General features: G+C 71.4%; 101 protein-coding genes and 1 pseudogene (1 of these 102 only partly in view). 45 read left to right on the top strand and 57 right to left on the bottom strand.

The genetic code is table 11. From position 1 onward, the window contains the following. The 3 genes from ACF06X_RS06000 to ACF06X_RS06010 all read left to right on the top strand — a co-directional run. A partial coding sequence (locus ACF06X_RS06000; protein WP_392285988.1) for an Hsp70 family protein occupies positions 1-555 on the top strand: 555 nt, incomplete at its 5' end. Then, positions 552-1,271, top strand: a complete 720-nt coding sequence (grpE, locus tag ACF06X_RS06005; RefSeq protein WP_392285989.1) for a nucleotide exchange factor GrpE — start codon at positions 552-554, stop codon at positions 1,269-1,271. The genes ACF06X_RS06000 and grpE, both read left to right, overlap by 4 nt. 88 nt (positions 1,272-1,359) lie before the next feature. Next, on the top strand, positions 1,360-2,961 hold the full coding sequence (locus ACF06X_RS06010; protein ID WP_392285990.1) for an alpha/beta hydrolase: 1,602 nt from the start codon (positions 1,360-1,362) through the stop codon (positions 2,959-2,961). Positions 2,962-2,965: 4 nt separating this feature from the next. Here ACF06X_RS06010 and ACF06X_RS06015 read toward each other — a convergent pair whose 3' ends face one another. Continuing rightward, a complete protein-coding gene (locus ACF06X_RS06015) occupies positions 2,966-3,097 on the bottom strand; it encodes a hypothetical protein (protein WP_392285991.1) in 132 nt (43 codons plus the stop codon). Between the two features lie 140 nt (positions 3,098-3,237). On the opposite strand from ACF06X_RS06015, the gene ACF06X_RS06020 reads away from it, so the two are divergent. Further along, positions 3,238-3,609 (top strand): DUF4440 domain-containing protein, encoded by a 372-nt coding sequence (locus tag ACF06X_RS06020; protein ID WP_392285992.1) that lies wholly within the window; start codon positions 3,238-3,240, stop codon positions 3,607-3,609. Positions 3,610-3,633: 24 nt separating this feature from the next. Here the strand turns inward: ACF06X_RS06020 and ACF06X_RS06025 are convergent, their stop codons facing one another. The 5 genes from ACF06X_RS06025 to ACF06X_RS06045 all read right to left on the bottom strand — a co-directional run bounded on the left by ACF06X_RS06025 (position 3,634) and on the right by ACF06X_RS06045 (position 8,660). Continuing rightward, entirely contained in the window at positions 3,634-4,065 is a 432-nt protein-coding gene (locus tag ACF06X_RS06025; protein ID WP_392285993.1) for an adenylyltransferase/cytidyltransferase family protein, read from the bottom strand. Positions 4,066-4,152: 87 nt separating this feature from the next. Next, on the bottom strand, positions 4,153-5,880 hold the full coding sequence (polX, locus tag ACF06X_RS06030; protein ID WP_392285994.1) for a DNA polymerase/3'-5' exonuclease PolX: 1,728 nt from the start codon (positions 5,878-5,880) through the stop codon (positions 4,153-4,155). Between the two features lie 77 nt (positions 5,881-5,957). Then, positions 5,958-6,773, bottom strand: a complete 816-nt coding sequence (locus ACF06X_RS06035; protein WP_392285995.1) for a sulfite exporter TauE/SafE family protein — start codon at positions 6,771-6,773, stop codon at positions 5,958-5,960. A gap of 125 nt (positions 6,774-6,898) precedes the next feature. After that, positions 6,899-7,351, bottom strand: a complete 453-nt coding sequence (locus ACF06X_RS06040; protein WP_392285996.1) for a YbhB/YbcL family Raf kinase inhibitor-like protein — start codon at positions 7,349-7,351, stop codon at positions 6,899-6,901. Positions 7,352-7,484: 133 nt separating this feature from the next. Continuing rightward, positions 7,485-8,660 (bottom strand): aldose epimerase family protein, encoded by a 1,176-nt coding sequence (locus ACF06X_RS06045; RefSeq protein WP_392285997.1) that lies wholly within the window; start codon positions 8,658-8,660, stop codon positions 7,485-7,487. 226 nt (positions 8,661-8,886) lie between these two features. Here ACF06X_RS06045 and ACF06X_RS06050 point away from each other — a divergent pair, with 226 nt between their 5' ends. The 8 genes from ACF06X_RS06050 to ACF06X_RS06085 all read left to right on the top strand — a co-directional run bounded on the left by ACF06X_RS06050 (position 8,887) and on the right by ACF06X_RS06085 (position 21,298). Continuing rightward, complete coding sequence (locus ACF06X_RS06050) at positions 8,887-10,656, top strand: alpha-L-arabinofuranosidase C-terminal domain-containing protein (RefSeq protein WP_392285998.1); 1,770 nt, start codon at positions 8,887-8,889, stop codon at positions 10,654-10,656. Then, positions 10,578-11,528: an alpha-L-arabinofuranosidase C-terminal domain-containing protein gene (locus ACF06X_RS06055; protein ID WP_392285999.1), complete on the top strand. Its 951-nt coding sequence runs from the start codon at positions 10,578-10,580 to the stop codon at positions 11,526-11,528. Before ACF06X_RS06050 ends, ACF06X_RS06055 begins: the two co-directional genes overlap by 79 nt. Before the next feature lie 10 nt (positions 11,529-11,538). Continuing rightward, positions 11,539-12,639, top strand: coding sequence for a family 43 glycosylhydrolase (locus ACF06X_RS06060; protein ID WP_392286000.1), 1,101 nt, complete (start codon positions 11,539-11,541; stop codon positions 12,637-12,639). Positions 12,640-12,868: 229 nt separating this feature from the next. Then, positions 12,869-17,620, top strand: a complete 4,752-nt coding sequence (locus tag ACF06X_RS06065) for a DUF6531 domain-containing protein (RefSeq protein WP_392286001.1) — start codon at positions 12,869-12,871, stop codon at positions 17,618-17,620. Between the two features lie 30 nt (positions 17,621-17,650). Beyond that, on the top strand, positions 17,651-18,736 hold the full coding sequence (locus ACF06X_RS06070; protein ID WP_392286002.1) for a hypothetical protein: 1,086 nt from the start codon (positions 17,651-17,653) through the stop codon (positions 18,734-18,736). 92 nt (positions 18,737-18,828) lie between these two features. Further along, complete coding sequence (locus ACF06X_RS06075; RefSeq protein WP_392286003.1) at positions 18,829-19,521, top strand: VanZ family protein; 693 nt, start codon at positions 18,829-18,831, stop codon at positions 19,519-19,521. A 9-nt stretch (positions 19,522-19,530) separates the two neighbouring features. Further along, positions 19,531-20,226: a response regulator transcription factor gene (locus ACF06X_RS06080; RefSeq protein WP_392286004.1), complete on the top strand. Its 696-nt coding sequence runs from the start codon at positions 19,531-19,533 to the stop codon at positions 20,224-20,226. After that, on the top strand, positions 20,219-21,298 hold the full coding sequence (locus ACF06X_RS06085; protein WP_392286005.1) for a sensor histidine kinase: 1,080 nt from the start codon (positions 20,219-20,221) through the stop codon (positions 21,296-21,298). Before ACF06X_RS06080 ends, ACF06X_RS06085 begins: the two co-directional genes overlap by 8 nt. A gap of 60 nt (positions 21,299-21,358) precedes the next feature. Here ACF06X_RS06085 and ACF06X_RS06090 read toward each other — a convergent pair whose 3' ends face one another. The 3 genes from ACF06X_RS06090 to ACF06X_RS06100 form a co-directional block, all read right to left on the bottom strand. Continuing rightward, entirely contained in the window at positions 21,359-22,003 is a 645-nt protein-coding gene (locus ACF06X_RS06090) for a DoxX family protein (RefSeq protein ID WP_392286006.1), read from the bottom strand. Positions 22,004-22,041: 38 nt separating this feature from the next. After that, on the bottom strand, positions 22,042-23,016 hold the full coding sequence (gene sigJ / locus ACF06X_RS06095) for an RNA polymerase sigma factor SigJ (protein ID WP_392286007.1): 975 nt from the start codon (positions 23,014-23,016) through the stop codon (positions 22,042-22,044). Between the two features lie 154 nt (positions 23,017-23,170). Continuing rightward, positions 23,171-23,911 carry a hypothetical protein gene (locus ACF06X_RS06100; protein WP_392286008.1) on the bottom strand — a complete coding sequence of 247 codons (741 nt, stop codon included), beginning with the start codon at positions 23,909-23,911 and terminating at the stop codon, positions 23,171-23,173. Between the two features lie 200 nt (positions 23,912-24,111). Between ACF06X_RS06100 and ACF06X_RS06105 the strand changes: the two genes are divergently transcribed. Beyond that, positions 24,112-25,620 (top strand): NAD(P)/FAD-dependent oxidoreductase, encoded by a 1,509-nt coding sequence (locus tag ACF06X_RS06105; RefSeq protein WP_392286009.1) that lies wholly within the window; start codon positions 24,112-24,114, stop codon positions 25,618-25,620. A gap of 7 nt (positions 25,621-25,627) precedes the next feature. Here ACF06X_RS06105 and ACF06X_RS06110 read toward each other — a convergent pair whose 3' ends face one another. From ACF06X_RS06110 to ACF06X_RS06125, 4 genes are all read right to left on the bottom strand, one after another. After that, positions 25,628-27,103 (bottom strand): non-reducing end alpha-L-arabinofuranosidase family hydrolase, encoded by a 1,476-nt coding sequence (locus ACF06X_RS06110; protein ID WP_392286010.1) that lies wholly within the window; start codon positions 27,101-27,103, stop codon positions 25,628-25,630. Positions 27,104-27,200: 97 nt separating this feature from the next. Continuing rightward, positions 27,201-28,031 carry a carbohydrate ABC transporter permease gene (locus tag ACF06X_RS06115; RefSeq protein ID WP_392286011.1) on the bottom strand — a complete coding sequence of 277 codons (831 nt, stop codon included), beginning with the start codon at positions 28,029-28,031 and terminating at the stop codon, positions 27,201-27,203. Then, positions 28,028-29,119, bottom strand: a complete 1,092-nt coding sequence (locus tag ACF06X_RS06120; protein WP_392286012.1) for a carbohydrate ABC transporter permease — start codon at positions 29,117-29,119, stop codon at positions 28,028-28,030. The genes ACF06X_RS06115 and ACF06X_RS06120 overlap by 4 nt, the downstream gene beginning before the upstream one ends. Before the next feature lie 4 nt (positions 29,120-29,123). Beyond that, complete coding sequence (locus ACF06X_RS06125; RefSeq protein ID WP_392286013.1) at positions 29,124-30,416, bottom strand: extracellular solute-binding protein; 1,293 nt, start codon at positions 30,414-30,416, stop codon at positions 29,124-29,126. Between the two features lie 273 nt (positions 30,417-30,689). On the opposite strand from ACF06X_RS06125, the gene ACF06X_RS06130 reads away from it, so the two are divergent. The 3 genes from ACF06X_RS06130 to ACF06X_RS06140 all read left to right on the top strand — a co-directional run bounded on the left by ACF06X_RS06130 (position 30,690) and on the right by ACF06X_RS06140 (position 35,500). Beyond that, positions 30,690-31,703: a LacI family DNA-binding transcriptional regulator gene (locus ACF06X_RS06130; protein ID WP_392286014.1), complete on the top strand. Its 1,014-nt coding sequence runs from the start codon at positions 30,690-30,692 to the stop codon at positions 31,701-31,703. A gap of 8 nt (positions 31,704-31,711) precedes the next feature. After that, positions 31,712-33,931 (top strand): glycoside hydrolase family 3 N-terminal domain-containing protein, encoded by a 2,220-nt coding sequence (locus ACF06X_RS06135; protein WP_392286015.1) that lies wholly within the window; start codon positions 31,712-31,714, stop codon positions 33,929-33,931. A 114-nt stretch (positions 33,932-34,045) separates the two neighbouring features. Beyond that, on the top strand, positions 34,046-35,500 hold the full coding sequence (locus ACF06X_RS06140) for an endo-1,4-beta-xylanase (protein WP_392286016.1): 1,455 nt from the start codon (positions 34,046-34,048) through the stop codon (positions 35,498-35,500). Between the two features lie 118 nt (positions 35,501-35,618). Here ACF06X_RS06140 and ACF06X_RS06145 read toward each other — a convergent pair whose 3' ends face one another. Then, positions 35,619-35,936 carry a DUF5133 domain-containing protein gene (locus ACF06X_RS06145; RefSeq protein ID WP_392286017.1) on the bottom strand — a complete coding sequence of 106 codons (318 nt, stop codon included), beginning with the start codon at positions 35,934-35,936 and terminating at the stop codon, positions 35,619-35,621. A 147-nt stretch (positions 35,937-36,083) separates the two neighbouring features. After that, positions 36,084-36,620 (bottom strand): hypothetical protein, encoded by a 537-nt coding sequence (locus tag ACF06X_RS06150; RefSeq protein WP_392286018.1) that lies wholly within the window; start codon positions 36,618-36,620, stop codon positions 36,084-36,086. A 198-nt stretch (positions 36,621-36,818) separates the two neighbouring features. Between ACF06X_RS06150 and ACF06X_RS06155 the strand changes: the two genes are divergently transcribed. The 12 genes from ACF06X_RS06155 (at position 36,819) to ACF06X_RS06210 (ending at position 48,708) form a co-directional block, all read left to right on the top strand. After that, positions 36,819-37,385: a hemerythrin domain-containing protein gene (locus tag ACF06X_RS06155; RefSeq protein WP_392286019.1), complete on the top strand. Its 567-nt coding sequence runs from the start codon at positions 36,819-36,821 to the stop codon at positions 37,383-37,385. 137 nt (positions 37,386-37,522) lie between these two features. Continuing rightward, positions 37,523-37,783, top strand: a complete 261-nt coding sequence (locus ACF06X_RS06160) for a hypothetical protein (RefSeq protein ID WP_392286020.1) — start codon at positions 37,523-37,525, stop codon at positions 37,781-37,783. Between the two features lie 448 nt (positions 37,784-38,231). After that, the gene (locus ACF06X_RS06165) at positions 38,232-39,797 is read left to right on the top strand and encodes an ABC transporter substrate-binding protein (RefSeq protein WP_392286021.1); all 1,566 of its coding nucleotides are present in this window, start codon (positions 38,232-38,234) and stop codon (positions 39,795-39,797) included. A gap of 2 nt (positions 39,798-39,799) precedes the next feature. Next, on the top strand, positions 39,800-40,747 hold the full coding sequence (locus ACF06X_RS06170) for an ABC transporter permease (protein ID WP_392286022.1): 948 nt from the start codon (positions 39,800-39,802) through the stop codon (positions 40,745-40,747). Continuing rightward, a complete protein-coding gene (locus ACF06X_RS06175) occupies positions 40,744-41,598 on the top strand; it encodes an ABC transporter permease (protein WP_392286023.1) in 855 nt (284 codons plus the stop codon). The genes ACF06X_RS06170 and ACF06X_RS06175 overlap by 4 nt, the downstream gene beginning before the upstream one ends. Next, the gene (locus ACF06X_RS06180) at positions 41,595-43,166 is read left to right on the top strand and encodes an ABC transporter ATP-binding protein (protein WP_392286024.1); all 1,572 of its coding nucleotides are present in this window, start codon (positions 41,595-41,597) and stop codon (positions 43,164-43,166) included. Before ACF06X_RS06175 ends, ACF06X_RS06180 begins: the two co-directional genes overlap by 4 nt. A 40-nt stretch (positions 43,167-43,206) precedes the next feature. Further along, on the top strand, positions 43,207-43,977 hold the full coding sequence (locus ACF06X_RS06185; protein WP_392286025.1) for a methyltransferase: 771 nt from the start codon (positions 43,207-43,209) through the stop codon (positions 43,975-43,977). 16 nt (positions 43,978-43,993) lie between these two features. Then, entirely contained in the window at positions 43,994-45,028 is a 1,035-nt protein-coding gene (locus ACF06X_RS06190; protein ID WP_392286026.1) for a pyridoxal-phosphate dependent enzyme, read from the top strand. A 70-nt stretch (positions 45,029-45,098) separates the two neighbouring features. Beyond that, positions 45,099-45,905 (top strand): phytanoyl-CoA dioxygenase family protein, encoded by an 807-nt coding sequence (locus ACF06X_RS06195; protein ID WP_392286027.1) that lies wholly within the window; start codon positions 45,099-45,101, stop codon positions 45,903-45,905. An 85-nt stretch (positions 45,906-45,990) separates the two neighbouring features. Then, positions 45,991-46,815: a Rossmann-like domain-containing protein gene (locus tag ACF06X_RS06200; protein ID WP_392286028.1), complete on the top strand. Its 825-nt coding sequence runs from the start codon at positions 45,991-45,993 to the stop codon at positions 46,813-46,815. After that, positions 46,812-48,110, top strand: coding sequence for an MFS transporter (locus ACF06X_RS06205; protein WP_392286029.1), 1,299 nt, complete (start codon positions 46,812-46,814; stop codon positions 48,108-48,110). The genes ACF06X_RS06200 and ACF06X_RS06205 overlap by 4 nt, the downstream gene beginning before the upstream one ends. 157 nt (positions 48,111-48,267) lie before the next feature. Then, positions 48,268-48,708 carry a Fur family transcriptional regulator gene (locus ACF06X_RS06210; protein ID WP_392286030.1) on the top strand — a complete coding sequence of 147 codons (441 nt, stop codon included), beginning with the start codon at positions 48,268-48,270 and terminating at the stop codon, positions 48,706-48,708. 58 nt (positions 48,709-48,766) lie between these two features. On the opposite strand, the gene ACF06X_RS06215 is transcribed toward ACF06X_RS06210, so the two are convergent. The 18 genes from ACF06X_RS06215 to ACF06X_RS06300 form a co-directional block, all read right to left on the bottom strand. Continuing rightward, positions 48,767-50,851 (bottom strand): hypothetical protein, encoded by a 2,085-nt coding sequence (locus tag ACF06X_RS06215; protein WP_392286031.1) that lies wholly within the window; start codon positions 50,849-50,851, stop codon positions 48,767-48,769. A 54-nt stretch (positions 50,852-50,905) separates the two neighbouring features. Beyond that, entirely contained in the window at positions 50,906-51,496 is a 591-nt protein-coding gene (locus tag ACF06X_RS06220; RefSeq protein ID WP_392286032.1) for a hypothetical protein, read from the bottom strand. Next, a complete protein-coding gene (locus ACF06X_RS06225; protein ID WP_392286033.1) occupies positions 51,489-55,757 on the bottom strand; it encodes a LamG-like jellyroll fold domain-containing protein in 4,269 nt (1,422 codons plus the stop codon). Before ACF06X_RS06225 ends, ACF06X_RS06220 begins: the two co-directional genes overlap by 8 nt. Further along, entirely contained in the window at positions 55,754-57,079 is a 1,326-nt protein-coding gene (locus tag ACF06X_RS06230; protein WP_392286034.1) for a baseplate J/gp47 family protein, read from the bottom strand. The genes ACF06X_RS06225 and ACF06X_RS06230 overlap by 4 nt, the downstream gene beginning before the upstream one ends. Beyond that, positions 57,076-57,762, bottom strand: a complete 687-nt coding sequence (locus ACF06X_RS06235; RefSeq protein WP_392286035.1) for a hypothetical protein — start codon at positions 57,760-57,762, stop codon at positions 57,076-57,078. Before ACF06X_RS06235 ends, ACF06X_RS06230 begins: the two co-directional genes overlap by 4 nt. Next, positions 57,762-58,133: a hypothetical protein gene (locus ACF06X_RS06240; RefSeq protein WP_392286036.1), complete on the bottom strand. Its 372-nt coding sequence runs from the start codon at positions 58,131-58,133 to the stop codon at positions 57,762-57,764. The genes ACF06X_RS06235 and ACF06X_RS06240 overlap by 1 nt, the downstream gene beginning before the upstream one ends. Then, positions 58,133-59,881, bottom strand: coding sequence for a hypothetical protein (locus ACF06X_RS06245; RefSeq protein ID WP_392286037.1), 1,749 nt, complete (start codon positions 59,879-59,881; stop codon positions 58,133-58,135). Before ACF06X_RS06245 ends, ACF06X_RS06240 begins: the two co-directional genes overlap by 1 nt. Further along, a complete protein-coding gene (locus ACF06X_RS06250) occupies positions 59,872-60,297 on the bottom strand; it encodes a hypothetical protein (protein WP_392286038.1) in 426 nt (141 codons plus the stop codon). Before ACF06X_RS06250 ends, ACF06X_RS06245 begins: the two co-directional genes overlap by 10 nt. Then, complete coding sequence (locus ACF06X_RS06255; protein WP_392286039.1) at positions 60,294-60,803, bottom strand: hypothetical protein; 510 nt, start codon at positions 60,801-60,803, stop codon at positions 60,294-60,296. The genes ACF06X_RS06250 and ACF06X_RS06255 overlap by 4 nt, the downstream gene beginning before the upstream one ends. Positions 60,804-60,825: 22 nt before the next feature. Continuing rightward, on the bottom strand, positions 60,826-65,139 hold the full coding sequence (locus ACF06X_RS06260; RefSeq protein WP_392286040.1) for an AHH domain-containing protein: 4,314 nt from the start codon (positions 65,137-65,139) through the stop codon (positions 60,826-60,828). Next, the gene (locus tag ACF06X_RS06265) at positions 65,136-65,336 is read right to left on the bottom strand and encodes a hypothetical protein (RefSeq protein WP_392286041.1); all 201 of its coding nucleotides are present in this window, start codon (positions 65,334-65,336) and stop codon (positions 65,136-65,138) included. The genes ACF06X_RS06260 and ACF06X_RS06265 overlap by 4 nt, the downstream gene beginning before the upstream one ends. Before the next feature lie 22 nt (positions 65,337-65,358). Beyond that, on the bottom strand, positions 65,359-65,556 hold the full coding sequence (locus ACF06X_RS06270; RefSeq protein ID WP_392286042.1) for a hypothetical protein: 198 nt from the start codon (positions 65,554-65,556) through the stop codon (positions 65,359-65,361). A gap of 20 nt (positions 65,557-65,576) precedes the next feature. Further along, positions 65,577-65,975, bottom strand: a complete 399-nt coding sequence (locus ACF06X_RS06275; protein WP_392286043.1) for a hypothetical protein — start codon at positions 65,973-65,975, stop codon at positions 65,577-65,579. 11 nt (positions 65,976-65,986) lie between these two features. Beyond that, complete coding sequence (locus ACF06X_RS06280) at positions 65,987-67,303, bottom strand: hypothetical protein (RefSeq protein WP_392286044.1); 1,317 nt, start codon at positions 67,301-67,303, stop codon at positions 65,987-65,989. Positions 67,304-67,372: 69 nt separating this feature from the next. After that, positions 67,373-68,134 carry a hypothetical protein gene (locus tag ACF06X_RS06285; RefSeq protein ID WP_392286045.1) on the bottom strand — a complete coding sequence of 254 codons (762 nt, stop codon included), beginning with the start codon at positions 68,132-68,134 and terminating at the stop codon, positions 67,373-67,375. Between the two features lie 50 nt (positions 68,135-68,184). After that, positions 68,185-70,959 carry a hypothetical protein gene (locus ACF06X_RS06290; protein ID WP_392286046.1) on the bottom strand — a complete coding sequence of 925 codons (2,775 nt, stop codon included), beginning with the start codon at positions 70,957-70,959 and terminating at the stop codon, positions 68,185-68,187. Positions 70,960-71,030: 71 nt separating this feature from the next. Next, positions 71,031-71,249, bottom strand: a complete 219-nt coding sequence (locus ACF06X_RS06295; RefSeq protein WP_392286047.1) for a hypothetical protein — start codon at positions 71,247-71,249, stop codon at positions 71,031-71,033. Between the two features lie 251 nt (positions 71,250-71,500). Beyond that, positions 71,501-72,466, bottom strand: coding sequence for a pirin family protein (locus ACF06X_RS06300; RefSeq protein ID WP_392286048.1), 966 nt, complete (start codon positions 72,464-72,466; stop codon positions 71,501-71,503). Positions 72,467-72,622: 156 nt separating this feature from the next. On the opposite strand from ACF06X_RS06300, the gene ACF06X_RS06305 reads away from it, so the two are divergent. Next, complete coding sequence (locus tag ACF06X_RS06305; protein ID WP_392286049.1) at positions 72,623-72,967, top strand: tetratricopeptide repeat protein; 345 nt, start codon at positions 72,623-72,625, stop codon at positions 72,965-72,967. A 97-nt stretch (positions 72,968-73,064) separates the two neighbouring features. Here the strand turns inward: ACF06X_RS06305 and ACF06X_RS06310 are convergent, their stop codons facing one another. Beyond that, complete coding sequence (locus ACF06X_RS06310) at positions 73,065-74,726, bottom strand: amidohydrolase (RefSeq protein WP_392286050.1); 1,662 nt, start codon at positions 74,724-74,726, stop codon at positions 73,065-73,067. A gap of 106 nt (positions 74,727-74,832) precedes the next feature. Beyond that, entirely contained in the window at positions 74,833-76,248 is a 1,416-nt protein-coding gene (locus ACF06X_RS06315) for a purine-cytosine permease family protein (protein WP_392286051.1), read from the bottom strand. Positions 76,249-76,405: 157 nt separating this feature from the next. Between ACF06X_RS06315 and ACF06X_RS06320 the strand changes: the two genes are divergently transcribed. Next, positions 76,406-77,020 carry a TetR/AcrR family transcriptional regulator gene (locus ACF06X_RS06320; RefSeq protein ID WP_392286052.1) on the top strand — a complete coding sequence of 205 codons (615 nt, stop codon included), beginning with the start codon at positions 76,406-76,408 and terminating at the stop codon, positions 77,018-77,020. Positions 77,021-77,061: 41 nt separating this feature from the next. Here ACF06X_RS06320 and ACF06X_RS06325 read toward each other — a convergent pair whose 3' ends face one another. Both ACF06X_RS06325 and ACF06X_RS06330 read right to left on the bottom strand, forming a co-directional pair. Next, on the bottom strand, positions 77,062-77,928 hold the full coding sequence (locus ACF06X_RS06325) for a 3'-5' exonuclease (RefSeq protein ID WP_392286053.1): 867 nt from the start codon (positions 77,926-77,928) through the stop codon (positions 77,062-77,064). 28 nt (positions 77,929-77,956) lie between these two features. After that, the gene (locus tag ACF06X_RS06330; protein ID WP_392286054.1) at positions 77,957-79,408 is read right to left on the bottom strand and encodes a dihydrolipoyl dehydrogenase family protein; all 1,452 of its coding nucleotides are present in this window, start codon (positions 79,406-79,408) and stop codon (positions 77,957-77,959) included. 185 nt (positions 79,409-79,593) lie between these two features. Between ACF06X_RS06330 and trxA the strand changes: the two genes are divergently transcribed. Further along, positions 79,594-79,959: a thioredoxin gene (gene trxA / locus ACF06X_RS06335; RefSeq protein WP_392286055.1), complete on the top strand. Its 366-nt coding sequence runs from the start codon at positions 79,594-79,596 to the stop codon at positions 79,957-79,959. 123 nt (positions 79,960-80,082) lie between these two features. Here the strand turns inward: trxA and ACF06X_RS06340 are convergent, their stop codons facing one another. The 3 genes from ACF06X_RS06340 to ACF06X_RS06350 form a co-directional block, all read right to left on the bottom strand. Beyond that, complete coding sequence (locus ACF06X_RS06340) at positions 80,083-81,270, bottom strand: thiolase family protein (protein WP_392286056.1); 1,188 nt, start codon at positions 81,268-81,270, stop codon at positions 80,083-80,085. A gap of 166 nt (positions 81,271-81,436) precedes the next feature. Beyond that, positions 81,437-81,697: a hypothetical protein gene (locus tag ACF06X_RS06345; RefSeq protein ID WP_392286057.1), complete on the bottom strand. Its 261-nt coding sequence runs from the start codon at positions 81,695-81,697 to the stop codon at positions 81,437-81,439. A gap of 17 nt (positions 81,698-81,714) precedes the next feature. Next, on the bottom strand, positions 81,715-82,737 hold the full coding sequence (locus tag ACF06X_RS06350) for a LacI family DNA-binding transcriptional regulator (RefSeq protein ID WP_392286058.1): 1,023 nt from the start codon (positions 82,735-82,737) through the stop codon (positions 81,715-81,717). 166 nt (positions 82,738-82,903) lie between these two features. Here ACF06X_RS06350 and ACF06X_RS06355 point away from each other — a divergent pair, with 166 nt between their 5' ends. From ACF06X_RS06355 to ACF06X_RS06370, 4 genes are all read left to right on the top strand, one after another. Next, on the top strand, positions 82,904-84,187 hold the full coding sequence (locus ACF06X_RS06355) for an MFS transporter (protein WP_392286059.1): 1,284 nt from the start codon (positions 82,904-82,906) through the stop codon (positions 84,185-84,187). Between the two features lie 32 nt (positions 84,188-84,219). Continuing rightward, a complete protein-coding gene (locus ACF06X_RS06360) occupies positions 84,220-84,927 on the top strand; it encodes an alpha/beta fold hydrolase (protein ID WP_392286060.1) in 708 nt (235 codons plus the stop codon). Between the two features lie 8 nt (positions 84,928-84,935). Then, on the top strand, positions 84,936-85,160 hold the full coding sequence (locus ACF06X_RS06365; RefSeq protein ID WP_392286869.1) for a hypothetical protein: 225 nt from the start codon (positions 84,936-84,938) through the stop codon (positions 85,158-85,160). An 81-nt stretch (positions 85,161-85,241) separates the two neighbouring features. Then, positions 85,242-86,678 carry a flotillin family protein gene (locus tag ACF06X_RS06370; protein WP_392286061.1) on the top strand — a complete coding sequence of 479 codons (1,437 nt, stop codon included), beginning with the start codon at positions 85,242-85,244 and terminating at the stop codon, positions 86,676-86,678. A 159-nt stretch (positions 86,679-86,837) separates the two neighbouring features. Here ACF06X_RS06370 and ACF06X_RS06375 read toward each other — a convergent pair whose 3' ends face one another. From ACF06X_RS06375 to ACF06X_RS06385, 3 genes are all read right to left on the bottom strand, one after another. Beyond that, positions 86,838-87,008, bottom strand: coding sequence for a hypothetical protein (locus ACF06X_RS06375; RefSeq protein ID WP_392286062.1), 171 nt, complete (start codon positions 87,006-87,008; stop codon positions 86,838-86,840). Between the two features lie 79 nt (positions 87,009-87,087). Then, the gene (locus ACF06X_RS06380) at positions 87,088-88,257 is read right to left on the bottom strand and encodes a glycosyl hydrolase family 18 protein (RefSeq protein WP_392286063.1); all 1,170 of its coding nucleotides are present in this window, start codon (positions 88,255-88,257) and stop codon (positions 87,088-87,090) included. 126 nt (positions 88,258-88,383) lie between these two features. Continuing rightward, on the bottom strand, positions 88,384-89,208 hold the full coding sequence (locus ACF06X_RS06385; protein WP_392286064.1) for a TIGR02452 family protein: 825 nt from the start codon (positions 89,206-89,208) through the stop codon (positions 88,384-88,386). A gap of 132 nt (positions 89,209-89,340) precedes the next feature. Between ACF06X_RS06385 and egtA the strand changes: the two genes are divergently transcribed. Genes egtA through egtD form a run of 4 tightly spaced genes read left to right on the top strand, consistent with a single transcriptional unit; the run spans position 89,341 to position 93,681 of the window. Beyond that, positions 89,341-90,636, top strand: coding sequence for an ergothioneine biosynthesis glutamate--cysteine ligase EgtA (egtA, locus tag ACF06X_RS06390; protein WP_392286065.1), 1,296 nt, complete (start codon positions 89,341-89,343; stop codon positions 90,634-90,636). Then, a complete protein-coding gene (egtB, locus tag ACF06X_RS06395) occupies positions 90,633-91,952 on the top strand; it encodes an ergothioneine biosynthesis protein EgtB (RefSeq protein ID WP_392286066.1) in 1,320 nt (439 codons plus the stop codon). The genes egtA and egtB overlap by 4 nt, the downstream gene beginning before the upstream one ends. Further along, entirely contained in the window at positions 91,952-92,719 is a 768-nt protein-coding gene (gene egtC, locus ACF06X_RS06400; RefSeq protein ID WP_392286067.1) for an ergothioneine biosynthesis protein EgtC, read from the top strand. The genes egtB and egtC overlap by 1 nt, the downstream gene beginning before the upstream one ends. Further along, positions 92,716-93,681: an L-histidine N(alpha)-methyltransferase gene (gene egtD, locus ACF06X_RS06405; RefSeq protein WP_392286068.1), complete on the top strand. Its 966-nt coding sequence runs from the start codon at positions 92,716-92,718 to the stop codon at positions 93,679-93,681. The genes egtC and egtD overlap by 4 nt, the downstream gene beginning before the upstream one ends. On the opposite strand, the gene ACF06X_RS06410 is transcribed toward egtD, so the two are convergent. From ACF06X_RS06410 to ACF06X_RS06420, 3 genes are all read right to left on the bottom strand, one after another. Next, positions 93,576-94,466, bottom strand: coding sequence for a lysophospholipid acyltransferase family protein (locus ACF06X_RS06410; RefSeq protein WP_392286069.1), 891 nt, complete (start codon positions 94,464-94,466; stop codon positions 93,576-93,578). The genes egtD and ACF06X_RS06410 overlap by 106 nt on opposite strands. Then, positions 94,463-95,404, bottom strand: a complete 942-nt coding sequence (locus tag ACF06X_RS06415) for a GNAT family N-acetyltransferase (protein WP_392286070.1) — start codon at positions 95,402-95,404, stop codon at positions 94,463-94,465. Before ACF06X_RS06415 ends, ACF06X_RS06410 begins: the two co-directional genes overlap by 4 nt. A gap of 179 nt (positions 95,405-95,583) precedes the next feature. Further along, positions 95,584-96,834, bottom strand: a complete 1,251-nt coding sequence (locus ACF06X_RS06420) for an extracellular solute-binding protein (protein WP_392286071.1) — start codon at positions 96,832-96,834, stop codon at positions 95,584-95,586. 199 nt (positions 96,835-97,033) lie between these two features. Here ACF06X_RS06420 and ACF06X_RS06425 point away from each other — a divergent pair, with 199 nt between their 5' ends. Further along, positions 97,034-97,249 carry a dodecin gene (locus ACF06X_RS06425; protein WP_392286072.1) on the top strand — a complete coding sequence of 72 codons (216 nt, stop codon included), beginning with the start codon at positions 97,034-97,036 and terminating at the stop codon, positions 97,247-97,249. A gap of 42 nt (positions 97,250-97,291) precedes the next feature. Here the strand turns inward: ACF06X_RS06425 and ACF06X_RS06430 are convergent, their stop codons facing one another. After that, positions 97,292-97,780, bottom strand: a complete 489-nt coding sequence (locus ACF06X_RS06430; protein ID WP_392286073.1) for a hypothetical protein — start codon at positions 97,778-97,780, stop codon at positions 97,292-97,294. Positions 97,781-98,008: 228 nt separating this feature from the next. Between ACF06X_RS06430 and ACF06X_RS06435 the strand changes: the two genes are divergently transcribed. From ACF06X_RS06435 to ACF06X_RS06445, 3 genes are all read left to right on the top strand, one after another. Beyond that, the gene (locus tag ACF06X_RS06435; protein WP_392286074.1) at positions 98,009-98,839 is read left to right on the top strand and encodes a hypothetical protein; all 831 of its coding nucleotides are present in this window, start codon (positions 98,009-98,011) and stop codon (positions 98,837-98,839) included. Between the two features lie 30 nt (positions 98,840-98,869). Continuing rightward, entirely contained in the window at positions 98,870-99,247 is a 378-nt protein-coding gene (locus tag ACF06X_RS06440) for a carboxymuconolactone decarboxylase family protein (RefSeq protein WP_392286075.1), read from the top strand. Between the two features lie 81 nt (positions 99,248-99,328). Then, on the top strand, positions 99,329-100,609 hold the full coding sequence (locus ACF06X_RS06445) for an MFS transporter (RefSeq protein ID WP_392286076.1): 1,281 nt from the start codon (positions 99,329-99,331) through the stop codon (positions 100,607-100,609). 117 nt (positions 100,610-100,726) lie between these two features. Here ACF06X_RS06445 and ACF06X_RS06450 read toward each other — a convergent pair whose 3' ends face one another. From ACF06X_RS06450 to ACF06X_RS06470, 5 genes and pseudogenes are all read right to left on the bottom strand, one after another. Further along, entirely contained in the window at positions 100,727-102,109 is a 1,383-nt protein-coding gene (locus ACF06X_RS06450; protein ID WP_392286077.1) for an L-serine ammonia-lyase, read from the bottom strand. 66 nt (positions 102,110-102,175) lie between these two features. Beyond that, complete coding sequence (glyA, locus tag ACF06X_RS06455; protein ID WP_392286078.1) at positions 102,176-103,432, bottom strand: serine hydroxymethyltransferase; 1,257 nt, start codon at positions 103,430-103,432, stop codon at positions 102,176-102,178. 34 nt (positions 103,433-103,466) lie between these two features. Beyond that, positions 103,467-104,600 carry an aromatic ring-hydroxylating dioxygenase subunit alpha gene (locus ACF06X_RS06460; RefSeq protein WP_392286079.1) on the bottom strand — a complete coding sequence of 378 codons (1,134 nt, stop codon included), beginning with the start codon at positions 104,598-104,600 and terminating at the stop codon, positions 103,467-103,469. A 19-nt stretch (positions 104,601-104,619) separates the two neighbouring features. Next, complete coding sequence (solA, locus tag ACF06X_RS06465; protein ID WP_392286080.1) at positions 104,620-105,768, bottom strand: N-methyl-L-tryptophan oxidase; 1,149 nt, start codon at positions 105,766-105,768, stop codon at positions 104,620-104,622. A 99-nt stretch (positions 105,769-105,867) separates the two neighbouring features. After that, positions 105,868-106,088, bottom strand: a pseudogene (locus ACF06X_RS06470) (alcohol dehydrogenase catalytic domain-containing protein); the annotation flags it as partial. 395 nt (positions 106,089-106,483) lie between these two features. Between ACF06X_RS06470 and purU the strand changes: the two are divergent. Then, entirely contained in the window at positions 106,484-107,356 is an 873-nt protein-coding gene (gene purU, locus ACF06X_RS06475; protein ID WP_392286081.1) for a formyltetrahydrofolate deformylase, read from the top strand. An 81-nt stretch (positions 107,357-107,437) separates the two neighbouring features. Further along, the gene (locus tag ACF06X_RS06480; RefSeq protein ID WP_392286082.1) at positions 107,438-108,235 is read left to right on the top strand and encodes an IclR family transcriptional regulator; all 798 of its coding nucleotides are present in this window, start codon (positions 107,438-107,440) and stop codon (positions 108,233-108,235) included. Positions 108,236-108,333: 98 nt separating this feature from the next. On the opposite strand, the gene ACF06X_RS06485 is transcribed toward ACF06X_RS06480, so the two are convergent. The 5 genes in view from ACF06X_RS06485 to ACF06X_RS06505 are tightly spaced (at most 35 nt apart) and all read right to left on the bottom strand, a layout consistent with a single transcriptional unit that may run on beyond the window. Continuing rightward, positions 108,334-108,954 carry a sarcosine oxidase subunit gamma gene (locus ACF06X_RS06485; RefSeq protein ID WP_392286083.1) on the bottom strand — a complete coding sequence of 207 codons (621 nt, stop codon included), beginning with the start codon at positions 108,952-108,954 and terminating at the stop codon, positions 108,334-108,336. Then, positions 108,947-112,252 carry a sarcosine oxidase subunit delta family protein gene (locus ACF06X_RS06490; protein ID WP_392286084.1) on the bottom strand — a complete coding sequence of 1,102 codons (3,306 nt, stop codon included), beginning with the start codon at positions 112,250-112,252 and terminating at the stop codon, positions 108,947-108,949. The genes ACF06X_RS06485 and ACF06X_RS06490 overlap by 8 nt, the downstream gene beginning before the upstream one ends. Positions 112,253-112,264: 12 nt before the next feature. Next, a complete protein-coding gene (locus ACF06X_RS06495) occupies positions 112,265-113,497 on the bottom strand; it encodes a sarcosine oxidase subunit beta family protein (protein ID WP_392286085.1) in 1,233 nt (410 codons plus the stop codon). Then, positions 113,494-113,637, bottom strand: a complete 144-nt coding sequence (locus ACF06X_RS06500; RefSeq protein WP_392286086.1) for a hypothetical protein — start codon at positions 113,635-113,637, stop codon at positions 113,494-113,496. Before ACF06X_RS06500 ends, ACF06X_RS06495 begins: the two co-directional genes overlap by 4 nt. 35 nt (positions 113,638-113,672) lie before the next feature. Next, positions 113,673-114,111, bottom strand: the final stretch of a protein-coding gene (locus ACF06X_RS06505) for an FAD-dependent oxidoreductase (RefSeq protein WP_392286087.1). It continues 2,000 nt past the right edge of the window; 439 of the gene's 2,439 nt are visible here — the last part of the coding sequence; its start codon lies off the right edge, out of view — the gene reads right to left on this strand; its stop codon occupies positions 113,673-113,675.

Genomic DNA, 114,111 nt, shown 5'->3' on the forward strand with positions numbered 1-114,111 from the left:
GCCAACGGCATCATGCACGTGACCGCGAAGGACCTGGGCACGGGCAAGGAGCAGAAGATGACCGTCACCGGCGGCTCCTCGCTGCCGAAGGACGACATCGACCGGATGATGCGCGAGGCGGAGGCGCACGCCGAAGAGGACCGGCGGCGGCGCGAGGCCGCCGAGACCCGCAACCAGGCCGAGCAGTTCGTCTACCAGACGGAGAGGCTGCTGGCCGACAACGCCGACAAGATCCCGGGCGAGGTGAAGACCGAGGTCGAGACCGCCGTCGGTGAGCTGAAGGAGAAGCTCAAGGGCGAGTCCGCCGAGGGCGACGACACCGCCGGGATCCGCACCGCCCTGGAGAAGGCGGTCGCGGCCTCGCAGAAGATCGGCAGCGCGCTGTACGCCCAGGCGCAGGGCGCGGGGAGCGGTGCCGCCTCCGGCGCGTCCGCCGGCGCCGGCTCCGGCTCCACCGCTTCCGGCTCCGGGGACGGATCGGCGAGCGCCGAGGAGGACGTCGTCGACGCGGAGATCGTCGACGACGAGAGCGCCAAGGGAGGTGGTGCGGGATGAGCCCGTCGTATGGCTCCCGGTCGCCGCAGCAGCTCCCCGTCGTCATCCGCGACAACCGGCGCATCGACCCGGTCACCCTCCGGCCGAGAAGGCCCGACCGGGGAACGGCCGAGCGGGACAGTGCTGAGCGGGACAGGTACGAGCAGGACAGGGCCGAGCGGAACAGGGCCGAGCGGAAGGCTGAGCGGAACGGGGTCGAGACCGAGCGGGCCCGGCCGGAAGGCGCGGGCCTCGGGTCCTCGGCGCGCTCCCCGGCCGAGTCCGGCCGGGACGCCGTGCTGGAGGAGCGGCTCGCCGAACGCACGGCCGACCTCCAGCGTCTGAAGGCCGAGTACGACAACTACCGCAAGCGCGTGCAGCGCGACCGCCTGGCCGTCCGGGAGATCGCGGTGGCCAACGTCCTCGGCGGGCTGCTTCCCGTCCTCGACGCCGTCGACCGGGCCCGGGAGTACGGCGAGCTGACCGGCGGCATGCAGGCGGTCGTGGAGGTACTGGAGGGCCGGCTCGCCGCGCTCGGTCTGGAGTCCGTCGGTGCGGAGGGCGAGCCTTTCGACCCGGCTTGGCACGAGGCCGTCACCCACGAGGTCTCCGCCGCGGTCGACCGGCCGACCTGCGGCGCGGTGCTGCGCCGTGGGTACCGGGTCGGCCGGCAGCTCCTGCGTCCCGCCGAGGTGGCGGTCGTGGAACCACCGGAACCAGCGCCGTCCTCCGATTAGCCGACAGCCTGGGCGGACCGCCGGCCCTCATCAAATCCTCAGCATCGGCCCGTCATGCTCCCGGCGAACCGAACATGGGAGCACTTCGTTGAACCGCACCGCCCGCCACTCCGCCGCCCTGCCCGTCACGCTCACCGTCACCCTGGCCGTCCTCGGCGCCACCACGCTCGGCTGCACCACCCCTCCGGGCCCCGGCACCGGCACGGGTCCGGCGGCCGGGTACGTCGACCCGGCCGGCCGGCCCGAGCTGAGGGTCTTCTACCAGCAGAAGCTGGAGTGGAAGGCGTGCGGTGCGTACCAGTGCGCCGAGCTCACCGTCCCCAGGGACTACGCCCACCCGGCGAACGGGAAGACCTTCGTCCTGCCGGTGGCCCGTGCGCTCACGGCGCAGCGCACCGGCCGCCTCGGCTCGGTGATCGCCAACCCCGGCGGGCCCGGTGCCTCCGGAGTGACCTCGCTGCTCGAAGAGGGCATGACCGATTCGTTCAGCGAGAAAGTGCGGGACCGCTTCGACATCGTCTCCTTCGACCCGCGCGGCGTCGGAGGCAGCACGCCTGCCCTGACCTGCGGAGGAATGGAGGAGGAAGAAGAAAAGGAGGAGGAAGAGACGGCCACCGATCCCGCCGATCCGTTCCACCCGAAGACCGAGGCCGAACGTGCCGACGTACTGGCCTCCGCGAAGGAAGAGGCCGACGCCTGCGCCAAGGGCAGCGCCGCCCTCCTGCGCCACGTCGGCACGGAGGACGTCGCCCGGGACATGGACGTCCTGCGGGCGGCCCTCGGGGAATCGCAGGTCACCTATCTCGGCTGGTCGTACGGGACCGCCCTCGGCACCTCGTACGCCGAGCAGTTCCCCCGGCGGGTCCGCGCGATGGTCCTCGACGGCGCCGTCGACCCCTCCCTGGACTGGTCGAAGCGTGCGGTGAGCCAGGGCGTCGGCTTCCGCCGGGCTGTCGACGACTACGCCATGTACTGCGCCGACGTGGCCGGGGAGAGCTGCCCCGGCAGCACGCCCGAGGAGATACGCACGGTGCTGGACGGCCTGTTCGAACGGACCGCACGGGAGCCGCTGCCCGTTGACGGCGAGGAGTTCGGCCTCGACGCGAACGGCCTGCTCGATGCGGTCGTACAGTCGATGTACACGCCCGAGGCCCAGTGGAAGGACCTCTCCGAAGCTCTGTCCGACGCGGACCGCGGCGACGGAACGAAACTGGCCGAACTGACGAATCCGGCTGAACCGGCCGGTCCCGAGGGCGCGGACACGGCGAAGGTGCCCTCCGACAACGAACAGGCCGTTCTCCAGGCCGTCAACTGCTTCGACGTCCCGCACCCCCGCGACGCGCAGGCGTACTGGAACGCCCTCGCTCCCGCCGAGAAGGCCGCCGGCCGCTACGGCACCTCCACCGTGACCGCGGCACTCACCTGCAAGGACTGGCCCACCAGCGCCAAGAAGCCACACCGGGTCGCCGCCACGGGCGTGGCCCCCGTCCTCGTGGTCGGCACCACCGGCGACGCGGCCACCCCCTACGAGGAGGCCGAGAGCCTGGCCTCCCAGTTCCCCGGCGGCATGCTCCTCACCTACGAGGGCCTCGGCCACACCGCCTACGGCCGTAGCAACACCTGCGTCACGCAGCACGTCGACGACTACCTCATCGCCCGCACACCGGTCCCCACCGGAACCACCTGCTGAGTCGTCAGCGGCGTCGCCGCGCGGCGACGCGCGTGATCGAGGCGAGGAAGTCGTCGAGCAGGGCGGTCTGCGCGTCCTCGGGGAATCGGCCGGGGTCGAAGAGGGCCTGGACGACGAGTCCGTGGGCGAACGCCACGACGGTGGCGGCGAGTTGAGGGCCTTCGCGGGACGCGCGCGCCGGACATCGAGATCTGGTCGCTGCTCTCCGACGACGTACCGCCGACGGGGACGGGAGAGCTTCCCGCGCACGCGGTCAAGGCCGAACTCGACCGTCTGATGGGCGTGTTCCTCGGCGCGTTCACGAACACCGGCGGTAGCCGGCCGGACCTGGACGTCATCCGCGAGGTGTTCATCCCCCAGGGAACGATCATCGCGAGCATCGGGGGCGAGCCGGTGGTCTACGACCTCGACACGTTCATCGAGCCCCGCCGGAAGCTCCTCACCGACGGGACGCTGACGGAGTTCTCCGAGTGGGAGGTCGCCGAGCGGACGGAGATCTTCACGTCGATCGCGCATCGGTCCAGCGAGTACCGCAAGTCCGGCATCCTCGACGGCGAACACTTCGAGGGCACCGGCCGCAAGACCACCCAGTTCGTCCGCACACCCGCCGGCTGGAGGATGAGCTCGATGGTCTGGGAGGACGAGTAGAGGGGCCGGGCGTCCCGGGGGCCGTCAGCGATGGCCTTCCGCGATCAACTGGTGGATCACCTGGCGCAGTTTGGTGCTGGAGACGTGCATCGTGTACGGCACGTAGACGACTTCCACACCGACGGGGGCGAAGTCCCGTTCCCACTGGGCACCTCGGGCGGTGCCCTTCCAGTCCTCGCCCTTGAAGAGGCGGTGGAAGCCTACCTGGCGCCAGGCCTCCATCTTCTCCAGCGTGTTGTCGACGATCGCCTCGTCGACGTACGCCAGCGAGCTCACGATCTCCAGCCGCTCGTGCAGCGGTACGACAGGGGCGTGCCCCTTGTGCCCTGCGGCCTCGTCGGTCAGTACGCCCGCGACGAGGTAGTCGCACTGGGCGCTCGCGTGCTTGAGTACGTTCAGGTGGCCGATGTGGAAGAGGTCGAAGACCCCTGACGCGTAGCCGATGATGCGAGACACGGGTCCTCCTCGGCAGTGCGATCTCCCCCGGACGCACTGATCATCGACATGCTAGATCAACACGGCGCCCGCCGAGCGCCCTTCGCTTCAGGTGCCGCTCTTCTTCAGGAAGCGGCGCAGCCTCGTCAGCGGCCAGGTGTTGATGACGTCGTCCGTCGTCAGCCAGCCGCGCTGCGCCGTGGCCACCCCGTAGCGCAGGTACGGCAGGTGCGTGGTGGCGTGCGCGTCGGAGTTCACGGCGAACTTCACGCCGTACTCCTTCGCGCGCAGGATGTCCTCGTCGCGGAGGTCGAGCCGCTCGGGATGCGCGTTGATCTCCAGCGCAGTGCCCGCCCGCGCGCAGGCCTTGAAGACCGCGTCGAAGTCGGCGTCGATGCCCGGGCGTTTGCCGATCCGGCGGGTCGTGGGATGGCCGATGACGGCGACGTGCGGGTTCTCGCAGGCGCGGATGAGACGGCGGGTGAGCTCCCGTCGGCTCTGGTTGAAGTGCGAGTGGACCGAGGCCACGCAGATGTCGAAGTCCGCGAGGAATTCGTCGGGCCAGTCCAGGGAGCCGTCCGGGCCGATGTTGAGCTCCGTGCCGTGCAGCAGCCTCATCTTGTGGTGCGCGCCGTCGAGTGCGCGTACCCGCTCCCGCTGGGCGAGGATCTTCTCGTCGGTCATGCGCTGCATGTACAGGTTCGGGGCGTGGTCGGTGACCGCGTAGTAGGCGTACCCGCGGGCCGCGGCGGCGGCGATCATGTCCTCCAGCGGGGCGAGACCGTCGGTGAGGTCGGTGTGGGTGTGCAGATCGCCGCGGATGTCCTTCTCCGTGACGAGCTCGGGGAGTTCGCCGCGCAGCCCGGCCGCGATCTCGCCTCGGTCCTCGCGCAGCGTCGGCGGGATCCAGGGCAGTCCCAGCCTCTCGTAGATCGCCTCTTCCGTCTCGGAGGTGACGCTCTCGCCGCTCTCGACGTCGAAGAGCCCGTACTCGGACAGCTTGAGGCCTTGTCGCACCGCGAGTTCGCGCGTACGGATGTTGTGCGCCTTGGAGCCGGTGAAGTACTGCAGCCCCGCGCCCCAGGAGGCCGGAGGGAGGACCCGCAGGTCGACCTGGAGGCCCGTGACGGTCCGTACGGAGGTCTTCTTCTCGCCCAGCGCGATGACCTCGGCCGTGTGCGGAAGGCCGGCGAGGGCGTCCATGAAGGGGGCCGACCGGCGCGCCGCCACCAGGATGTCGACGTCGCCGATGGTCTCCTTCATGCGGCGCAGGGACCCGGCGTACGTGCACCGGACGCAGCCGCGGATGTCCGACAGTTCCGCGACGAGCTGCTCGGCGATGTCCATGGCGGCGTTGACGAGGATCCGGCCCTCGCCGGCGTTCTGCAGGACGGAGATGCCGTGCAGGATGTTCTCCTCGGTCCGCTGCCCGAAGCCCTTCAGGTCGCGGAGCCGTTCCTGGTGGATGGCGTCGATCAGCTGGTCGACGGTGGTGATGCCCAGCTCCTCGTAGAGGAGCATGGCCTTGCGGGGTCCGAGCCCCGGAATCGCGATCAGCTCGCGCACTCCGGGCGGCACGGACGTCCGGGCCTGCTCCACGACGGACATGCGGCCGGTCCGCAGATACTCCACGATCTTGTCGGCGACGGACTTGCCGACGTTCGGGATCTCCAGCAGCGCCTTGGCGTCCAGGGTCGAGACGTCCTGCGGGTAGCCCCCGACGGCACGTGCGGCCTTCTCGTAGGCGCGCGCCTTGAACGCCTCGCCGCCCCGGATCGCGATGAGGTCGGCGTACTCCTGGAGCAGCGCCTCGACCTGATCATTGACTCGGCCCATGCCTCCAGGGTGCCCCGCGCCCGCCGCGCGGGCACGCCGGACCGGCCGCCACGCTCCCCCCTCCCCCCGCCACCTGTTCAGTCGTGGCGGGCGAGCTTGACCGCGGAGACGAGCAGGATGACGGCCAGGACGGGGATGAGGACCAGTTCCGGGAACACGCCGAGGAGCAGCCCGCCGAGCACGGCGCCGGCGATCGAGCCCGCGGCCATGACGGCGGTGAAGCGGAGGTTGGCGCCCAGTACCGCGAAGCTGCCGTCGCGGCTGTAGCGGGCGAAGGCGACGAGCATGGTCGGCAGCGACACCAGCAGGGACAGGCTTCCCGCGGTCTTGATGTCCACGCCGAACACCAGCACGATCGTCGGGATCAGCAGCTCGCCCCCGGCCACACCCATGATCGCGGCGACCACTCCGATACCGAAGCCCGCGACGACCCCGCAGGGCACCTGGGCCCACGGCGGCAGCGCGAGCGTCCCCAGGGTGGTGCTGTGCGTGACCAGCAAGGCCGCGGCCATGAGCACCATCGACGCCGCCAGCACCTTGTGGAGGGTGGCGCCGCGCATCCGTACCGCCCACGTCGCTCCGGCCCAGGCGCCGAGCAGGCTCCCGGCCAGCAGGTTGAGCGCGACGGGCCAGTGAGCGGCCAGCTCCGAGGCGGAGACCGCCGCCAGGCGGGCGGGCAGCGCGACCAGGACCACGACCAGGCTCATCGCCTTGTTCAGGATGACCGCGGAGAGCGCGGCGAAGCCGAACAGGCTGATCAGCAGCGGCAGGCGGAACTCCGCCCCGCCCAGTCCGATCATCCCGCCCAGCACGCCGATGGCCGCGCCCGTGCCGAACACCAGGGGCGTCGAGTGGGTCGGACGGGCGGGAGCGAGGTCGCCGTGGAGGGCCATGGTGGACATCCTCGCCGGTAGCCGTCCCGCGCCGCCACGGCGGATCCGCGGCTTCGGGGGAAGGCACCGGACTCCCGCCCGAGGTTCGTCCGGTCCTCCGAAGCGCCCTCGCGCGCGGCGACCGCTCAGCGCTGATAGGTCCCGACCAGGGTGCCGGAGGCCAGCTCCCTGCCCTTCAGGGCTCGGTGCACGTCGTCGACGCCCGGGTGGTCGTGCAGCGGCAGCGGCTCGGACAGGGCGTACACACGGAAGAAGTAGCGGTGCGGCCCGTGGCCCGGTGGAGGCATCGGGCCTCCCCAGCCGACGCGCCCGAAGTCGTTGGGCCACGGCAGGCCGCCCTGGGGTTTCTGGCCCTCCGCCACACCGGTGGTTCCCGGATCGATGCCGGTGACCAGCCAGTGCAGGAAGGTCGCCCCCGGCGCGTCCGGGTCCTCGCACAGGAGCACCAGCTCCGTGGCCTCCTCGGGCACCCCCGACCAGGTCAGGGGTGGTGAGATGTTCTCGCCCTCACCGCTGTACCGACGGGGGATCACCGTTCCGTCGTCGAACGCGGCACTGCTCAGTTCCATTCCGCTCATGCGCGGCGCCCTACCCGCAATGGCGGCTCCGGCACCGGTCCCGGCCGTCAAACCCCCGTTCGGCCGAGCCCGCCGGCGCCGCGGTTCCGGCATGGGCGAGACATGCTCCACCGCATCCACCGCATGTTCCGCATCAGCGGGCGGCGAAGGAGTGCACCGTGGTCGAGCGGTAGGTCCGCCCCGGGCGCAGCACCGTCGATGGGAAGGACGGGTGGTTGGGCGAGTCGGGGAAGTGCTGGGTCTCCAGGCAGAAGCCGTCGCCCTGGCGGTAGACCTTCCCCGCGGTACCCGCCAGCGTGCCGTCGAGGAAGTTGCCGCTGTAGAACTGCACGCCCGGCTCGGTCGTCGCGATCTCCATCACGCGGCCGGAGACGGGTTCCGTCACGGTGACGGCGTGCCGTGGGGCGTCGGTGAGGCCCTTGTCGAGGACGAAGTTGTGGTCGTAGCCGCGGCCGAAGAGGACCTGCGGGTGTGCCTCGCGGATGTCCCGGCCGATGGGCTTGCCGCCTCGGAAGTCGAAGGGGGTGTGCGCGACCGGGGCGAGTTCGCCGGTGGGGATGAGGGTGGAGTCGACGGGGGTGTAGCGGGACGCGGCGATCCTCAGGGTGTGGTCAAGGATGCTGCCGTTGCCCTCTCCGGCCAGGTTGAAGTACGTGTGGTTGGTGAGGTTCACGACGGTGGGCCGGTCCGTCGTGGCCGCGTAGTGGACGCGGAAGTCGCCGCGCGGTGTGAGGACGTAGTCGACCCGGACACGGAGTGTGCCGGGGTAGCCCATCTCGCCGTCCGCGCTGACGTGGCGCAGGGTGAGGCCGGTGTCCGGGCCTTTCGCGTACGGCTCGACGTCCCAGACCCGCTTGTCGAAGCCCTTGTCCCCGCCGTGCAGGCTGTTGGTGCCGTCGTTGAGGGGCAGTTGGTACGTGCGTCCGTCGAGGGTGAAGGCGCCGCCCGCGATGCGGTTGCCGTAACGGCCGATGATCGCGCCGAAGTACGGGCTGTCCGCGACGTAGTCCTGGAGGTTGTCGAAGCCCAGTGACACATTCGCGTACCGCCCGCGCCTGTCCGGGATTTCCAGGGACTGGACGATGCCGCCGTACGACAGCACGGCCAGCCGGGTGCCGCCGGCCGACACCGTCCAGCGGTCGACGCGGGTGCCGTCGGGCAGGGTGCCGAAGTGCTCCCGCGCGGGCCGGCCGCCCCACCGGTCCGTGTGGTCGGTGCGGTCCGCCGCGAACACCGGGCCCGCCCCGGCGGCCGCGGCCACCGCTCCGGCGGCGCCTGCCGCCATCACCGTACGCCTGCTGATGGTCATGTCGATGCGACTCCTTATGTCACGTCCGGCGTTCGATATTTCGTCACACGTTCGAAATCGTGGCGTGACCGTAGTGACGTTCCCGGGGGCCTGTCAACGGTCCGCGCGTCACGCATCTCCCGGGAGCGTCGGGGGTGTTGACGTGACGTCACGGGTACCGACATCCTTCGGCGAGCGAAATCCCAGACGTCGTCCGATATATCGAACAACTTGAGGGAGGCGCACCATGGCACCCGGCAGATCACCCGGGCCGCGCGGACGGTCGCGGTTCACCCCCACCCTGAGCACCCTGAGCGTCCTGCTCGCCGCGCCGCTGCTTCCGCTTCCACCCCCCGCCACCGCGTCGAGCCCACCGGTATCGGAAGCGGCTGCGGCAGCGGCAGCGGCCACGTCGGCGACCGCGACCGCGGCGGCGCCCGCGGTGGACTACTCGCTCACCGTCGATCCGGCTCGTACCGGCCCCACCATCGACGACACGATGTACGGCGTCTTCTTCGAGGACATCAACCACGCGGCCGACGGCGGCCTGTACGCCGAGCTCGTGCGGAACCGGTCCTTCGAGTTCGACGCCGCCGACAACCGCTCGTACACCCCCCTGACCGCGTGGACGCCGACCGCGACCGGGAGCGCGACGGGCTCCGCCGAGGTCGTGGACGACGACGGCCGCCTGGCGGAACGCAACCGGCGCCACCTGCGGCTGAGGCTCGACGGCCAAGGGAGCGCCGGTGCCGGATTCGGCGTCGTCAACTCCGGTCACGCCTCCGGGATCACCGTGCGCGAAGGCGAGAAGTACGACTTCTCCCTGTGGGCGCGCACCGACCGCTCCCCCGGCACACCGCTGACGGTCGGCCTGCGGGACGCCGCCGGAGAGACGGCCCTGGCCGACCCCCTGCGCATCACCGTGCGCGGAGACCGCTGGACGAAGTACACCGGCACGCTCACCGCTCGCACCACGAGCACGGCCGGCCGGCTCACGGTGATCGCGGGCGGTGCGGGCACCGTCCGCCTCGACATGGTCTCGCTCTTCCCCCGGGAGACGTTCCGCGGCCGCCCGAACGGGCTGCGCAAGGACCTCGCCGAGAAGATCGCCGCGCTGAAGCCGGGCTTCCTGCGGTTCCCCGGCGGCTGCCTGGTCAACACCGGGAGCCACGAGGCGTACGAGGCTCCGAACTGGGAGCGCCGGCGGTCCTACCAGTGGAAGGAGACCATCGGGCCGGTCGAGCAGCGGGCGACCAACGCCAACTTCTGGGGCTACAACCAGTCCTATGGACTGGGGTACTTCGAGTACTTCCAGTTCGCCGAGGACATCGGTGCCATGCCCCTTCCCGTCGTGCCGGCACTCGTCACCGGATGTGGCCAGAACCGGGCGACCGACGACCCCGAGCTCCTGCGGCGGCACATCCAGGACACCCTCGACCTGATCGAGTTCGCCAACGGCCCGGTGACGTCCACCTGGGGCGCGAAGCGGGCGGCGATGGGGCACCCGAAGCCGTTCGGTCTCACCCACCTCGCCGTCGGCAACGAGGAGAACCTCCCCGACGCGTACTTCGAGCGCTTCACCGCCTTCCGTAAGGCCGTCGAAGCCGCGCACCCCGCGATCACCGTGGTCGGCAACTCCGGCCCCGACGACGCCGGACAGACCTTCGACCGGCTCTGGGAGCTGAACCGGGCGGCGGGTGTGCGACTCGTCGACGAGCACTACTACAACAGCCCGCAGTGGTTCCTGGAGAACAACCGGCGCTACGACTCCTACGACCGCCGGGGACCCAAGGTGTTCCTCGGCGAGTACGCCTCCCTCGACAACCGCTTCTCCAACGCGCTGGCCGAAGCGGCCTACATGACGGGGCTCGAGCGGAACGCCGACGTCGTCAAGCTCGCGTCCTACGCACCGCTGCTCGCGCGCACGGACTCCGTCCAGTGGCGACCCGACATGATCTGGTTCGACAACCGTACGTCGTGGGGTCGACCAGCTACGAGACGCAGAAGCTCTTCATGACCAACGTCGGGGACCGTGTCGTCCCCAGCGAGGCGTCGCCCACGCCCGCCACCGTCGCCCCCATCGGCGGCGCCGTCGGTCTGTCGACCTGGGCCACCAGCGCCGCGTACGACGACGTCACGGTCACCGCACCGGACGGCCGGGTGCTGTTCGGCGACGACTTCTCGGGCGGCGACGGGCGGTGGACGCCGGCGGCGGGGCGCGGTGCGTGGGCCGTCGAGGACGGCGCGTACGTACAGTCCGACGCCACCGCCGAGAACACCCTGGTCACCGCCGGGGACCCGGCGTGGCAGGACTACGACCTGCGGGTGAAGGCCACCAAGCGGGCCGGGCGCGAAGGCTTTCTGATCGCCTTCGGGGTGAAGGACACCGGGAACCACTACTGGTGGAACCTCGGAGGCTGGGGCAACACCCGCTCGGCCGTGGAGAAGACCGTCGGCGGGGCCAAGCAGACGATGGTCGAGGACGGTACGACGATCGAGAGCGGCCGTGCGTACGACGTACGGATCGAGGTCCGCGGCCGGCACGTCACGCTGTTCCTGGACGGCGAGGAGTGGGGCAGCTTCACCGACGACAAGGTGGCCGAGCCCTTCCGCCAGGTGGTCACCCGGGACGAGGCCACCGGTGAGCTGATCGTCAAGGTCGTCAACGCGCAGGACGCCGCCGCCCGAACGCGGATCGACCTCGGCCGACAGACCGGCGTCGCTCCGGTCGCCCGGCTGACCACGCTCCAGGGCGACCCCGCCGCGGAGAACACGTCCTCGTCGCAGCCGATCCGGCCGAGACGGTCGACGGTCGACGGCGTCGGCGCCACCTTCACGTACACGTTCCCGCCCCACTCGATCACCTTCATGCGGATCAAGACCCAGTGAGGAGCACATCGTGAACCACACCGACCCCAGCCGCCGAGGCGTGCTGGCGGGTGCGCTGGCCCTCGGCGCGACGGCGGGCCTGCCCGCCGTGGCCGGGGCCGCCGAAGCCCCGGCGACCGCGTCCACCGCGGCCACCACCCGCCGGTACGCCAACCCGTTGGTGCCGCGGCGCGCCGACCCGCACATCCACCGGCACACCGACGGCCACTACTACTTCACCGCCACCGTGCCGGAGTACGACCGCATCGTCCTGCGCCGTTCCCGTACCCTGCGGGGCCTGACCGGGGCGGAGGAGACCGTGCTGTGGCGCAAGCACACCACCGGCGACATGAGCGCCCACATCTGGGCGCCGGAGCTGCACCGCGTCGACGGCCGCTGGTACATCTACTTCGCGGCCGGCCGGGCCGACGACATCTGGAAGATCCGGATGTACGTCCTGGAGAACGCCCACCCCGACCCGTTCCGGGGGACGTGGACCGAGAAGGGGCAGATCACGACGGCCTGGGACACCTTCTCGCTGGACGCCTCCACCTTCACGCACCGCGGCGTCCGCTACCTGACCTGGGCGCAGCACGAGCCCGGGATCGACAACAACACCAATCTCTATATCGCGCCGATGGCGAACCCGTGGACGCTCGGCGGCCGGCCGGTCCGGCTGTCCTCTCCGACGTACGCGTGGGAGACGCGCGGCTTCAAGGTCAACGAGGGCCCGGCGGTCATCGCGCGGGGCGGCCGTCTCTTCATGACGTACTCGGCGAGCGCCACCGACAGCAACTACTGCATGGGGCTGCTGACCGCATCCGCCGGCAGTGACCTGCTGGACCCGCGCTCCTGGACGAAGTCCCCGGACCCGGTCTTCACCAGCAGCGACACCACCCGCCAGTACGGCCCCGGCCACAACTCGTTCACCGTCGCCGAGGACGGCCGCACCGATGTCCTCGTCTACCACGCCCGCCCGTACAAGGAGATCACCGGCGACCCGCTGAACGACCCGAACCGGCACACCCGCATCCAGGTCCTGGGGTGGAAGGCCGACGGAACCCCCGACTTCGGCATACCGGTCGCGGACGGGGCGGGTCAGTCCGGTTCCGGCCGGGTGCGCCGGGCGTAGGCGCGGGCGGCCCGCGCACGGTCGGACCCCGTCGCATTCGCGACGGGGTTCACCGTTCACTGTGCGGGTCGCCTTGGGCCCGCAACCTCCTGACCTGTGACGTTCATCCGAAGGTCGCCACCCCGCACCGTGCGTACCGACAGGTTGCTATGGCGGATTACACGTCACCGGACATCGTGGTAGGACTATCTGGTTGACTGACCATCACTTGACGGGGGATCGGTTTTCCATGGCTGTCACGGTGCCGGACTGGGCTGACACGTTGTTGGACCTGGTGGGAGTGAACTGGCCCAATGTGGACGAGGACGCCTACCGCGAAATGGCCGACGCCCTACGGGAGTTCGCCGACGACCTCGCCGACGACGGCCAGCTCGCCAACAACCACATGGAGCGTCTGCTGTCCTCGGGGCACGGCGAGGCGATGGACGCGCTGAGCGAGCACTGGGGCAAGGTCAAGGGCAAGCACCTCAAGGACATGATCTCCGCGGCCCGCACCATCGCGGGCGCGCTGGACATGGCGGCGGGCGCGATCGAGGGCATGAAGTGGAAGGCGGTCGCGGAGCTCGGGATCCTGGCCGGCCAGACCGGTCTCGCCCTCGCGCTGATCCCGGTGACCGGAGGTCTGTCCGCGCTGCTCGGCGCCGGAGCGATCGCGTTCACGAAGAAGCAGCTGCTGAAGCTGATCACGGGAGCGATGGAAGAGGCGGTCGGCCACATCGTCGCGGTGATGACCGAGCCTGCCGTGGCGGCGCTCGAGAACATGGCCGCCGATCTGGCGGTCCAACTCGGTGCCAACGCGCTGGGCATCCAGAACGGGGTGGACCTCGACCAGACCAAGCAGGCCGGCAAGGACGGCCTCAACCTCGCCTCCACCGGAGGCGGCGGTGGCGGTCGCCCCGGCGGCAAGGGCTTCCACATCGAACACGACGAGCACGACCACGCCGGCACGAAGCTGAACGGCGTCAGCGTCAACATCCACGGCAAGACCGCCGGCAAACTCACCAAGGCGAAGACGGCTCAGGGCCGCAACAAGGGCCGCGACGACATCGCCAACGCCCTCGACCCGGTCATCGAGAAGGCCATGGGCGCCCTGATGAAGTCCGCCACGACCATGGGCGACCATGTCGGCAAGACGCTGCCGAAAGCCGTCAAGCAGATATCCGTCGACCACAAGAACAACGACGACGACACCCGCGAACGCCTCGCCCGGCAGCGCAAGAAGGACGACGGCGACGACCGCGGCAAGCCCGCGGCGAGCGACGGCCCCCGCCGCAACGGCTCCGGTGACGACTCCCGTACACGGCCGAACTCGGTGCGCGAGGCCGCGGACGATCCGCGCCGCAACAGCGTCTCGCTGGAGAAGACCGTCTGCAAGAACGACCCGGTGGACGTGGCCACCGGCAAGATGCTGCTGCCGCAGACAGATCTCACCCTGCCCGGCGTCCTGCCGCTCAACCTGCGCCGTACGCACCTCTCCACGTACCGCTACGGCCACTGGTTCGGCCGGAGTTGGGCCTCCACCCTCGACGAGCGCATCGAGGCGGGACCGGCCGGCGAGGGCGCGATATGGGTGCGTGAGGACGGCTCTCTGCTCATCTACCCCCGCCTGCCGCGTCCCGACGGCGAGCACGTGCTGCCCGTGGAGGGCGACAGACTCCCGCTGACGCACGGCGGCGTGGCCGGCGACGAGACCTCGTACGAGGTCCGCGATCCGCACACCGGCCTGGTGCGGACGTTCACCTCCAGCCCCTACCGCGCCTCGACCGCGTACTGGATCAGCGCGATCCAGGACCGCAACGACAACCACGTCACCTTCTCGCGCCGCCCCGACGGCGCGCCCACCGCCGTGTCGCACTCCGGCGGCTACGTCGTCCAGGTCACGGCCGACGACTCACGGGTCACCTCCCTGGCCGTGCGCGGGCCCGAGGGGCCGGTCACCGTCGTCGGGTACGGCTATGACGCGGCCGGCGATCTCACCGGCCTGACGGGTCCCGAGGGGCCGGACGGGCCCGCCCTGCGCTTCACCTACGACGGGGACGGCCGCGTCACCTCGTGGACCGACCGCAACGGCTCCACGTTCCGGTACGTGTACGACGCCGAGGGCCGGGTGGCCCGCACGGTCGGACCCGACGGCATTCTCTCCTCGAGCTTCGCCTACGGCACGCACCCCGAGACCGGGCACCACATCACCCGCTACACCGACTCCACCGGCGCCACGACGGTCCTGCACCTCAACGACCGGCTCCAGGTCGTCGCCGAGACCGACCCGCTGGGCCACACCACCCACTTGTCCTGGGACGCCTACGACCGCCCGCTCTCCCGCACCGATCCGCTCGGCCACACCACCGAGCTGACCTGGGACGACGTCGGCAATCTCACCGCCGTCCGGCTGCCCGACGGCAGCACGGCCGCCGCCCGCTACGACCGGAACCTGCCGGTCGAGGTGACCACCGTCGACGGCGCCGTATGGCGGCAGACCTTCGACGACCGTGGCAACTGCACCAGCGCCGTGGGCCCGGACGGGGCGCTCACCCGGTTCACCCACGACCGCACCGGAGCGGTCGCGACCGTCACCGACCCCTTGGGCGCCACGACCACGATCCGTTCCGACCGCGCCGGGCTGCCCGTGGGCATCACCCAGCCCGACGGCGCGGTCACCCGCGTCGAACGCGACCACCGCGGCCGGCCCACCCGTATCACCAACCCCCTCGGAGGGACGGAGACGTTCGACTGGGACGCGGACGACCGTCTCCTCGCCCGCACCGGCGCCGACGGCAGCCGCGAGACCTGGGCCTACGACCCGGAGGGCAACTGCCTGACGTACACCGACGCCGCCGGAGGGCGCTGGGCGACGGAGTACGGCCCCTTCGACAAGCCACTCGCCCGCATCGCGCCCGACGGCGCCCGCCACCAGCTGCGCTACGACACGGAGCTCCGGCTGGCCGAGGTGACCAACCCGCTCGGCCAGACCTGGCGGTACGGCTATGACGCGGCCGGACGCCTCGTCGTGGAAACGGACTTCGAGGGCCGCTCCACCCACTACGCCTACGACGCGGCCAACCGCCTGACCGAGCGGACCACCGCGCTCGGCCGGACCGTCACCTACACCTGGGACGCCATGGACCGCATGGTCGCCCGCGACGCGGACGGGAGCGTGACGCGGTACGCCTACGACCGCGCCGGCGCGCTGACCGAGGCCCGGACCGCCACCTCCACCCTGACGATGGAGCGGGACGTGATGGGCCGGCTCGTCGCCGAGACCCTCGACGGCCGCACCCTCCGCCACACCTACGACCTGGCCGGCCAACGCACCGCGTGCACCACACCCACCGGCGCCGTCACCCGGCTCTCCTACGACGCCGCGGGCCACCGCACGTCCCTGACCACCGGCGGCCACGCCCTCGACTTCACCCATGACGGTCTCGGCCGGGAGCTGACCCGGACCTGGGGAAGTCCCGGCTCCACCACCACCCTCACGACCGTGTGGGACCGAGTCGGCCGGCCCCTCACCCAGACGCTGACCGCCGCCGGTGGGGAGAGCCCGCTGCGTACCCGGGACTACGCCTACCGCCCGGACGGCTACCCGGTCACCCTCGGCGAACGACGGGCGGGCGCCGAGCGCCGGGACAAGCGGATCTCGCTCGACCCGGTGGGCAGGCCGCTGGCCGTGGAGGGACCCGGCTGGGCCGAGAGCTACGCCTACGACGGTGCCGGCAACCAGACCGCCGCCCACTGGCCCGACGCCGCCGGCCACACCGACGCCCGCGGACCCCGCGTCTACGACGGCGGCCGGCTCGTCTCCGCGGGCGCCGTCCGCTACGAGTACGACGCCGCGGGACGCGTCGTCGTACGCCGTCGCTCCCGCGTCTCGCGCAAGCCCGACGTCTGGCGGTACGCGTACGACGCCGAAGACCGCCTGGTCTCCTGCACCACGCCCGACGGCACCCTGTGGACGTACACCTACGACCCGCTCGGGCGGCGCAGCGCCAAGCACCGCATGGCCGCCGACGGCCGTACCGTCGTCGAGACCGTCCGGTTCACGTGGGACGGGCCACTGCTCGTCGAGCAGTACGACGAGACCACCGGCACCGTCCTCACCTGGGCGTACGAAGGCCACCGCCCGCTCACGCAGTACGAGCGCAAGACGCTGAGCGACCAGGAGGTCGACACCCGCTTCTTCGCCATCGTCACCGACCTCGTCGGCACGCCCACCGAACTCCTCATCCCCACCGGTGAGACGGCCTGGCGCAGCCGGTCCACCTGCTGGGGGACGACCGGGTGGAACACCTCCGCCACCGCGTACACACCGCTGCGCTTCCCCGGCCAGTACGCGGACACGGAAACCGGTCTGCACTACAACTACTTCCGCCACTACGATCCCGACACCGCGCGCTACACCAGCCCCGACCCACTCGGGCTCGCCCCGGCGCCCAACCCCACGACCTACGTCGTCAACCCCTGGGCCTGGACCGACCCCCTGGGACTGGCACCCAAGCGCTGCCAGATGGATGCCTACGACTGGGACGGCAGCATCCGCTACGGCCGCCTCGACCATCTGGGCCGTCCCACCGGCGTGTACGCCTGCCTGCGCCCCGAGATCATCGACGCCAGGCGGGGGACGGCGGCGGGCAGGCTCCGGCCCCCCGGCTGGCGCGGTGACGGCAACGCGTTCAACGAGGCTCGTGGCCATCTGCTGGCCGACCGGCTGGGCGGCGCGGGCACGGGCAGGCTGGCCTATCACAACCTGGTGACCCAGACCAACAACCCGACCAACTCCCCGGACCAGCGCGACCAGGTGGAACAGGTCATCTACGACCAGGTCACGAAGAACAAGGAAGTCGTCCAGTACCACATCAAGCCGATCTACGAGGGCACCAACCCGATTCCGATCAGATTGGAGTTCACCGCCTTCGGCAACAAGGGCTTCACCTTCAGCCACAGCCTGGAGAACCCCGCCGGCTACGTCAGAACCGGCATATAGCATCGACGCCGAACCGCCATGGAGGACCGCATGACCCGCACCACGCCCCCGCGACCCGTCGACGTCGAAGCCGTTTTCCCCGCCCTCTCCGCCCACCGGCGTACGGCCACGCGCCTGCACCCCCGCCAGGGCATCGCGAAGGCGGAGGAGAGCTCGGTGGCGGGCCCACTGTTGTGGCCGGCCGACGAGCCGTGGCCGGTGTGCACCGAGGTGCACACCAAAGGCACCGGCCATCGGCCGGCCGACGTGCGGCTCAAGCGGCGCGTCCTCGCCGAGGCGCGAGGGCGGGACTTCTCCGACGAGGAGCGGCGGGTCCTCGACGCCATCACCCCGGGACGGCACGCCCCGGACCTCCGGGACGAGGATCCTCTCCCGCTGATGGCCGTCGCCCAGCTGTACGCGCGGGACATCCCCGACCTCGTCGGTCCGGAAGGCCACGACCTGCTCCAGGTGTTCTGGTGCCCCTTCGAGGTCCACGGCCCTGACCGCACCATCGACGTCGTACTGAAGTGGCGGCGCTCGCACGAAGTCGGCGAGGTCCTGGCGGACCAGCCCGAGCCCCCGGTGGCGGGCCGCGAGGAATGCGTGCCCACCCCGTGCGTCCTGCACCCGGAACAGGTCGTCGAGCACGAGTACCTGGGTCTGCTGAGCGAAGAACTCCAGGACGACATCGCCGACTGGGAGGAGCGCCTGCTGGACGAGGAGGAGAACGACGACGACGCGTACGACTCCTCCGCGCCGCAGAGCTACGACACCTATGAGGAGTACGAGGCCGCGATGGCCCGGGCGCGGGCGGAGGAGGAGTACGAGGTCGACTACATGGGAGACCTGTCCATCGCCCCGGGCTGGAAAGTGGGCGGCTTCGCGTCCTGGCACCTCACCGATCCCGCACCGGTCGACTGCGCGGTCTGCGGCACACCGATGCCTCCCCTGCTCACCGTCGACAAGTGGGAGTGCGACGGCGGGTCGAGAAGCTGGCTTCCGCTCGAGGACCGCGACTCGGCCGACGACCCGAACGTGATCGACCCGGTCGGCGTCTACCTCGGCCGCGGCCTGATGCGCGTCCACACCTGCCCCGCCGACCCGACCCACCCGCACCGGCTCAGCTTCCAGTAGCCACCGCGCCCCTGATGCCGGCGGTCCGTGTATCGCGGGCGTATCGAAAATCGCATACGCCACCGCAACGGCCGTCCGTCTCCAATGGGGCCATGAGCCACAACCCCTTCCCGTCACCACCGCCCGGCCGCCGCACGCGCGGGATCGTTCCCCTCGGCCTGGCGATCGTCGGCGTGGCGGCCGCCGCGTACGTCCTGCGGCGGCCGCTCATGATGTCCGCTCCGATGTGCGTGTCGGGGCGGTGGCACGGCTGCTTCGGTACGTTCAACGGAGTGGTGCTGATGACGTTGGCCACGCTGCCGTTGGCCGTGCTTGTGGCGTGGGTGCCGGCGCGCCGGCGGCGCGCCGCCGGCGTCGCGTCGGCGTGGCGGATGTCGCTGGCCGAGGTGGGGATGGTCCACGGGACGCTGCCGTTCCTGTGGATGACCATGATGCCGGGCGCCGGGGCCGGCACCGTCCCCGCCCGGGTGAGCCTGGTACCGCTGCGGGACCTGGTCACGATGGGGCCGCTCGGGATCGTCGGCAACCTGCTGGTCTTCGCGGCGCTGGGGTTCTTCGCCCCGATGCGGTTCGCGGCGATGGCGTCCCTCCCGCGGATCCTGGCGCTCGGGGCGGGCTGCTCGGTCCTGGTCGAAACGGCGCAGTACGTCCTGCGGCTGGACCGGGTGTCCTCCGTGGACGACGTCCTGGTCAACGCCGCCGGTGCCGTCCTCGCCGGGCTGGCGTCGCGCCGCTGGTGGCGCACCACGGCTTCACATACGCCGGCGATATGTGCTGTTGCTTAGGCTTCGGGCATGCGCGTACTGATCGTGGAGGACGAGCCCCACCTGGCCGAGGCCGTCCGTGACGGTCTTCGGCTCGAGGCGATCGCCGCCGACATCGCCGGCGACGGCGACTCCGCCCTGGAGCTGCTCGGCGTCCACTCCTACGACATCGCGGTCCTCGACCGCGACATCCCCGGCCCCTCGGGCGACGAGGTCGCCCGGCGGATCGTCGCCTCCGGCAGCGGCATCCCGATCCTCATGCTCACCGCCGCCGACCGGATCGACGACAAGGCTTCCGGCTTCGGGCTCGGCGCCGACGACTACCTCACCAAGCCGTTCGAGCTGCGGGAACTCGTCCTGCGGCTGAGGGCGCTCGACCGCAGACGCGCGTACGCCCGGCCCCCGGTCCGCGAGATCGCGGGCCTGCGGCTCGACCCCTTCCGCCGGGAGGTCTTCCGCGACGGACGTCACGTCGCGCTCACCCGTAAGCAGTTCGCCGTGCTCGAAGTCCTCGTCGCCGCCGAGGGCGGCGTCGTCAGCGCCGAAGAGCTCCTCGAACGGGCCTGGGACGGGAACGCCGACCCCTTCACCAACGCCGTCCGCATCACCGTCTCCGCACTGCGCAAACGGCTCGGCGAACCATGGATCATCGCCACGGTGCCGGGCGTCGGCTACCGCATCGACACCGGCCCCGACACCAGCCGCTCCGGCGGTACGCATGCGTAGACGCTTCGGGCTCAGCGCCCGGCTCAAGCTCACCCTCAGCTACGCCGGGTTCCTCGCCGTCGCCGGTGCTCTCCTGCTGGCCGTGGTGTGGGGGTTCCTGCTGCGCTACGTACCCGACAACTCCCAGGGTCTTCTCGGGATCGCGCCCAACCGCTACCTCCTCGTACGCACCTTCTCCCCCGCCGCGGCCGTGGCGATGGCCTTCCTGCTCGTGTTCGGCCTCGTCGGGGGGTGGATCCTGGCCGGCCGGATGCTCGCGCCGCTCGACCGGATCACGGCCGCGGCGCGGAGGGCCGGGAACGGATCGCTGTCCCACCGGATCCGCATGGAAGGCCGCCAGGACGAGTTCCGTGAACTGGCCGACGCGTTCGACACCATGCTCGAACAACTCGAGTCGCACGTCGCCGAGCAGCAGAGGTTCGCCGCGAACGCCTCCCACGAACTGCGCACCCCGCTGGCCATCTCACAGTCGCTGCTCGACGTCGCCCGCAGGGATCCCACCCGGGACAGGGCCGAACTCTTCGCACGCCTGCAGGCCGCCAATACGCGCGCGATCGACCTCACCGAGGCCCTCCTGCTGCTCAGCCGCAGCGACCGCGGGAACGCCGGCCGCGAGAGCGTCGACCTCTCCCTCGTCGCCGAAGAGGCCGCCGAAACCCTGCTCCCCCTCGCCGAGAAGCGGGGGATCACGCTCGACGTCACCGGCGGAGCGACCCGGGCCGGCGGCTCCCCGGAGCTGCTGCTGCGGATGGTGACGAACCTGGTCCAGAACGCCATCGTCCACAACCTCCCCGCCGGCGGCACCGTGACGGTCCACACCGAAGCGCGGGGCGACGCGAGCGTGGTGCGGGTCGAGAACACCGGTCATCCGCTCCCGCCGGAACTGGTGCCGACCCTCACCGAACCCTTCCAGCGGGGAACGGAACGCGTACGCACCGACGAGCACGCCGGCGTCGGCCTCGGCCTGGCCATCGTGCACAGCATCGTCCGCGCCCACGACGGAACCCTCGACCTGGTCCCCCGCCCCGCCGGCGGTCTCCTCGTCGAGGTCCGGCTTCCCGGCACGCCGTAACGACGCCTCACGGGCTGATGTGGATGTGCGCCGCCCGGTCGGTCGGTCGCCTGCCGTGTTCTACGGCCGCTGCTCGTCGACCCAGCCGCGCTCGACCGCCCACTCGCCCGTGATGTCCTCCGCGGCGGGCAGCGTGAGGAGCGAGACGGCGGACAGGGCGACGATGAGCCCGATCGAAACGGCCCAAGCGCGAGGACGGGTCTCCGGCCGGCCCGTCCTGCCCTGGTCGGCGTCGGTGGAGCGGTCCCGGCGGAGCCGTATCCGCTGGAGTCGGCGGTCGGCCGGCCTCAGTGCCCACGAGGCGACGGCAAAGGCCAGGAACATCAGCGGCGGCCCCCACGACACGGGACCGTCGCCCAGTGCCAGATGCGACACCACGGCACCCGACCACATGAAGAAGATGCCCGCGTACGCCCATTCCTTGATCATCGGGAACCCGGGCACGGCGATCGTGACGGCCGCTGCGATATGGCACACGCCCAGAATGTAGGCGAAGTAGTCCGGGTAACCGAGGTGGTCCAACTGGGCTTCGATCCAGTCGATCGTCAGAAGGTCCCACGCCGATCCGGCGATCAACTCGAAGAGGATGACGGTGGTGGTGAACCAGAAGGCCAGGAGGCGGATCCGGTTCCCCTCGGCTCCTGTGGTGGCGGCCGGCCTCCGGCCGGCTGCGTACTGTCGGCTGTCGGTCGTCTTGGTCTGCATCTCGGTTCCCCTGTCGGATTGATCGCGGGTCTGCCCAGCTATCGGCTGATCTGGCGTGGCACCGTCAACGTGAGGAGCTTGTCCGGGTTGCGGATGACGTAGATGTGGGTGATCTCGCCATCGGTGATCTCGATCAGGAACACGCCCTCCAGGTGATCGCCTCGGTAGGCGACCAGCGCGGGCGCGTTGTTGCAGTTGACCCTCTCGACCCGCAGGCCCGGTACCGCCCGCCCCATGTGGAAGAGATTCACGAGACGTGCGGCCACGGCCTCCGCTCCCACCACCGGCCGGCGTGCCGCGAGGGTTCTGCCGCCGCCGTCGGCCGTGAAGGTGGCGTCCTTCGCGAGCAGTTCGAGCAGTCCTCGCATGTCACCGGTCGTGGCCGCGGTCATGAACTGATCGGCGACGCGTGCGGTCGTCGCGGAGTCGGCGGGTTCGAATTTCCTGCGCCGCGCCTGCATGTGCTTGCGGGCGCGGTGCGCCGTCTGACGTACCGTCGCCACGGGTTTGCCCACCGCGGCGGCGATGTCGCTGTGGGGGAAGCCGAAGACCTCGCGGAGCACGAACACCACACGTTCATCGGGTGTGAGCGTCTCGAGCACCACGAGCATCGCCATGGACACGGACTCGGCCAGCACCACGTCGACCGACGCGTCGTTCTCCTCGAGCAGCACGGGCTCGGGCAGCCACGGGCCGACATACTCCTCGCGCCGGCGTGCGCTCGCCCGCAGAGCGTTGAGCGCCTGGCGGGTCACCAGCCGCGCCAGAAACGACCTGGTGTCCCGCACGGTCGTGAGGTCCACGTCGGCCCACCGCAGATAGCTGTCCTGCAGCACGTCGTCGGAATCGGTCGCCGAGCCGAGTATCTCGTAGGCGATCGTGAACAACAGTGGCCGCAGCAGGACGAACCGCTCGGCGTGCTCGTCGGTGGTCATGGCGACGCGACTCCCCGCGGTGCGGCAGCCGCCGCCGATCACGACAACCTTGTTGTTCGGTGCGGTGTGTTCCGTCATGCCCCCAAGACACCGCGGGCCCACCGAAACGTGACACCCATCGATGTGACACGAGGCACACCATCCCGAACACCGGCGATGCGGCCAGGCCCTACCGGGTGGCGATATCGCACCACCCTCTCATCAGCTGCGGGCGCGGACCCGTGACGGGGCCTCAGAAGAGGGCCTGGATGCTTTCGTGGCCGCGGTCGCCGTCCAGGTCGGCCACGCTCGCGAAGCTGAAGCAGACCATCATGCGCTCGGCCGCGTAGGACAGGGGCGAGACCCTGTGCAGCGCGGTGCCCGCCTTGAGCAGGTAGGCGCTGCCGACCGTGGGGTGCCTGCGTATCACCGGGCCCGCTGCCACGAACTCCTCGACGCGCGGGTTCTCGGGATCCCACGGCACGTCCTTGACGTACTCCAGACTGCCGCCGTTGTCCTCGTCGGGCATCTTGAAGATCCACACGAGCGCCCACGTGTAGTCGTCCCAGTGCCAGCCGTGGACATCGCCCGCTTCGTGCAGCCGCGTGGCGATGTACTGCTCCGGCTCGTACGGAACCGGCAGGACCTTCTCGTCCACGATCTCCTCGAGCGCCGCACGGAGGGTGGATGACTCGAAGACCGCCGGGATGACGGTGCTGCCGCGTGCGATGACGTCGCGTGCGAGCGTGGTGAACCTGCGCGGGGTGCCCCCGCTCTGCTCGATACGCGTGTCCCGGCGCCGGCTCTCCCCGTCGAACAGCCCCTCGAGCTCCCCCAGGGCGCCGCGGAAGACGTCGTCCGGCATGAAGGAAGGAATCTCGGCGAAATCGTCCTGCTGGTAGCTCTGGCGCAGAGCGGGTATCGCGGCTTGGAACTCGTCCGCGAGGACGTGGTGTTCAACGGTCTCGCGCACAGGGGCGCTGAAGTCTCGCATACGCCCATGAGAAAGGCGGTGGCGGCGTTTCGCATGGTGAGGAGCCTGCGGCCACTGCGCCGATCGGGTGGTCGTCCGACGTGCGGACACCCTCGTCTCGTCGCATGCTGCTGACGTCGGGCCTTTCGTCGGCCCGACCGCTCGACCGTGCCCTGGAGAGGTCCGTGCGGATCCGTCTCCACTCGCCATGGGGAGGCCCGATGGACCGCGCGACGTGTGATGTGGTGGTGGTCGGCAACGGCATCATCGGCCTGTCCACCGCCTTCGAGCTGTCCCAGCGAACGACCGGCCTGCGGATCGCGGTCGTCGGCCCGCCGACCCGAGAGGGAGCGGCGTCCGTGGCCGCCGGGGCCATGCTGAACTGCTTCGGCGAAGCGACGGCCGCCACGCTCGGCGACCCGGCGTCGATCGCGAAATTCGCCATCACCCGGGCCGCCCTCGACGCCTGGCCCGCCTGGCTGGACAAGCTCTGCGACGCGGCGGACGGGACGCGGGCGCGGCGCTCCTTCAGACAGGGCACCTTCATCGTCCTCGGGGCCAGAGCCACCGAATCGACGATCGGCAACTTCCACGCCATCCGTTCCGTGCTCGCCACCTATGACGAACCGTTCGAGGAAGTGGCCCCGGCGGAGATCAAGGGCATCGCCCCGGAGGTGAACTCGCGGCCCGTGCGCGCGCTCCACCTCCCCCGCGAGGGGTCGATCGACGCGCGGGAGGTCCTGGCCCTGCTGGAGAGGGCGCTGACGACGAGCGGAGTCGACATCGTCCCCGGCACCGTGGAGGAGCTGGTCATCTCCGACGGACGCGTCCGGGGAGTCCGCCTGGCCGACGGCGGGACGATGTCCGCTCCGTCCGTGGTCGTGGCGGCCGGCAGCCTGACCCAGCGGTTCATCGAGCAGCTTCCCCCGGGTGCCGTGCCGCTGTTGCTGCACGGCACCGGACTGGCCGTGCTGACCCGGCGCCACGACACTCCCGGGTTCGACCACGTGGTGCGGACACCCAATCAGTCCGGCGCCTGCGGACTGCACCTGGTGCCGCTGGACGAGCGCGGGCACGAGTACATCGGAGGGACGAACCTCCCTTCCTTCCTTCCCTCCGCGGGGCCCAGCATCGGTGTGTCCTTCAACCTCCTGCGCAGGGCGTGCGAGGACTTCGACCACCGGTTGGGTTACTCCCGGATCGACCGCTGGCTGGTCGGCCGGCGCCCCGTCACCCTCGACGGGTTCCCGCTGCTGGGCGCGGCTCCTTCCTGCCGGGGGCTGGTCTTCGCGACCGGAACCTACCGCGACGGCTTCCACAGCTCACCGGTGATCGCCCCGCACATCGCCGATGTGGTCCTCGACCGTGCCGTCGCCCACCCGCACTTCGATCACTTCGTCCCGGAGCGGCCGCCGATCGAGCGGACGAGCGTGGCCGCCGCCATCGACGAATTCGTCGTGCACGAGAACGACAACGCGGTCATGCTCGGCATCCGGCTGCCGTACTGCGTCGACCCCGACAGCATCCGAGGGCATTACCGGCGGACCGCCGAGGACGTCTACGCCCGGATGGCAGAGCCCGTCGCCCTGCCCCCGGAAATCCTCAACGCCGTGAACAACGAGCCGTCCGAGTGCCTGCGCCTGCTCAACCCCTACCTGCGGGCCGCACGGGAGCGCTACGGCGCACGAATCGCTCCCCGCACTCCGCAGCGCGAGGCCGCCGCACAGTAGTGCGCCGTCAGCGACGCAGTGTCAGCAGTCCCGGCCGATAGGGCCAGAGGCCGTAGTCGCCGCCGGAGTCGGGGCTGCGCCCCTGGTAGAGGAACCGCAGGTTGCAGGGATCGACGGTGAAGGTCTGATCGGCGGTGGTGCGGATCAGTTCGCCGTGGCTGATGTCGTTGGTCCAGGTGGCGCCGCTGTTGGCCTTGCCGGCGAAGGGGTTGCTCTCGGTCGCGGCCTGGGGTGTCCACGAGCCGTTCAGACTGGTGGCCGTGAACGAGCGGAAGTAACGGCCCTGCGAGCCGATCGCCTCGACGATCATGAGGTAGCGGTTCTGGCCCTGGAGCTTGTAGACCTGCGGGGCTTCGAACAGGTTGTTCGTCGTATCGCTCATGATCGTTGTGTAGGTCGAGCCGAAACTGCCGGGGAAGTTCCCGATCGGCATACTGGCCCGGTAGATCTTGCCGTTGTCGCCGGCGAAGAACAGGTACATGTTCGTGCCGTCGGCGATGAGCGTCTGGTCGATGGGTCCTGTTGTGGAGCCGGTGATGCTTCCGGAGAAGAGCACCTGCTGCGATGACCAGCCGTTCGGGTCGGTGGGGTCGCTCGACGTCCGGTAGGAGAAGGCGCTCCCACCTCCCCACTGGTAGGCGAGCACCCAGATGTTCTTCGGCGCGAAGTAGAAGAGCGTGGGCGCGACGACGGAGTTCGACATCGTGTTCTGGCCGGCCGAGGCCATCTCCGACCAGTTGGTGAACAGGCCGAAGTTCATCGAACCCCAGCCCGTTCCCGTTCCCGCGGCACCGTGCGTCGTCGCGTAGACGAGATGCTTTCCGCTGTAGGGGACGACGGTGAAGTCCTTGAGCGAGGCCCAGCCCGGCTTGGGCTGCGCCAGCGCGCCCGTCGATGTCCAGCGGTACGTCGAGGGAAGCTCGCACGTGCCGGGGTTGCCGGCGCCGACCCGGACGAGCTGCCACTGCTGGTTGGCGCCGCCCCAGTCGTCGTACTGGACGATGTTCGCGTTGTCGACGGTGGAGCCGCCCTGTACTTCGAGGGCCTTGTTGCTGTGGCGCGCGATCAGCCTCACGTAACCACCCGGGCTGTCGGCAAGCCGCCACTGCTGGTGGGTGGCGTTCAGGTCGGTCCACTGGACGATCGGGCCGCCGTTGGCGGTGGACCCGTTCTGGACGTCCAGCACCTTGCCCGAGTGACGGGACGCGATGCGGTAATAGCCGCCGCCCGCGTCGACGAACTGCCACAGCTGCTGGTTCTGGTCGTTCCTGGTCCACTGGGTGATGCGCGCGCCGTCATTGGTCGCCAGATTGTGGACGTCCAGGGCCTTACCGCTGTTGCGGTTGACCAGCGCGTAGGAGGCGTTGGGGTCGACGGTCGCCGCGGCGGCGGGCGGGGCACCGAGGAGAGTGGCCCCGAACAGTAAGGACGACAGGACCGCGAGTACGAGACTCAGAACGAGGGATGGAGGGCGAAACCGCATCAGAAGAGCTCCTTTGAAGGACGGAGGTGAGCTGGCCCCGAGGAACCGACAGGCGTTTCACCAGGTCTCCTCGGGGGTGGAGGTCACGCGCGACGGGTCAGCCCTTGGTGGCGCCCGCGGTGAGGCCGCCGATCAGCTGGCGCTCGGCGACGGCGTAGAAGGCGAGGGCGGGGACCATGGCGAGCACGATGTAGGCGAGCACGAGTGCGTAGTCGGTCGAGTACTGCCCCTGGAACTGCTGGACGCCGACGGGGATCGTCTGCCACTTCGGGTCGTTGAACACAAGGAGCGGCAGGAAGAAGTTGTTCCAGCTCGCGACGATCGCCAGCACCGAGACCGTGCCGAGCGCCGGCCGCGCCATCGGCAGCAGGATCTTCCAGAAGAAGCGGAACTTCCCGCAGCCGTCCATGACGGCCGCCTCCTCGAGCTCCGCCGGGATGGTCCGGAAGAAACCGCGCAGAATGATGATCGTCATGGGGAGCCCGAAGGCGGCCTGCGGAAGGATCACTCCGAGCGGGTTGTCGAGCAGGTCGAAGTCGCGCAGCAGCAGGAACAGCGGCAGAACGGCCACCGCGAACGGGAACATCAGGCCGATCGTGAACAGCGTGTAGAACAGCTCCCTGCCGCGGAAGGCGTAGCGGGCCAGTACGAACGCCGCCATCGCGGAGGCCGCCACCGTGCAGAATGTCGTGCCGATCGCGATGCCCGCGCTGTTGGCGATCTGCCGCCAGAACATTCCGTCTCCGAGGATGCCGGTGTAGTTGCCGGTCTTCCAGCGCTCCGGCAGCCCGAACGGATTGGTCGTCAGCTCGCCGGTGCTCTTGAAGCCGGAGATCACCGCGTAGATCAGCGGTACGACGACGAACGCGGCGATCAGCCACACCGCGGCGTGCGTCGACAGGCCGCGTGCCGTCCTGCGGGCGTTCATCGGCCACCTCCCACGGTGACGGCCCCGCTCAGGTCACGGCGGAGCACGTAACGCTGGTAGAAGAGGGAGAAGACCAGGCTGATCATGAACAGCACCACGCTGATCGCACTGGCGTAGCCGACCTGGTAGCGCTTGAACCCGAACTGGAACATCGAGATCGCCATCGTCTCGGAGGAGTGGTTGGGCCCGCCCGCGGTCATGACCCAGACGAGGTCGAAGAGCTGGATGGCCCCGATGACGGAGAGGAAGACGCTGATCCGGATCGTCGGGCCGAGCAGCGGCAGCGTCACGTACCGGAAGCGCTGCCAGGCGCCGGCACCGTCGATGGAGGCGGCGTCGAGGACCTCGCGCGGGATGCTCTGCAGCCCGGCGAGGAGGAGCATCATGTGGAAGCCGAAGTACTTCCAGGTCATGACCACGAACAGGGTCGGCATGACCGTCGAGGGGTCGGCGAGCCACGTGCCCCGCAGTCCCTCCAGGCCGAGGGCACCGGCGAGATGGTCGGCCATGCCGTCGCCGGGAAGGAAGATCATGGTGAAGAGGACCGCCGTGACCACCTCGGACAGGATGTACGGCGCGAAGAACACCATGCGGTAGACGGCCCGGCCGCGCAGCCGCTGGTTGAGCAGGACCGCGGTGAACAGCGCGAAGGGCAGCTGCACCGTGATCGACAGGACGATCAGGTACAGCCCGCGCCCCATATCGCCGAGGAAGATCTGATCGGCGAACAGCCTGGCGTAGTTCTCCAAGCCGACGAAGTCGTCCATGGAGCCGATTCCGCCCCACTTGAAGAAGCTGGTGTGGACGGCGACGGCGATCGGGGCGAGGACGAAGACGAGGAAGAGGACCAGCGCCGGGACGAGGAACCAGGTGATCGACGCCCAACTGCCCAGCTCGCGCGGGAGCGACCGGGCCGGGGCGCGCGAGGGTACGGGTACGACGGGTACGGGTGCGGCGTCCGCCGCCCGCTCTTCGGCCGGGTCGTGGGCCGGGCCGCCCGCGGGCGGGTCCTGGGTCGGGTTCTTGGCCGGGTCCTCGGCCCTGCCCGTGGTCGGGCCCTCGGGCGGGTCCTGGGTCGGGGTGGCCACGGAGCTAGGCACCCTTCGCAGCCTCGGTGATCGACCGGGTGACCTGCTCGGGCGTCTTCTTGCCCGCGATGAGGTCGGCGACGCTGTCGTTGACCTCCTGGCCGACCGCCGGCGGGTAGGCCTGGTCGAGGAAGAGCTGAAAGCCCGTCGCCTTGACCAAGCTGTCGGCCACGACCTTCTTGTTGGCGTCGGTGAGCTGGCGCTCCGCGCCCTTGACCACCGGCAGGTAGCCGTTGGAGGCCAGCAGCTTGGACTCGTTCTCCAGAACGAGGAACTTCAGGAAGTCCAGCGCCTCCTTGGGGGCGCCCTTGCGCAGCGCGAAGCCGCCGCCGCCGCCGAACACCTCGGTGGCCCGGCCCGCTCCGCCGTCGACCGTCGGGAAGGGGAAGAAGCCCAGGTCCGCTCCGAGGCCGGCGCCCGCGTCCTCCTGCACCGACGGTGCCCACTGCCCCATCAGCTCCATGGCGGCCTTGCCGTTGCCCATGGTCGCGGCCTGACCGCCCGGGGTGCCGTAGCCGGCGCCGAGGAACGCCGCCTGGAACGGCTGGAGGTCGACCAGCTCCTTGAGGTGGGTACCGGCCTGGACGAAGCCGGCGCCGGTGAAGTCCTTGCTGGTCGCGGCCTGCTGCAGCGCGGGGAGGCCCGCGACACGCATCGCGAGGTAGGCCCAGTAGTAGTGGCCCGGCCATTTCTCCTTGCCCGCGAGGGCGATCGGAGTGACGCCCGCCGCCTTGAGCTTCTCGACGTCTTCGAGGAGCTCGGCCCAGGTGGCCGGCGGCGCGATGATCCCGGCCTTGGCGAAGAGCTTCTTGTTGTACCAGAAGCCGACCATGCCGATGTCGTAGGGCACGGCGTAGGTCCGGCCCTCGATCTGATAGGCCTGCAGCGACACTGGGGTGAGCTCGGAGGACCAGCCCAACGCCTCGGTGAGGTCCTCGACAAGGCCCGCCTCGACCTGCTGCCGCAGCACGCCGCCGCCCCAGGTCTGGAAGACGTCGGGGAGCTTCCCGGAAGCGGTGGTGGCGGTCAGCTTGGACTTGAACGCCTCGTTCTCCAACGAGGTCGTCTCGATCCTGACGTTCGGGTGAGCGGCCGTGAACGCCGAGGAGATCTGCGGGAAGAGGGACTTGCCCGGTTCCGTCGTGGCGATGTTCCACCACTCGAAGGTCACCTTGCCGTCGGCCGCCGACTGGTCGCCGGAGTCGTCACCGCCGCAGGCCGCGGTCAGCGAGACGGACAGGGCGGTCAGGCCCGAGAGCGCCAGGAAGCGTCGTCGACTCGGGAGGGTGCTGGCCATGGGACCTCCGTGGGGCGTGGGCGTGGGGGTGGGGTGGGCGTGGGGTGGCGCGGGGTGGGGAAATACCGATTCGAGCTCGAAAATATTTCGTAACATTCTCGAATTCCGTGCTGCCACAAACTAGGAACGTGAGGCTTCTCGGTCAAGGCCTGTCGCGCAATTTCCTTGAAATCAGCGGCACTTGTGCTTGACAAGCACGTCACGCCGACCGGAAACTCTTCGAAAAGTTTGCGGTAGTTGTCGCCGTCCCTGGCGCCGCGCAGAGGAGTGAAGTTGAGCGAGCAGCGTCCGACCCTGGCCGTCATCGCCGCGGAGGCGGGGGTCTCCCAGGCCACCGTGTCCAAGGTGATCAACGGCCGCTCCGATGTCGCGTCCTCGACACGCGAGCGGATCGAGACCCTGCTGCGGTCCCACAACTACCTCCAGCCCGGCCGTCAGGGCAGGGCCCGCAGGTCGGGCCTGGTCGACCTGATCATCGGCGGTCTGGACAGCGCGTGGGCGGTGGAGATCCTGCGCGGCGTCGAGGCCGAGTGCGCCCAGCGAAGCGTCGGCACCGTCGTGTCGCTCGTCCCGCCGGGCGAGGCCACGCCGTCGAGCTGGGCCGCACTGCCGGTCCTGCACCACAGCGACGGCGTCATCCTCGTCACCGCCTCGGTCACCCAGGCCCAGCGCGCCCAGGTCGAACGGGCCGGGGTGGCGCTGGTCGTCATCGACCCGATCGACCTGCCGGGCAACGACGTGCCGAGCATCGGCGCGACCAACTGGGCAGGCGGCCTCGCCGCCACCGAGCACCTCCTGGAGATGGGGCACCGCCGGATCGCCGCGATCGGCGGGCGCAAGGAGATGCTCTGCAGCCAGGCCCGCATCGACGGGTACCGGGCCGCGCTGGAGCGGGCCGGGATCGAGGTGGACCGCGACCTGATCCGGTTCGGCGACTTCCAGCACGAGGGCGGGTTCCGGCACGCCCGGGAACTGCTCTCTCTCCCCGAGCCGCCGACCGCCATCTTCGCCGGTAGCGACCAACAGGCGATGGGCGTCTACGAAGCCGCCCGGCAGGGCGGGCTGAGCATCCCCCGCGACCTCAGCGTGGTCGGTTTCGACGACCTGCCGATGTGCCAATGGCTGTCACCTCCGCTGACGACGGTGCGCCAGCCGCTGGAGGAGATGGGCCGGCTCGCCGCCCGCGCACTGTTCCAGCTTCTGGAGGACCAGCCCTTGGTCAGCCCCCGGATGGAGCTCTCGACCGAGCTCAAGGTCCGGCACTCCACCGCCCCGCCTCGTCCCTAGGAGACCCCTTGACCGAGCCCTGGCGTGACCCCCTCCTGCCCGCGTCCGTGCGGGTCGCCGATCTGCTGAGACGGATGACGCTGGAGGAGAAGGCGGGGCAACTCGTCGGCTTCTGGGCGTTGCCCTCGAATCCGGGAGCACCTGTCGCGCCGATGGAGGACGATTCCGGCGAGTCCGCGCCCGGCCTCGACGACATCGCCGCCCACGGGCTCGGCCAGCTCACCCGGGTGTACGGAACCGCGCCGGTCACCGCGGAAGCCGGGATGGAGCGGCTCGCCTCGCTCCAGCGGCAGGTGACCGGATCCGGCCGGTTCGGGATCCCGGCGGTCGCTCACGAGGAGTGCCTGACCGGGTTCATGACGTTCGGGGCCACGGTCTTCCCCGGTCCGCTCGCCTGGGGTGCTTCCTTCGATCCCGGGCTCGTACGACAGATGGCCGGCGCCATCGGCGCGGGGATGCGACGAGTAGGCGTCCATCAAGGGCTCGCTCCGGTCCTCGACGTGGTCCGCGACTACCGGTGGGGAAGGACCGAGGAGTGCATCGGCGAGGACCCCTATCTCGTCGGAGCGATCGGCACCGCTTACGTGCAGGGCTTGCAGGGCGCCGGGATCGTGGCGACGCTCAAGCACTTCGCCGGGTACTCCGCCTCGCGCGCCGGCCGGAACATGGCCCCCGTCGCCTCGGGACCGCGCGAGTTCGCCGACGTACTGGTGGAGCCCTTCGTACGGGCACTACGAGAGGGAGGCGCCCGGTCGGTGATGAACAGCTACACCGACGTGGACGGCGTTCCGGTGGCCGCCGACGAACGACTGCTCACCGAACTCCTCAGAGGTGAGCTCGGTTTCAGCGGTGTCGTCGTCGCCGACTACTACTCCGTCTCCTTCCTGGAGACCCGGCACGGCGTCACCGGATCACGCGGCGCGGCCGGCGCCCTGGCGCTGACCGCCGGAATCGACGTCGAGCTGCCCACGGCCCGCTGCTACGGCGAACCGCTGACCGAGCTCGTGCGGTCGGGAAGCGTACCCGAGGCACTCATCGACCGGGCCGCGGAACGGGTCCTGCTGCAGAAGGCCGAGCTCGGCCTGCTCGACCCCGACTGGGAACCCGTCAAGCCCGAGCCGGTCGAACTCGACCCGCCGGAGAACCGGGCACTGGCCAGGCTGCTGGCCGAACGGTCCACCGTGCTGCTCGCCAACGACGGCACCCTGCCGCTGCGGCCGTGCCGGGTCGCGGTCAGCGGGCCGTACGCCGACGACCCGCAGTCCTTCCTCGGCTGCTACTCCTTCCCCAATCACGTCGCGCCGCCCGGCGACCTCGGGCTCGAGATACCGACGCTCGGCGAGGCGCTCACCGCTGCCGGGTTCACGGTCACCGCGGACGATCCGGACGTGAACGTGCTGGTGCTCGGGGACCGGGCCGGCATGTTCGGCAGGGGCACCTCCGGAGAGGGCTGCGACGCCGAGACCCTCGACCTGCCCGGCGACCAGGCCGCACTCGCCTCCGCCGTCCTGGACTCCGAGGTGCCGACCGTCCTGGTCCTCGTCTCCGGACGGCCGTACGCGCTCGGCACGCTGGCCGAGCGCGCGTCCGCCGTCGTGCAGGCCTTCTTCCCCGGCGAGGAGGGCGGGACGGCGCTCGCCCGGATCATCAGCGGGGCCGCGGAACCGACCGGGCGGCTGCCCGTCTCCATCCCCCGCCAGGTCGGCGGAGAGCCTGGCACCTATCTGCACTCCAGGCTCGGCGGGCACACCGACTGGAGCTCGGTCGACCCGACCCCGCTGTTCCCCTTCGGACACGGGCTGAGCTGGACCAGCTTCACCTGCTCGGAGCTCGCGGTGGATCCCGTCGCCGCCACGGACGGAGCCGTCTCCGTCGCGGTCACCGTACGCAACGTCGGCGAGGTGGCCGGGACCGAGGTGGTCCAGCTGTACCTCTCGGACCCCGAGGCGTCCGTCGTCCGGCCGCAGCGGTGGCTCGCCGGATTCTGCAGGGTCGAGCTGCGGCCGGGCGCGGCCGCCCGGATCACCTTCTCCGTCCATGCCGACCGGACCTCTTTCACCGGGGTCGACCTGCGGAGACGAGTGGAGCCCGGGGAGATCGGCGTGGCCGTCGGACGGTCAAGCGGCGATCTTCCGCTCCAGGGCTCCTTCACTCTGCACGGCCCCGTACGTCACCCGGCGGCCGACCGGGTGCTGTCCGTGCCGGTCGAGATCGTCCCGGTTCCATGACCGTCATCGCGTCTCGGCCTCTGTCCTGGTGCCGGGTGCCGTTTGCCGGGTGCCGAGTGCCAGTCCTTCCGTGATTTCCGTCCTCGTCCTCGTCCTCGTACTGGAGGCTCCGTCATGCGCTTAAGTGCCCTTCCCCCCACGACCGTCCGCCGGAAGATCGGCGGCCTGTGTACGGCCCTGATCGTCGGCGCCCTCGGTTCGGCCGCCGTGCTGGTGGCACCGCCGGCCTCGCACGCCGCCGAGAGCACGCTCGGCGGCGCGGCGGCGCAGAGCGGCCGCTACTTCGGGACCGCCATCGCCTCGGGCCGGCTCAACGACTCGACGTACACGACGATCGCGGGCCGCGAGTTCAACTCGGTGACGGCCGAGAACGAGATGAAGATCGACGCCACCGAACCCCAGCAGGGCCAGTTCAACTTCACCGCGGGTGACCGCGTCTACAACTGGGCGGTGCAGAACGGCAAGCAGGTACGCGGCCACACCCTGGCCTGGCACTCCCAGCAGCCCGGCTGGATGCAGAACCTCAGCGGCAGCGCGCTGCGCCAGGCGATGACCCACCACATCAACGGCGTGATGGGCCACTACAAGGGCAAGATCGCCCAGTGGGACGTCGTGAACGAGGCCTTCGCCGACGGCACCTCGGGAGCCCGGCGCGACTCCAACCTGCAACGCACCGGCAACGACTGGATCGAGGTCGCCTTCCGTACCGCGCGCGCCGCCGACCCGGCCGCCAAGCTCTGCTACAACGACTACAACGTCGAGAACTGGACCTGGGCCAAGACCCAGGCCATGTACGCCATGGTCCGAGACTTCAAGCAGCGCGGCGTGCCGATCGACTGCGTCGGCTTCCAGGCACACTTCAACAGCGACAGCCCGTACCACAGCAACTTCCGCACCACCCTCCAGAACTTCGCCGCCCTCGGCGTCGATGTGGCCATCACCGAACTCGACATCCAGGGCGCCTCGGCCACGACCTACGCCAACGTGACCAACGACTGCCTGGCCGTCCCGCGCTGCCTCGGCATCACCGTCTGGGGTGTACGCGACACCGACTCCTGGCGACCGGAGCACTCGCCGCTGCTGTTCAACGGCGACGGCAGCAAGAAGCCCGCCTACACCTCCGTCCTCAACGCGCTCAACGCCGCCTCGCCCACCCCGACTCCGACCCCCACTCCCACCCCCTCGCCCGGTTCTGGACAGATCAAGGGCGTCGGCTCGGGCCGCTGCCTGGACGTGCCCGGCGCCAGTACCACCGACGGCACTCAAGTCAACCTGTGGGACTGCAACAACCGCACCAACCAGCAGTGGACCCACACGGCCGCAGGCGAACTAAGGGTCTACGGCAACAAGTGCCTGGACGCCGCCGGCACCGGCAACGGCGTCAAGGTCCAGATCTACGGCTGCTGGGGCGGCGACAACCAGAAGTGGCGCCTCAACCCCGACGGATCCATCGTCGGCGTCCAGTCCGGCCTCTGCCTTGACGCCGCCGCCCACGGCACCGCCAACGGCACCCTGATCCAGCTCTACTCCTGCTCGAACGGCACCAACCAACGCTGGACCCGCACCTGACCAAGGTCACGGCTGCACCTGGCATAGGAGGGGCCTGGCTCTCCGAACAGTCGGAGGGCCAGGCGGCCGACCTCGGAAGGCGTTCAGGCGGCAGGTGTTGGCTCGGGCGCGCTGTGGATCACGCCGTCAGGGCGGCCTCATCCGACTCCGACATGGACTGCGTCAGCTGCTGCCGGGCAGCGGCCACGGCACTGTCCACCTCACGGGTTCCGGTGGCGACGCACAGCGTGTACGAGAGGTCCTCCCACCTCTGGCGCACTTCCGGGGTGGAGGCCGTCTCAGCACGCAAAGCGCTCAGCGTCTCGTACTCTTCGATCAGGTTCCTGAGCACCGCAGGGTGAGCCATCAGCACAACCTCAACTCCCTTCACGTCACTGCCACTCGGCAGCTGCATCCGGATACCCCGCCACCGCGTCCACACACCTGTCCGGTCCATGGCCTCCTTGCCGATGGCGGCCGGGTGTCGAAGGCCAGCCGGCCTTCGACGGCTGCGATGGTGTGTCCGCAGGGATCCGTCGACCTGACCTGATGCGCACCCGTACCGGGTGAGAGGCGCCGCTTCCCCGGGAGGGGGAAGGCGCGGTCAGGACGAGGAGGGCGCGCCGCTTTCCAGGAGGTCCTTGAGCTGCGCGTGATGGAGCTCGGCCACAGGCGCGAGGAGGTCCGGGTGTCGCAGCAGCGCGGCCGCTTGCCGGTCGTTCTGGTTCGGATGACTCAGGCGCCGGAAATCAACCGTTTCGCCCGCCGCCCACGCCGACCCGGCGAGAGTGGCGAGCGCCGCGGTGACCAAGGCCGGCGTGCCGAGCAGGCAGGCGGCCCAGCTCGCGACGACCTCGTCCACCCAGGTGCGCCACGCGTGCCGCTCCGGGTCCCACGCGTCCTCGTCCGCCTCCGCACCCGTGATCCAGTCGAGCCGTGCGGAGCCACCGGGCCCCGTCAGGTTCATCAGCTGGGCGTCCAGCTCCGTGGGGTACCGCAGCCACGCGGCGACGGTGACGGCTTGGCGCGCCTGGGCCTCGGCGAGGCTGCGCTGCAAGGCCCCGCGGCCGGAGGGATAGGCGTGAATGATCCACTGGGCCGTCGCCGCTATGAGCGAGGAGAGAGAGGAGTCTGCCGACACGGGTGGCCAATTCGGAGTATGAGGGAGCGCGAAAAGGAGAAAGGGGATCGTATCGCCTTGCAGGCGAACGAGGAATGGCGCAGGTCACAGCCCTTCGGCGCAAGAGCGGCCGACACGCTGAGTGGAGCGGAACCACGCTCTGTGCTCGTCGCGCGCTTCACTGGGTGGCCAGCAACCTCAGAGAGAAGGGCACTTCCCATGGGAAACGGCGATGACGTGATCACGGAATTGATGACCGACCACCAGGAGGTCGAGGAGCTTTTCGCGAACATCGAGGAAATGCCCTCCGGTGACGCCCGCAGAAAGATGTACGCCGACCAGGTCACCATGGAACTCGTCCGGCATTCGGTAGCCGAAGAGGCGTACCTGTATCCCGCCGTACGCGAGCACGTTCCGGACGGCGACAGCATGGCCGACAAGGAACTGGAAGACCACGCGGCCGCGGAACGCATCATGAAGGAACTCGAGGGATGCGACGCCGATCATCCCCGGTTCGACGACCTCATCATGCAGCTGATGACGGAGATCCGCAGCCACGTGAACGACGAGGAGAACAATCTGTTCCCTCGCCTGAGGCAAGCGTGTTCCACGGAAATGCTGGAGAAGCTCGGCGACAAGGTGCGCCAGGCCAAGAAGACGGCCCCCACGCGTCCGCACCCCTCCGCCCCCGACAAGCCGCCTGCCAACAAGCTTCTGGCCCCCGGGGTCGGGCTCGTCGACCGCCTGCGTGACGCGATGAGCGGACGGGGCAAAGAGTCTTCCTGAGAGTGCCGGCACCTCCGCCTTCGCAGGGCCGGTGGCACCAGCGGGACAGGTGCCGCCGGCTTGGCGCTCAGGGCTGTTTCGCCATGCCTCTCGCGGGCAGTCGCCGCGAGGGATCATCGAGACAGAAGGACAGCGAGATGACCGAGCGCACACCGGACGCCGCACGGCAGAACGAGTACGAGCACGCCCGGAGCAGCGAGGAACCGGGATCCCACTCCGGCTCGGAGAGCCAGGCTCAGGAGCGCGTCGTACCCGGCACGGCAAGCGCCCGCGAGGGTTACCACCAGGCGGGCACCGGCAGCGGGGAGCCCCTGGCCGGTGTCGAGGCCTCCGAGGACGAAGCCGAGAACCCATCCGAGAACCCCTCGGAAACGGACTCCGACTCCGGGAGCCGATGAGGCCGGCGAGAGCCTGGCGGGTGCCGACCAGCGCCGGGCGGCTCAGGGCGCGGACGAGGCCCTCCGCACGGGCCCCACAGAGTGTTCAGGCCGCTCGGCGGCGGCCGCCAGAGCCGCTGCCGCGCCCGTGCCGGCGCCGGCGCCGAACAGTCCTGTACAGCTCAACGATGACAACGCCCGGCCCGTAGCCCGGCTCGCGCGTAGAGGCCCCCGTGATCGACGGGGGCCTCTGGGTGCTCGGGCGGAATCCCGCGGAGGGCGTCGAGCACAGATCGGGCGGTGCGCGCTCCCCCTAAGCGCGAAGCGCATGGCGGGTCAGCGCGTGACCGACCATCAGACAACATTGACAATCATTTTCATATACGGCAGGCTGCTCACCGCCCCGCCCCCCTCCGTGCCGTCCTGCGGCCGTGGGGCGGGGTCCGCCACGTGAGTCCCTGGGAGCAGCATGTCGATCTTCCGTAACCGTCGAGAGTTCCTCGCCCTGTCCGGCGCCGCCGCGGGTGGCCTGGCCCTGACCGCCTGCGGTGGCGGTGGTGGCGCGGGCACCGGGGAGGGGTCCGCCGGCGGAGGCAAGGGCGAGCCGCGGCGCGGCGGGCAGTTCCGGGCCCTGTTCACCGGCGGCGCCGAGCAGGAGACCATCGACCCGCACGCCGAGGCCCTGGCCATCGACATGGCGCGGACCAAGGCTCTGTTCGACCGGCTGGTGGAGCTCGACGCCGGCATGGCACCCGTGCCGCGCCTCGCGGAGAAGTGGGAGGCCAACGCCGACGCCACCGTATGGCGGTTCACCCTCCGCGACGCGCGGTTCCACGACGGCAAGCCCCTCGCGCCCGAGGACGTCCTCTTCACCTTCGCCCGCATCCTCGACCCGAAGGCGACCACCCACTTCGCGCAGAGCCTGCTCTCCGTCATCGACCTCAAGAAGAGCCGCGCCGTGGGCAAGAACGTCGTCGAGGTCGCGCTGAAGCGGCCCAGCGCCGAGTTCCCGGCCCTCCTCGGCACGCTCGGCACGGCCGTCGTCAGCTCGCGGTACGCCGACCCGGCCAAGCCTGTGGGCACCGGCGCGTTCCGGCTGAAGTCCTTCCAGGCGGGCCGGTCCTTCGTCGCCGAGCGCTTCGACGACCACTGGGACGGCGGCGCGTACGTCGACGAGCTGCGGATCCTGTCCGCCGACGCCGACGCCCGCGGCAACGCCCTGCGGGCCGGGGAAGCGGAGTTCGGCTACGAGATGACCCCGACCTTCGCCCGGACTGTCCAGGCCGACAAGGCGGTGCGGATCCTCGCCGCCAAGGGCAGCACCGCTCACGCCATCGTCATGAAGTGCGACCAGGAGCCCTTCGACAACCCCGACGTCACCCGGGCCTTCAAGCTGCTCGCCGACCGCGAGAAGCTCGTCGAGGTCGTGCTCGCCGGGCAGGGCGTGGTCGGCAACGACATGTTCGGCAAGGGCTACCAGTACTACCCCGAGGACATCCCGCAGCGTACGCGTGACGTCGAGGAGGCGCGCGCCCTGCTGAAGAAGGCCGGCGTGCTCAACAAGACGCTGTCCATCTACACCTCCTCCGTCGCCAACGGCTTCGTGGAGGCCGCGACCCTCTTCGCCGAGCAGGCCGCCGACGCCGGACTGCGTATCAAGGTCACCACCGGCTCCTCGGAGACGTACTTCAAGGACCAGCTCACCAAGGGCGTCATGGGCAGCCACCGCTCCGGTGCGATGACCATCCCCAACTACATCAACGACCGGCTGCTCAGCACCTCCTCGTTCAACGCCTCCGCCTGGCGCCGCAAGGGCTTCGACGCGACCTTCGCCAAGGCGCAGTCCACCACCGACGAAGCCGAACGCACCAAGCTGTACGGCCAGTTGCAGCGCACCGTCCACGACGAGGGCGGGCTGCTCGTCTGGGGCCACCCGGACTGGCTGAACGGTGTCTCCTCCCGGGTCCGCGGCATGGCGGCGGCTCCGCCGAACACCATGCACTCGGCCCGCTTCGACAAGGTGTGGCTGGCCTGACGATGCGCGGGTACGCCCTCCAGCGGCTCACCCTCGGCGTCGCCCAGCTGGCGCTGCTCGCGGTGCTGGTCTTCGTCCTGACCGCCCTCCTGCCGGGCGACGCCGCCGATGTCCGCAACAACGAGGACGCCACCGACGCCCAGGTGGCCGCGCTGCGCGAGCAACTCGGCCTGGACCGGCCGGCGGTGGAACGGTTCACCGACTGGGCGGCCGGGCTGCTCACCGGCGACCTCGGCACGTCCCTGGTCAGCGGCGGGCCGGTGACCGGCATCCTCGCCGACACGGTCGGCACCACCCTGGTGCTGGGCGCGGTGACGCTCGCCGTCGTCCTGCCGCTCGCCCTGCTGCTCGGCGTCGTGTCCGGGCTGCGGGAGGGCGGCCGCCTGGACCGGGCGGTCACCTCGGTCACCCTCGCGCTGAACGCCGTACCGGACTTCGTGCTCGCGCTGCTGCTCGTCGCCGGGCTCTCCCTCAAGCTCGGCCTGCTGCCCGCCACCTGGGTGGGCGTCGAGACGGCCGATCTGCTCGCCGAACCCGCGCTGCTGGTCCTGCCCGTCACGGTGGTGGCGGCCCGCATGATCTGCCTGCTCTCCCGGCAGGTGCGGGCGGGCGTGGTGTCGGTGCTCGGCGCCGGTTACGTCGTTCAGGCCCGGCGCCTGGGCGTGCCGCGCCGGACGCTGCTGCTGCGCCATGTCCTGCCCAACGCGGCGGTCCCCGGCGTCCAGGAACTGGCACGCGTGGGCGACAACCTCGTCGGCGGTGTCCTGATCGTCGAGGCGGTCTTCGCCGTGCCCGGCGTGGCCACCGCCCTCGTACGGGCGGTCGAGGCGCGGGACGTGCCCACCGTGCAGGGCCTCGCCCTGGTGGTCGCGGCCGCGGCGCTGCTGTTCAGCCTCGCGGCGGACCTGCTGTGCCATCGCCTCGTACCACGGACGGAGGTCCTCCGGTGAAGCCGCTCAAACGGTCGACGCCGAAAGGGTCGGCGGCCGCCGGCGTCCTGCGGGCTCCGGTCGGCGCCGTCCTCGTCGCCCTGCCCCTGGGCGTGGCCGTGCTGGGGCCGCTGTTCGCCGAGGTCCCCGCCGCGGGTCTCGCCGCCCCGTACGCCGCGCGCGGCGGCGAGCACCTCCTCGGCACGGACGCCCTCGGCCGGGACGTGCTGGCCCTGCTGCTCCACGGCGGGCGCAGCGCGCTGGGCATGGCCCTGGGCGCGGTCGCCCTCGCCTACCTGCTGGGCGGGCTGGTCGGCCTGATCGCGGCGTCGGCGCGCCGGCGGTGGCTGGACGAACTGCTCATCCGGCCCCTCGACGTGCTGCTTCCGCTGCCCACGCTGCTGGTGATCAGCGTGGTCGCGGTGGGCTGGCGCGGCTCGCCGGCCGCCATCGCGCTCGCGGTCGCCGCGGTGAACGTCCCGCCGGTGGCCCGGCTGGTACGGGCCGCCGCGCTGGACGCGGCGAGCAGTCCGGTGGCCGAGGCGCTGCGGCTGCAGGGCGAGTCCTGGGGCCGTATCCAGGCCGGTCTCGTGGCGCGCTCGGTGCTCGCCCCGGTCGCCGCCGACATCGGCACCCGCGTCACCCTCACGGTCTTCCTGGTCGGTTCGGCGAACTTCCTGGGGCTCGGCCTGAGTCCGACGGCGCCCGACTGGGCCGTGAGCATCGCGCGCGGCCGGGAAGGGCTGCTGCTCCAGCCATGGGCCGTGCTGGCGCCCGCCCTGATGCTCGTCATGTTCACGGTCGGGCTCAACCTGTTCGCCGACCGTCTGCTCGCCCGTTCCCGACGCCGTACCCAGGAGGCCGCCCGATGACCGCGTCGTTCGTCACCGTCCGCGGGCTGACCGCACACGCCGGGGAGGCGGTGCTCCTCGACTCGGTCGACTTCGACCTGTACGAGGGGCGCGTCACCGCGCTCGTCGGCCCGTCCGGCAGCGGCAAGACGACCGCCGCTCTGGCGCTCCTCGGCGAGGCGGGAGCGGGCGTACGGGTTCACGGCCACGTCGCCGTCGGGGGCCTCACCGTCGTGGCCGACCAGGGGCCGACCCCGGAGGCCGCCTCGGTGCTCGGGCGGGTCGTCGCCTATATGCCCCAGCACCCCGGCAGCGCTCTGAACCCGGCCCGCCGCACCGGTGCGGTCCTCGCCGAGCTGGCCCGGCTGCACCGCCCGGATGTCGCGCCGCCGGACGCGGTGACGGAATCGCTGGAGGTCGCCCAGCTCCCCCCGGGGCGGGACGTCGAACGGCGCTTCCCCCACCAGTTCTCCGGCGGCCAGCGCCAGCGCGTCGCGCTGGCCCAGACCCTGGTGTGCCGGCCGCGGGTCCTCGTCCTCGACGAACCGAGCACCGGTCTGGACACCGTGGCCCGCATGCGCCTCGCGGACGAACTGGCCGCGCTCACCCGGCGGGGCCTCGGAATCCTGCTCCTCAGCCACGACCATGACCTGGTGCGGGCGCTCGCCGACCACGTGGTCGTGATGAGCCGCGGCCGGGTGACGGCCTCGGGGACTCCCGCCGGGACCCTGCCCGACCGGCCCCGGCCGGACGCCGTACGCCACAGCCCCACCGATCCCGACCGGCCGCCCGTCCTCGAGGTGCGCGGGCTCTCCGCGCATCTGCACAGCCGTGGCCGCGGCCCCGTGCTGCACGGGGTCGACCTGACCCTGCCGGCCGGGGCCTGCGTCGGCGTCGCGGGACTGTCCGGCAGCGGCAAGACGACCCTGGCGCGCTGCGTCGCCGGCCTCCACGAACGCCGCCGGGGCCAGGTGCTCCTGGACGGTGAAGACCTGCCCGTGCTGCGGCGGCGCACCCGGGAGCAGAAGCGGCGCGTGCAGTACGTGTGGCAGGAGGTGCGCGGCTCCTTCGACGAGCGGCACGCGATCGTCGAGCAGGTGGCCCGCACCGCTGTACGGCTCCGCGGCCTCGCCGTCGGCGACGCGCGCGCCGAGGCCCTACGGCTGCTGCACCGGCTCGGGCTCGACGAGGCGACCGCCGCCCGGCGGCCCGGCGGTCTGTCCGGCGGTGAGCTGCAACGCGCGGCCCTGGCACGGGCGGTCATCGCCAAGCCCGATGTGCTGATCTGCGACGAGATCACCACGGCCCTGGACCCGAACGCCACCGAAGCCGTCCTGGCCGAACTCGCCCGGCTGCGCGAGGAGTACGGCACCGCGCTGCTCTGGGTCAGCCACGACCTCGAACTCCTCGCCGCCGTCGCCCACCACGTCGTCGTCATCGACAACGGGCACGTCGTCGAGACCGGCACACCCGACGAGGTGCTGTGCGCGCCCCGGGCCACGCTCACCCGGCGGCTCGTCAGCGCCATGGACCTCGGTACGGACCGGGCGGCCACGGACCTGACCGCCCCCGCCCCGTCCGGTCCCTGAATCCACCGGCTTCCCATCCCCATCCGACCATGGAGGACCCATGACCGACCGGACCGCGGCCGACGCGACGGCGCCCCAGGACGACGTCCGCGCCCTGCTGGACTCGCTGCCCGACACACTGCCCCGCGAGGAGATCCTCGCCATCAACAGCGGCTCCAAGTCCGAGATACACACCGAGCGGACGTACGACTACAACGGCTGGACCTTCACGCTGCCCCCGGGCGTCTTCAAGCCGGGCGACACCAGCCGGCTCGTCCACGACCGCCTCCTCGACGGCACGATCCCCGTCAAGGGCAGGTCGTACGCGGCGATGGGCGTCGGCCTCGGCGTCGAAGCCGTGATCGCCGGCACGCTCGGGGCGCGGGAGATCTACGCGGCCGACGTCCACCCGGACAGCGTGGCCACGGCGGCCGGGCACTACGCGCGCCTCGTCGGGGACCGGCCGGAGACCGTGTTCCGGCCGCTGGTGTCGAACCTCTTCGAGGAGTTCCCGGACTCCGCCCGGCTCGACGTCATCACCTTCAACCCGCCGGCCGTCAGTACGCGGACGAGCGACGACCCCACCGTGGTGCGCAACGTCTGCGTGGGCGCCGAGATCGTCCTGCGCTTCTTCGACCAGATCGTCACCCGCGACCTGCTCGCACCGGACGGCGAGATCTACCTGATCGTTTCCAACACCGCCGAACTCAAGCGGATCGTCGGCCACGGCATCGACGCGGGATTCCGTCCCGTCGTGCTGCACCGCCAGACCTGGGAGGGCGACAACTGCCAGGCGTACCTGTTCAAGCTCATCCGCCGCGACGCCGTCTGACCGGGAGGACAAGGACATGCACGAGCACATAGCCGAGGCGGTCAAGGAACCGGACGTGGTGACCGTCCCGCCGGGCGCGATCTGTCTGCGCTTCGAGACGATGAAGCTGTACTCGGCCCTCGGGGCCGTACGCCACCTGCTGGAGACCGGGCAGATCAAGCCGGGTGACACCCTCGTGGACAGCTCCAGCGGCATCTACGCCCACGCGCTCGCCCTGGCCTGCCACCGGTACGGCCTGAACTGCCACATCGTCGGCTCCACCACGGTGGACCGCACCCTGCGCGTCCAGCTGGAGATCCTCGGTGCGACCCTGGAACAGGTCCGGCCGTCCAAGAACCTCCGCCTGGACCAGAACCTCCGCGTCCAGCGGATCGGCGAACTGCTGCGCGAGAACCCGCACTACCACTGGATGCGGCAGTACCACGACGCCATCCACTACCTCGGCTACCGCGACGTCGCCGACCTCATCCGCAAAGAGGTGCCCGAAGGGCCCCTGTCGCTCGTCGGCGGCGTCGGCACCGGCGCGTCCACCGGCGCCATCGCCGGCTACCTGCGCGAGGCGGGCCGGGACGTGACGCTCGTCGGGGTGCAGCCGTTCGGCAGCGTCACCTTCGGTGCCGAGCACGTCCTGGACCCGGACATGATCATCGCCGGGATCGGCAGCTCCATCCCCTTCCAGAACGTCCGGCACGACCTGTACGACCGGATCCACTGGGTGAACTTCGACTACGCCATGTCGGGCGCCGTCGAACTCCTGCGGGCGAGCGGCATCTTCGCCGGCCTGTCGGCGGGAGCCGCGTACCTGGCCACGCTCTGGGAGCGGGAGCGCGACGCCGACCGTACGTACGTCTTCCTGGCCGCCGACACCGGGCACCGCTACGTCGACAGCGCCTACGCCAACCACGCCGACGCCGTCGGCCTCGGATCGATGCGGCCCCATGAGGTCACGGCGCAGGACGAGCTCCGGCACCCGTGGTCCGCGATGGACTGGCCGCCGGCCGACAGCGCGCTGCTGCGCGGCGCTCCGGTCCTGGTGGCCGAGACGGCTTAGCGACCGTCGCGGGGCGGGCCGCCGCCGCCCCTCTGTCCGTACCACCCGTGCCCGACCGGAAGGTGCCTCCGTGTCCCTCGATCCCCTCGGTTCCCTCGGTTCCCTCGACGGGCAGCTCGACCGCGGTTTCGTCCTCCTGCCGCGGCTCCTCGGGCCGGCCGAGACAGCGGCCCTGGGAGAGGCGGCGGAGTCGGTGCTCTCCCGCGTGACGGACAAGGCACGGGACGGGAAGGCCGACGTCGCCGTATGGCCGGACGGGCACCGGCTGGAGAAGGTGGACGGGACCACCGTCCACTGGGAGCCGGAGGCCCGTCCGCCCGCCGTGCGCAGCCTGTCGCCCGTCACCCACCTGGACCCGGCCCTCGACGCCCTCTGGACCGACGACCGGATCACCGCTCCCATGCGCCGGATCGTCGGCGCCGAGCGTCTGGGCAGGTTCACGTGCAAGCTCAACTTCAAGCGTGCGGGCGTGGGTTCCGAGTTCCGCTGGCACCAGGACTATCCGTACTGGTACTGCTGCGCCGGACCCGACGCCCGGGACGTGGCCACCGCGATGGTCTTCCTCGACGACGTCACGGCCGACAACGGCGCCCTCGTGATCGTGCCGGGCAGCCATCGGGCCGGGCCGGCGCCCCGGGACCGGGCCGAGCCCACCGGCCTGCTGGTCGACGCCGAACGTACCGACGTGCGAGGCGCCGTGACCGTCGAGGCCCCGGCCGGATCGGTGCTGATGTTCCCCGGGCTCGTCGTGCACCGCTCCGGCCCCAACCGCACCGCCCACGACCGGCGTTCGCTGCTGCTGTGCTTCCAGCCGGCCGACCGTCCCGAACTCGCCGGCCTGCCCTACCGCCCCGAGCGCCTGACCGACCTGCCCTGACCGACCTGCCCTGACCCTCCTTTCCTCTCCGTACCGAACCCCGTGCGGCACACCCCGTGCCCGTACCCCCCGAGAAAGAACCGCCATGTCTCCAGTCCAGCCGCAGTCCGTACCGGAACTCCAGCAGGCCGTCCTCCAAGGCGCCTTCGGGCCGCTCCCCAGCGAGCTGGCCGTCACCAGTGCCTTCTGGCTCCACCACACCACGCGCCTGGCCGGCAGCCAGGTCACGTACCGCAACCACTATCTGCTGCTTCGCTCCGGCGACGCCTTCGGCGCCTGCTCCTTCGAAGCCGGCGAACTCGCCCCCGACTTCTGCGCCGACGCCTCGGGCCACACCCTCGACACGTTGATCCGCCACGAGTCCGCGCCCGTGCGCGTCGCGGCGCTCGACGCCTACCTCGGCCGCGTGCGCCCGCACCGCGACGCGGCGGAAGCCGAGACGGTCACCCTGCCGACCGGCACGCCGGAGGTACGGGCGGAGGCCAGGGACGCGGCCGTCGCCGGGCTCCTCGACATCGCCCCCGGCGCGAAGGTCGCCCTGATCGGCGTCGTCAACCCGCTGGTCGCGGCGATACGCGAGCAGGGCGGCGTCCCGCTGCCCTGCGACCTCAACCTGCGCACGACCAACTGGGGCGACCCCGTCACCGACGACATGACGGAGGTGCTGGCCGAGGCCGACGCGGTCGTCGCGACCGGCATGACCCTCAGCAACGGCAGCTTCGACCGGATCCTGGAGCACTGCCGCAAGCGGGAGCTCCCGCTGGTGGTGTACGCACAGACCGGGAGCGCCGTCGCGCGGGCCTTCCTCGGCGATGCCGGCGTGACCGCGCTGTCCGCCGAGCCGTTCCCCTTCTCCCAGTTCAGCGCCGACGAGACCGCGCTGTACCGGTACCGGGCGGGGCGGGCATGAGCAGCGAGACCAAAGACCCGGGGGCGGCCGTGCGGGCCGTCGGAACACAGCTGGAGACCGCGAGCGGCAGGGAGGCGAGCTCCGGCGCCGGGGCCGTACCCGGCGACCTGGCGATGACCCGCCGCCTCTGGCCCTTCATGCTGGCCTCCGCCGTCGGCCTGGTCCCCTTCACCATCTACAGCACCTTCCTCGTCCCCATGGCCGCCGCCTCCGGCGGCGGCGTCGCGGCCCTGGGCCAGCTGCGCGGCCTCGGCGGCCTGGCTGCCCTCGCCGTGGGCACCGCGCTCGCGCCGCTGATCGACCGCGTACGCCGGGAGTGGGCGGCCGCGGCTGGACTGGCCGTGCTCGCGGTCTCGGCGGCGCTCGGCGCGAGCGGCGAGTTCCTGCTCCTGGCCGTGTTCTGCCTGCTGGTCGGCGCCGGCACGGCCGTACTCAACCCCGCGCTGACCGCCGCCGCGGCCGACCGGTTCGACAACGACGCCGCGGCGGGCCGTGCCGCCACCCTCATCACCGCCACGCAATCGCTGACCGCGCTCCTCGCCGCACCGCTCGTGGCACTGCCCGCCCTGGTGTGGGGCTGGCGCGGCGACCTGTGGGCGATCTCCGCGCTCTGCGCCGTCCTCGCCCTGTACTTCCTCCTGCGCGGCCGCCGGGGGACCGGCGCCGAGGCCGCCGAGAAGGCGAAGCGGCCCGGCTACCTGGAGTCGTTCCGGCTGCTGGGCGCCCTGCCGGGCGTGGTTCCGCTCATCCTGGTCGCCATGCTGCGGACGGCCGCGTTCATGGGCTACCTCGCCTACCTCGCCGCCTTCTACGACGAGCGGTTCGGGCTCGCGCCCGAGCCCTTCGCGATCGTGTGGACACTCAGTGGTACCGCTTTCTTCCTCGGTAACCTGCTCGCGGGACGGCTGCTGAGCGCCGACAAGGCGAGGATCCCGGCGGAACGCCTGATGACACTCGCGCTGCTCGTGGCACTGGCCGCGCTCGTCGGTGTCTTCTTCACCCACACGCTCTGGCTGGCCCTGCCCCTCACGGCGCTCGTCGGCGCCGGACACGCGACGGTCGCGGCCTGTGTCACCACCCTGCTGGTACGGCGCTGCGGCTCCCTGCGGGGCACGGCGCTGAGTGTCAACGCCGCCGGGATGAGCTTCGGTGTCTTCCTCGGCGCCGGGCTGGGCGGCGTGGGTCTGGCTCTCGGCGGCTTCGCCGGCACGGCGGCGGCACTCGGCGGACTGACCGTCGTGGCCCTCGTCCTCGCCCGCGTCGCGGCCCGCTCCCCGGCCTCCGCCGGGAACTGATCGGAAGTCCGCCGCGCGCCGCGGGCACGGCACGCGGTGGTCCGCACGGCCCGGGTCCCACGGAGCACGTCCGTGAGACCCGGGCCACGACGAACCGGAACAGCCTTCGGCAGGGGGGGCGATCGTGACCGTCACACCAGTGGGGACGAACAGGCGCATGACCCGTCAGCGCGCCGCTGTGGAGAAGGCGCTGGCCGATCGCGCCGAGTTCGTCTCGGCCCAGGAACTCCACGGGGCGATGGGCGAGTCGGGCATCCACGTCGGTCTCACCACCGTGTACCGCGCACTCCAGGCCCTGGAGCGGTCCGGCGCCGCCGACGTCGTGCGCGACGACGTCGGCGAGAGGCTCTACCGGTACCGCCGCCCCGAGACCGGGCACCGTCACTACCTCCTGTGCCGACGCTGCCGCCGTCATGAGCCCTTGGACACGGATGTCGTCGAGGACTGGGTCGCCGCCGTCGTACGGTCGACCGGGTTCGCGGACGTCGAGCACACCCTGGAACTCACCGGGACCTGCGCCGAGTGCCGGACGGTGGGGACCACGACAGCGCGAAGTGCCCTCCTCCCATCCTGGCTCGACGCTGAATCGTCCGGATGATCCCGAGGTACGCGATCCGCTTCGAGAGATCAAGCTGGCGGCGCGGTCCGGCGTCCGGCTACGCAGCCCGGTTGTAGCGGCGGGCGGAGAGGGAACGGTCCGCCGGGTGGCCGATCAGTTCGGGGTGCACGAAGAAGCCTTTGTCCTCCGCGGGCTTCTCCTCGTCGACGGTCAGCGGGTGCGCCCTGGCCCAGTTGTCGCAGCGGACGCCGGTCACCTGCCAGCAGACCTCCAGGCCCGGCCCGCCCCCCGCGATGGCGAAGGAGTGGTCGGCGAGCGGTCGGCTGACGTGCAGTTCGGGCGCCGGGGCGCCGACAGCGGTGAGTTGGTAGCGGAAGGACTCGTTCAGCGACTCGAACCACGCGGGCAGCTCGACCGTGGCACGGCCCTCCTCGTCGAGGACGGCCGTGCCGTCGTAGACGTTCTTCAGCTCCGGGGACTCGACGGCCGCGTGGATCAGGAAGCGGTCATCCGGCTCGATCGGGTGGTCGATCCTGATGACGTTCACGCTGTCGGACACCGTCCCGGTGATGACGACGTCGCCGTCCAGGAGTGCCGCCTTCTCCGTGCCCTTCGCGTACAGGCCGGTGGCGCCGCGGGCTTCCACTCCGTACGACTGGTCGCTGGTGCCTTTGACGCCTGTACCCAAGGTGCACGTGCCCAGGACGCCCGCGTTGGTGCGACCACCCGTGCCCCGCACCCCGTGGTTGTCCGTACTGCTGCCCGACACACCTGGCCCGTCGCCTCCGGTGCCCTTCACACCGGGATGCGCGCCGCCGCCCTGTCCGGAGACTCCCACGCTCTTCTGGCTGGTGCCCGAGACGCCGACGCCCTGGGTGCTCGACGCGGAGACGCCCGCACCGCTCGTGCTCTTGGCGAGGACGCCGGCGCCGCTGGTGCTGACACCCGAGAGGCCGGCGCCGCCATCGCAGGTGCCGAGGACCCCGGGGTGGGTACCGCCGCCGGTTCCGGAGATCCCGGGGCCCGCCGTGCTGCTGCCGGACACGCCCGGACCCGAGGCGCCGGTTCCCTCGACGCCGGGGTGGGCACCGCCGCCTTTCCCCGTGACGCCCACGCCCTTCTCACTGGTCCCGGCCACCCCGGCCGCCTGCGTGCTGTTCCCCGAGACCCCTGCGCCCCGGGTACTCGTGCCGAGCACGCCCGCGCCGGACGAGCCGACGCCTTCGACGCCGGCGGACGCCCCGCCGCCCCTGCCACGGAGACCGACGCCCTCGGCGCTGCTGCCCGTGACTCCGGGGCCGGCCGCGGTCGCGTGGCCCGTGACGCCCGCGCCCTGGCCTCCGCCTTGGCCGGTGACGCCGTCGCCGTTCGTACTGGTGCCGGTGACGCCGGGCCCGTCGGTGCTCGTCCCGGCCACGCCCGGTCCGCCGTCGGCGTTCGCCTCTACGGCCGACGCGGTGCCGCGGGCCTTGGCGAAGACGCCCGTGCCTCGCTCGCTCGTACCGGAGAGTCCGGGGCCGTCGGTGGCGCTACCGACGACGCCGGCGCCCTGTCCTCCGCCGGTACCGGTGACGCCGTCGCCCTGGCCGCTGGTGCCGCGGACCCCGGGGCCGGTGTCACCGGTGCCCGAGACACCCGGACCGGAGCCTGTGCTCTCGCCGGACACACCGGGGCCGTCGGAGTTCGTGCCCGACACGCCGGCTTCGGAGCCGGAGGTGCTCCCGGCCACACCCGCGCCCCGCTCGCTTCTGCCCTCCACTCCGGGCCCCTCACCTCCGGTGCCGAGGACGCCGGGGCTCCCGAGGACGCCGGGGCTCGCGGGAGCGCCTTCACCGGTCACGCCCGGGCCTTTGGTGCTCGTGCCCTTCACTCCCGGGCCTCGGGTGCCGGTGCCGAGCACCCCGGGAGCGTCCCCCTCGCTGAGACCCGACACGCCGACCCCAGCGGCGCTGATGCCGGCGACACCCGTGCCTCCTTCGGCGCGCTTGGACCGCCCCAGAACCCCCACACCGCCGGGGTGGACGTTGATGCCGAACACACCGCCGATGGGTTCTCCCTCCTCGCCCGCGTTCCCGCTGCTGCCGATGACACCGCTCCCCTGCAAACAGTCCCCCCAGACACCGCACTTGAGCGAACCCGGGGAGAACGTGGTGGCGCCGTCCTGTGATGTGGGGGGTTTCACGGGTGACATGGTCGTGTCCTCTCTGGTGTGCCGAAACGCGTTCCGTTCCGGACGTCACTCGTAGGTGATCTGGACGCAGAAGACCGTGACCGCTTCTTCCGGGTCCGCCCTTTCGACCTGGACCGTCAGGTAGTAGCGGTGCGTCTTGTTCGAGATCTTCACCTCTCCTCCCTCTGGCCTGGCAGGAGTCCCCAGCGTCTTGGAGGTGAGGAGGACGTCGGTGTCTTCGCGGTTGTTGATCTCTCGGCTCTTGAGGGCGACCGTGAGCGTGCCGGTGCTGGACAGGTTGCTTCCGGTCACGAGCAGCGATTTCACGATGACTCCGTCAGGGAGGGTGACGTTCATGAAGCCGTGCGCCTCCTCCGCGAGGTTCGGCTTCTCCACCATGTCGACGGCTTGCAGCCAGGGCGGCCGCTCGGATCCGTTCTCGGTGTACCGGTTCAGTACGGGGACCAGCGTGAGATGCCGCGTCGACACCCCCAGCGCCTCGATGATCGGGTTGATCTGGTTCCGCGCCAGCCCGGCGAACTCGTCCTCCAGCTGGTGGAACCGACTGTTGAGGCCCTCCTCGCCGCCCGCCTGGACGCGGTGTTGGTGGTCGATCCAGTCCTTGTGGCTGAACTTGGGCACGTAGCGCTCAGTCATCACGGCCGTCCTTGCGTAGACGGATGAAGGGGGAGGAGAAGGGATCCGCGACGTGGTACGTCGGGAACGTGTGGAGGCGGGGTCGTTCCGCGTCCTCGTCGTCGAGGCCGGCCAGGGTCCGCAGGCGGTCGGTGCGGCACTCGACGCCGAGGGGGTGGAACCAGTTGAGGACGTTGAGGATCAGGTCGTACTGCTCCTTCGTGACGGACACGCCGGGCTGCACGTCCAGCTCCCGTTTGAGCCCGACCTCGCACTGGTAGGGCAGCAGGCCCTCGTCGGGGAGGTAGGTGGCCCGGATCAGAACGCGGCCGGGGGCGACGCCGGCGACTGTGCAGACCGGGGCCTCGGGTCTCGTCGGTTCGGCGGTGCCCGGGCCGTTCGGGGTGGACGACCACACGAGTTCCTCGCCCAGGCCGGTGCCCAGCGGCAGCTCGGCGGCGAGCCGGGGCGGGGCGGGCGGGTCCGCGCCGAGCGGTGCGGGATCGGCGAGGAGCACGGTGCCGCTGCGGCGTGGGGCCATGACGAGGCAGGGCGGGTACGAGGCGCCGGAAGGGCTCGCGGCAAGGGCGGGCCCGCCGCGACCGGGGCTGAACACCTGGGGCAGGCGGACGTCGGTGGCGACGTCGACGAGGTGGACACGGCCGACCGCCGAGGGCGAGTCACCGGTCGCCACGTACAGCAGCTTCCCGTCGCCGCTGAGGCTCAGCCCCACCGGCACGGCGTCGGCGGGGAACCCGCCGATGGTGGCCTTCGGTTTCTCGTCCGGCGGGCGGTAGACCAGGACCCTTCCGCCGCCGTCGACACCCTCGCCGGGGCTGATGACATACAGCTTCTCGCCGTCCGCCGTGACGGCGACGGAGTGGGCATGCTGATCGTGGGTGTCGACGATCTCGCGCAGGGCCAGCGTCGCGCGTTCGACGCGACACCAACGGCCGTCGGCCAGGACGATGTACAGGGAGGGGCCGTCGGCGGCGACCGCGAGGGAGCGGGGGGCGGCGGGCAGGGAGAGCGGGGCGGCCGGCCGGCCGGTCGTCAGGGCGAAGGACCGCAGCGTCGCGTCTCCGCAGCCGGCGTAGAGCCGGTCGGTGTCGGTGGCCAGGGCGGCCGGGCGGGGGCAGAGGAGCTCCGGCGGGGTGGCGGGCTCCAGGTTGTCCGGGGTGAGGACCGCGACGCGGCCGAGCTGTTCGTGCGCGACGAAGAGACGTCCGCCGCCGAAGGCGAGGGCTCCGGGGAAGGGGTCCACCCGGCGTGAGTCGCCCAGGGCGATGTCGGGATGGGGCTGCCCCTCCACCTTCGTGAGGGTGAAGGAGGTGATCCGGTGCGAGCCCGGCTCGGCGAGGAAGAGCTGTGAGCCGTCGGCGGCGAAGCAGGCCGCGGCCGGCTGGGCGGCAGGGTCGACCTCGAACGGGACGGACTCGTCCACCGTGACCTCGTCCGGGCCTGTCACCCTGAGCTGCTCGCCGGGGGCCACGGCGACGCGGACGGTCTCCGTACCGCCGGTGGGGGCCCGGTCGATCCGGATGTGGTGGAAGCCCGCCGTGAAGGCCCGCGCCGCGAGGGCCGAGGCGGTCAGAGTGGAGTGCCGGAGCCGCAGGGCGCGGCCCTGGGCGTGGAGGGCGGCGTCGGGGTCGGGTGGCACGGCGGGGTCAGGGGGTGGTTCGGCCGCCTCCTCGGGGACGTACGAGGTGAGGACGGTGAGGCGGCCGGTCGTGGAGGCGAGCACGTCGAGCAGTCGGTCGAGGGCCTCGCCGGTGACCCGTTGCATCATCCGGTTCCGGTTCTCCGGGGCGGTGCCGTAGTCGACCGCGCGCGGGGGCTGGGTCAGGTCGTCGGTGCGCACGTGCAGCATGCGCGGGTCGAAGTCGGGGGTGGGCGGGCCCGCGGTGGCCGCCTCGGTGGCGCCGTGGCGGCCGCCCCCGCTGATGCTCTGTCCGGCCGTGAGGGCGGTGTCGGTCAGGCCGATCCGGATGCGGCGGGTGCCGCTGCCGACGTGGCCGCGGTGCGCGACCTCGACCCGGACCGAGACGTCTCCGGCCGCGAGGGCGTGCAGGGTTCCCGGCTCGCCCGGCAGGAAGACGGCGTCACCGGCTCCCGAGCGGAGGACGGACCAGCGGATCTCGGCGTCGGCGAGGCGGGTGGGGTCGGGCTCGATGCCCAGGGGGAGCGCGTCGCCTTCCGTGACGTCCGGCAGGCCCGGGTCCGAATCCGGGTCCCGGCCCTGCTCGGTTTCGCCTGCCGTGATGCGGAAGACGTCCCCGCGCGCCTGGGCGGCGTAGATGTGGCCGTCCCTGGTGTGGTGGACCCAGCCGAAGCCGGCCGCGTGCGCGAGGACGCCGAGTCGTCCCGGGTCCACGGCGGCGGCGCCGGAGGCCAGCGGCGGCGCGGGGGTGAAGGCCAGGAGGACGGCACGCCCGACCCCGTGCAGGCCGGTGGCGCCGGCGTCGGGCTCGTACGCCTTGAGCACGTGCAGTGTTCCGGCGGTCGGCGTGAGCCGCTCGACGAGGGCGTCCAGGGCGCGGACGACCCCCAGTTGCATCCGGCGGCTGTCCTCGCCGTCCGCGAAGGCCAGACCGTGCCGGTCGGGATGGCTGATCAACCAGGCGGGGTCGAAGTCGGGTTCGTCCCGGGCGGCGGTGCCGACGGCGGCCTCCTCGGGTGTGCCGAGCGTTCCGTCGTCGGCGATGGACTGGCTCACCGGGAGCGTCTTCGGCAGGACGCGCAGGAGCCGTCCGCCGGTGACCACGGGCTCCGTCTGCTCGCGCACCACGAAGGGGGCGCGGTCCTCCGAGCCGGCGATCGGTCCGGCCACTTCGTTCACCGCGGCCTGGAGTGCGTCGGGGGTGGGCAGGAGCCAGCGGTGGAAGATGCCGAGCCGGCGGCGGTACTGCTCGTCGGCCTCGCCGGTGACGGGTGCGAAGGTGTCACGGGCCACGGCGGAGAGGCGCACCTCTTCCAGCAGGCCTCGGTACTGGACGGTGGTCGTCGTCCCGTCGGCCAGGGCCTCCTTGCCCTGCCCCAGCACGAGCGCGGCGCCGCTTGTCAGCGCGCCGAGCCGTTCCGTCGTGACGTGGCGGGCCACTTCCTGCCCGTCGAGGTGGAGCACGGCGGTGGTGGTCGTCCCCGTACGGTCGAGCGCGCCGGCGATGTGGTGGAAGGAGCCGTCGCCGAGGTCGCGATCGGCGTACAGGTCGACCTGCGTGCTGCCGTCGGAGAGGGAGAAGCGGAGGTTGCGGTCGATGCCGCGGAAGGTGCCGATGACGAGGGCCCAGCCCGTGCTCCCGGGGGTGTTGAGCGTGTCGCGTTTGGCGACCACGGGTCCGTTCGTGGTGGCCTGGTCGGGTCGCACGATCGCTTCGACGGTGAAGGCGGCGGTGGCGGGGAGGGCGAAGGCGGGGGTGTCGGCGACGCTGATGCTCGCTCCCGGCCCGAATTCGAAGGCGTGGGCGAAGCGGCCGGTCCGGCCGCTGTGGGCGCCCCGGTTGACGCCCTCGCGGCCGTCGATGCCGGGCGCGGCGGCGTCGACGACGGTGTCCACCTCGGCGCCGGGGATCGGAAGGCCGTTCACGTCCCGCGGCGGGACGTCGTCGAGGTGGAAGAGCGCGATGGTGGCGTCGTCGACCGTGTGTGGGCGGGGCGGGAAGCGGGGGGCGCCGAGGTCGAGGCCGAGCAGGTCGAGGCTGGCGCCGTGGGCGGTGTCGGTGTTCCGCTGGGCAGTGACGTCGTGGAGGTGTGCGGCGACGGTCTCGTGTTCGGCGCCTATGACCCAGAGCAGTTTGGCCAGGTTTCCGAGGAGGGCGGTGACGTCCCAGGTGACGGTCCTGAGGGGGCCGAGGGGGCCGCGGGGGGTGAGGGAGACGAGTCGCAGCCGGTCGGTGAGGTCGGCGGCGCGGCCGGGGATCGGGATCGTCACGGCGCCGTCGGCCGGGTGGCCCGCCGGGATGGGTACGGTCACCTCCTCCGGGGAGACGCCGTCGTCCCGGGTGAAGGAGATCGCGACGGTGAGGGGTGCGGTGACGTCCTGCCGCGGGGTGAGCAGGTAGCGGGGGGAGGCGGGCGGTCTGCCGTAGTGGCGTTCGTAGACGGAGAAGTCGTACGACGGGACGGGGATCGTCCCGTCCTCCCGCTGGGTGTCGAGCGGGACGGTCATGCGTTCCATCCCTCGGTCGTACGGAGCGGGAAGGGCGTTCCGCATGACGGCGAGGGCGCCGCCCGGCAGCGGGTCGCGGAAGCGGAGGTGGGCGTGGGGTGCCGTCGCGCTCATGCCACCACGACCTGGAGGTCGGCCATAGAGGTGTCCACGGAGAAGCGGGCGATCTCGTCGGGGGCGAGATCCAGGTTCTCGCCCACGGACAGTTCCTGGGCGCCGCCGTACGTGGCTCCGCCGTAGTAGGTCTGGCCGAAGGCGGGGGCGAAGCGGCGCAGTCTCAGGTTCTGAACGTCGACCACGCCGGCGGCGGTGCGGGCGCTGAGGACGATGTCGGAGTAGAGCACGCCGTGTCCGAGGCGGAGCCGGTTGACGGAGGCTCGTACGGCGCCGAGGATCGCGCCCTTGACGGCTTCCTCGTCGTGACCCGCCTCGATGACCAGGGTGGCGCGGATCCCGACGTCGACCTGGTTGGCGGCGAGGAGGGCCGGGAAGATCGACACCGGCCGCCACTGCCGTACGACGTCGAGGACTTCGCCGTACAGGCCGGGGAAGGAGGCCTCGCCCTGGGTCCAGGGCCAGCCGGGCTCGGGGGCGACGACGATGTCGAAGAAGTAGGGGGAGCCGGTCTGGCGCGCCCTGGAGAAGCCGCGGCTGCCGAAGCGGAAGGTCCCGAAGGTGCGCCGGGTGGCCTCGACTCCGCCGAGGGGGTCGAAGATCACCGCGTCGCGCACCCCGTTCACGTCGAGGACCTGGGCGAGCAGTGCCTCCTGGGTCCACACGGTGCGGGGGACGCCGAGCAGTCGGGCCCGGTAGACGGCGTCGGGCTCGCCGAGCTCGCCGCCCTGGAAGTCCCGTCCCACGACGGCCTTGATCACGGCGGTGCCCAGGTTGAGGTTGTGCCGGGCCCATTGGGGGTCGGGTTCCAGTTGGCGGCCGACGGAGATGTTCCCCGCCGCGCCGCGCGCGACGGCCTCGATCTCGACCGTGGCCGTCGACCGCTCCTTGGTGAGGGTGACGGCGCCCGTGCTGCGGAAGGCGAGTGCGGGAGCGTCGGGCGACGCCACGGTCACCATGACGGTGCCCTGCGGGAGGACGTAGCCCCGGTCGGGGACGGCGTCGGCGAGCGTCAGAGCGACGGGGCCGCGGGCGCGCAGTTCGCGGCGGCGCAGGCCGAGGTCGCGGCCGAGCAGGTCCAGGCTGGGGCCCTGGGCAGTGGTGATGAAGCTGCCGTAGTACTGGGATTCCAGGGCCCGCCACAGCTCGTGGGTGCCGACGGCCGCGGCGTCCAGGACCTTGCGCAGGGCGCTGCCGGAGGTCAGGTCGACGTCGTCCCCGAACATGGCGCGGGCGCGGTCCTGCTGGTCGGCGATGATCCGGTCGATGCCCTTGACGACGAACCCGTCCTCGGTGACGCCGAACCGTTCCTCGGAGGTCATGGGGTCCCCCTTGCTCGGAGGGTGAGAGCGGTGCTCGCGATGGTGTCGACGACGGCGAAGACCGCGTAGACGCGGGCCGCGTGCGCGGCGGCCACCTCCCGCCGGTGGGTCTCCTCGTCGAGTCCGGGCCGGAGTTCGAGGTAGCGCGGGTCGTCGTCGAAGAAGACTTCGCGCACGTCGGTGACCCGACGGTCCGAGCTGAGGCAGCGGACGAGTTCCATGGTGAGGAACTCCTTGCGGGTCGGCAGGTCGTGGGCGTAGGCGCTGATGGCCAGTCGGTCGAAGCCGAACAGGGTGTTGAGCCGGTCGCTGCCGGTCTGGGTGGCGACGCCCAGCTCCAGCGCCTGGCGCAGCGCCTCGGCGCCGACGACGAGGGCGAGGTCGAGGGAGCGTCCGTCGAGGACGAGGTCCCCCTCGTCGAGGGCGAGGCCGCGGCCGAGGCTGGGCGCGCCGTCGCGTGGGGCCTCGTCGGGGAGGTACGGGCGGATGGCGGCGGCCAGGTCCGGACCGCGCGCCGCCGGGCCGGCGGCGGTCGCGAACGGCGCGGCGGCGAAGGACGTGCCGGGGGGCGAGGCGGGGAGCGGCGACGGGTTCGGCGGTGCGGGCCCCGCCGGGAGGGGGCCGCCGGGCCGGCCGCCGGCCGGAGGGTCGTCGCGCGGTTCCATCGGCTCGTTCCCGGCCATCACTGCGTCTCCAGGACGGTCTGGCCCGGGTCGGCGACCGTCCACCGGCCGGGTCCCTGCCCGCTCGCGGTGACCCCGGCCGCCGTGGCGAGCAGGGCCGGGGTGCCGCCCACGGTCAGCTTCTTGGACCATCCGTCGGGGGTCGCCGGGGTGATGACGCAGGGCTGCGGGCCGCTGGGTGTGGTCGCGGTGCAGGGCGAGATCATGCCCGGTACGGGGGTGGCCGCCGAGCCGAACGCGAGGCCGCCCTCCTTGCCGGCGAGGACGACTCCCCTGCCCTTGACGGTGACCCGGGGGTCGCCGGCCGTGAGCGTGAGTCTGCCCTGGTGGGTGCATTGGATGATCGCGCCTTCGACGAGTACGAGAGGCATCAGCTGATCGCCACCTTCCCCTTGCCGATCGTCACGGTCACTCCCCCGGACTTGAGCACCACGTCGTGTGATCCGCCGTCGACGGTGACGCTCCCGTCGGCGTCGATCGTGACGGTGGTCCCCGACTGGTGGGTGAGCACGAAGACTTCGGCGTCCCCTTCCTCGGGCCGCTCACCGACCGCTGTGCAGGCGTCCGCGCCGATCGCGACCTTCATGCCGATCGCCTCCACGACCCGGCGGCCGTCCGCGGCGATCAGGTCGTTGACGCCCTTGCCGGTGGGTCGAGGAGTGCCGGCACCGCTGCTGAGCTCGGTGGGCAGGCAGAGCCACCAGTCGCCCTCCTTGGACTTCGGGCGGTCGGTCCTGGGGTCGTTGGGCCACAGGAAGCCGGCCACCACGGTGTCGTCGGGGTTGTCCCTGACCTGGTTGAGCAGGGCGCGCATGCCCTCGTACACCGGGACCGACAGGCCGACCTTGTGCCAGGCGAAAGGCGAGGCGACGGGCTTGTCCCGCCGCGTCGGATCTCCTCCGGTGATCGGTACGTCGACACTGGGCGACGCCATGGCCTCGTTGGGCCGCTGGCCGCTGAGCACGGTCGCCACCCGCCGGTCCGGCGCGGCCCGGTCGATGACGCCGACGTCGACGGACGGATTGACGGCGGCGTGCTCCTGGGCCTTGCCGGAGATCAGGTCCGCGATCGAGTGGGCGGTGGCCTTGCGGGCCAGTTCGCTGAGGCGGCTGTTGCCGCCCGCCACGTCGAACTCCACCGCGCGGCCGCCGCAGGTGTAGCCGCCGCGCGGCGAGAACGTGTGGGTGAGCTGGAGGACCCGAAAGCCCCGGAACGGTTTCTCGTATCCCTGCACTCCGGCCGCCACCATCTGTCCGGCCCGGAGCGAGGGGACGCCGAGCACCGTGAAGTCGAAGGCCTCGACCTTGGCCGGGTCCTTCGGATCGGTGTCGAGGGGCTGCTTGCCGACGGTGCCCAGCTGGGCGGGTTTGAACTCGGCCAGCCGGGCGACTGTCATCGTCTTCGGCACGACGAGGCACTCCTCGCCGCCGATGACGGCGGCGAGGGCGGCCACCGCGGGAATGTCGGGGAACCTGCCGGCGGGCGGATGCGTGAGGGTCTTTCCGCACTGGACCGTCCCGTCCTGGACAAGGATCTCGTACCCGTACTGGTCGGCGACCGCCCTGAGCAGCGCGAAGGCGTTCTTGCCGGTCTTGGTGATCTCACGGAGGTAGGCGCAGGGTTCCGGCGGCCCTACGACGTCGACCCCGGCGAGCCCGGCGATGTGCTTCGCCGCGTCGTAGGGCGTCGTCTCGGGCAGCGAGAAGCCTGCCTTGGGGGGATCACTGCCCGGGTCGGTGTGGGCGAGCAGCCGGTAGGCGGCCTCCTCGTACCCGGAGAGGCGGATGGCCAGCGGGGGGAACCGAGTCGTGGACTTGATCGCGTCGACCCTGCCGGACAGGACCACCTCCCGCCCGGAGGGGTCGTCCAGGTAGCCGAGGTGGATGTCGACGTCGACGCCGCCTTCAGGGCCGGCCTTCTTCTCCCCGAGAGCGCCGGTCAGCTTCTTGTGCAGGTCGAGCGGCAGATCGGCGAAGGTGATGTCGAACTTTCCCGGTTCACCGATCTCGTACTTGATCACGATCTCCGCGTCGGCCAGCACCGACCCGCTGCGGACGTCGTTCGAGATCTTCAGCCGCAGGATCGGGAAGTCGATCAGGTACCAGAGGATCACGCCCATCGCCGCGCCACCCCGATCACTATCCGGGAGCCGTAGTGGCCGCCGCCGTTGAGGTTGCCGCGGGCCACCGTCGCCTCGACCAGCTTGACGGCCAGCGGACCCGCCTCGTGGACGAGGTCCGGCTCGGGAACGAGCTTGCTGAGGAAGAGGACGCGCGGGCCGTCGGCGCCGGGGCCGGTCACCCGCAGCACCAGGTGGCCGGGGGGCGTGGGCTGCAGGGCGGTCTCCATCGGCTGCGGCACGCGGCTCCACTCGGCGAGGTCGTACAGCGTCTCGGGCGGGTCGTCCTCGCCGGCCTCGAAGTTGGCGTACAGGGCGAAGTCGTAGGAGGTGTCCCCGACCGGGCAGCGGAAGACCTGGGGAAGTCCCGCGTCGGGCTCGACCGGCAGGCGGTGGAAGAGCGGTTCGGGGGTCACAGTCCACCTCCCAGCTGGCGGCCCGGCGGGATCATCTCGCTCACGGTGGGGATCGCGACGGAGCCGGCGGCGAGCGCGAGGTCCAGGGCCTCCCCGAGGATGGCGGTCAGGCTGGAGCGCGGGACCTGTTCGAGGGTGATGGTGACGTCCAGTGCGTCCCGCTTCTGGTTGGACTGGGTGAAGCGCAGGCTGGTGATCTGCATGTCGAGGCTGACGGTCATTCCGGAGACAACGGGCAGCCCGGCCGTCTTCATCAGCGGCGCCGTGGAACCCGCCAGCGCGCGCGAGGTCAGCGCCATGGCCTCCAGGCCCTTCTTGGACAGCAGCCGGGTCCTGCCGACGAGTACGGCTTCGACACTGATCGTCCTGGTCGTCGGCGAGACGAGCTGGGCGAGGCGGCTGCCGGCGATCCGGGCCACCTGATACCCCTCACTGAGGGAGAGACTGGTGACCGTGAACAGCGGGACCGCGCCGATCAGGACGGGAACGTTCACACCGGCGGGCATGGTCCGCGCCTCTCTTCCCTGGTCATTCCTCCCGGGCCTCCTTGCGTACGCGCATCTGCTTGCCCTCCGGCTTCGACGGCGCCTCGGCGACGTCGTCGAGCGCTTCGCCCAGCGCTTCCGCCGAGGCCTTCTCGGGGGCCTCGCCCACGCCGACGCGGACGCGGGGGGCGTCGGGCTCGACGCGCACGTGGGGGGCGGGCGCGTCGGCCGGGGCGGTGGGCGCGGCCGGGACGGCTTCGGCCGGCTCTCCCGACGGGCCGCCCCCGGTGGCCACGCGCCGACGCACTTCGGGCTCGGGCTTCCGCTGCTGCGGCTTCGTCTTCGTCTTCGGCTTTGATGTCGGCTTCACCTCGGACGTCGGCTTCGGCTTTGGCCTCGGTGCCGCCTTGGGCTTGAACTTCTTCCAGGCCTTGGACTTGGGCTCGGCCGGCTTGGGCGGCTTGGGCGGCGGCTCCACGTCGGGCGTGGGCCGCGGCCGCGGTTCGACCCGCACCGAAGGCTGAGGCTCGACCTTGGGCTCCGGCATCGGCTTCGCCTCCGCCTCGGGTGTCGTCCGAGGCTCGGCTTTCGCCTTCACCGTGGGCTCGGCTTTCTGCTTCGGTGCCGCTTTCGCTGCGGGCTTCGGCTTCTGGGCGGGCTTCGGCTTCGGGGCGGGCTTGGGCCCGGCCTTCGGGGCCGCCTTCCTCTTCCGCGGCGGCGGCGTCACCTTCTTGAGAGTCTCAAGCTGCTCCGCCTCGGTCAGCCACTCCAGGTGGTGCCGGTACTCGGCGAACCACTGGGCGAAGCTCTGCTTGGCCGCGCCCGTGGCGGGCCCGGGGTCCTTCCACCCGCTGTTGTTGATGAGTTCTTCCTTGATCCTGGACATCTCGTGGATCACCCCCTCCCGGCCGGCCTGCTTCCTGGCCTCGACCAGTCGCCTCGTCACCTCCTTGTAGTAGTTGTCCGTGTGCAGCGTCTGGTGACGCGTGGCGGCCTCGGAGACGATCTTCGGGTCCATGGAGGTACGGGGCAGGTAGACGCCGTTCAGCGGGTTGTCGCGGGGGTTGATGCCCGCCCATTCGAGGATCTGCCGCGCGGGCTCGGCGCGACGGTCGCTGTACGCGACGATGTGGTGCGCCTCGTGCCCGTACGGCTGGTACTGGCCGATCGCCTCCATGTTCTCCGCCAGATCGCGCGACGCCCGCTGGGCCCGCCCGGTCTTCGACCGGAGCTTGTCGCGTACGCCCAGCCGCTCCGGAGGCGCTTCGTCGGGCTCGTGGTGCAGGGCCTTGGCCTCGCGGCCCGCCTTGGCCTCGGCCTCCGACACGATCTCGGCGACGTGGCCCTCGAGTGTGCTCTCCGCCTTGAGCAGCTCCTCGAACCGCTCCAGGTGCTCCATCGCCCTCGCGGGGTCGGTCTCGGAGATCCGCCGGATCTGCCCCAGCCCCTCCGCCATCAGCTTCGGGTTCTTGACCTTGCCCTTCGGGAAGCGCTTGCGCAGCTCCTCGATCCGCTCCAGCACGGGGGCCCGTTCGGCGGCCGTGGCCTTGGCGCGGGGCGCCCGGGGCGGCGGATCCACCCTCCGCCAGGCCCCCTTCTTCCCCTGCTTGAGGTCGTCCAGGAATTCGCCGAACTCCACCGCCCTGCCACCGGCGAGGTCCTTCTCACGGATCTTCTGGAGCCGGGCGAGCATGGCGTCGAGGGCCTCCGCCCCTCCGGCGGCGCGGCCGTGCATCTCGCGGACGATGTCGATCCCGTACCGGTGGACGGCCTCCATGCGCCGGCTCTCTCCGGCGAGCGTGGCCAACAGGTCCGCCTTCACCTCGGCCTTGGCCCCGATGCGGCCGAAGCCGATCCGGTCCAGCATCGTGGTGAACCGGGTGCCTTCGCCCTCCGGGATGGCCTCGACCATCCTGGCGACCTCGGCCATCTCGAAGCCGTCCTTCCCGGCCAGGCGGCCGAAGGCGTGCGCCAGCTCCGGTGTGAGACCGCCCGACTTGACGCCGAGACGGTGCAGGACGGCGGCCTTCCGTTCGAGGTCGGCGGTGACCGGGCCGAGGCGGGGATGCTCGAGGAGCGATGCCAGCGTGCTGCCCTTGGGCACATCGACGTCGCGCAGGACCGCGCCGAGGCGGGCGCCGTCCTCCTCGGGCAGCATCAACAGGAGCTCCGTCAGCGCGTGCTCGTCCTTGAGCCCCTTCAGGGCGGCGCTGCCGGCGTGCAGGGCCTCGGCAAGCCGGGTGAACCGGGCGGCGATCTGCTCGCCCTCCACCACGCGGAGCATCTTGAGGAAGCGCAGGACGGCGACGAGCTTCTCGATCTTGACCAGTGCCTCGACGACGGCCTTGATCTCGGAGATCCAGGTCAGCGCCTCGATGATCACGGCCCACTTGATCCTCGTCACCGCGCGCGGGCCGACCCCGAGGAGCGCCGCCCCGCGCAGTCCGTCGACGAGCGCCGCGCCGATGTGGTGGAGGAGTGCCTGCAACTCCTTCATCGAGGGCTGGTGGCCCCACCCGGCCAGGTGGCAGATGACGAGGAGACGGACGAGCTGGAAGAGTCCGGAGAGGACTTTCTCCGGCTGGGTCAGCATCATCTTGATGGCTTCGAGCGTCGACAGGACGAATCCCGTCGCCGCTCGGGCGGCCTCCTCGAACTCGATCATCCGCTTGAGGCCGATGACGGCGGTCTCCTCCCCCTCGACCGTCCGCGCGAGGCCGGCGTCGTGGCGCATCGACAGGTTGAAAGCCTCTTCCACGAGCGTGAGGAACTCCCGTTGGGTGAGGGGCTTGTGGTCGCCGAACCGCTTGCCGACCATCGTGAGCAGCTCCCAGAGATCGCTCCCCATGTCGGCGAAGAGCTGCTCGTACAGGCCTGCCTGGATCAACCTGTCCCGGACAGCCTGCAGTTGGTCCAGGCCCTCCAACGAGAGCATGATCTGGATGATCGCGTGCCGCTGTTCCTCGAACGTCCACGCCTTGATCAGGATCTCCAGGTACTTCGCCCTGGTCTTGGTGTCCACCAGGGCGAACGTCTTCGCGTCCATGTCGCTCAATTGGGCGGCGGCCGTCACGGCGGACGCGTCGTCCCCGGCGAGGCCGGCCTCCACGCTGCGGTCGAGCTCCTGGAAGGTGTGGACCCTCAGCTGCTCCGCCGACAGCCACTGCTCGGTCGGCGACGCGGTGAGCCGGAGCCAGCGTCTGCCCTCCTCCTTGCTGCCGTACAACCAGCCGCGTTCCTTGGTCCACAGCAGGTTGACCCCGTAGCGGTGGCCGTCCAGGGTGGTGACGAAGGGCAGCACGGTGATCCCCTTGAACAGGCTGATCTCCTGGCCCTCCAGCTGCGCCTTCCCCACGGCGCTGCCGATGGTTTCGTCGGTGACGGTGGGTGAGGTGGCGACAGCCCAGTAGAAGCTCTCCGGGGTGCCGAGGGGGCCTTCGAGGACGGCGAAGGAGCGGGCGCCGAAGAGGTGGTCGCCGAGCTGGACGGCGTGGACGAGGCTGCGTGAGCGCGCGTGGCGGGTCGCCTCGCCCAGCATCACCAGCTGGGTGGCGCCGACGACCATCACGGCGCGGCCGTCGACCGGGCTGGGGCCTTGGACGACCTCGCTCAGCGACCGTTCTTCGGACACCACCGTCACGGCGATGTCCTGCTCGGGGACGTCCCCGGGAGTCCCGCTCTCCTCGTCGGGCTCGGCCTGCGGGGTCGGGCGCGCCGACTGCGGTGCGGTGGTGGTGGAGGTGGTGGAGGTGGAGGTAGTGGCGGTGGAGGTAGTGGCGGTGGAGGTAGTGGCGGTGGAGGTAGTGGCGGTGGGGGTCGCCCCGGAAGGCCGCTCGGCGGAGGCGGGCGGCGCGCTCGCGGGTGGGGGCGGCTGTGCGGCGCCCTTTCGGCCCTCGCTCTGTGCGTCGTCCGCACCGGTCTCGGGCCCGACGGAGCCTTCGCTTCCCTCCCCCTCGATGTCGGGGACGGCCACCGCGAAGGTGAGGGTGCTGCGGCCGCTCGGAGTGGTCTCGGCCGGTGGCCCCGGTTCCGCCGTCGGGTGCGCGGCCGTCGCGGCGGCTTCCGCTCGAGCCTCGGCCGGCCGGCCTTGGACGGCGGTGGGCGGTTCCGTGGCGGGCTGCGCCGCGTCGGCCGGTGACCGCCACGGCGAGCCGGGCGCCCCCTCCAGCTGGTCGTCCTGCTCGATGGCCGCGCGGACCGCGCGGAGGAGGAGCGCCGCCAGCTGTCCTTCGTAGGCACGCAGTCTCTCGTCCCCGGTGAAAGCGACCGAGGTCGGCAGATGCAGTCGCCGGTACGCCACGCCGCGTACCGCCGTCTCTCCGGCGGTGCCCGGTGTGGCGTCGACGTTCGCGTTCACGGCGCCGCCCGCGAGCGGCCCACTGCCTCGGCCGGGACGATGTCGGGGTATCCCGCCTCGGCGACTTTGGCGCGGGCCAGGCGCAGCCGTGCCGCCAACGCCTCCTCGACCACCGGGCCGAGGCGTTCCAGGGCGGCGGGTGTAGGGGTGCCCGTGATCCTCACGGTGAGCTCGAAGTGGCAGGTGATCGTAGGCATGTGAACACTCCGGGGCGCGCGCTCAGCTGAGGGCCTCGTGCAGGGCGTCCCAGACCTCGGCGACGAGGTCCCGGCGGGTCTCTTCGGCGATGTCTCCCGCCACGACCACCTCGATCGGGAAGTGGAAGTGGAGCTCCGCTTCCGGACCGGAGATCACGACGGGCTCCGGCCCCTCGGCTTCGGGCAGCGTGCCTCTGTGTTCGACGTCCTGCTGCGACATGGGGGTTCTCCGCACTCCGGTCAGGCGCTGGTGGGGGTGACTTCCAGGCAGACGCAGTTGAAGGTGGTCGTGGGCACGCCGTCGATGACGATCGTGCTGGCGGCGGAGGTGATGTAGCAGTCGTTGAACACGATCTGCTGGAACGTCCAGTCGCTGCCGGACGCCTCCTGGACGCCGATGTTGAAGCTCTTGTGCTCCAGCGCCATCTGGGTGAGCTTGGCGACCACCGGGCCGATCGCCTTGACCGCCATGGAGAAGGTGAACGCCTTGGGCTGGACGACGTGGGCGACGTTGTCCGCCTCCAGCGAGTGCAGGGGCTGCACCGGACTGTTGAAGGTCGGGTTGAACGAGTCGATGGGGGTGACCACGGTGGTGTCGAGCATCACCGTCAACCTGGTGTCCCACTTGACTTCGGACATCTCATCGCTCCTTAACCCTTGAGGGCCAGCTTGACGGCGATCTGGTGGATCACGCCCGCGTAGACGACCGAGACCTCCATGTCGACCTTCCGGGTGCTCCGCCCGTTCCCGATCTGCTGGTCCTCCTCGGCGGTGAGCGTGGCGGGCTCCCGTTCCAGCAGCACCAGCAGCGGGATGTGGATGGTGTACTCCTCGATGACGTCCCGGGTCACCAGCGGGGAGAGCACGCTCTGGACGAGCGTCACGACCGTGCGCAGCCCCGGGCGGTCGATGCGGATGTCTCCGATGGCCTCGATCAGTGCGGCCTTGATGCGGAAGCTGATGTCGTCGAGCGTGCGCACGATGTCGATGTACTTCTTGTTGCCGGCCGGGCTGGCGGTGAGGCCCTCGCCCAGGTAGAGGGCGTGGCCGGGGAGGATGACGGGGCTGGTCACCCAGTTGATCGAGTTCTCGTAGTAGGTCTGGATCTCGGTGGCCGTGAAGAGCTTGGGCATGCCGATGCTGACGGGCTTGAGCAGCAGCGAGATGTGCGGTTCGTGACCCGCGATCACTCCGGCGACCGCTGCGGCCACGTCGTCCGGGGATTCCTTGTGGGCGACCAGCACCATGCGGTCGGTCTTGATCGCTCCCGTGTTCCGGGCCACTTGCTGCGTCTGATTCTCCGAGGGGTCCAACATGGCCACGCCGATGCGTTCCTTGCCGTCCCCACCGGTGTTGGAGACCTCCACGACGTGCTTCGCCAGGAGTTCGACCGGGTGGTTGGTGGCGGGAGTCCCGTTCAGCGGGGTGTTGGCAAGGACGACGATCTGCACCGCCAGGTCTTCCGCCTCCGTGAACGCGTCGGCCCAGGCCGGGGCGCCGGGGTCCACCTCGATGCCCCAGACCCGGGTGGGTGGCGGAGTCTGCCGGAAGGCGGTGGAGATGGCGACGGCGACGTCGTTGGGAGCCTCCCACACCAGTGGATCATCGACCGGGTGGGCCGCCGTCAGGGCGGTTTCGAGGGTCCAGGTGAACGTGCCGCCCTCGGCCTGGGCCACGGACCTGATCGTGTGGAACTCGACGTCCTCGTCCTTCCCGATCCTGACCCGGGTGCCGTCCGGGAAGCGCGCCCTGGCGATGAGGGTGGTGCCGGGGTCGGCCTTGGCCGCGAGCTTCGTCACTCCCTTCGGGTACGCCTTCACGGCTTCGCCCGGGTACGTGAAGGACCGTGCGGACGTGGCGCCTCTCCCGATGGCCCCCTTGCCGATGACGAGGATGTCCCCGAAAGCTCTGGTGGCGGGCGCGAAGAGTTCACTGCTCGCTGTGACAGTGACGTAGTTGAACGGCATCGACTGCTCCTCACCGTGTGCGCGCCCGGCCTCTGAGGCGGCTGGGCGCGGCCGGTGCCCGCCGGGCCTTCAGGGCGCCGTCTCGAAGGCGGCGACGTACCCCTGGATCGCCAGCAGATCGCCGACCAGTTGCTCGGTCGTCCGTGACGGTTCGTCGGTCGCGGTGGACGGGAAGACCGCCAGCCACGCGCTGGAAGCGAGCAGGGCGCCGCCGTCGTGGGCCGCCGGCTGCGGGCTCGCCGCGTCGACCGCTCGTTTGGCCTGGTTGAGCCGGCGGAGGGCGTCGGCGAGGTCCAGGCGGTCGAAGAAGAGCGCCGACACCCGCAGGGGAAGACTGCGGGCCGGCGCTGTCGGTTCGAATGGGGGCGGTTGCGCGTACTGGAGCTGGTAGGGCCGCTCGAACGCGTCCTGCCGTGCCCCGGCGCCGTCGGCCGCCGCCCAGGCCGCCTCCGCCTTCACCGAGGCAAGGAGGCTGTCGGCCCGCGCCGCCTTCACCACGACCACGGTCTCCAGCGACATGTCGATCCAGTGGACCGGAGGAGTCGCCGGGATCTCGATGGTGGCCCGGGCCTGCTCGGTCGTGGGGATCGCCTTGTCCCAGGAACCGTGAACGGCGACCGAGGCGTGGACGGCGGTCTGGAACTCTTTGTGGACGACCTCGACGGACTCCACCGACCTGATGTCAAGGGAGGCGGGGGCGTAGACGGAGACCAGCAGGGACCGTACGCGCTCGCGCTGCGGGTCGGTGCCGGGAACGAGCAGCGACTTCACATGCTCTGGTACCAGGTACCGGAGCATCAGGTCGTCCGTGAAGCCGTTCGTCGCTGCCATCTCGCAGTCACCTTCTCCAGGGTACGCCGGGAGGTCGATCTCCGCTCGTGCTAGCCGGTGTTGGCCTCGGGGAGGCAGAAGGCGCAGCCGTTGAAGCCACGGACCTGCGCCTCCGCGATGCGCTCGAAGGGGAGTTTGCGCGCAGGGCTGAGCCGCTCGAAGAAGGGGCAGGTGCTGACGTGGAGTTCGCCGCTTTTCGGATTGCCGAAGAAGAAGTCCTCGAGGTCCTTGACCGCGGTGATCTCGATCGTCATGCGTCCGGCCACCTCGTGGTCCTGGAACTGTGTCGCCACGAAGGGGTACACCTTGAGGTGCTCGGCTTCGTGGGAGAAGTCGATGGTGAGGTCGGCCACCACCTCGTCCTGGGCGTCGAGCCGGAAGCCCTCGATGAGCGCCGTGTCGCTGCCCGTCATGTGGAGCGTGGAGCGGACCTGCCCGGCCTCGGTCACCTCGATGTGGCTGAGGGTGGAGGGATTCACGAGGCGGCTCAGTGTCCGCACGGTGATCTCGGTGTCCGCGGGCATCTCCTTGGCGTTCAGCTCCCACGCGCCGTCCGTGGCCACCGGCGCGCCCCGGAGCGTGATGGACAGTCGGGTCTGACCGCCGAGGACGGACATCTGGGGGGACACGTTGCGCTGCCCCACGTTGTTGCTCTGGCGCACGAGCTGGTCGTGCGCCAGCGGCTCGCCGGACATGGCGGCGCCGGCGGGGTCGTCCGGACCGTGTGCGATGGCGATCAGGCATTCATGACCGACGACGGTGGGGGTCCACGGGAAGGGTCCGACGCGCACCGACCCGCCGGGCGGGATCGCCTGGTGGATGACCTGTGAACCGATGGGCGTGAAGTGGGTGGGCCACGTCATGCCGGTCCCCGGGTTGCACCGGTGCGTCTCGACCTTGAACCGCTCGGCTCCGGCCTCCGCCGTCCCGCGGTTGTGCACGCGCACGTACAGGTAGTTCGGGCGGTTGACGATGGGCTCCTGGTGCCCCGCCGCGGGGTCGTCTCCCTTGAGCTCGTTGCGGACCCAGATGTCGGGAGACTGCCAGGTCGGGTCTCCCCCGACGCCGCTCGGCACGGCACCGGTGTCACCCGACCAGTCGGCGATGAACACGTCGACCTCCGGCTTCGGCCAGAGTCCCTGGTCGGCAAAGGCGTTGTTCATCATGCTCCTGTGCAGGCCCGCGTTGAGCGTGGCGTCCACGGCGATGCAGGTCTCGGCCAGGTGGACGGCGTTCTTCTTGCTCTGTGTGGTGTCGGGTCCCAGGCGTGGCACCATCGCGAGCAGCAGCTTGATCATCTTGTCGCCGCCCTTCTTCCGCACCTCCCCGTTCTTGGAGGAGCCGCCCATGCCGAGATAGCACCGCCACAGTGCCGACGCCAGCATGGAGGCGCGCACGTCAGGGGTGTAGTCGTCGAAATTCGCGTCGTCGAAGCGTTGGGTCAGGTCGAGCCGTCGCCCTTTGCTCCACTCGTCCTTGGGGTTGTTGTCGAAGGGGAACGTCTCGGTCCTGCGGTGTCCGGCGGGGTTGAACCGGTCCCGGTAGATGCCCGCCATGACGTCGCAGATGCTGTGCTCGTACTCAAGGGGGCCTGTCGCGTTGCGGAGCCACTGGATGACCCCGTGCGTGTACTCGTGCACGATGATGCCGAGGTCGGCGGCTCCGGGCACGTGCTTCATGTCGAAGCGGATCCTCGGGGGGTCCGTCGTGCCGATCCATTCGCTCATGTCGGTGGTCTTGGCGCCCTGTGGGTCGATCTCGACCTGGACCATGCGGGCGTTGAGAACGTCGTTGCCCAGGCCGCGGAGGTACTGGGCGAAGGCGTCGGTCCAGTAGTAGGCGTTCGCGCTGAGGAACGCCTTGTCCTGGACGTGGCTGCCGAACCGGAATTCGGGCGTGGTCGACTTCGGCTGCTGGAACTCGGGCGCGTCCCAGTCGCTGCACCGGCACCACTGTCCCTTCAGGTGGAACAGTCCCTCGGCGTCAGCCTCCGCGATGTCCGTCTGGACCTCGCGGACGAAGTCCTTGAGGTCTTCGTGGGTCGACAGGGAGCTGGGCGAGCCGTCGCTCGACTGCGTCACGGGGTCGGGCAGGTAGACGCCGAGCGTCGCCGTCACGTACTTCCCCGCGATCTCGATCCAGAGAAGCTTGCCGTCGACGGCGTCGACGACGACCCGGAAGTGTTCGAAGGGGCCGGTGGTCTCGACGATGAGGTCGTGGACGAGGTGCAGCTTCCTGTCCGGTCGCCTTCTGCCCTTGCGCAACAGCGCGAGCGAGGCGGTGGGGCGGTCCGTGTCCGGCAGTGGGGGCCGGGTGGTGTCCCGCAGGTAGACGAGGTCGTCGCGGACGACCGAAGCGGTCGCGTACCCCTGGCGGAAGGGCGCGAGGGCGGTCTTCTCGACGATGTCGGGATCCTGGGCCGCACTCACGTCCGGGGCGTCGGAGACGTCGAGCTCCGTCGCGTTCTCGACCTGTACGACGGCCGCCTGCCCGGTGTCGGCCACCATCTGGAGCATGGCGCCCCGGATGGGCACGTCCTGGTGGAACTGCTGGTAGCGGACGTTCAGGGTCCCCGTGTCCCGGTCGGCCTGGACTTCGCGGAGGTCGGCGCCCTCGGTCCCGAGCTCGCTCGCGCGCTCCCGTACGAAGGTGTTGACGGCCCGGCGGGCGGACGGCGCACGGAAGAGGGTGGCCCCGGGATCGAGGTACCGGCGCAGGACCCCGTCGGCGTCCCGGTGCTCACCGACTCCGGGGAACATCTTCAGGGGCTCGCCGGGCACCGGGCCCGGGTCGTTCCGGTGTCTGCGCTCCTCGTTCCGGCCCATGACGTACTCCTCCGGGCATACGAATCGATCCCCCCGGCGGCCCACCCCTCATCGGACGACGGTGGGGTTCGTCATGGGGCCTCCGCGGGGATACGGGACGGGATGGTCGGCAGCACGACGCGCCGCGGCTCGACGGCCGCCGCGAAGGCGGCCTTCTGTCCTGGCGTCAGCCCTTGGACGAACCGGACCTCGATCTGGAACGCAGAGGTCGTGGCGGCGATCTCCACCGCGCGGCCGCCGTCGGCGACCGCCGTGTACGTCTCGAACGCGTGGTTCTGCCTGCCGCCCATGGATCCTGCTCCCATCGCGTGCGGCCGCGTCGTTTCCCCCACACCAGCTTAGACACATCCCCGTTGGTAGACCACGCAACCAACCGGCCGGGGCCCACCCGTCCGGCGCCGGGGCTGATGTGACGTCAGTGCCCGGCTCACACCTGACGGACCGTCATCGAAGTGAGGAGTGACGGCCCCTCGTCGTACGAATAGCCGGAAGTGGTCACCTGCACTCCTGCTGCGGGGTTCTCTGCTCAAGAACCAGCAGGTCAGCGCACCCTTCCCCGCGGTTTCAGGTGCGTCGGTGGCAGCTCGGGGGCCGGAAGCGGAGCGCCGTCGTAGCCCTTGACCTCGCCGAAGCGGGTGCCGTTCATCCAGTCCTCGCGGGCCTGGGCGATGTCGTCGTGTGACCGTCCGATCCAGTTCCAGAACATGACGATCTCCTCCTCGAACGGCTCTCCGCCCAGGAGCATCAGGCCGGCGTCCGAGACCGCGCGCAGGGGGAGTTCCGTGCGGCCGCAGCCGAGGTAGAGCATCGAGCCGGGGAGGACCGGGACGCCGTCGACGTGGGCCTCGCCCGACATCGACAGGACCGCGTACTCGAAGTCCGGCTCCAGGGGGAGGTTCGCCTCCGCGCCCGCCGCGAGGGTCAGGTCGGCGCCGATCAGGGGGCTGTAGGTGGTGCCCGGGGACACCGCGCCGTCGAGGGCGCCGAGGATCACCGTGGCCGTGAGGCCGGGGGCCGTGACCTGCGGGAGGCTCGCGTGGTGCTGGAAGTGCGGTTCGACGTGGCGGTGGGCGTCCGGGAGCGCCACCCAGAGCTGCGCGCCGTGGAGGAAGCGCGCGTGGGACTTCAGGCTCTCCTCGGAGTGGGAGATCGCCCGGCCCGAGGTCATCAGGCCCAGCTCCCGGGGGCGTACCGTCTGGAGGCTGCCCGTGCTGTCGCGGTGCAGGACCTCGCCCTCGTGGAGCCAGCTCACCGTCTGGAGCCCCATGTGCGGGTGCGGCGGGACCTGCATGCCCGGCTCGTCCGCGATGTCGTCGGGGCCGTAGTGGTCGACGAAGGCCCAGGCCCCCACCATGCGGCGGCCCAGGTTGGGGAGCAGGCGGCGGACCTCCGTCGATTCGCCGAGCCGGACGTGGCGGGGGCTGAGGAGTTCCCGTACCGGCTCGGCGACGACGAAACCGCGACCGCCGCAGACGGTGAGGGACGCCTCACGATCAAGATTGCTCATGGCGCTCAACATATTCCTGTCCGAGCACGAGGTGGGGTGTGCCCACGCGAAAATAATAGTGGAATGTTCAACCATATGGGAATGTTCACGCAGGTGCCGGCCCCACCGGACGGCGCGGACGGGGCCCCTTTCGGGGCAGACGGCGAGGGAGAGCAAGTGGACGAGACGTACTACGAGTTCGGCACGGCCGGCGAGCGCTGGGACCGCGCCCGGCTGTTCTTCGACGCCAAGGAGTACCTGACGGCCGCCCGCATCCTGCGCGGCCTGGTCGCCGAGCACCCCGCGCAGACCGCCCAGCGCCTGCTGCTCGCCCGCGCCTACTACCACTCCGCGCAGCTCACCCGTGCGGAGACCGAGCTGCGCGCCGTACTGGAGCGCGACCCGGTGGAGTACTACGCCCGGCTGATGCTCGGCCGCACGCTGGAACGGCAGGGCCGGGCCGCCGACGCCGCACCGCACCTGCGCCTTGCGGCCGCGATGGCCGGGGAGACGCCCGAGTGACTCCCGCGGCGGGCCGGTCCGCCGGGCGGTGACGGTGATGGCCTCCCGCGCGGCGGCCCGGTCACGGCCGGCCACGGTCGGCGGCTCGGGCGCGGGCTCAGGCGTCCGCTCGTGTATGGACCACCTCGCCGCCGACCACGACCGTCTCGGCCACCGTGCCGGGGATGTCCTCCGGGTCGATGCGGAGGATGTCCCGGGAGAGGACGACGAAGTCGGCGAGTTTGCCGACGCTCAGCGAACCGCGTTCGTTCTCCAGGAAGTTCGCGTACGCCGACCCCATCGTGTAGCCCTCGACGGCGGTGGCGACGTCGATCGTCTCCCCCGGTGTCCAGGGCTCCCCGCCGCCGTTCAGCGGGCGGCGGGTGACGGCGGTGTAGATGCCGACCATGGGGTCCATCTCGGCGACGTTCCAATCGCTGGACAGGGCGAGGACGGCTCCCGCCGTGTGCAGGCTGCGAAGGGGCCATGCCTTGTGCCAGCGGTCCTGACCGATGTTCTCCGCCCAGTCCTGGCCCGGGCCCGCGATGTCCGGGGCGGCGTGCCGGGGCTGCATGCAGGCGACCACGCCGAGCTCGGCGAAGCGCGGGGTGTCGGCCGGGTCGAGGCATTCGACGTGGACGATCTGATGGCGGGCGTCGCGCGGCCCGTTGACCCTACGGGCGTGGGCCACGGCGTCGAGCACCGTGCGGATCCCGCGGTCGCCGGTGGCGTGGACGAAGCACTGGAAGCCGCGCGCGTCGAGGCGGGCGAGGAGCTCGGCGAACTCCTCCGGCGGGTAGAAGGTGTCGCCGCGGTGGTGGCCGCAGCCCGCGTACGGCTCCAGGAGCGCGGCCGTACGGGGTTCGACGACGTCGTCGATGTAGAGCTTGAGCGGTCCTACGCGCAGCCGGTCGTCGGCGTACGTCCCCGCCGCCGCCGCGAACGCGTCCAGGTCGGTTCCGGTCGTGCCGCGCGGGTGGAACAGGGCCGCGACGATCCGGGAGCGGAGCCGGCCCTCGGCGCGGGCGCGCTCGAAGAGGGCGAGGTCGTCGAGCGAGTTCTGGGGCTCGACGACGGTGGTGATCCCGTAACCGATGGCGTCGTCGAGGCTCTTGACGAGCCTGCCGTACTGGCGCTCCGGCGCGGCCCAGGGCACGCCCAGCTCGCGCAGGGCACGGTGGCCGTCCCGGGAGAGGCCCTTGACGGCGAAGTCCTTGACGAATCCGGTCGGTTCGCCGGTCTCGGGGTCGGTGGCGGCCTCGCCGAACGGCAGGCTCGTGCGGCCCTTCCGGATGCCGAGCCGGTGCAGGGCGGCGGTGTTGAGCCACGCGGTGTGCACGTCGTAGCTGAGGACAAGGGCGGGGGTGTCGCCGGTGACCGGGTCGAGGTCGGCGGCGGTGGGCATGCGGCCGCCGGGGATCGCCGAGTAGTCGAAGGCCTCGGCCTCGATCCACTCGGCGTCGGGGTGGGCCGCCCGCCAGGCGACGATCCGCTCGTGGATCGCTTCGAGGCTCCGCGCCCCGGCGAGCTGGACGCAGGCGTCGTCGGAGCCCAGGCGCACATGGTTGTGGGCGTCGATGAAGCCGGGGAGGACGAGCCGTCCGCCCGCGTCGACGATCCGGGTGCCGGGGCCGGTCCAGGCCGCCGCGTCGGCGGCCGCGCCGAGCCAGACGATCCGGCCGTCGCGCACGGCGAGCGCCTCGGCCTCGGGGAGTGCGGGGTCGACGGTGTGGATCCGGGCGCCGATGAGGACGAGGTCGGCGGGGGGACTGCTGTTCATGCGGAGCTTCCTTGTCGTGCGGACGTGCGGAGGTTCGGGCGTTCGGGGCGTGCGGGGGGTTCGGGGCGTGCGGACATGCCGGGCGTTTCCCGGGCGTGCGGGCGCGTCAGGGCTGGGCGGGGGCATCGAGGGTCGGCGCCGGTGTGACGGCGCGGCGCGCGAGGAGGACGTACACGAGCGCCGAGACCGCCGCGCCCAGGAGGGTGAGGTCGGCGCCGCCGAGCGGGGCGACGAGTGGTCCGGTCCAGAGTTCCGAGTCGCAGGTGAGCGCGGCGAAGACCATGCCGGAGAGCAGGGCCGCGATACCGGCGGGGTGCCATCCGCCGCGGTACCAGTAGGCGCCGGCGGGGCCCGCGTGCAGAGCACCGGACGCGTACGTGCAGCGGCGCAGGACCATGTCGGCGAGGAAGACGCCGCCCCAGGGCGCGAAGACGATGATCAGGAGGGAGAGGAAGGAGAGCAGCGAGGTGGTGAAGTCGGCGAGGAAGAGGGCGCCGAGCGAACCGGTCGCGGTGACGGCGGCACTGATCACGATGGCGCGGGCGCGGCTCCAGGGGATGCCGAGCACCTGGAGGTTCAGGCTGGAGGAGTAGAGCGTGATGATCGAGTTGGTGACCGAGCCGCCGAGGACCAGGGCGAGGAAGAGCGGCTGGAACCAGCCGGGGAGCAGTCCTTCGGCGCCCGCGACCGCGTCCGTCATGTCGGCCTGGGTGGCGGCGGCGACGCCCGCGACGCCGAGGGCGACGGAGGAGAGGAAGCCGCCGAGCCCGCCGTTCCAGGTGAGGGCCCGCAGGGAGGTGGTGCGCGGGAGGTAGCGGGTGTAGTCGGCGGGCATCGGGAGGTACGAGAAGGGGCCGGCGAGCATCACGACGAAGGCGAGGCTCCAGCCGGAGGCTCCGGGCCCGGCGGCGGGGGCGGCGGTGTCGGCGCCGGGCAGGACGAAGACCAGCAGGGCGGCGAAGCCGAGGACGAGGGCGTAGGCCATCCAGCGTTCGGCGAACTGGACGGTGGCGTGGCCCCAGAGGGCGACGGCGAAGGTCAGCGCGAGGGTCACGGCCAGCGCGAGGGCGCGGGCGGTGTGGCCGCCGCCCCAGCCGAGGTCGGCGAGGAGGGCTTCCAGGGCGAGGGTGCCGACGACGGTGTTGACGATCGTGTAGCCGATGGAGACGACCCAGTTGAGGAGCCCTGCGGGCCAGTTGCCGAGGACGCCGAAGGCGGCGCGGGAGATGACGAGGGTGGCGGTTCCGGTGCGGACGCCGCTGAGTCCTGCGGCGCCGATGACGAAGAAGGACAGGCCGCCGATGACCACGACGGCGGTGGCCTGCCAGAAGGAGAGGCCGAAGGCGACGGCGAGGGCGCCGTTGATCACGTAGGTGAAGGTCAGGTTGGAGCCGAACCAGAGCCAGAAGACGTCCTTGGCGCTGCCGTGCCGTTCGGCGTCCGGGATGGGGTCGATGCCGTGGCCCTCGACCTGGAAGACCTCGTCGCGGCCGACGTCCGCCGCGCGCGTCTGTTGCGCCATGCCCACTCCCCAGAGTTTGAATGCCGTTCTAGAAGTTAGAACGGCATTCAAGATGTGGGAGAAGTGGCCGCTGCGTCAAGACCTCGGCGGCCTGCGGTTACGGGGACACCCCGTAGAGTCGTGACCGTCGGTACGGGCGGCGAGGAAGGCGGAGCGGGTGGCAGGGGCAGCACGGCGGCGCGACGGGCACATCACCCAGGAGCGCATGCTCGAGGAGGCCATGTCCGCCATCGCCGAGGACGGCCTGGCCGCGCTCACCATGTCGGCGCTCGCGGAACGTCTCGGCACGAGCGGCGGCCACATCCTGTACTACTTCGGCAGCAAGGACCTGCTGCTGCTCGCCGCCCTGCGCTGGAGCGAGGCGGCGCTGGCCGAGGAACGCAGGGCGCTGCTGTCCCAGCGGCTGACCGCCGAGCGCAAACTGGACCTCTTCCTCCGGCTCTACCTCCCGCGCGGCCCACGCGACCCGCGGTGGATGCTGTGGATCGAACTCTGGGCCCGCACCCCGGCCAACGACTCCCTGCGCGAGGCCCAGCGCGATCTCGACCGCGGCTGGCAGGACGACCTGGAGGCGCTGCTCGCCAAGGGTGTGGCGCAGGCCCGTTTCGCCCCGCTCGACGCGGCCGAGGCGACCGCGCGCGCCTCCGAACTCCTCGCACTGCTCGACGGGTTGAGTACGCGGGTGGTGCTGGGCCAGGAGTCCGGGCGGGACCCACGCCCGGCCCTGGAGACGGCCCGCGCGGCGGCGGCACGCCTGATCCCGAGGGCGTGAAGCGGCCTGCGGCGAGGAGCCCGCTCCCCCGCTCCCTCCGCTCAGGCGGCGGGCGGCGGGTCCTGCCACGGCTGGGGCTCGACCGCCGTGAACGGCCAGTCCAGCGGGTCACGGTGATGGCGGGACTGGTCCGCGTGCCAGAGGACCTGCTCGGCGTGGAGCACGGGGCGGGACAGCCGTGCCAGCGCGGGGTAGGACGCGCCGATGACCTGGGCGAGGAGGAGCGTGGCCGCGGCGTCGGAGGCCGCGTCGCCCGGGCTCTCGTGCGGGACGCCGTACCACGCGGTGACGGCTTCCAGGGAGCGCCGGCCCGGCCGGTATCGATCGGCGTGGCGGTCCAGGACGAGCGGGTCGCAGACCGGGGCCAGGCCGCCCGGGAGGCGGTCGGCCGGCGGGGTCACCCCATGGCGCAGGAACTCGGCGTGGAGCAGGGTCAGTACGTGCGGGGCGAACCAGACGACCAGGAGCTCCTTCGAGGCCAGGTGGTCGGTGAGCACGGTCGCCAGTTCCTCCAGCGCCCGCGGCGCGGGCACACCTTCCGCGTGGGCGCGCTCGATCGTGACGCCGTGCCCCTTGCCGGGCGCCACGGAAAGGACATTGGATCCAGGATCCAACATCCAGTCACGGCTCGTGCCGTCGCTGACCCGGACGGCGGCCGTGAGCACACGGTCCACCGCCGCCCTGTTGCCGGTGGTCGCGATGTCCAGCGCCATCAGGCGGCGGCGGTGCCAGCCCGGCAGGTCCCGACGGGGCGGCGGGCCCGGTTCCCGCACGTGCTCGGGGTGGAAGACCTGCCAGCCGCCGCTCGGGCCGTGCCGGAGCACGCCCGTTCCGGCCGGCACCACGGCCCCGCAGACGGCGCACGGCCCGTCGTAGTCGTTGCTCAGCCGCGGCGCCCCGGCGCTCATGGCGTGCCCGTACGCGTGCCCGTGCCGCTCATGACGTGCCCGTGCCGTCCCGGTACGCCTCCAGGAGCCTCAACCAGGCCTCGCTCAGCGTCGGGTACGCCGGGACGGCGTGCCAGAGCCGTTCGATCGGCACCTCTCCGGCGACGGCGATCGTCGCCGAGTGGAGCAGTTCGCCGATGCCCGGCCCGACGAGGGTGACGCCGAGGACGGTCTCGCGGTCGAGGTCGACGACCATACGGGCCTGCCCTCGGTAGCCGTCGGCGTACAGGCCCGCGCCCGCCACGGCCGAGAGGTCGAGGTCGACGGCGCGGGCACGGTGGCCCGCGCGCTCGGCCTCGGCGAAGGAGAGGCCGACCGACGCGGCCTCCGGGTCGGTGAAGACGACCTGGGGTACGGCGGCGTGGTCGGCGGTCGCCGCGTGCGCGCCCCAGCGGTCGGTCTCCAGGGCGGAGCCGCCGGCCGCGCGGGCGGCGATCGCGGCGCCGGCGATCCTCGCCTGGTACTTCCCCTGATGGGTCATCAGGGCACGGTGGTTGACGTCCCCGACGGCGTAGAGCCAGTCGCTGCCGTCGACGCGGAGGCTGTCGTCCACGGGCAGCCAGGAGCCGGGCTCCAGACCGACGGTCTCCAGGCCGATGTCCTCGGTGCGCGGGGTGCGGCCGGTCGCGAACAGCACCTCGTCCCCGTCGACATGGTCGCCGCCCTCGAGGACCACGGTGACCGGTCCGGTCCCCCCGTCCCGTACCACCGCGGCGACCGAGGTGCCGGTACGGACGTCGCCGCCGCGCTCGGTGAGGGCGTCCGCGATGTGCTCGCCGACGAAGGGCTCCATCCGGGGCAGCAGCCCCTTGCCCCGTACCAGGACCGTGACGTGGGAGCCGAGCGCCTGCCAGGCGGTCGCCATCTCCGCCGCGACCACTCCCCCGCCCACGACGACGAGCCGGTCCGGGACGCGGTGGGCGCTGGTGGCCTCCCTGCTGGTCCACGGGCGGGCCCCGGAGAGGCCGGGAAGCTCCGGCAGCGCGGCGCGCGTTCCGGTGCAGACGGCGACGGCGTGCCGGGCGGTCAGCAGGTGCCGCTCGCCCTCGGGGCTCTCGACCGCGACCCTGCGGGCGCCGCTCAGGCGGCCGTGGCCGCGGTAGAGGTGGGCGCCGGTGGAGGCGAGCCAGCCCACGGCGCCGTCGTCCTTCCAGTCCGAGACGTAATAGTCGCGGTGGGCGAGGACCGCGGCCGCGTCCAGCGGCCCCTGGACCAGTTGCCTCAGGCCCGGCACCTTGCCGGCGTCGGAGCGGGCGATGGCCGGGCGGAGCAGCGCCTTGCTGGGCATGCACGCCCAGTACGAGCACTCGCCGCCGACCAGTTCGCTCTCCACCACCGCCACGCTCAGCCCGGCCGCCCTGGCCCGGTCCACCACGTTCTCGCCGACCGGTCCCGCTCCCAGGACCACCACGTCGTAGTCGTGCTCCACCGCTCGCGTCATGGGGCCCAGTCTGGCGGCAGGTGTACGCGGTGGCCACAGGGGCAGGTGCGGCCGTGCACGCTCGGTGCGACGGTCGTACGCGCTCGGTGCCGCGGTCGGAATAGCGCGGCTCGATACGCCGTTGTGCGGGGCGAGTCCCGAGGGGACCGTGAGGACACCCGCCAGGAGACCCGGAGAGGTAAAGCATGAGCACTGTTGAGCTCACCAAGGAAAACTTCGACCAGATCGTGAGTGACAACGACTTCGTTCTGATCGACTTCTGGGCTTCCTGGTGCGGTCCCTGCCGCCAGTTCGCGCCGGTCTTCGAAGCGGCGTCACAGCGTCACGAGGACCTCGTCTTCGCGAAGGTCGACACCGAGGCGCAGCAGGAGCTGGCCGCCGCGTTCGAGATCCGCTCGATTCCGACGCTCATGATCGTCCGGGAGAACGTGGCCGTCTTCGCCCAGCCCGGGGCGCTGCCGGAGGCGGCGCTCGAGGACGTGATCGGTCAGGCGCGCAAGCTCGACATGGACGAGGTACGCAAGTCCATCGAGGCCGCGAAGCAGCCGTGATCCACCGCCGGTCGGCGCGTCGGCGCGGTGAGCGCCGGTGACAGCGGCCTGGTGACACCGGATGAGCGCCGGTGACCAGCTCGAAGGGGCGGTACGGGAATCACCCGTACCGCCCCTTCGGCGTCAGCGTTCCAGGACCAGCGCGATGCCCTGGCCGACCCCGATGCACAGCGCCGCGAGGCCCGTGCCCGAGCCCGCGGCGGCGAGCTGGTGGGCCACCGAGCCGGCGAGCCGCGCGCCGGAGGCGCCGAGCGGGTGGCCGAGGGCGATCGCGCCGCCACGGGGATTGACGATCTCGGGGTCGAGTTCCGGCCACTCGGCGAGGCAGCCGAGGGCCTGGGCGGCGAACGCCTCGTTCAGCTCGAAGGTCGTCAGGTCGGCGAAGGACCGGCCCGCCTTCTCCAGCGCGCGGCGCACCGCCTCGACCGGGCCGAGTCCGAAGAGCTGGGGCTCGATGCCGGTGACGGCGGAGGCGCGGATCCGGGCGAGCGGCTCGCGCCCGGTCTCCCGCAGCCCCTCCTCGTCGACGAGGAGCAGGGCCGCGGCGCCGTCGTTGAGCGGCGACGCGTTGCCCGCCGTGACCGTGCCGCCCTCCGGGCGGAAGGAGGGCTTCAGGCGGCCGAGCGCCTCGAGGGAGGTGGTGTCGCGGATGCACTCGTCACGGGCGAGGTCCACGCCGTCGTACGGTACGACCTCGTCGTCGTAGAGCCCCTTCGCCCACGCCTCGGCCGCCTTCCGGTGGCTGGCCAGGGCGAAGACGTCCTGCCGCTCGCGGGTGAGGGCGTGCTTGTCGGCGACGAGTTCCGCGCCCTCGCCGAGCGCGACCGTCCACTCGGCGGGCATCCGCGGGTTGGTCATGCGCCAGCCCAGCGTCGTGGAGTGCAGCTGCTGGTGGCCGGCGGGGAAGGCGCGTTCGGGCTTCTGCAGGACCCAGGGGGCGCGGGACATCGACTCGACGCCGCCGGCGATCGCGACGGAGGCGTCGCCGAGCGCGACGGCCCGGGCGGCCTGGATCACGGCTTCGAGCCCCGAGCCGCACAGGCGGTTGACGGTCACGCCGGGGACGGAGGTGGGGAGCCCCGCGAGCAGGACGGCCATGCGGGCCACGTCGCGGTTGTCCTCGCCCGCGCCGTTGGCGTCGCCGAGGTAGACGTCGTCGATCCGGGCCGGATCGAGGTCGGGGGTGCGGTCCACGAGCGCCTTGACCACATGGGCGGCGAGGTCGTCGGGGCGTACGGAGGAGAGGGCGCCTCCGAACTTGCCGATCGGCGTACGAACGGCGTCGACGATGTAGACGTCGCGGATGCTCATCGGTTCTCTCCCACGTGACGACGTGCCCTTCGAACGAAGGTGTTCGCCTGGTGAATAATCCTTCGGTATCGTGCGTCGCCGAGTCTCCGCCCGGCGCGCGCTTCCTGTCAACGGCCCGGGGAGCGATGGATGGTGAGTACAGCCGACGAGGCCGGCCGACGCGGGCTCAGTCCCGGCGGATCAGCGCCGTGAGGCCGTAGTCCAGCTCACGGCCGTCGACCAGGAGCGCCTCGACCGTGCGGGTCTCGGGGTCGATGTCGGCGACGATGCCGTGGCCTTCGTAGCGCGGATAGCCCGACGCCCCCTGTCGGCCCGTGGCCTCGACCACCGCGGACCGTACCGCCGTGTCCTCCACGGAGGCGCCGCCACGGTCCTCGACGTGCTGGGGGACCAGCAGGATCTCGAAACGCTGGGGAACTCTGCTCATGCTTCGACGCTAAGCGCTCAGCTGGACTCGCGCCGGACGACTCGCGAGGCCAGCAGATCGCGTTCCTCCGGTACGGACTCCGGGTCGCGCACCGCGTTGTCGACCAGCTCCGCGAGGTGGCGGCCGATCACCATGTCGATCCGGACCGTGCTCAGCCGGGGCCGCAGCAGCCGTCCGAGCAGCAGATCGTCCGAGCCGACGACCGCCGTCTCCTCGGGGACGGAGATCCCCGCGTCCTGCAGGGCCCGCATGAGCAGCATCGCGTACTCGTCGTTGTACGCGAAGACGGCGTCGAGGCCGAGTGCGCGCCAGCGTCCGGCCAGCTCGTTCGCCGAATCCTCCTCGTAGCGCAGGGGCAGCGGTACGACGGTGGCGCCGGTCCCCGCGACCGCCTGCCGGGCGCCCGCGAGGCGGGGTTCGGCGAACATCTCCAGGCCCGGCTCCTCGGGGACGACCACGCCGATCCGGCGCCGTCCCACCGCGGCCAGGTGCTCGGCGGCGACCCGGCCCACCCTCCCCTGGTCCATGACCAGGGCGTGCGCGCCCTCCACGCGCTCCGAGCCGATGGTGATCACGGCCTTGGCGCCGGAGCGCTTGAGGATCTCCACGCCTTGCGGGGTCAGCTGGACGTGACCGAGGGAGACCACCGCGACCGGGCGCAGTTCCGCCCAGGCGCGGGCCGCCTCGTCCGCCTCCAGGCCGAGGCTGCCGTACTGCACCACGGTGTAGTCGAGCCTGCGCAGCGCCCACTGGAGTTCGTTGAAGAACTGGCTGTAGAGCGGGCCGATCGGCACATGGGCCGTGGGCAGGAGGACCATCCGGCTGTGGCCGGCGCGCAGGCTGCGGGCGGCGGCGTGCGGGACGTACCCCAGCTCCTCGGCCGCCTCCCGGACGCGCCGACGGGTCGGCTCGCTGATCCGTACGGCCGCGGTGTTGTTGAGCACGTACGACACGGTGGCCCTGGACACGCCCGCGAGCCGCGCGACATCGGCGCTGGTCGGTACGGGACGTTCGGCGGACTGTTCGGTTGGCTTCCTCATCGCTCCGGCATCTTTCCAGACCGATCCCGCCCAGGGTCTGGCGGATGGCCTGAAGTGAATGCTACACAGTGTTGACGCGTGTCACTGACACGTGTCAACTCTCGGCTTTCCCCTTCCCCTTCCCGCTCTCGCCCCCGCATCGGGCGATCTCCCTCAGGAGGGCAATGTGGCCCTTTCCTCCTCCCCGACCGGTGCCGGCACCGGTGCGGGCACCGGTCCCGGTTCCCGCCCCGGATCCGGCTCTTCCCCGACCGGCCGGCCGCCGACCCGTGGGCTGCTGCCCCTGCTGCTCACCGGCAACACGGCGATGTACGCGCTGTACGTCGGCGTTCCCGGCATGCTCCTCGCGCTCCAGATCGAGGACATCGACCCCGCCGACAAAGTGGCCAACTTCGGCCTGGTGTCCGGCGTCTCCGCCATCTTCGCGACCGTCTTCAACCCGGTGGCCGGCGCGCTCTCGGACCGCTCGGGGCGCCGCAACCCGTGGATCCTCACGGGCGGCCTGCTGGCGATACCGGTGATGTTCCTGCTCGGCAGCGTCCACACGATCCTGCTGGTCATGATCGCCTGGTGTCTGGGCCAGGCCGTCATGAACATCTACCAGGCCGCCATCACCTCGGTCGTGCCCGACCGGGTCCCGACGGCCTCGCGCGGCAAGGCCTCGGCGGCCGTCGGCCTCGGCCTGCCCATCGGCTCCGTCATCGGCGCCCTGCTGGGCGCGGCCTTCTCGGAGAACTACCGCACCGGCTATCTCGTCTTCGGCGTGATCGTCGCGGCCGCCGCCGTGCTCTTCACCGCCTGCGCCCGTGAGGAACGGATGCCCGCCAAGGCGCCGCTGCCGGTCAGGACCCAGATCGCCGCCTTCGGCAGCGCGCTCAAGGACCACGACTTCCGCTGGGCGTTCATCGGCCGCGCGCTGCTGGTGCTCGGCTACTTCGCGGTCGCCGGCTTCCAGCTGTACATCCTCAAGGACCACACGGAGCTGCCGGCCGGGCTCGCGGCCGAGGAGGCGGTGGCGATCCTGATGCCCCTGAACGCGGTCGCGATGGTGGTCTCGACCGTGCTCGGCGGCTGGCTCTCCGACCGCTACGACCGCCGCAAGCTCTTCGTCGGCGCCTCCGCCGCGCTCGCCGCCGTCGCGCTGGTCGTCCCGGCCGTCTCGACCAGCTGGACCGCGATGCTCGTCTTCTCCGTCCTCAACGGCCTCGGCTTCGGCTGCTACATGGCCGTGGACACGGCGCTGGTCACCATGGTCCTGCCGAAGGCAGAGGACGCGGCCCGCGACATGGGGGTGCTCAACGTCGCCAACGCCGGGCCGCAGATCGTAGCCCCCTTCGTCGCCTCGCTCGTCGTCTCGGCGAGTGGCGGATACACGGCCCTGTTCGTGGTCGCGGCCGTACTGTCGGTCCTCGGGGCGCTCGCCGTGCGCCCGATCCGTACCGTGCGCTGAGCAAGCGGCGCCCCTTCCCGAAAGGCATCACCGTGCGGCTGCACACCACCACCTGGGGATCCGGTGACCGGGTCGCGCTGCTGATCCACGGGATCATGGCCGACCACCGCACCTGGCGGCGGGTCGGGCCGGCCCTGGCCGAGCGCGGCTACCGGGTGATCGCCGTGGACCTGCGCGGCCACGGCGCCAGCGGCCGCGCCGAGGGCCCCGCGGGGTACACCCCGCGGGACTACGCCGACGATCTGGTCGAAACCCTGCCGTCCGGGGCCGAGTTGGCCGTCGGGCACTCCCTCGGCGGTCTGACCCTGGCCGCCGCGGTGGAGCGGCTCGCACCGCGCCGGGTGGTCTACTCGGACCCGGCCTGGCACCTGCCGGCCGGGGAGAACGGCTACCGCCCCGAGTTCTTCTCGCGGGCGAAGCTCCTCACCCGCGAGCACATCCGGAGCTTCAACCCCCGCTGGGCGGAGGACGATCTCGACATCGAGATCGAGACGGTCCGGCTGTGGGACGAGCGGACGGCCCACGGTCTGGTGGAGTTCGCCGGGCGGGACATGTGGCCGGTCGCGCCGCTGGTCCCCTCGCTGATCACCCTCGCCGACCCGAGCATGCTGGTCTCCCCCGAGGACGCCCGGATGCTCGAGAAGCGCGGTTTCACGCTCCGTACGGTCGTCGGCGCCGGACACACCATCCACCGGGACGACTTCGACGGGTTCATGACCGCGCTGGAGGGCTGGATCTGACGTACCTTCTGTTCATGGACGACGTCTCGATGGTGGGATTGCTCGGCCGGGTGACCGGCACCGTCGGGCCGGGTCTCGTCGGCGAGGTCATCGTCCGGATCCGCGGCGGGGCCGAGCACTTCCTCGCGTATCCCGCCGCCGCGAAGGACCGGATCGAACCCGGAACGGTCGTGATGGTCGTGGAACATCTCCCTCCACGCACCGTCTATGTCACAGCCGCGTACGACGGCTGACCGATCCATTGAGCACCGGGCGCGCTGGGCGCACACTCCCTTCACCGGGTCCGCACGGCTCCGGTGAAGGGGGAGCTGCCCATGGGCATCGCCATCCTGGCGGGCGGCGCGATCGGCGCCGTCGTCGTACTCATCGCACTGTTCAAACTGATGTGGCGCGTCGCGGAACCCAATGAAGCACTGATCATCTCCGGCTCGAACCACAAGATGGAGGGGCTCGGCGAAGGCATGGGCTTCCGGATCGTCACCGGGCGCGGCACCCTCGTGCTGCCGGGCGTCCAGGCGGTACGGAAGCTGTCGCTCGACCTCAACGAGACCCAGCTGCAGGTCGAGTGCGTCACCCACCAGGGCATTCCGCTCAAGGTCCGCGGTGTGGTGATCTTCAAGGTCGGCGACGACTTCGTGTCGATCGCCAACGCGGCACGCCGCTTCCTCGACCAGCAGAAGCTGATGTCGGAGCGCGTGCACATCGTCTTCGCCGGTCATCTGCGCGCCATCGTGGGCGGGTTGACGGTCGAGGACATGATCCGTGACCGGGAGAAGCTGACCGGGCAGGCGCGTTCGGCCTGCGGCACGGAGATGGAGAAGCTCGGCCTGATCGTCGACTCGCTGCAGATCCACGAGATCGAGGACCCGACGGGGTACATCAAGAACCTGGCCGCGCCGCACGCGGCGGCCGTCCAGCGGGACGCCCGGATCGCGCAGGCGGAGGCCAACCGGCGCGCGACCGAGGCCGAACAGCAGGCGGCGGCCCGGATGTCGGAGGCCACCCGGGACAGCGAGATCCTGCAGGCCGGCTACCAGGCCGAGCGGGACCAGGCGTCCGCGAAGGCCCGGCAGGCGGGTCCGCTGGCGGAGGCCGGGGCACGTCAGGAGGTCGTCGTCCAGGAGACCCGGGTCGCCGAGCTTGAGGCGCACCGCAAGGAGCAGCAGCTTCAGGCGGAGGTCCGCAAGCCCGCGGACGCCAAGGCGTACGAGACCCGCACGCGGGCCGACGCGGAGCGTGACGCACGGATCTCGGCGGCGCAGGCCGAGGCGAAGGAGACCGAGCTGGCGAGCGCCGCGCGGGCGACGGCGACCCGGTTGACCGGCGAGGCGGAGGCGGCGGCCCAGCAGGCGAAGGGGTTGGCGATCGCCGAGGCGACCCGGGCCAAGGGGCTCGCGGAGGCGGAGGCGATCAAGGCGCGTGCGGCGGCGCTGGCCGAGAACCAGGAGGCCGTGGTGGCGCAGCAGTTGGCCGAGCGGTGGCCGGAGATCGTCGAGGCGGGCGCGTCCGCCTTCGGCAACGTGGACCAGATGGTGCTGCTGAACGGCGCCGACGGCATGGCGGAGATGTTCGCCAAGGCGCTGACCATGGGAGGGACCGGGCTCGGTCTCGCCCGGCAGTTGCTGTCGACGATGAATCCGGGTGCGGCCGGCCCGTTGGGCGGGCCGCCGGCCGGGCCGCCCGCGGTGAGCGGTGCCGCTCCGCCCGCTCCCCGGACGGAGAAGATCACGATCGGCGACGACGAGGAGTAGCGCGGCGCCGCCCGTGGGCGTGCGGCCGGGGCCCGGCGCCGTGTGGTGCGTCGGGCCCTGGTGGCGTCGGGCCCTGGTGGCGTCGGGCCCTGGTGGCGTCGGGCTCCGGTGGCGTCGGGCTCCCGTCACGGGCGGGAGCCCGGTGGGGTCGGCCGGTGGTCAGTTGTGGCCGAACCTGCGCTCCTTCTTCTGCGAGGACTGCGGCAGGAGCGGGCGTGGGGGCTCGCCCACGGCCGGCCTGCCGGCCTGTTCCTTCGCCGTCGCCGCGGTCTTGTGCTCATGGCCGCCCGTGCGGGCGCCGTGGTTCACCCGAGTCTGTTTCCTGCCCACGATCGTGCCTCCTGTAGCGGATCGGACACTGGGACACTGGGCCGTCTTCAGCCTCGCACGCGGGTACGAACGGCGCATGTCAGGCGCGGGGCGCGCCCTGGGCGAGGACCGGCCAGAGCGCCGGGTCCTCGAAGTTCAGCGCCCACAGCGCGGTGTGGACGACACCGTACCGGCGCAGTACGGGCAGATGGCCGGCGACGCCGCGGGCGTCCTGGTACCAGACCTCACGGGTGCGGTCCCCGTCGCGGTAGGTGAAGTGCGGGGTGCTGGAGGCGGGGTCGAGCCGGTACGGGATGTGGTGCGCCCGGCGCAGCGCCTCGGCCTCCTTCCAGGTGACGTGCGCGGCGCCGGTGCCGTCGGCGTCGCGGGTGCGGGTGTCGACGGGAGCGGCACCGGTGCCGGTAGTGGTGCGGGTGCCGGCGGGAGGAGTGTCCTCACTGGTGCGGGCGGCGGCGGGGGGCCAGTCCCAGCCGTAGGCGGGCAGGCCGACCTCGATCCGCTCGGGCGGGACCAGCGCCGTGGCGGTGCGCAGCATCTCGTCGTACCACCGGGGAGTGGACAGCGGGCCGGGGGCTCCACCCGCCCAGTGCAGGTTGTACCCCATGATCCGCACCCGGTCGGCGACCTTCCCGAAGGTGGCGTAGTCCCAGACGCGGCCGGTGGTCGCGGTCTTCGGCATGACGGTGACGACGCAGGTCTTGTCGAGCGCGTGCAGGCGGGCGCAGACGTCCGTGACCAGGGCCGCGTATCCGTCCCGTACGGCCGCGTACGTGGCGTCGCCGGTGGTCGCGAGGGATTCGTAGTCCAGGTCGAGCCCGTCGTAGTCGCGGCTGACGGCCGTGGCGAGGAGGGCGTCCGCGTGGACGGCGCGCCGGGTCGGGTCTGTGACGACGGCGGCGAGGGCTCCCGGGGGCAGGGTCTCCATGACGGTGGGCACGACGTCGATACCGGCCCGATGGAGGCCGTCGATGACGAGCCGCTCGCCCGCGCCGGGGTGCGGGTCGATCCGGTCGGCGGCTTTCGTCTCGTACCAGAACGGGCTGACGGTGTGCAGCTGGTCGGCGTGGCGCAGGGCGTTCTGGTAGGCGGCCTCCTGGTCCCAGTAGGGCAGCCAGGCGGAGACGGTGCGCCGGGGCGGCGGCTCCTCGCTGGCGGCGGCCGGCTGGGCGGCGCCCCACAGGAGCGCGGGCAGGAGCGCGAGCAGCGCGGTCAGGACGACGGTGGTACGTGAGGGTGTCGCGGGGGCCATGGCCCGAGCCTCGTGGACCGGCCGGCGGCGCGCTCGGCGGACTGGGCCATCCAGCCGCTTACGGCCGGCCCGCGCCCGCCCCGCACCCGCCGCCCGCCCAGCGCTGCCCCCGCCCGGCGCCGCTCCTTACGCGTCCGCGAAGACCCGGCGGAACGCGCCCAGGGTCGTCGCGGCCGCCGTCCGGTCGAGGATCGCGAAGACGGTCTCGTCGAAGTGGCCCGCGAAGCGGCCTCCGTCCGTGAGCAGTGTCCGGAAGGCGGTCGCGACCTCGGCCGGGTCGTTCTGGAAGACGCCGCAGCCCCAGGCCCCGAGGACGAGCCGCCGGTAGCCGCCCGCCACGGCCGTCTCCAGGACCCGTTCGGCGCGTGCGGCGAGGACGGCCGGGATCCGGTGGGCGAGCCGCGGGGTCTGCCGGCGGACGACCCCCGCGTTGGGCGCGGGCGAGGTGAGGAAGCCGACCGTGAACGGCTCGTCCAGGAGCTCGCCGCGGTCGTCGCGGAAGACCGGCACGCCGGGTGAGTGGATCACCCGGTCCGTGTAGAAGGCGTCCCGCTCGGCCCGGTGGTGGGCGTAGTACTCCGGCACGCGCAGCAGGGTGGTGTAGAGGGCGGAGGCCCGGCAGAGCGCCTCCTCCTGGGCCTGGGCGCCGTTGAGATAGCCGCCGCCGGGGTTGCGGGCGGAGGCGAAGCTGAGGACCGCGACCGGGGCCGCGTCGGCCCGGACGAGCCTGCGGGCGGCGACGAGACTGCTCTCGTCGGTGACCTCCACGGCGGTGGCGCGGTCGGTGTCCGGGGTCACCTCAACGGGTTCGGGTCCATGGAGCCGGGTGCCTTCCAGCGCCGCCGTCAGCTCCGCCTCGATGGACACCGTCCGGCCGCCGGGGGCCCGGTAGCGGCCCGCCTCGACGATGTCCTCGGTCTGCTTCGCGATCCCCCGCAGTCGTGCGCTCATGCCCGCAAGCTTGATCGACTTCGTTCCTCCGGGGCAACGGGATATTCACCGCGGGGCCGATGGGGCGGTCTTGCACGCCCGTCGGCGGTGGCTTTAGGTGGAAACAGCGCCTTCCAGGACTGGAGGAACCGAATGTCGTCGAGCGGCATACCGTCGAACGGCCCGCCCCGCACCGAGGGGCGCCGTCCTACCGAGAGCCGGCGTCTCACCGAGGACGAGGCCGAGGATCTGCTGCGATGTATCTGCTTCAAGACGGGCCCGCCCCGCACCGTCGGGGTGGAGGTGGAATGGCTCGTCCACGAGCTGCGTGACCCGCGGCTCCGCGTCCCACCGCACCGACTGGCCACGGCCGTCGACACCGTACGGGCACTGCCGTTGGCCTCGGCACTGACCTTCGAACCCGGCGGACAGCTGGAGCTCAGCTCGCCGCCCGCCGCCTCCCTCATGGAGTGCCTCGACACCGTCGCGGCCGACCTCCGCGCCGTACGGGGCGCCCTCGGCCGGATCGGACTCTCCCTCAGCGGCTACGGCGTCGACCCGTGGCAGGCGCCGCGCGGACGGGTGTTGCACGAGCCCCGTTACGAAGCGATGGAGGCCTTCCTCGACCGCACCGGACCCGCCGGCCGGGCCATGATGCGCGACTCCGCCTCGGTGCAGGTCTGTCTGGACGCCGGCGAGGAGGAGCCGGGTCCGCTCGGCTACCACCGGCGCTGGCAGCTGGCCCATCTGCTGGGCGCGGTCCTGGTGGCCGCGTTCGCCAACTCCCCTCTCCACGGCGGTCGTCGGACCGGTTGGCGCTCCACCCGGCAGGCGCTGTGGACCGATCTCGACCCCGCACGGGCGCTCGCCCCCCTGTCGGACGGCGAGCCGCGCGCGGCCTGGGCGGCGCACGTGCTCGACGCCCCGGTGATGTGCGTACGCGGTGACGAGGCACCGTGGGAGGTACCGGAGGGGCTGACGTTCCGGGAGTGGCTGCGCACCGGGCGGCCCCGGCCGGCCGGCGAGGACGATCTGCGCTACCACCTGACGACCCTCTTCCCGCCGGTGCGGCCGCGCGGGCATCTGGAGCTGCGGATGATCGACGCACAGCCGGGGGCCGACGGCTGGATCGTGCCGGTGGCCGTGACCACCGCTCTGTTCGAGGACCCGGAGGCGGCCGAGACCGTTTATCGGGCGGTCAAACCCCTTGCCGAGCGGGCCGGTTCGTCGGCGGCGCCCCGTAATCCGCTCTGGCGGGCCGCGGCGCGCGACGCGCTGTCGGACCCGGATCTGCATGCCGCCGCCCTGGTGGCGTTCCCGGCCGCTCTGGAGGCGCTCCCCCGGATCGGGGCGAGCGGCGCCGTCCTGCGGGCGGTGGCCGCCTTCCACGAGCGGCACGTGATCCCCGGAGGCTGTCCGGCGGACGATTTCCAGGAGGTGGCGTCATGACCGTGACCGATCCCGCGGCCCTGCGGCAGCGGGCGCTGACCGCTCTCACCACCGCGCGGGAGCGCACCGGGCTGCTCACCTCCTGCGTGGAGGACGACGAACTCACCGCGCAGCACTCGCCGTTGATGTCCCCGCTGGTGTGGGACCTGGCGCATATCGGCAACCAGGAGGAGCAGTGGCTGTGGCGGGCCGTCGCCGGACGCGACGCCCTGCGCCCGGAGATCGACTCCATCTACGACGCCTTCGAGCACCCGCGTGCCACCCGTCCGACCCTGCCGCTGCTGCCGCCGGCCGAGGCGCGCGCCTACGCGTCCGACGTACGGGGACGGGTCCTGGACGTGCTGGAGCGCACCCCGCTGGAGGGCCGACCGCTGGTCGAGGCGGCATTCGCCTTCGGGATGATCGCCCAGCACGAACAGCAGCACGACGAGACCATGCTGATCACCCATCAGCTGCGCACCGGACCGGCGGCGCTGACCGCTCCCCCGCCCCCTCCCCCGGCGACGGAGACCGGCGCCCTTCCGGCCGAAGTCCTGGTCCCCGGCGGGCCGTTCACCATGGGCACCTCCGACGAGGCCTGGGCGCTGGACAACGAACGCCCGGCGCACACCCGGGTCGTTCCGGCGTTCTTCATCGACACCGTGCCCGTCACCAACGGCGCCTACATGGCCTTCGTCGCGGACGGCGGCTACACGGACGAGCGGTGGTGGCAGGCGGAGGGCTGGGCCCAGATCCGGCGGCACGACATCGGCGCCCCGCTGTTCTGGCACCGCTCGGGCGGACAGTGGCTGCGCCGCCGGTTCGGGGTGACGGAACCGGTGCCCGAGGACGAGCCCGTGGTGCATGTGAGCTGGTACGAGGCCGACGCCTACGCCCGCTGGGCCGGACGCAGGCTGCCCACGGAGGCCGAGTGGGAGAAGGCGGCCCGCCACGATCCGGCGACCGGACGCTCCCGCCGCTATCCCTGGGGCGACGCCGACCCCGCGCCCGTACACGCCAATCTCGGCCAGCGGCATCTGGGACCGGCCGCCGCCGGAAGCTATCCCGAGGGTGCCTCGCCGCTCGGCGTACGGCAGTTGATCGGGGACGTGTGGGAGTGGACGTCGAGTGACTTCCTGCCGTATCCGGGGTTCATCGCCTTCCCGTACAAGGAGTATTCGCAAGTCTTCTTCGGTCCGGCGCACAAGGTGCTGCGGGGCGGGTCGTTCGCCGTCGACGCGGTGGCCTGCCGGGGCACGTTCCGCAACTGGGACCTTCCGGTGCGCCGCCAGATCTTCTCCGGTTTCCGGACGGCTCGGAACGCGGAGCCGGTCTGATGTGCCGCCATGTCGCCTACCTCGGCGAACCCGTGACCGTCGGGGAGTTGGTGATCGGGCCGGTGCACGCCCTGTACCGGCAGGCGTGGGAGCCGCGCACGCAGGTCAGCGGTGTGGTGAACGCGGACGGGTTCGGCGTGGGCTGGTACGCCGACGGTGATCCGGTCCCGGCCCGCTACCGCCGGGCCGTCCCCATCTGGGCCGACCCGTCCCTCACCGACCTCGCGCGGGTGGTGCGCACCCGCGCCCTGCTCGCCGCCGTCCGGGGCGCCACTCTGCCCGGCGCCGACGGGGAGGCGGCGGCGGCCCCGTTCTCCGCCGGGCCGTGGCTCTTCAGCCACAACGGCGCGGTCGACGGCTGGCCCGACTCGATGGCCGCCCTGGCCGCCGTACTGCCGCCCGAGGAGTGGCTGCGGATCGAGGCGCGGACGGACTCCGCGCTGCTGTGGGCGCTCGTGCTGCACCGGCTGCGCGCCGGGGACCCGCCGGGGCGGGCGCTCACCGACACCGTACGGGAGGCCGCCGGCGCGGCCCCCGCCTCCCGCCTGAACCTGCTCCTCACCGACGGCTCGCACATCACCGCGACGGCCTGGGGCAACTCCCTCTGGTACCTGACCGGGCCCGACCGGAGCGGCGCGCCGCGCACGGTCGTGGCCTCCGAACCGTACGACGACGATCCGCTCTGGCGCGAGGTGCCGGACCGCACACTGCTGTCCGCCACGCGCGCCGACGTCACCCTGACCCCGCTCAAGGAGCCCTCCGCGTGAGCCCCTTCCAGCTGACCCGCACCCTCCCCGAGGACGCCACCGACGCCGATCTGCGCGCCGACGTGCTCCACGGGCTGACCCGCAGCCCCAAGGAGCTGCCGCCGAAGTGGTTCTACGACGCGCGCGGCAGTGAACTGTTCGAGGAGATCACCCGGCTCCCCGAGTACTACCCGACCCGCGCCGAGCGGGAGATCCTGATCGACCGGGCGCCCGAGATCGCCGCGGCGACCGGGGCCCGGACTCTGGTGGAGCTGGGTTCCGGCTCCTCGGAGAAGACCCGGTTCCTGATCGAGGCGCTGCTGCCCCGTCTCGACAGCTACGTGCCGGTGGACGTGAGCGAGAGCGCGCTGACCGGGGCGGCCGAGGCGCTCCTCGCCGAGCGGCCCTCGCTCCATCTGCACGCGCTGGTCGCCGACTTCACCCGGGGCCTCGCGCTGCCCGGCACGCCGGGGCCGCGTCTGGTGGCGTTCCTCGGGGGCACGATCGGCAATCTGCTGCCCCGTGAGCGCCAGGTGTTCCTGCGCTCGGTGCGGGCGATGCTGGCGCCGGGCGACGCGCTGTTGCTCGGCACGGACCTGGTGAAGGACGAGGCGACGCTGGTCGCCGCGTACGACGACGACGCCGGGGTGACGGCCGCGTTCAACAAGAACGTGCTGGCGGTGATCGCGCGGGAGTTGGGCGCGGACGCGCGGCCGGAGGACTTCGACCATGTGGCGGTGTGGGACCGGGAGCGGGAGTGGATCGAGATGCGGCTGCGGGCCCGCCACGCACTCACCGTGAAGATCCCCGAACTGGATCTGGTGGTGCCCTTCGAAGCGGGTGAGGAGGTACGGACGGAGGTGTCGGCGAAGTTCCGTCAGGCGGGTGTACGGGACGAGCTGACGGCGGCGGGGCTGGATCTGACCCACTGGTGGACGGACGAGAAGGGGCGGTTCGCGCTGTCGCTGGCGACCGCGCGCTGAGCGGCCCGGGCCAGGGAGCGGCGGTCCGGATATTGGACGATGGATATCGGATCCAGTATCCGGACTTCCGCCGTCAGTCCACCGGCCGCCGCGATCCGCCACAGCGAGGCGCCGAGCGGATCGTCGCCCACGAAGGCGGCGGGCCCGGTGGGCCGGTACTCCAGCCGTACGGGCTGCACGGCGGCGGAGGCGTCCAGAGCGGCCTGGAAGGCGGCGGGGCGGAACGTGCCACCGGCCCGCCCGCACCAGGTGGACCCCTCGGGGAAGACGATCACCCGGCCGCCACCGGTGAGGGCTTCGGTCATCGCGCGGATCAGGTCGGGCAGGGCCCGTAGCCGGTCGCGGTCGATGAAGAGAGTGCCGCCGAGGGCGGCGAGCGTGCCGAGGACGGGCCAGGCCCGCACCTCCCGCTTGGCGAGCATGCGGCCGGGCAGGACGGCGGCGACGAGCGGGATGTCGAGCCAGGAGATGTGGTTGGCGACGACGAGGAGCGGGCCGGCGGGGGTGACCGGGGCGGCGCCGGTGATCCGCAGGCGGACGCCGAAGGCCCGGATCACCGCGCGGCACCAGCGTCGGACGAGGGCTCGCCTGGCGGCGGCCGGCAGCGGGGCGGTCAGGGGGGCGAGCAGCAGCCCGGCGAGGACGACGCCCACGCCGGCGACGAGCCGGGCCACGGCGAGGAGAGGACGGACGGTGGCGGAGCCGGGGCCCGGATGCGGGGCGCACCGGCCCGGAGTGCAGGGCGCCGTGGGCAGCCACGGCGAAACGGTCCGGGCCCCGTTCACCGCGGTGCGAGGGAGAGGAAGTGGCGCAGGTAGCGGGGGTTGGTGTTACGCAGCGACAGCAGGACGTAGAGGTCGGCGACCCCGAAGTCCATGTCGTGGGCGGGCGCTCCGCAGACCCAGGCGCCGAGCCGCAGGTAGCCGCGCAGCAGCGGGGGAAGCTCGGTGCGACCCATGGGGCGGGTGGGTCGGGTGATGCCGTCGGGGGTCCAGAGCTTGTGCGGGGTGACCCAGTACTCCTCGGGCGCGAGGTGCCTGGTCCTGACGGTGTCCCAGGTGGCGGCGGCGAGCGTGCCGCCGTCGGCGAGCGGTATCGAGCAGCAGCCCGCCAGCCAGTTGTGGCCGGTGCGGGTCATGTAGCGGGCGAGTCCGGCCCAGATGAGGGCGATGACGGCGCCGTTGCGGTGGGCGGGGTGGACGCAGGAGCGGCCGACCTCGACGAGGTCGTCGCGGACGGGGGCGAGCCGGCCGAGGTCGAACTCGCTCTCGGAGTAGAGGCGTCCGGCGATCCGGGCGCGCTCCGGCGGCAGGACCCGGTAGGTGCCGACGACCTCGCCGGTGGCCTCCTCACGTACGAGCAGGTGGTCGCAGTACGCGTCGAAGGCGTCGATGTCCAGGCCGGGCTCGGGCCCGTCGAGGCGGGCGCCCATCTCCCCCACGAAGACCTGGTGCCGAAGCCGCTGGGCGGCGCGGACGTCCTCCTGGTCGCGGGCGAGACCGACGACGTAGCGGGGCTGCGGCTCGACGGGAGCGGCGGCCTGGGCCGGGGCGGCGGCGGGAACGGGGAGACCGGCCGGAACGGGTACGGCGGGTGCGGTGGTGACGGGGGACGCGACGGCGGGTGCGGGTGCGACGGCGACTGCGACTGCGGGTGCGGGTGCGACGGCGACTGCGACTGCGGGTGCAGGTGCGACGGCGACTGCGGGCGACGGTGCGGGCATGTCGGGCTCCTCCGGTGCACGGAAGGGGGACGGTGAGGGCCGGGCCGCGTGAGCGGTGGCCCGGCTCCTTACTTCTTCCGTGACCGACTGGATTCGACATGACCGTTCGGCGGATCGCGGGTGTGGATGCGCTGAATGCTCTTCGGCGCGGCATTCGCCACGTGGGGGGGCGGGGCTGGCTACTCCGCGAGCGCTTCCGTGATCTGTGCCGACGCCGCTTCGGCCGCCTTCTTCGGGTCCTCGCCCTGCAGGACCGCCGTCATGTACGGCTTGATCGGGTTGGCCGCCTCGACGTCGGCCCACTGCGGGGAGTTGGGCGTGGCCCTGCCGCGTGCCGCGCCGACGGCCATGACGGCGGTGGCCTCCTGCCCCTCGACGACGGAGGCCAGCGTGGTCTTGTTGGGGACGTAGTTCATGGCGCGGGCCAGTTCGGTCTGCCACTTCTCGCCAGCCAGGGCCTTGACCACGTCGATGGCGGCCGTCCGCTCGGGCGCGTTCTCCGGGACGATCAGGTCGGAGCCGCCGGTGAAGACGGCACAGGGCTGCCCGGCCGTCTTCCCCGGTATCGGGAAGAAACCGAGCTTGTCCTTGAGGGCCGGGTTCGCCTTGGTGATGGCGGCGACGGCGCTGGGGGTGGCGATGATCTGGGCGACGTCACCCTTGGCGAAGACCTCGGCCTGGGGCGGGGTCTGCTCGTCGGCGTCCTTGGGCCCCGAGCCGAGGGAGTGGAGCTCCTTGTAGAAGGCCATGCCGCGCAGGGCCGCCGGACTGGCCAGCGCGCCCGTCCAGTCGCCGCCCTTGTCGTCGGCGAGTTCGCCGCCCTCGTCCCAGATGAAGCCGGCCAGCGTGTACCAGTCCTGTCCGGCGAGGTAGATGCCCTGGGAGCCGTGGCGGTTGAGCTTCTCGGTGTCGTCGAGCCACTGGGCCCGGGTGGTGGGCGGCTTGCTGAGGCCGGCCGCCTTGAAGAGGTCCTTGTGGTAGATCACGACCCGGTTGGCGGCGTACCACGGGATGCCGTACTGGGAGCCGCCGATGCGGCCGGGCTCGGCGAGGCCGGGCAGCCAGTCCTCGCTGCCGAGGTCGCGTACGGACTCCAGGGTGAGGTCGTAGAGCTTGTCGGTGTCGGCGTACTGGGCGACCTGGGTGTTGCCGACCTCGATGACGTCCGGCCCGCCCGGGCCCTTGATCGCCTCGGTGACCTTCTTCCCGATGCCGGTCCACTCCTGGATGGTGAACTCCAGTTCGACGCCCGGGTGCTCGGACTCGTACGCCTGGGTGAAGCGCTGGAGGAAGTCCTCGCTGACACTGTCCCGCATCAGCCAGACGTCGACCGTACGGCTCCGGTCGGCGTCACCGGGCAGGAGGCCGCAGCCGGCGAGCGCGAGCGCGGTCGCGACAGCCAGTGGGCAGATGAGGGGGCGGTTCTTCACGTAGGTCACCTTCTGCGTTCCATGACTGGAGTACGGCATGGGGAGCTGACCCGACGTGGGGGGAGCGAACGGCTTGTTCGCGCGGGTGCGTGGCCTGGATTCTGGTCTGGACCAACCGGGCGGTCAAGTCCCGACGTGTCGCGGACCGGCACGGGGTGGGGCACGGTGGAACAACCCCACCGAGAGGAGTTCGTCCGTCATGTCGAACCACACCTACCGCGTCACCGAGATCGTCGGCACCTCCACGGACGGCGTCGACCAGGCCATTCGCAACGGCATCGAGCGTGCGGCGCAGACACTGCGGGGCCTGGACTGGTTCGAGGTGACGCAGGTCCGCGGCCACATCGTCGACGGGGCGATCGAGCACTACCAGGTCGGCCTGAAGGTCGGCTTCCGCCTGGAGGAAGGCGCCTGAGCGAGGGCGCCGCGCCCGCGGGTGTCAGGTGCGGCCCGGGTGTCAGGTGCGGCCCTCCTTCTCCTGGGCCTTCTTCAGCTCCTCGGACGGGGTCGCCCAGCGGGCGCGGACGACCCGGAAGCCGGCCCTCTCGGCCGCCTCGCAGACGAGTTCGTCGTCGTCGACCAGCATCCGGACCTCGCGGTCGCCGCCGAGCCGGCGCAGGATCTCCAGCTTGGTGACGCGCGCCGGCCGCCGGTCGGCGTTGCGACGCATGTGGACCGGCCCCTCCGGAAGCTCCTGCGCGGCCAGCCACGCGACCGTGTCGCGGCGGCACCGCTCGGGCCGCCCGGTCAGATAGACGATCTCGCACTCCTCCGCCGCCTCCCGGCACAGCGCGATCCCCTCGGCGAGCGGCGGGTCGTCCGGCGCGGCGGCGAAGAAGCCGTCCCAGTCGCGCGGGCGCCGCTCCAGGAAGTGCTGCCGGTGGGCGGTGCCGGAGAGCGTGTTGTCCAGGTCGAAGACGGCCACGGGCCTGCTGTTTCGCGTCACGTGGCCAGCGTAGGGAATCCTCCGCGCGCCGGGGCGCCGCACCCGGCGTGATCCTTTCGCCCGTACCCGCCCGCGCGTCGGCGGTGCCGGTATCCCTGTCGTACGTCGACAGATGCACGAAATTTCCACCGTCACAGCACTCGGGAATACCCCCTGGGGGTATATGGTTACGATCAACGTCCTGAACGGACGACGCCGAAAGGCGCACTTCACACCCCGGGAGATGTGATGAGGAACCACTCCGGCCACGACCAGGCCCACCACGGCGCCCACGGGGGTGCCCGGCCCGGTGGGCTGTCGGTCTCCGAGGACGGGTACACCCTCGAGCTCGATGCGACGATCCTCACCGCCGGCGTGCAGCCGGTCAGCTTCCGGGTGATCGGCCCCGACGGACAGGCGGCGACGGAGTTCATCCCCGAGCACGAGAAGGAGCTGCACTTCATCGCCGTTCGGCGCGACACCGCCGGGTTCCAGCACGTGCACCCGGTGAGGGACGAGAAGGGAACCTGGAGCACCGAACTGGCCCTGGAGCCGGGTGACTGGAGGTTCTTCGCCGACATCCACCCGGCAGGCCACGACGGGACCCTGACGCTCGGGATCGACGTCGCGGTCGCCGGACCGTACGACCCGCGGCCGCTCCCCGAGCCCACGGGGATCGCGCGGATCGGCGCGTACACGGTCGCGCTCGACGGCGAGCTCGTGCCCGGCGAGGCGAGCGCGCTGACCCTCACCGTCAGCAGGAACGGCAGCCCCGTCACCGATCTGCAGCCCTACCTGGCGGCGTACGGACACCTGGTGGCCCTGCGGGTCGGAGACCTGGGCTACCTCCACGTCCACCCGGAGGGCGAACCCGGTGACGGCACCACCGCACCGGGGCCCGAGATCGCCTTCATGGCCGTCGCGCCGTCGGCCGGCACCTATCGCCTGTATCTGGACTTCCAGCACGACGACGTCGTCCGGACGGCCGAGTTCACGGTGCGGACCACCCCGACCGCACCTGAGCACGGTGGCCACCACCACGGCCACCAGGCACCCCCCGCACACCACGCACACCACTGACCGCATGGACGCAGCATCGGAAGGAGCGTCATGCCCCGCCTGAACCGTCTCACGCCCGAGACGGCGGTCGGCGCCTCGCGCGATCTCCTCGGCGACCTGGTCTCCCGCCATGGCCAGATCGGCGACATGGTCTCGACGATGGCGCACTCACCGGCCGTACTGGGCGGATACCTCCAGCTCAGCAGAGCCATGGGACGAGCCAAACTCGACCGCGGAATCAGCGAACGGATCTCGATCGCCGTCCAGGCACTCCAGGGCTGCGGGCTCTGCCTCGACGCGCACGTCGGTGCCGCCCGCTCCATGGGCGTGGACGAGGAAGAGATCGAGCGCGCCCACGCGGGCACCTCGGCCGATCCCGCGATCAACCTGCTCGCCGGCCTCACACCGGGGAGCGACACCGGTGCCTAGAGACACCCCCGTCTGTACTCGCGGGGCGCGGCCTCCACCCCCGGGGCGTGCCCCGCCGCATGGATACGGAAGGAACCCGCCATGCGTCTGTTCGCCATCCGCGACTACCGCCACCTGTTCGGCGCCCAGGTCATCGCCCTGTTCGGGACCGGCCTGACCACCGTGGCCCTCGGACTGCTCGCCTACGACCTCGCCGGACCGCGCGCCGGGACGGTCCTCGGCACCGCACTGACCATCAAGATGGTCCTGTACGTGCTCATAGCCCCGCTGGCCGCCGCGTACGTCGACCGGCTCCCCCGCAGAACCTTCCTGTTCGGCCTCGACGCGGTCCGCGGCGGGGTGGTCCTCGCACTGCCGCTGGTCACCGAGGTCTGGCACATCTACGTCCTGATCGGCCTGCTCCAGGCAGCCTCCGCGGCCTTCACCCCGACGTTCCAGGCCGTCATCCCCGACATCGTCACCGATGACACCGACTACACGCGGGCCCTCTCCGCCTCCCAGGTCGCCTCCACCATGGAGAGCCTGCTCAGCCCCGTCCTCGCAGCCGTCGCCCTGACATTCCTGAGCTTCGACCGGCTGTTCCTCGGCACCTCCGCCGGATTCCTCCTCTCCGCCCTGCTCGTCCTGTCGGCACGCATCCCCGACGCCCGCCCCAGCACCCACACCAAGGCATGGGACAAGGCTGCGGCGGGGATCAGGACCTTCCTCAGGACGCCGCGGCTGCGCGGCATCATGGCGCTCAACCTCGTGGTCGCGGCGGCAGGGTCGATCGTCGTCGTCAACACCGTCAACCACGTCCGTGACGAGCTCGGCGGCTCGCAGTCGGACGTCGCCTGGATGCTCGCCGCCTCCGGGACCGGAACCCTCCTGGCCGCCCTCGTACTGCCCCGCGTCCTCGACCGGATCGCCGCCCGCACCGTCATGACGACCGGCGCCGGAGTCCTCGTCGCCGCCACGACCGCCGCGGTGACGCTCACCGCGGCCGGCCTCGTCACATGGACCGGTACGGCGATCGTCTGGGCCGCGATCGGCGTCGGCATGGCGCTGATCATCACGCCGACCGGCAAGGTCCTGCGCGCGTCCGTCGGACGGAACGCGATCCCCGAGGCGTTCGCGGCCCAGTTCTCCCTGTCGCACCTGGCCTGGCTGATCACCTACCCCGTCGCGGGGTGGCTCGGCACGAACGGCGGCTTCACCCTCGCCTGGGCCGTCCTCGCGGCCCTTGCCGGGGTGGGAGCGATCGGCGCCCTCGTCCTGTGGCCGCGAAGCCACGACGGCCGAGGAGCGACGACCAGCCGCCTCGTGACAGCCGCCCGGCCCGCGCCCAGCACGGACCGGTCCACCCTCACCAAGGCCGCGTGAAGCGCCACGTACGAGTACGTCACGCACGGGGATGCCCGCCATGACGGCCTTCTGCGCCAGTTCGACCGTCCCGCAGGACGGCGTTGCGCGGCCGGCGCGTTCGCTCCGTCCGTCTCCTCAGCACTCGGTGACGTTGACGGCGAGGCCGCCGCGGGCGGTCTCCTTGTACTTGACCTTCATGTCGGCGCCGGTCTCCTTCATGGTCTTGATGACCTTGTCGAGCGAGACGTGGTGGCGGCCGTCGCCGCGCAGTGCCATACGGGCGGCGGTGACGGCCTTGACCGCGGCCATGCCGTTGCGCTCGATGCACGGGATCTGGACGAGGCCGCCGACCGGGTCGCAGGTCAGCCCGAGGTTGTGCTCCATGCCGATCTCAGCGGCGTTCTCGACCTGTTCGGGGCTGCCGCCGAGCACCTCGGCGAGCGCGCCGGCGGCCATCGAGCAGGCCGAGCCGACCTCGCCCTGGCAGCCGACCTCGGCGCCGGAGATGGAGGCGTTCTCCTTGAAGAGCATGCCGATGGCGCCCGCCGCGAGGAGGAAGCGGACCACGCCGTCCTCGTCGGCGCCGGGCACGAAGTTCATGTAGTAGTGCAGCACCGCCGGGATGATGCCGGCCGCGCCGTTCGTCGGGGCGGTGACGACCCGGCCACCGGCGGCGTTCTCCTCGTTCACGGCCATCGCGTAGAGGGTCACCCATTCCATGGCACGGCCCGCCGGGTCACCCTCGCTCCGCAGCGCCCGGGCCGCCGCGGCCCGCCGACGGACCTTCAGACCGCCGGGGAGGATGCCCTCGCGGGACATGCCGCGCGAGACGCAGCCCTCCATGACCCGCCAGATCTCCAGCAGGCCCGCGCGGATCTCCTCCTCCGTGCGCCAGGCCTTCTCGTTCTCCAGCATGAGCGCGGAGATCGACAGACCGGTCTCCCTCGTCAGCCGCAGCAGTTCGTCGCCGGTGCGGAAGGGGTACTTCAAGGCAGTGTCGTCCGGGACGATCGGGTTCTCGCCCTGGACGGCGTCCTCGTCCACGACGAAGCCGCCGCCCACGGAGTAGTACGTCTTCTCGAGCAGCGGCACGCCGTCGCCGTCGTACGCGAAGAGGGTCATGCCGTTGGCGTGAAACGGCAGCGACCTCCTGCGGTGCAGGACCAGCTGGGTCGACGCGTCGAAGTCGATCTCGTGGACCGGACCGATCTCGGCGCCGAGGAGACGGATGCGTCCGGTGCCTCGAATTCGCTCGACGTCCAGGTCCGCCCGGGCGACGTCGACCGTGTGCGGCTCGTAGCCCTCCAGGCCGAGCAGGACGGCCTTCGGCGTGCCGTGGCCGTGGCCGGTGGCGCCGAGAGAGCCGAACAGCTCCGCCCTCGCCGCGGCGGTCTGGGCGAGCACGCCGTCCTGCTTCAGCCGGGCGACGAACATCCCGGCGGCGCGCATCGGGCCGACGGTGTGCGAACTGGACGGGCCGATGCCTATGGAGAACAGGTCGAAGACGCTGATTGCCACGCCATACTCCGTGGGATGGTGGGGCGTGCCGAGCAGTCATGGCACGCCCCTGCGGGACGGTGTCGGTCACAGGCCGGGGTAGAGCGGGTGCTTGTCGGCCAGAGCGGTCACGCGGGCCTTCAGGGCCTCGGCGTCGAAACCGGGCTTCAGGGTCTCCGCGATGATGTCGGCGACCTCGGTGAAGTCCTCGGTGCCGAAACCGCGGGTGGCGAGCGCCGGCGTGCCGATCCGCAGACCCGAGGTGACCATCGGCGGCCGCGGGTCGTTCGGGATGGCGTTGCGGTTGACCGTGATGCCGACCTCGTGGAGGCGGTCCTCGGCCTGCCGGCCGTCGAGCTCGCTGTTGCGCAGGTCGACCAGGACCAGGTGCACGTCCGTGCCGCCGGACAGGACCGAGACACCGTGCTGGGTGACGTCGTCCCGGACCAGGCGCTCGGCGAGGATGCGGGCGCCGTCGACCGTACGGCGCTGGCGCTCCTTGAACTCCTCCGAGGCGGCGACCTTGAAGGAGACGGCCTTGGCCGCGATCACGTGCTCCAGCGGGCCGCCCTGGAAACCGGGGAAGACCGAGGAGTTCAGCTTCTTCGCGAACTCCTTCTTCGCCAGGATGATGCCGCCGCGCGGGCCGCCGAGCGTCTTGTGCGTGGTGGACGTCACCACGTCGGCGTACTCGACCGGGTTGGGGTGCAGACCGGCCGCGACCAGGCCCGCGAAGTGCGCCATGTCGACCCACAGGTAGGCGTCGACCTCGTCCGCGATACGGCGGAACTCGGCGAAGTCCAGCTGACGCGGGTAGGCGGACCAGCCCGCGATGATCACCTTGGGGCGGTTCTCCTTGGCCAGGCGCTCGACCTCGGCCATGTCGACCAGACCGGCCTCGTCGACGTGGTAGGCGACCACGTGGAACTGCTTGCCGGAGAAGTTCAGGCGCATGCCGTGGGTGAGGTGGCCGCCGTGCGCCAGGTCCAGGCCCAGGATCGTGTCGCCGGGCTGGGCCATCGCGAACAGCGCGGCCTGGTTCGCGGAGGCGCCGGAGTGCGGCTGGACGTTGGCGTACTCGGCGCCGAACAGGTCCTTGACCCGGTCGATCGCGATCTGCTCGGCGACGTCGACGTGCTCGCAGCCGCCGTAGTACCGGCGGCCGGGGTAGCCCTCGGCGTACTTGTTGGTGAGAACGGAGCCCTGGGCCTCCATGACCGCGACCGGAGCGAAGTTCTCCGAGGCGATCATCTCGAGGGTGGACTGCTGGCGGCGGAGCTCGGCGTCGACGGCGGCGGCGACGTCGGGGTCCAGCGCGTGCAGGGGCTGGTTGAACAGGATCATCGGCGGTCTCCTCGGGTGGGGGCGAGTCAGGGGGTCAGTGCGTGGGGCGCGCCTCGAGCTTGGTCCGCAGCCAGGTATGGAACGCGCCGATGTGGTGCTCGCTGGGCACCAGCACGCCGCCCTTGGCGTACGCCTTCGAGCTCATTCCGGGCTGCGTGCGCTCGCAGGCGTCGAAGTCCTGCCGGTTGACCCGGTCGAAGAGTTCCACGGACCGGCTGACGTCCTTGCCGCTCTCGACGACATGCGGCAGATACAGCCAGTCGCACTCCACGACCGTGCGGTCCACTGCCACCGGGTACATCCGGTGGAAGATCACATGGTCGGGGACCAGGTTGATGAACACCTGCGGGCGGACCGTGATCGCGTAGTAGCGGCGGTCCTGGTCCTCGGCGACCCCGGGGATGCGGTCCAGTCCCTCGGAGCCGTCCACCGTGAAGCCCTGGATCTCCTCACCGAACTCCGCGCCGTGTCCCACGTAGTACTGGGCGGCGTAACCATCCGCGAACTCCGGGAGCACCTCGGTGAGTTCGGGGTGGATCGTGGCACAGTGGTAGCACTCCATGAAGTTCTCGATGATGAGCTTCCAGTTGGCCTTCACGTCGTAGGTGATACGGCGGCCCAGCTTCAGCTCTTCGATGCCGTAGCGCTCGATCGACTCCAGGTCGCCGAGCCGCTCGACGACCGCGCCCCGCACGTCCGCCTCGAAGGAGGGCGGCTCGTCGGCGAGGCACACCCACACATAGCCGAGCCACTCCCGCACATGGACGTTGACCAGGCCGTACTCGGTCCGGTCGATGTCCGGCATCGACGTCAGGTTGGGCGCGGCGACCAGCTTGCCGTCCAGGCCGTACGTCCAGGCGTGGTACGGGCACTGGAAGGCGCGCTTCACCTCGCCGGACTCCTCGGTGCACAGCTTGGCGCCGCGGTGCCGGCAGATGTTGAGGAATCCCTTGATCGAACCGTCCCGCGAGCGGGAGATCAGCACGCTCTCGCGGCCCACCTGGTAGGTGCGGAAGGCGCCGGGCTTGTCCAGCTCGGCGGCGCGGGCGACGCAGAACCACATGGCCTCGAAGACCCGCTCCTGCTCCCGGGCGAACACCTCGGGGTCGGTGTAGTACTCACCGGACAGCGTGGGGATCAGGCTGGGCGGCAGATTGGTGAGGGTCATCTCGTCACCTTCGGAAATGTCAGACGCGCACGCGGCGAGGATCGAACAGGGCGATGGGGTGGTCGGTGGTGCCTTCCGTCGCCAGGTCGGCGAGGATCTCGCCGATGACGGGCACGAACTTGAACCCGTGGCCAGAGAAGCCGCAGGCCACCGTCACCTGCGGATGCTCGGGATGCCGGGCGAGGACGAAGTGTTCGTCCGGCGTGTTGGCGTACATACAGGCGGCGGCCTTGAGGAAGCGGCCGGGCAGCGTGGGGATGCGCGGGCGCAGGTAGTCGGCCATGGCCTCGATCTCGTCCGGGCGGACCTGGCGGTCGAGGTGGTCGGGGTCGCTGGGGACGCCCTTGCGGAAGAAGGCGACCTTGGCGCCGCCGTCGGGGCCGTCGAGCGAGGGGAAGCCGTAGATCTGGGTACCGTCAGAGTCCTCCCAGATGTAGACCGGGTGCCGTTCGGCGCCGAACGGGCGGACTCCGCCCTCAGGTTGGAACCAGTACATGACCTGGCGCTCCACCGTCACGGTCACGCCGAGGTCGGACAGCAGCTTCGGGGCCCAGGCCCCGGGGGCGATGACCAGCCGATCGGCGGTGTAGGCACCGCGGTCGGTGACCACCCAGGCCCTGCCGCCCCGGCCGTCGGCCTCCCAGCCGAGGACGCGTTCGGTGAAGTGCAGGTCGGCGCCGTGTGCGCGGGCCAGGTCCAGGTGGGCGGTGACGGTCTCCTCGGGACGGGCGATGCCGGCCTTGCGCTCGTAGAGGGCGACGTCCTCGGCCGCCGGGTTGAAGGTGGGGAAGCGGCGCCGTATGTCGGCGGCGCCCAGGACTTCGTGGTCCAGGCCCCACTCGTGCGCGCTGCGCAGGGTGCCGGTGAAGGCCTTGCTCCCCTCGCGGCCGATCATGAGACCACCGGTCTCGGTGAAGACCTCGCGGCCGGAGTCGGCGGCGAGCTTCTCCCACAGTTCGCGGGCGCGCAGAAGCAGGGGTACGTAGGCCGGGTCCTCGAAGTACGCCTGCCGGTAGATGCGGGAGCCGCCGTGGCTGGAGCCGAGGTTGTGGGCGGGTCCGAAGCGCTCGATGCCGAGCACGCGCCGGCCTCGGGCGGCGAGGTGACAGGCGGCCGCGCTGCCCATCCCGCCCAGGCCGACGACGATGACGTCGTACGAAGTGGCCATGTGTCCATCTCCTGGTGAATCTTGCCGATACAAGGTGTGGCGCTGCCGGTGGTCGGGGCCCGTTCAGCGGCGGATGCGCGACATCTCGGGGTCGAAGCGCTCGGCGGCGGTGAGGGCAACAACGGCCGCCTCGTGGCCGAGCAGGAACGGGAACTCGTCGTTGATCCCGCCCTCCCAGTAGTGCAGGTCGGTGTGGCAGACACCGCAGGCCCGCACCCGCACCCACGCCTACCGGGGCCGGGGTCCGGCACCAGGATGGTCTCCACCGAGACCGGTGCGCCCTTCTGGCGGGCGACGACGGCGCGTACCTCGTGTATCACGGTCGATCTCCTCGTCGAGGACGGCCGAATGCGATCTTCGGAATCTTGGGAGCTTCGTGCCGAGCCAATTCCGTTGCGCAATACGCAATTAGCTTCGTTATAAGCAACGATGGCCAAACTGTCTCCCTGGGGACACTCACTGTCAAGGGGTTGACCGAGCAGACTCCCGGCATCGCGCGCGCCCTTGACGACGGCTGGCCCCATCCGCATGATGTTGCGCATTGCGATTCTGGTTCTACATAGAGGAACAATGCGCTGGACGCGTCAAGCCCCCGGGAAGCTCGGACTTGCCACCATGACGATCAGCCAAGAGGCGTCCGCAGGGGGCCGTTGCGCGCGAGGGCATACAGCTCACCGTGTTGCGTCATCGCCAACACCGACCGACGGAGGAAGGCATGCCTCCTCGACCGCAGCCCGGCCGTGACTTCATCCTCACCCTTTCCTGCCCCGACCAGGCCGGCCTCGTCCACGCCGTGACCACCTTTCTCGTGAGCCACTCCGGCAACATCCTGGAGAGCCAGCAGTTCGACGACCGGTTGCAGGACCGCTTCTTCATGCGGGTGCACTTCGACGTCTCGGACCCCGGCATCTCCCTGGAGGACCTGCTCACCGGCTTCGGCCCGGTCGGCCAGGCGTACGGCATCACCTGGCAGCTGCGCGAGGCGTCGACCCCGACGCGCACGCTGATCATGGTGTCGAAGTTCGGCCACTGCCTGAACGACCTGCTGTTCCGCAGGTCCACGGGGGCGCTCAACATCGAGATCCCGGCGATCGTCTCCAACCACCGGGACTTCGAGGGGCTCGCGGAGACCTACGGCATCCCCTTCCACCATGTCCCGGTGACCAAGGACACCAAGGCCCGGGCCGAGGCGCGGCTGCTGGAGCTGGTGCGCGAGCTGGACGTCGACCTGGTGGTGCTGGCCCGCTACATGCAGATCCTCTCCGACGACCTGTGCAAGCAGCTCGACGGCAAGGCCATCAACATCCACCACTCGTTCCTGCCGAGCTTCAAGGGCGCCCGGCCGTACGTCCAGGCACACGCGCGCGGCGTGAAGCTCGTCGGAGCCACGGCGCACTACGTCACGCCCGACCTCGACGAGGGCCCGATCATCGAACAGGACGTCGTCCGCGTGGACCACTCGCGCGACCCCGACGAGCTGGTCACCATCGGCCGTGACGTCGAGGCCCAGGTACTCGCCCGTGCCGTGGAGTGGCACAGCCAGAGCCGGGTGCTGGTGAACGGACACTGCACCGTGGTCTTCCGCTGACGAAGTGGCCGTGCGACTATGCGGGCGGCCGGAACGGCCGTCCCTTGGATACGTCCGGCGACCCACCCGTATAGTTGCGTCATGAGCAACTACACCGCAGATAGCGAAACAGCGGGGCCGGCGGTGAGCGGTGTGCAGTCCGTCGACCGCGCCGTCAGCGTCCTGGAGATCCTCGCCCAGCGCGGCGAGGCGGGCGTCAGCGAGGTGGCCGCCGAGATCGACGTCCACAAGTCGACCGCGTTCCGTCTGCTCGGGGCTCTGGAGGCGCGCGGCCTGGTCGAGCAGACGGCCGAGCGGGGCAAGTACCGGCTGGGCTTCGGCATCGTCCGCCTGGCCGGCGCGGTCACCGGCCGCCTCGACGTCACCCAGCAGGGCCGCCCGGTGTGCGAACGGCTCAGCGAGGAGATCGGCGAGACCGTCAACATCGCTGTCCTGCAGGAGCACTACGCCGTCAACCTGTATCAGGTACGCGGTCCAGGCGCCGTCGGCACCCACAACTGGGTCGGGCAGCTCACCCCGGTCCACGCCACGTCGAGCGGCAAGATCCTGCTGGCCCACCTGCCGGCGAAGGAGCGCGCCGATGTGCTCGCGGAGGCCGGGACGCGGAAGCTGACGCCGCACACTCTGACGGCCAGGACGAAGCTGGAGAAGAACCTCGCCGAGGCGCGGGAGCGCGGATACGCGGTGACGCTGGAGGAGCTGGAGATCGGTCTGCACGCCATGGCGGCCCCGATCCGCTCCAGCGGCGGCGAGGTCATCGCCGCGATCAGCGCCTCCGGCCCCGCGTACCGCTTCACCGAGGAACGCATCCACGAGCTGGCACCCGCGCTGATCGGCGGCGCGCAGGAGATCAGCCACCGGATGGGCTATCTGGGCTGAGGCCCCTCAGGGAGCGCGGGCGTGCCCGGGTGGGGGAGGTGGTGGCGTGAGCCGTGGCAGTCGCGGAAGTCCAGCCTTCGAACTGTTCCCACAGGCCGTCAGACGTATTCCGTCGCCGCGTCCAGCAACCAATCCGCCAGATAGCCGGCGAACGTCGAGCGCACGAGAACCCAGAATCCGGCCCTGGGTTCGTCCCGGGCGACCAGGACGACCTGCGTGCGGCCCAGCGTCGTCTGGGCGCAGTGTCCGGCGCCGAAGGCCCGCGGGTGCAGGTCCAGCGGACAGCCGTGGGCCAGCAGGTCACGGGCGCGGGGGCCCGTGACCAGGAGCGTGGTGCGCTGCGCGGAGACGTCGGTCACGCAGACGAACTCGCCGCCCGCGGCCTCCCGGATCCGGCTCTCCAGGTCCCGCTCGCTCCCCGGCGGTCCCACCAGCAGCCACTCGTCCGGGCCGAGCCACAGCGCGGTCAGCTCCCCGGCGCGGACGACGGTGTTCGGCTGGAGCGGCAGCGGGAGGCCCAGTGCGAGCCCGACGGCTTCCGCCGCCGCCCCCTTGGCGTCGAGGCGTACGTCGAGCTGGGTCAGGAAGGGCAGTTCGGCCAGCCGGATCGCGCCCCCGGACGTACGTGTCGCGGCGGCCAGGCGCTCCGCGATCTGCGCCAGCGGGCTGCGGAGCGGGGCGGTGAGGACGGTGAGGGCGGTAAGGGTGGTCTCAGCCATCGCGGCGGGCTCCCTCGGGGTCGTAGAGGACAGGGCCGGCGACGGTCACCGGCACCAGCTGGTCGCCGACAGGGGCGTAGAGCCGCTCGCCGATGCGGTCCCGGCCGCCCTTGATGAGGGCGAGCGCGAACGTCCGGCCGAGGGCGGCGCTGCGGTAACTGGAGGTGACATGGCCGAGCATGGGGACGGGCGGGGCCGGCAGCACACCGTCGGCGACGAGGTGGGTGCCCTCCGGGAGGAGGGTGCCAGGGTCCTCGGGGAGCAGTCCGACCAGGTGCTTGCGGTCGGGGCGGACGGTGTCCGCGCGGGCGTGGGACCGCTTGCCGACGAAGTCCGGCTTCTTCTTCGACACCACCCAGCTCATGCCGAGGTCCTGCGGCGTGACGGTGCCGTCGGTGTCCTGGCCGATGATCGGATAGCCCTTCTCGGCGCGCAGGACGTGCATGGTCTCCGTGCCGTACGGGGTGATGCCGTACGGCGCGCCGGCCTCGTACACGGCCTCCCACAGCGCGAGGCCCTGCCACGGAGACACATTGATCTCGAAGGCGAGTTCGCCGGAGAAGCTGATCCGGCAGACCCGGGCCTCGATGCCGGCGACGGTCGCCTCACGCCACGCCATGAACGGGAAGTCGTCGTTGGCCACGGCGAGTCGGGGTGCGAGTGAGGCGAGGACGTCACGGGACTTCGGACCGACCAGGGCGATCGTGGCCCACTGCTCGGTCACGGAGGTGCAGCGGACCTTCAGCTCGGGCCACTCGGTCTGGAGCCACTCCTCCATCCAGTCGAGTACGGCGGCGGCGTTGCCGGTCGTCGTGGTGACCAGGAAGCGCTCCGGGGCGACGCGGATGACCGTGCCGTCGTCGAAGACCATGCCGTCCGGGCGGCACATGACGCCGTAGCGGATCATGCCGACCTTCAGGGTGCTCATCATGTTGGTGTAGAGCCGGTCGAGGAAGACGCCGGCGTCCGGACCCTGCACGTCGATCTTGCCGAGGGTGGAGGCGTCCATGAAGCCCACGCTCTCGCGGGTGGCTCGGCACTCGCGCAGCACGGCGGCTTCCCTGTCCTCGCCGTCCCGCGGGTAGTACCAGGGGCGCTTCCACTGTCCGACGTTCTCGAACAGGGCGCCGTGCGCGACATGCCACTCGTGGAGGGCGGTCGTGCGTACCGGGTCGCTCAGCGCGCCCCGGTCGCGGCCCGCGAGGGCGGCGAAGGAGACGGGGGTGTACGGCGGCCGGAAGGTGGGCAGGCCGAGCGCCGAGATGTCCACGCCGAGGAGTTCGGCGACGATCCCGCTCGCGAGGACCCCGCTCGTCCTGCCCTGGTCGTTGGCGGTGCCGGCCGTCGTGTAGCGCTTGGTGTGCTCGACCGAGCGCAGACCGGCGCCGGTGGCGCGGGCCAGGTCGTCGACGGTGACGTCACGCTGGAGGTCGACGAAACGGGGGCCGACCGCGTCACCCGGGACGACGTACACGTGCATCGCCGGCGTCTGCCGCGGCTGCGCGGGCACCTCCGGGAGGCGGGGCGTCCCGGGCGTGTAGCCCTCCGCCTCGACGGCGCGGGCACCGGCGGCCGCGCCCTGTGCCAGGACCGTGGCCGGGTCGAGGACGCCGCTCGCGCTGCCCGCGACCTCGACCGCCTGGTGGCAGGTGTCGGGGACGAAGGAGCCCAGGGTCTCGTCATGACGAAGCCTGCCGCCGGACTGGCTGAACAGGTGCGCCACCGGATTCCAGCCGCCGGAGACCAGCAGCAGGTCGGCGGCGAACTCCCGCCGCCCCGCCGACTCTCCGTACGGCGCGACGGACACGGCGGTGAGGCGGGCCCCGCCCTCCGTGCCGGTGACGGCGTGTCCGGCCAGCACCTCGATGCCGGCCGTCCGCGCGCGCTCTGCCCACTCCCCCGGTTCGGGGCGGGTGTCGACGATCGCCGCGACGGCGAGGCCCGCCGAGGCCAGGTCCAGCGCCGCCGCGTACGCGCTGTCGTTCGTCGTGAGGACGACGGCGTGACGGCCGGGCAGGGCACCGTGTCGGTTGACGTGCGTACGGGCCGAGGAGGCCAGCATCACGCCGGGGCGGTCGTTGTCCGGGAAGGCGAGCGAGCGCTCGTGGGCGCCGGTGGCGAGGACGACGCGGCGGGCGCGGATGCGCCAGACCCGTTCCCGGGAGACGTTCTCGGGGGCGGCGGCACCGAGGTGGTTGGTGCGGCGCTCGACGGCGAGGAGGTGGTTGTCGTCGTAATAGCCGAAGACGGTGGTGCGGGGCAGGACACGGACCTCGGGGGCGGCGGCGAGCTGCCCGGTCACCTCCCGCAGCCAGTCGAGGTGCTCGGCCGTGCCCAGGAGGCTGCCGCCGAGTTCCGGCTGGTCGTCGGCGAGGATGACGCGGGCTCCGCTTGTCGCCGCCGCCGCCGCTGCCGCGAGGCCGGCCGGGCCGGCGCCGACGACCAGCAGGTCGCAGTGGGCGTGTACGGCGTCGTAGCGGGCGGGGTCCGGCTCGGTGGTGAGGCGGCCCTGGCCGGGGAGGCTGCTCGCGACCAGGCCGTCGTAGAGCTCGACGGTCGTGGCGGGGAGCATCGGCTCCGGGAAGGGTTCCTCGATCTGGATGACCGCGTTGGGCTCTTCGACCCCGGCGGAGAAGATGCCTCGGGGGCGGCCGAGCTTGATGCTGGTGCCGGCCTGGATGACGCCGTTGGCGAGGAGGGCGGAGGCGAGGGTGTCCCCGCTGAAGCCTTGGTACGCGGTGCCGTCGAAGGTGAAGGTGAGGGGGGTGTCGCGGTCGATGCGGCCGCGGGTGGGGTGGCGGAACGGCTGGCCCGCGGCGGAGCCGCTGAGGGACGCGGCCCCCCTGCCGCCCCTACCCTCCCCGTCCTGAAGGGGCTCCGCTCCTTCGAGCCCGCCAGGAGGTGCTGTCCCCTCGCCCCCCATCGGCCCTGAAGGGGCCTTGTCCTCACGTGCCGGACGGGCTGAAACAGCCGGCCTCGGATCAAGACGTGCCGGACGGGCTGATACAGCCGGCCTCGGCTCAAGACGTGCCGGGCGTTCCTCGCCCGGCCGGTACACCGCCAGAACCTCGTTCGTCGAGGTGTCCCGTACCGCGTTGAACCAGCGGCGGCAGCCCGCCGCGTGGCTCCAGCGCTCGGCGAAGGGGCCCTTCGGGTTGTCGCGGAAGAAGAGGTAGCGTGCCCACTCCTCGTCGGAGAGGGACGCCGGGTCCTCCGGGTACGGCACGTGGGCCTGGCCGCCGTAGTGGAACTCGGCCTCGTCGCGGGGCCCGCACCACGGGCAGGGGATGAGCAGCATGGGTTCGGCTCCCTAGTGGGCCACCGCGGCCGCGCCGTGCTCGTCGACGAGCGCGCCGGTGGTGAAACGGTCGAGCGAGAAGGGGGCGTTGAGTGCGTGCGGAGTGTCGTGGGCGATGGTGTGGGCGTAGACCCAGCCGACACCCGGGGTGGCCTTGAAACCGCCCGTTCCCCAGCCGCAGTTGAGATAGAGGTTGTCGACGGGGCTGAGGCCGATGATCGGCGAGGCGTCGGGGCTGACGTCGACGATGCCGCCCCAGGTGCGGAGCACGTGAGCCCGGGCGAAGGCCGGGAAGAGCTCCAGGGCCGCCGCCATCTGCTCTTCGATGATGTGGAAGGCGCCGCGCTGGGTGTACGAGTTGTACGCGTCGATGCCCGCGCCCATCACCAGCTCGCCCTTGTGGGCCTGGCTGACGTACACGTGGACGGCGTTGGACATGACGACCGTCGGGTGCACCGGTTCAAGGAGTTCGGACACCAGGGCCTGCAAGGGGTGGCTCTGGAGGGGGAGTTCGATGCCCGCCATGGCGGCGAGGACCGAGGTGTGGCCCGCCGAGCAGAGTGCGACCTTGCCGGCCGCGATGGGGCCGTGGTCGGTCTGGACTCCGACGACGCGGTTGCCGACCACGTCGAGGCCGGTGACCTGGCAGTTCTGGATGATGTCGATGCCCGCGGCGTCCGCCGAGCGGGCCAGGCCCCAGGCGACGTGGTCGTGCTTGGCGATGCCGGCGCGCGGCTGGTAGGTGGCGCCCAGGACCGGGTAGCGCACGTCCTGCGAGGTGTTGACGATCGGGCAGACTTCCTTGACACCGTCCGCGTCCAGCCACTCCGCGTCCACGCCGTTGAGGCGGTTCGCCTCCACGCGGCGCACGCTGTCGCGGACGTCCTGGAGGCTGTGCGCGAGGTTCAGCACGCCGCGCTGGGAGAAGAGGATGGGGTAGTCGAGCTCCTCCGCCAGTCCCTCCCAGAGCTTGAGCGCGTGCTCGTAGATGCCGGCGCTCTCGTCCCACAGGTAGTTGGAGCGGATGATCGTGGTGTTGCGGGCCATGTTGCCGCCCGCGAGCCAGCCCTTCTCCAGCACCGCGACATTGGTGATGCCGTGGTTCTTGGCGAGGTAGTGCGCGGTGGCGAGGCCGTGTCCGCCGCCGCCGACGATCACCACGTCGTACGACCGCTTGGGCTCGGGCGTACGCCACAGGAAGTCGGGGTGGTCGGGGAGGTCGGCGCCGGGGGTGCGGGGGCTCATCGGACGTCTCCGTCTCCGTCTTCTGAAAGGTGCGGATGCTTCGGGTACTTGAGGACGTGCCCGTACTTGGCCACGCGCTCCGTGAGTTCGTGGCGGATGTCGGCGGCGGTCGCCTTGCCGTCGAGCAGCTGTGCGTTCACCGGCGGTGTTCCTTCCCTCGGACGGGACGCGGGTGTCAGCCACGGAGACGGGACATGGTCGGGTCGAACAGGGGCTCCTCGGCGACGACCGCCTCGACGCGCCGGTCGAAGTAGCCGATCCGCACGGGCGTGCCGGGGGTGGCCAGCCCGGCCGGGAGCCAGGCGTAGGCGATGCCCTTGCCGATGGTGTAGCCGTAGGCGGCGCTGGTGACGTAGCCGACCGCGCGGTCACCGTCGTACACCGGCTCCTTGCCCAGGACGACCGCATGCGGGTCGTCGATCGTGAGGCAGGTCAGCTTGCGCCGCACGTTCTCCTTACGGCGCTCCAGCGCGGCCTTCCCGATGAAGTCGCCCTTGTCGAGCTTGACGGCGAAGCCGACGCCGGCCTCGTAGGGGTCGTGCTCGTAGGTCATGTCGGTGCCGAAGGAGCGGTAGCCCTTCTCCAGGCGGAGGCTGTTGAAGGCGCCGCGGCCG

Source organism: Streptomyces sp. NPDC015346, assembly GCF_043078785.1.
In the GTDB taxonomy this organism is placed as follows: Bacteria; Actinomycetota; Actinomycetes; order Streptomycetales; family Streptomycetaceae; genus Streptomyces.

Excerpts from the sequence above, each read along its gene's own strand:
- ACF06X_RS06285 (WP_392286045.1), bottom strand. The coding sequence starts at position 68,134 with ATGGCAGCGACGAACGGCTTCACGGACGACCTGATGCTCCGGTACCTG.
- ACF06X_RS06140 (WP_392286016.1), top strand. The coding sequence starts at position 34,046 with ATGCGCTTAAGTGCCCTTCCCCCCACGACCGTCCGCCGGAAGATCGGC.
- ACF06X_RS06200 (WP_392286028.1), top strand. The coding sequence starts at position 45,991 with ATGTCTCCAGTCCAGCCGCAGTCCGTACCGGAACTCCAGCAGGCCGTC.
- ACF06X_RS06225 (WP_392286033.1), bottom strand. The coding sequence starts at position 55,757 with ATGAGCGCGACGGCACCCCACGCCCACCTCCGCTTCCGCGACCCGCTG.
- ACF06X_RS06205 (WP_392286029.1), top strand. The coding sequence starts at position 46,812 with ATGAGCAGCGAGACCAAAGACCCGGGGGCGGCCGTGCGGGCCGTCGGA.
- ACF06X_RS06370 (WP_392286061.1), top strand. The coding sequence starts at position 85,242 with ATGGGCATCGCCATCCTGGCGGGCGGCGCGATCGGCGCCGTCGTCGTA.
- ACF06X_RS06315 (WP_392286051.1), bottom strand. The coding sequence starts at position 76,248 with ATGGCGCAACAGACGCGCGCGGCGGACGTCGGCCGCGACGAGGTCTTC.
- ACF06X_RS06050 (WP_392285998.1), top strand. The coding sequence starts at position 8,887 with ATGGCACCCGGCAGATCACCCGGGCCGCGCGGACGGTCGCGGTTCACC.
- ACF06X_RS06280 (WP_392286044.1), bottom strand. The coding sequence starts at position 67,303 with ATGCCGTTCAACTACGTCACTGTCACAGCGAGCAGTGAACTCTTCGCG.
- ACF06X_RS06485 (WP_392286083.1), bottom strand. The coding sequence starts at position 108,954 with ATGGCTGAGACCACCCTTACCGCCCTCACCGTCCTCACCGCCCCGCTC.
- sigJ (WP_392286007.1), bottom strand. The coding sequence starts at position 23,016 with ATGACGGAACACACCGCACCGAACAACAAGGTTGTCGTGATCGGCGGC.
- ACF06X_RS06085 (WP_392286005.1), top strand. The coding sequence starts at position 20,219 with ATGCGTAGACGCTTCGGGCTCAGCGCCCGGCTCAAGCTCACCCTCAGC.
- ACF06X_RS06105 (WP_392286009.1), top strand. The coding sequence starts at position 24,112 with ATGGACCGCGCGACGTGTGATGTGGTGGTGGTCGGCAACGGCATCATC.
- ACF06X_RS06290 (WP_392286046.1), bottom strand. The coding sequence starts at position 70,959 with ATGGGCCGGAACGAGGAGCGCAGACACCGGAACGACCCGGGCCCGGTG.
- ACF06X_RS06300 (WP_392286048.1), bottom strand. The coding sequence starts at position 72,466 with ATGAGCAATCTTGATCGTGAGGCGTCCCTCACCGTCTGCGGCGGTCGC.
- ACF06X_RS06380 (WP_392286063.1), bottom strand. The coding sequence starts at position 88,257 with ATGGCCCCCGCGACACCCTCACGTACCACCGTCGTCCTGACCGCGCTG.
- ACF06X_RS06460 (WP_392286079.1), bottom strand. The coding sequence starts at position 104,600 with ATGACCCTCACCAATCTGCCGCCCAGCCTGATCCCCACGCTGTCCGGT.
- ACF06X_RS06245 (WP_392286037.1), bottom strand. The coding sequence starts at position 59,881 with ATGGGCGTGATCCTCTGGTACCTGATCGACTTCCCGATCCTGCGGCTG.
- ACF06X_RS06310 (WP_392286050.1), bottom strand. The coding sequence starts at position 74,726 with ATGAACAGCAGTCCCCCCGCCGACCTCGTCCTCATCGGCGCCCGGATC.
- ACF06X_RS06265 (WP_392286041.1), bottom strand. The coding sequence starts at position 65,336 with ATGCCTACGATCACCTGCCACTTCGAGCTCACCGTGAGGATCACGGGC.
- grpE (WP_392285989.1), top strand. The coding sequence starts at position 552 with ATGAGCCCGTCGTATGGCTCCCGGTCGCCGCAGCAGCTCCCCGTCGTC.
- ACF06X_RS06185 (WP_392286025.1), top strand. The coding sequence starts at position 43,207 with ATGACCGACCGGACCGCGGCCGACGCGACGGCGCCCCAGGACGACGTC.
- egtA (WP_392286065.1), top strand. The coding sequence starts at position 89,341 with ATGTCGTCGAGCGGCATACCGTCGAACGGCCCGCCCCGCACCGAGGGG.
- ACF06X_RS06255 (WP_392286039.1), bottom strand. The coding sequence starts at position 60,803 with ATGCCCGCCGGTGTGAACGTTCCCGTCCTGATCGGCGCGGTCCCGCTG.
- ACF06X_RS06180 (WP_392286024.1), top strand. The coding sequence starts at position 41,595 with ATGACCGCGTCGTTCGTCACCGTCCGCGGGCTGACCGCACACGCCGGG.
- polX (WP_392285994.1), bottom strand. The coding sequence starts at position 5,880 with ATGGGCCGAGTCAATGATCAGGTCGAGGCGCTGCTCCAGGAGTACGCC.
- ACF06X_RS06065 (WP_392286001.1), top strand. The coding sequence starts at position 12,869 with ATGGCTGTCACGGTGCCGGACTGGGCTGACACGTTGTTGGACCTGGTG.
- ACF06X_RS06295 (WP_392286047.1), bottom strand. The coding sequence starts at position 71,249 with ATGGGCGGCAGGCAGAACCACGCGTTCGAGACGTACACGGCGGTCGCC.
- ACF06X_RS06125 (WP_392286013.1), bottom strand. The coding sequence starts at position 30,416 with ATGGCCAGCACCCTCCCGAGTCGACGACGCTTCCTGGCGCTCTCGGGC.
- ACF06X_RS06275 (WP_392286043.1), bottom strand. The coding sequence starts at position 65,975 with ATGTCCGAAGTCAAGTGGGACACCAGGTTGACGGTGATGCTCGACACC.
- ACF06X_RS06385 (WP_392286064.1), bottom strand. The coding sequence starts at position 89,208 with ATGAGCGCACGACTGCGGGGGATCGCGAAGCAGACCGAGGACATCGTC.
- ACF06X_RS06110 (WP_392286010.1), bottom strand. The coding sequence starts at position 27,103 with ATGCGGTTTCGCCCTCCATCCCTCGTTCTGAGTCTCGTACTCGCGGTC.
- egtB (WP_392286066.1), top strand. The coding sequence starts at position 90,633 with ATGACCGTGACCGATCCCGCGGCCCTGCGGCAGCGGGCGCTGACCGCT.
- ACF06X_RS06330 (WP_392286054.1), bottom strand. The coding sequence starts at position 79,408 with ATGACGCGAGCGGTGGAGCACGACTACGACGTGGTGGTCCTGGGAGCG.
- ACF06X_RS06340 (WP_392286056.1), bottom strand. The coding sequence starts at position 81,270 with ATGAGCATCCGCGACGTCTACATCGTCGACGCCGTTCGTACGCCGATC.
- ACF06X_RS06090 (WP_392286006.1), bottom strand. The coding sequence starts at position 22,003 with ATGCAGACCAAGACGACCGACAGCCGACAGTACGCAGCCGGCCGGAGG.
- ACF06X_RS06165 (WP_392286021.1), top strand. The coding sequence starts at position 38,232 with ATGTCGATCTTCCGTAACCGTCGAGAGTTCCTCGCCCTGTCCGGCGCC.
- ACF06X_RS06115 (WP_392286011.1), bottom strand. The coding sequence starts at position 28,031 with ATGAACGCCCGCAGGACGGCACGCGGCCTGTCGACGCACGCCGCGGTG.
- ACF06X_RS06220 (WP_392286032.1), bottom strand. The coding sequence starts at position 51,496 with ATGACTGAGCGCTACGTGCCCAAGTTCAGCCACAAGGACTGGATCGAC.
- glyA (WP_392286078.1), bottom strand. The coding sequence starts at position 103,432 with ATGATCCTGTTCAACCAGCCCCTGCACGCGCTGGACCCCGACGTCGCC.
- ACF06X_RS06075 (WP_392286003.1), top strand. The coding sequence starts at position 18,829 with ATGAGCCACAACCCCTTCCCGTCACCACCGCCCGGCCGCCGCACGCGC.
- ACF06X_RS06350 (WP_392286058.1), bottom strand. The coding sequence starts at position 82,737 with ATGAGGAAGCCAACCGAACAGTCCGCCGAACGTCCCGTACCGACCAGC.
- solA (WP_392286080.1), bottom strand. The coding sequence starts at position 105,768 with ATGGCCACTTCGTACGACGTCATCGTCGTCGGCCTGGGCGGGATGGGC.
- ACF06X_RS06210 (WP_392286030.1), top strand. The coding sequence starts at position 48,268 with ATGACCCGTCAGCGCGCCGCTGTGGAGAAGGCGCTGGCCGATCGCGCC.
- ACF06X_RS06190 (WP_392286026.1), top strand. The coding sequence starts at position 43,994 with ATGCACGAGCACATAGCCGAGGCGGTCAAGGAACCGGACGTGGTGACC.
- ACF06X_RS06100 (WP_392286008.1), bottom strand. The coding sequence starts at position 23,911 with ATGCGAGACTTCAGCGCCCCTGTGCGCGAGACCGTTGAACACCACGTC.
- ACF06X_RS06035 (WP_392285995.1), bottom strand. The coding sequence starts at position 6,773 with ATGGCCCTCCACGGCGACCTCGCTCCCGCCCGTCCGACCCACTCGACG.
- ACF06X_RS06170 (WP_392286022.1), top strand. The coding sequence starts at position 39,800 with ATGCGCGGGTACGCCCTCCAGCGGCTCACCCTCGGCGTCGCCCAGCTG.
- egtC (WP_392286067.1), top strand. The coding sequence starts at position 91,952 with ATGTGCCGCCATGTCGCCTACCTCGGCGAACCCGTGACCGTCGGGGAG.
- ACF06X_RS06325 (WP_392286053.1), bottom strand. The coding sequence starts at position 77,928 with ATGAGCGCCGGGGCGCCGCGGCTGAGCAACGACTACGACGGGCCGTGC.
- trxA (WP_392286055.1), top strand. The coding sequence starts at position 79,594 with ATGAGCACTGTTGAGCTCACCAAGGAAAACTTCGACCAGATCGTGAGT.
- ACF06X_RS06235 (WP_392286035.1), bottom strand. The coding sequence starts at position 57,762 with ATGGCCGGGAACGAGCCGATGGAACCGCGCGACGACCCTCCGGCCGGC.
- ACF06X_RS06425 (WP_392286072.1), top strand. The coding sequence starts at position 97,034 with ATGTCGAACCACACCTACCGCGTCACCGAGATCGTCGGCACCTCCACG.
- ACF06X_RS06160 (WP_392286020.1), top strand. The coding sequence starts at position 37,523 with ATGACCGAGCGCACACCGGACGCCGCACGGCAGAACGAGTACGAGCAC.
- ACF06X_RS06495 (WP_392286085.1), bottom strand. The coding sequence starts at position 113,497 with ATGAGCCCCCGCACCCCCGGCGCCGACCTCCCCGACCACCCCGACTTC.
- ACF06X_RS06440 (WP_392286075.1), top strand. The coding sequence starts at position 98,870 with ATGCCCCGCCTGAACCGTCTCACGCCCGAGACGGCGGTCGGCGCCTCG.
- ACF06X_RS06345 (WP_392286057.1), bottom strand. The coding sequence starts at position 81,697 with ATGAGCAGAGTTCCCCAGCGTTTCGAGATCCTGCTGGTCCCCCAGCAC.
- ACF06X_RS06490 (WP_392286084.1), bottom strand. The coding sequence starts at position 112,252 with ATGCTGCTCATCCCCTGCCCGTGGTGCGGGCCCCGCGACGAGGCCGAG.
- ACF06X_RS06155 (WP_392286019.1), top strand. The coding sequence starts at position 36,819 with ATGGGAAACGGCGATGACGTGATCACGGAATTGATGACCGACCACCAG.
- purU (WP_392286081.1), top strand. The coding sequence starts at position 106,484 with ATGCCTCCTCGACCGCAGCCCGGCCGTGACTTCATCCTCACCCTTTCC.
- ACF06X_RS06480 (WP_392286082.1), top strand. The coding sequence starts at position 107,438 with ATGAGCAACTACACCGCAGATAGCGAAACAGCGGGGCCGGCGGTGAGC.
- ACF06X_RS06070 (WP_392286002.1), top strand. The coding sequence starts at position 17,651 with ATGACCCGCACCACGCCCCCGCGACCCGTCGACGTCGAAGCCGTTTTC.
- ACF06X_RS06145 (WP_392286017.1), bottom strand. The coding sequence starts at position 35,936 with ATGGACCGGACAGGTGTGTGGACGCGGTGGCGGGGTATCCGGATGCAG.
- ACF06X_RS06045 (WP_392285997.1), bottom strand. The coding sequence starts at position 8,660 with ATGACCATCAGCAGGCGTACGGTGATGGCGGCAGGCGCCGCCGGAGCG.
- ACF06X_RS06020 (WP_392285992.1), top strand. The coding sequence starts at position 3,238 with ATGGGCGTGTTCCTCGGCGCGTTCACGAACACCGGCGGTAGCCGGCCG.
- ACF06X_RS06230 (WP_392286034.1), bottom strand. The coding sequence starts at position 57,079 with ATGACCTCCGAGGAACGGTTCGGCGTCACCGAGGACGGGTTCGTCGTC.
- ACF06X_RS06080 (WP_392286004.1), top strand. The coding sequence starts at position 19,531 with ATGCGCGTACTGATCGTGGAGGACGAGCCCCACCTGGCCGAGGCCGTC.
- ACF06X_RS06040 (WP_392285996.1), bottom strand. The coding sequence starts at position 7,351 with ATGAGCGGAATGGAACTGAGCAGTGCCGCGTTCGACGACGGAACGGTG.
- ACF06X_RS06270 (WP_392286042.1), bottom strand. The coding sequence starts at position 65,556 with ATGTCGCAGCAGGACGTCGAACACAGAGGCACGCTGCCCGAAGCCGAG.
- ACF06X_RS06240 (WP_392286036.1), bottom strand. The coding sequence starts at position 58,133 with ATGCCTCTCGTACTCGTCGAAGGCGCGATCATCCAATGCACCCACCAG.
- ACF06X_RS06415 (WP_392286070.1), bottom strand. The coding sequence starts at position 95,404 with ATGCCCGCACCGTCGCCCGCAGTCGCCGTCGCACCTGCACCCGCAGTC.
- ACF06X_RS06445 (WP_392286076.1), top strand. The coding sequence starts at position 99,329 with ATGCGTCTGTTCGCCATCCGCGACTACCGCCACCTGTTCGGCGCCCAG.
- ACF06X_RS06435 (WP_392286074.1), top strand. The coding sequence starts at position 98,009 with ATGAGGAACCACTCCGGCCACGACCAGGCCCACCACGGCGCCCACGGG.